Annotated in this window: 101 protein-coding genes, 2 tRNA genes and 1 pseudogene; 35 read left to right on the forward strand and 69 right to left on the reverse strand. The window is 66.5% G+C overall.

What is annotated here, in order from left to right:
- From NTY77_01445 to NTY77_01470, 6 genes are all read right to left on the reverse strand, one after another.
- Positions 1-201, reverse strand: a 201-nt coding sequence (locus NTY77_01445; protein MCX5794145.1) for a DUF58 domain-containing protein, incomplete at its 3' end; no start/stop codon positions are given.
- Positions 202-229: 28 nt separating this feature from the next.
- On the reverse strand, positions 230-1,219 hold the full coding sequence (locus NTY77_01450; protein MCX5794146.1) for a MoxR family ATPase: 990 nt from the start codon (positions 1,217-1,219) through the stop codon (positions 230-232).
- Between the two features lie 99 nt (positions 1,220-1,318).
- Positions 1,319-1,924: a HEAT repeat domain-containing protein gene (locus NTY77_01455; GenBank protein MCX5794147.1), complete on the reverse strand. Its 606-nt coding sequence runs from the start codon at positions 1,922-1,924 to the stop codon at positions 1,319-1,321.
- A gap of 75 nt (positions 1,925-1,999) precedes the next feature.
- Complete coding sequence (locus NTY77_01460) at positions 2,000-2,425, reverse strand: ACT domain-containing protein (protein MCX5794148.1); 426 nt, start codon at positions 2,423-2,425, stop codon at positions 2,000-2,002.
- A 144-nt stretch (positions 2,426-2,569) separates the two neighbouring features.
- Positions 2,570-3,424 carry a hypothetical protein gene (locus NTY77_01465; protein ID MCX5794149.1) on the reverse strand — a complete coding sequence of 285 codons (855 nt, stop codon included), beginning with the start codon at positions 3,422-3,424 and terminating at the stop codon, positions 2,570-2,572.
- 182 nt (positions 3,425-3,606) lie between these two features.
- Entirely contained in the window at positions 3,607-5,604 is a 1,998-nt protein-coding gene (locus tag NTY77_01470) for an MFS transporter (protein ID MCX5794150.1), read from the reverse strand.
- 149 nt (positions 5,605-5,753) lie between these two features.
- Here NTY77_01470 and NTY77_01475 point away from each other — a divergent pair, with 149 nt between their 5' ends.
- Complete coding sequence (locus NTY77_01475; GenBank protein MCX5794151.1) at positions 5,754-6,611, forward strand: RDD family protein; 858 nt, start codon at positions 5,754-5,756, stop codon at positions 6,609-6,611.
- Positions 6,612-6,617: 6 nt separating this feature from the next.
- Here NTY77_01475 and NTY77_01480 read toward each other — a convergent pair whose 3' ends face one another.
- The 13 genes from NTY77_01480 to NTY77_01540 form a co-directional block, all read right to left on the reverse strand.
- Positions 6,618-8,219, reverse strand: a complete 1,602-nt coding sequence (locus tag NTY77_01480; GenBank protein MCX5794152.1) for a glycosyltransferase family 39 protein — start codon at positions 8,217-8,219, stop codon at positions 6,618-6,620.
- 99 nt (positions 8,220-8,318) lie between these two features.
- A complete protein-coding gene (locus NTY77_01485) occupies positions 8,319-9,932 on the reverse strand; it encodes a hypothetical protein (GenBank protein ID MCX5794153.1) in 1,614 nt (537 codons plus the stop codon).
- 19 nt (positions 9,933-9,951) lie between these two features.
- Positions 9,952-10,998, reverse strand: coding sequence for a PorV/PorQ family protein (locus NTY77_01490; protein MCX5794154.1), 1,047 nt, complete (start codon positions 10,996-10,998; stop codon positions 9,952-9,954).
- Complete coding sequence (locus tag NTY77_01495) at positions 10,995-17,570, reverse strand: hypothetical protein (GenBank protein MCX5794155.1); 6,576 nt, start codon at positions 17,568-17,570, stop codon at positions 10,995-10,997. The genes NTY77_01490 and NTY77_01495 overlap by 4 nt, the downstream gene beginning before the upstream one ends.
- Before the next feature lie 137 nt (positions 17,571-17,707).
- The gene (locus tag NTY77_01500; GenBank protein MCX5794156.1) at positions 17,708-18,451 is read right to left on the reverse strand and encodes a hypothetical protein; all 744 of its coding nucleotides are present in this window, start codon (positions 18,449-18,451) and stop codon (positions 17,708-17,710) included.
- A gap of 44 nt (positions 18,452-18,495) precedes the next feature.
- Entirely contained in the window at positions 18,496-19,044 is a 549-nt protein-coding gene (locus tag NTY77_01505; GenBank protein ID MCX5794157.1) for an HAD hydrolase family protein, read from the reverse strand.
- Entirely contained in the window at positions 19,032-21,860 is a 2,829-nt protein-coding gene (locus NTY77_01510; GenBank protein ID MCX5794158.1) for a bifunctional transaldolase/phosoglucose isomerase, read from the reverse strand. Before NTY77_01510 ends, NTY77_01505 begins: the two co-directional genes overlap by 13 nt.
- Positions 21,857-22,318: a ribose 5-phosphate isomerase B gene (gene rpiB, locus NTY77_01515; protein MCX5794159.1), complete on the reverse strand. Its 462-nt coding sequence runs from the start codon at positions 22,316-22,318 to the stop codon at positions 21,857-21,859. Before rpiB ends, NTY77_01510 begins: the two co-directional genes overlap by 4 nt.
- Positions 22,319-22,326: 8 nt before the next feature.
- Positions 22,327-23,178, reverse strand: coding sequence for a hypothetical protein (locus NTY77_01520; protein MCX5794160.1), 852 nt, complete (start codon positions 23,176-23,178; stop codon positions 22,327-22,329).
- Positions 23,175-23,840 carry a hypothetical protein gene (locus tag NTY77_01525; protein ID MCX5794161.1) on the reverse strand — a complete coding sequence of 222 codons (666 nt, stop codon included), beginning with the start codon at positions 23,838-23,840 and terminating at the stop codon, positions 23,175-23,177. Before NTY77_01525 ends, NTY77_01520 begins: the two co-directional genes overlap by 4 nt.
- Before the next feature lie 29 nt (positions 23,841-23,869).
- Positions 23,870-25,651: a SpoIID/LytB domain-containing protein gene (locus tag NTY77_01530; GenBank protein ID MCX5794162.1), complete on the reverse strand. Its 1,782-nt coding sequence runs from the start codon at positions 25,649-25,651 to the stop codon at positions 23,870-23,872.
- Positions 25,652-26,028: 377 nt separating this feature from the next.
- Positions 26,029-26,099, reverse strand: a tRNA-Gly gene (locus NTY77_01535).
- 43 nt (positions 26,100-26,142) lie between these two features.
- A complete protein-coding gene (locus NTY77_01540) occupies positions 26,143-27,123 on the reverse strand; it encodes an NAD-dependent epimerase/dehydratase family protein (GenBank protein MCX5794163.1) in 981 nt (326 codons plus the stop codon).
- A gap of 399 nt (positions 27,124-27,522) precedes the next feature.
- Here NTY77_01540 and NTY77_01545 point away from each other — a divergent pair, with 399 nt between their 5' ends.
- Genes NTY77_01545 through NTY77_01555 form a run of 3 tightly spaced genes read left to right on the forward strand, consistent with a single transcriptional unit; the run spans position 27,523 to position 30,349 of the window.
- The gene (locus tag NTY77_01545) at positions 27,523-27,777 is read left to right on the forward strand and encodes a hypothetical protein (protein MCX5794164.1); all 255 of its coding nucleotides are present in this window, start codon (positions 27,523-27,525) and stop codon (positions 27,775-27,777) included.
- A gap of 59 nt (positions 27,778-27,836) precedes the next feature.
- Positions 27,837-29,189: a sulfatase gene (locus NTY77_01550; GenBank protein ID MCX5794165.1), complete on the forward strand. Its 1,353-nt coding sequence runs from the start codon at positions 27,837-27,839 to the stop codon at positions 29,187-29,189.
- Entirely contained in the window at positions 29,186-30,349 is a 1,164-nt protein-coding gene (locus tag NTY77_01555; GenBank protein ID MCX5794166.1) for a hypothetical protein, read from the forward strand. Before NTY77_01550 ends, NTY77_01555 begins: the two co-directional genes overlap by 4 nt.
- Before the next feature lie 11 nt (positions 30,350-30,360).
- Here NTY77_01555 and NTY77_01560 read toward each other — a convergent pair whose 3' ends face one another.
- The 5 genes from NTY77_01560 to NTY77_01580 are packed head-to-tail and all read right to left on the reverse strand — an operon-like array spanning position 30,361 to position 39,661.
- The gene (locus NTY77_01560) at positions 30,361-31,338 is read right to left on the reverse strand and encodes a PorV/PorQ family protein (protein ID MCX5794167.1); all 978 of its coding nucleotides are present in this window, start codon (positions 31,336-31,338) and stop codon (positions 30,361-30,363) included.
- 1 nt (position 31,339) lies between these two features.
- A complete protein-coding gene (locus NTY77_01565) occupies positions 31,340-36,265 on the reverse strand; it encodes a fibronectin type III domain-containing protein (GenBank protein MCX5794168.1) in 4,926 nt (1,641 codons plus the stop codon).
- Positions 36,266-36,314: 49 nt separating this feature from the next.
- On the reverse strand, positions 36,315-37,829 hold the full coding sequence (locus NTY77_01570) for an HD domain-containing protein (protein MCX5794169.1): 1,515 nt from the start codon (positions 37,827-37,829) through the stop codon (positions 36,315-36,317).
- The gene (locus NTY77_01575; protein MCX5794170.1) at positions 37,826-39,394 is read right to left on the reverse strand and encodes a long-chain-fatty-acid--CoA ligase; all 1,569 of its coding nucleotides are present in this window, start codon (positions 39,392-39,394) and stop codon (positions 37,826-37,828) included. Before NTY77_01575 ends, NTY77_01570 begins: the two co-directional genes overlap by 4 nt.
- Before the next feature lie 33 nt (positions 39,395-39,427).
- On the reverse strand, positions 39,428-39,661 hold the full coding sequence (locus NTY77_01580; GenBank protein ID MCX5794171.1) for an Lrp/AsnC ligand binding domain-containing protein: 234 nt from the start codon (positions 39,659-39,661) through the stop codon (positions 39,428-39,430).
- A 108-nt stretch (positions 39,662-39,769) separates the two neighbouring features.
- Between NTY77_01580 and NTY77_01585 the strand changes: the two genes are divergently transcribed.
- Genes NTY77_01585 through NTY77_01600 form a run of 4 tightly spaced genes read left to right on the forward strand, consistent with a single transcriptional unit; the run spans position 39,770 to position 44,969 of the window.
- On the forward strand, positions 39,770-41,371 hold the full coding sequence (locus NTY77_01585; GenBank protein ID MCX5794172.1) for a hypothetical protein: 1,602 nt from the start codon (positions 39,770-39,772) through the stop codon (positions 41,369-41,371).
- 47 nt (positions 41,372-41,418) lie between these two features.
- Positions 41,419-41,895 carry a DUF192 domain-containing protein gene (locus tag NTY77_01590; protein MCX5794173.1) on the forward strand — a complete coding sequence of 159 codons (477 nt, stop codon included), beginning with the start codon at positions 41,419-41,421 and terminating at the stop codon, positions 41,893-41,895.
- 45 nt (positions 41,896-41,940) lie between these two features.
- Positions 41,941-43,245, forward strand: coding sequence for an ATP-binding protein (locus NTY77_01595; GenBank protein MCX5794174.1), 1,305 nt, complete (start codon positions 41,941-41,943; stop codon positions 43,243-43,245).
- A 14-nt stretch (positions 43,246-43,259) separates the two neighbouring features.
- Positions 43,260-44,969, forward strand: a complete 1,710-nt coding sequence (locus NTY77_01600; GenBank protein MCX5794175.1) for an alpha-amylase family glycosyl hydrolase — start codon at positions 43,260-43,262, stop codon at positions 44,967-44,969.
- A 35-nt stretch (positions 44,970-45,004) separates the two neighbouring features.
- On the opposite strand, the gene NTY77_01605 is transcribed toward NTY77_01600, so the two are convergent.
- The 6 genes from NTY77_01605 to NTY77_01630 all read right to left on the reverse strand — a co-directional run bounded on the left by NTY77_01605 (position 45,005) and on the right by NTY77_01630 (position 49,012).
- Entirely contained in the window at positions 45,005-45,310 is a 306-nt protein-coding gene (locus NTY77_01605; GenBank protein MCX5794176.1) for a type II toxin-antitoxin system RelE/ParE family toxin, read from the reverse strand.
- Positions 45,311-45,314: 4 nt separating this feature from the next.
- Entirely contained in the window at positions 45,315-45,593 is a 279-nt protein-coding gene (locus tag NTY77_01610; GenBank protein MCX5794177.1) for a type II toxin-antitoxin system prevent-host-death family antitoxin, read from the reverse strand.
- A gap of 141 nt (positions 45,594-45,734) precedes the next feature.
- Positions 45,735-46,001, reverse strand: a complete 267-nt coding sequence (locus tag NTY77_01615; protein ID MCX5794178.1) for a hypothetical protein — start codon at positions 45,999-46,001, stop codon at positions 45,735-45,737.
- A 6-nt stretch (positions 46,002-46,007) separates the two neighbouring features.
- Positions 46,008-46,307, reverse strand: a complete 300-nt coding sequence (locus NTY77_01620) for an AbrB family transcriptional regulator (protein ID MCX5794179.1) — start codon at positions 46,305-46,307, stop codon at positions 46,008-46,010.
- A 391-nt stretch (positions 46,308-46,698) separates the two neighbouring features.
- Entirely contained in the window at positions 46,699-47,382 is a 684-nt protein-coding gene (locus tag NTY77_01625; protein ID MCX5794180.1) for a response regulator transcription factor, read from the reverse strand.
- Between the two features lie 25 nt (positions 47,383-47,407).
- Positions 47,408-49,012: an acyl-CoA carboxylase subunit beta gene (locus tag NTY77_01630; protein MCX5794181.1), complete on the reverse strand. Its 1,605-nt coding sequence runs from the start codon at positions 49,010-49,012 to the stop codon at positions 47,408-47,410.
- Positions 49,013-49,187: 175 nt separating this feature from the next.
- Between NTY77_01630 and NTY77_01635 the strand changes: the two genes are divergently transcribed.
- Positions 49,188-50,165: a hypothetical protein gene (locus NTY77_01635; protein ID MCX5794182.1), complete on the forward strand. Its 978-nt coding sequence runs from the start codon at positions 49,188-49,190 to the stop codon at positions 50,163-50,165.
- A 20-nt stretch (positions 50,166-50,185) separates the two neighbouring features.
- Positions 50,186-51,118 (forward strand): PorV/PorQ family protein, encoded by a 933-nt coding sequence (locus NTY77_01640; protein ID MCX5794183.1) that lies wholly within the window; start codon positions 50,186-50,188, stop codon positions 51,116-51,118.
- Here NTY77_01640 and NTY77_01645 read toward each other — a convergent pair.
- Positions 51,096-51,914: an inositol monophosphatase family protein gene (locus NTY77_01645; GenBank protein MCX5794184.1), complete on the reverse strand. Its 819-nt coding sequence runs from the start codon at positions 51,912-51,914 to the stop codon at positions 51,096-51,098. The two genes, NTY77_01640 and NTY77_01645, sit on opposite strands and share 23 nt — an antisense overlap.
- A complete protein-coding gene (locus NTY77_01650) occupies positions 51,904-52,674 on the reverse strand; it encodes a uroporphyrinogen-III synthase (protein ID MCX5794185.1) in 771 nt (256 codons plus the stop codon). Before NTY77_01650 ends, NTY77_01645 begins: the two co-directional genes overlap by 11 nt.
- A 65-nt stretch (positions 52,675-52,739) precedes the next feature.
- Here NTY77_01650 and NTY77_01655 point away from each other — a divergent pair, with 65 nt between their 5' ends.
- From NTY77_01655 to NTY77_01725, 15 genes and pseudogenes are all read left to right on the forward strand, one after another.
- Positions 52,740-53,306: a PTS sugar transporter subunit IIA gene (locus tag NTY77_01655; GenBank protein ID MCX5794186.1), complete on the forward strand. Its 567-nt coding sequence runs from the start codon at positions 52,740-52,742 to the stop codon at positions 53,304-53,306.
- Between the two features lie 22 nt (positions 53,307-53,328).
- Entirely contained in the window at positions 53,329-53,841 is a 513-nt protein-coding gene (def, locus tag NTY77_01660) for a peptide deformylase (GenBank protein MCX5794187.1), read from the forward strand.
- Positions 53,838-54,788: a methionyl-tRNA formyltransferase gene (gene fmt, locus NTY77_01665; protein ID MCX5794188.1), complete on the forward strand. Its 951-nt coding sequence runs from the start codon at positions 53,838-53,840 to the stop codon at positions 54,786-54,788. Before def ends, fmt begins: the two co-directional genes overlap by 4 nt.
- A gap of 8 nt (positions 54,789-54,796) precedes the next feature.
- Positions 54,797-55,753, forward strand: coding sequence for a PASTA domain-containing protein (locus NTY77_01670; protein MCX5794189.1), 957 nt, complete (start codon positions 54,797-54,799; stop codon positions 55,751-55,753).
- A 2-nt stretch (positions 55,754-55,755) separates the two neighbouring features.
- Positions 55,756-56,448 carry a ribulose-phosphate 3-epimerase gene (rpe, locus tag NTY77_01675; GenBank protein ID MCX5794190.1) on the forward strand — a complete coding sequence of 231 codons (693 nt, stop codon included), beginning with the start codon at positions 55,756-55,758 and terminating at the stop codon, positions 56,446-56,448.
- A gap of 26 nt (positions 56,449-56,474) precedes the next feature.
- Entirely contained in the window at positions 56,475-56,765 is a 291-nt protein-coding gene (rpsP, locus tag NTY77_01680) for a 30S ribosomal protein S16 (protein MCX5794191.1), read from the forward strand.
- Positions 56,762-56,989: a KH domain-containing protein gene (locus NTY77_01685; protein MCX5794192.1), complete on the forward strand. Its 228-nt coding sequence runs from the start codon at positions 56,762-56,764 to the stop codon at positions 56,987-56,989. The genes rpsP and NTY77_01685 overlap by 4 nt, the downstream gene beginning before the upstream one ends.
- A gap of 14 nt (positions 56,990-57,003) precedes the next feature.
- Positions 57,004-57,606, forward strand: a complete 603-nt coding sequence (gene trmD, locus NTY77_01690) for a tRNA (guanosine(37)-N1)-methyltransferase TrmD (protein ID MCX5794193.1) — start codon at positions 57,004-57,006, stop codon at positions 57,604-57,606.
- Positions 57,607-57,638: 32 nt separating this feature from the next.
- Positions 57,639-57,962, forward strand: a pseudogene (rplS, locus tag NTY77_01695) (50S ribosomal protein L19).
- Positions 57,963-58,164: 202 nt separating this feature from the next.
- On the forward strand, positions 58,165-58,806 hold the full coding sequence (locus NTY77_01700; GenBank protein MCX5794194.1) for a ribonuclease HII: 642 nt from the start codon (positions 58,165-58,167) through the stop codon (positions 58,804-58,806).
- Positions 58,803-59,153, forward strand: a complete 351-nt coding sequence (locus NTY77_01705; GenBank protein ID MCX5794195.1) for a YraN family protein — start codon at positions 58,803-58,805, stop codon at positions 59,151-59,153. Before NTY77_01700 ends, NTY77_01705 begins: the two co-directional genes overlap by 4 nt.
- Complete coding sequence (locus tag NTY77_01710) at positions 59,150-59,542, forward strand: hypothetical protein (protein MCX5794196.1); 393 nt, start codon at positions 59,150-59,152, stop codon at positions 59,540-59,542. The genes NTY77_01705 and NTY77_01710 overlap by 4 nt, the downstream gene beginning before the upstream one ends.
- Positions 59,539-61,353 carry a glycogen/starch synthase gene (locus NTY77_01715; GenBank protein ID MCX5794197.1) on the forward strand — a complete coding sequence of 605 codons (1,815 nt, stop codon included), beginning with the start codon at positions 59,539-59,541 and terminating at the stop codon, positions 61,351-61,353. Before NTY77_01710 ends, NTY77_01715 begins: the two co-directional genes overlap by 4 nt.
- A complete protein-coding gene (locus tag NTY77_01720) occupies positions 61,350-62,150 on the forward strand; it encodes a DUF481 domain-containing protein (GenBank protein ID MCX5794198.1) in 801 nt (266 codons plus the stop codon). Before NTY77_01715 ends, NTY77_01720 begins: the two co-directional genes overlap by 4 nt.
- 1 nt (position 62,151) lies before the next feature.
- Entirely contained in the window at positions 62,152-64,161 is a 2,010-nt protein-coding gene (locus NTY77_01725) for an FIST C-terminal domain-containing protein (protein MCX5794199.1), read from the forward strand.
- Between the two features lie 3 nt (positions 64,162-64,164).
- On the opposite strand, the gene NTY77_01730 is transcribed toward NTY77_01725, so the two are convergent.
- The 7 genes from NTY77_01730 to NTY77_01760 all read right to left on the reverse strand — a co-directional run bounded on the left by NTY77_01730 (position 64,165) and on the right by NTY77_01760 (position 72,556).
- A complete protein-coding gene (locus NTY77_01730) occupies positions 64,165-65,073 on the reverse strand; it encodes a PhnD/SsuA/transferrin family substrate-binding protein (GenBank protein MCX5794200.1) in 909 nt (302 codons plus the stop codon).
- 11 nt (positions 65,074-65,084) lie between these two features.
- Positions 65,085-67,055 carry an alpha-1,4-glucan--maltose-1-phosphate maltosyltransferase gene (locus NTY77_01735; protein ID MCX5794201.1) on the reverse strand — a complete coding sequence of 657 codons (1,971 nt, stop codon included), beginning with the start codon at positions 67,053-67,055 and terminating at the stop codon, positions 65,085-65,087.
- Positions 67,056-67,203: 148 nt separating this feature from the next.
- A complete protein-coding gene (treZ, locus tag NTY77_01740; protein MCX5794202.1) occupies positions 67,204-69,063 on the reverse strand; it encodes a malto-oligosyltrehalose trehalohydrolase in 1,860 nt (619 codons plus the stop codon).
- Positions 69,060-70,259, reverse strand: coding sequence for a glycogen synthase (gene glgA / locus NTY77_01745; protein MCX5794203.1), 1,200 nt, complete (start codon positions 70,257-70,259; stop codon positions 69,060-69,062). Before glgA ends, treZ begins: the two co-directional genes overlap by 4 nt.
- Positions 70,260-70,328: 69 nt before the next feature.
- Positions 70,329-70,757, reverse strand: coding sequence for an EamA family transporter (locus NTY77_01750; GenBank protein ID MCX5794204.1), 429 nt, complete (start codon positions 70,755-70,757; stop codon positions 70,329-70,331).
- Positions 70,758-70,809: 52 nt separating this feature from the next.
- Entirely contained in the window at positions 70,810-71,751 is a 942-nt protein-coding gene (locus tag NTY77_01755; protein ID MCX5794205.1) for a transketolase family protein, read from the reverse strand.
- On the reverse strand, positions 71,744-72,556 hold the full coding sequence (locus NTY77_01760) for a transketolase (protein MCX5794206.1): 813 nt from the start codon (positions 72,554-72,556) through the stop codon (positions 71,744-71,746). Before NTY77_01760 ends, NTY77_01755 begins: the two co-directional genes overlap by 8 nt.
- Positions 72,557-72,613: 57 nt before the next feature.
- Between NTY77_01760 and NTY77_01765 the strand changes: the two genes are divergently transcribed.
- From NTY77_01765 to upp, 3 genes are read left to right on the forward strand one after another with little or no spacing between them, the layout of a single operon-like run.
- The gene (locus NTY77_01765; protein MCX5794207.1) at positions 72,614-73,444 is read left to right on the forward strand and encodes a purine-nucleoside phosphorylase; all 831 of its coding nucleotides are present in this window, start codon (positions 72,614-72,616) and stop codon (positions 73,442-73,444) included.
- Between the two features lie 16 nt (positions 73,445-73,460).
- Positions 73,461-74,774, forward strand: coding sequence for a thymidine phosphorylase (locus NTY77_01770; protein ID MCX5794208.1), 1,314 nt, complete (start codon positions 73,461-73,463; stop codon positions 74,772-74,774).
- Positions 74,774-75,400: a uracil phosphoribosyltransferase gene (gene upp, locus NTY77_01775; protein MCX5794209.1), complete on the forward strand. Its 627-nt coding sequence runs from the start codon at positions 74,774-74,776 to the stop codon at positions 75,398-75,400. Before NTY77_01770 ends, upp begins: the two co-directional genes overlap by 1 nt.
- Positions 75,401-75,413: 13 nt before the next feature.
- On the opposite strand, the gene NTY77_01780 is transcribed toward upp, so the two are convergent.
- The 3 genes from NTY77_01780 to NTY77_01790 form a co-directional block, all read right to left on the reverse strand.
- A complete protein-coding gene (locus NTY77_01780; protein MCX5794210.1) occupies positions 75,414-75,821 on the reverse strand; it encodes a type II toxin-antitoxin system VapC family toxin in 408 nt (135 codons plus the stop codon).
- Complete coding sequence (locus NTY77_01785; GenBank protein ID MCX5794211.1) at positions 75,818-76,072, reverse strand: hypothetical protein; 255 nt, start codon at positions 76,070-76,072, stop codon at positions 75,818-75,820. Before NTY77_01785 ends, NTY77_01780 begins: the two co-directional genes overlap by 4 nt.
- A 109-nt stretch (positions 76,073-76,181) precedes the next feature.
- On the reverse strand, positions 76,182-76,964 hold the full coding sequence (locus NTY77_01790) for a CYTH domain-containing protein (protein ID MCX5794212.1): 783 nt from the start codon (positions 76,962-76,964) through the stop codon (positions 76,182-76,184).
- Between the two features lie 103 nt (positions 76,965-77,067).
- On the opposite strand from NTY77_01790, the gene NTY77_01795 reads away from it, so the two are divergent.
- Positions 77,068-77,709: a transglycosylase SLT domain-containing protein gene (locus NTY77_01795; GenBank protein ID MCX5794213.1), complete on the forward strand. Its 642-nt coding sequence runs from the start codon at positions 77,068-77,070 to the stop codon at positions 77,707-77,709.
- On the opposite strand, the gene NTY77_01800 is transcribed toward NTY77_01795, so the two are convergent.
- Genes NTY77_01800 through NTY77_01810 form a run of 3 tightly spaced genes read right to left on the reverse strand, consistent with a single transcriptional unit; the run spans position 77,679 to position 81,109 of the window.
- Entirely contained in the window at positions 77,679-78,671 is a 993-nt protein-coding gene (locus tag NTY77_01800) for an inorganic phosphate transporter (protein ID MCX5794214.1), read from the reverse strand. The two genes, NTY77_01795 and NTY77_01800, sit on opposite strands and share 31 nt — an antisense overlap.
- Before the next feature lie 34 nt (positions 78,672-78,705).
- A complete protein-coding gene (locus NTY77_01805; GenBank protein ID MCX5794215.1) occupies positions 78,706-80,091 on the reverse strand; it encodes a hypothetical protein in 1,386 nt (461 codons plus the stop codon).
- A gap of 34 nt (positions 80,092-80,125) precedes the next feature.
- Entirely contained in the window at positions 80,126-81,109 is a 984-nt protein-coding gene (locus NTY77_01810) for an inorganic phosphate transporter (GenBank protein MCX5794216.1), read from the reverse strand.
- 133 nt (positions 81,110-81,242) lie between these two features.
- Between NTY77_01810 and NTY77_01815 the strand changes: the two genes are divergently transcribed.
- Complete coding sequence (locus NTY77_01815; protein ID MCX5794217.1) at positions 81,243-83,012, forward strand: DUF2723 domain-containing protein; 1,770 nt, start codon at positions 81,243-81,245, stop codon at positions 83,010-83,012.
- Between the two features lie 9 nt (positions 83,013-83,021).
- On the opposite strand, the gene NTY77_01820 is transcribed toward NTY77_01815, so the two are convergent.
- Together NTY77_01820 and NTY77_01825 are read right to left on the reverse strand one after the other, a co-directional pair.
- A complete protein-coding gene (locus NTY77_01820) occupies positions 83,022-83,930 on the reverse strand; it encodes an ATP-binding protein (protein MCX5794218.1) in 909 nt (302 codons plus the stop codon).
- Positions 83,930-84,610 (reverse strand): response regulator transcription factor, encoded by a 681-nt coding sequence (locus NTY77_01825; protein ID MCX5794219.1) that lies wholly within the window; start codon positions 84,608-84,610, stop codon positions 83,930-83,932. Before NTY77_01825 ends, NTY77_01820 begins: the two co-directional genes overlap by 1 nt.
- 76 nt (positions 84,611-84,686) lie before the next feature.
- On the opposite strand from NTY77_01825, the gene NTY77_01830 reads away from it, so the two are divergent.
- On the forward strand, positions 84,687-85,247 hold the full coding sequence (locus NTY77_01830; GenBank protein MCX5794220.1) for a histidine phosphatase family protein: 561 nt from the start codon (positions 84,687-84,689) through the stop codon (positions 85,245-85,247).
- A 311-nt stretch (positions 85,248-85,558) separates the two neighbouring features.
- Here the strand turns inward: NTY77_01830 and NTY77_01835 are convergent, their stop codons facing one another.
- Positions 85,559-85,882 carry a hypothetical protein gene (locus NTY77_01835; GenBank protein MCX5794221.1) on the reverse strand — a complete coding sequence of 108 codons (324 nt, stop codon included), beginning with the start codon at positions 85,880-85,882 and terminating at the stop codon, positions 85,559-85,561.
- A 209-nt stretch (positions 85,883-86,091) separates the two neighbouring features.
- On the opposite strand from NTY77_01835, the gene NTY77_01840 reads away from it, so the two are divergent.
- Complete coding sequence (locus tag NTY77_01840; protein ID MCX5794222.1) at positions 86,092-87,333, forward strand: PLP-dependent aminotransferase family protein; 1,242 nt, start codon at positions 86,092-86,094, stop codon at positions 87,331-87,333.
- Between the two features lie 79 nt (positions 87,334-87,412).
- Here the strand turns inward: NTY77_01840 and NTY77_01845 are convergent, their stop codons facing one another.
- From NTY77_01845 to NTY77_01860, 4 genes are all read right to left on the reverse strand, one after another.
- Positions 87,413-88,426: an NAD(P)-dependent glycerol-3-phosphate dehydrogenase gene (locus NTY77_01845; protein ID MCX5794223.1), complete on the reverse strand. Its 1,014-nt coding sequence runs from the start codon at positions 88,424-88,426 to the stop codon at positions 87,413-87,415.
- On the reverse strand, positions 88,423-89,127 hold the full coding sequence (locus NTY77_01850; GenBank protein ID MCX5794224.1) for a Crp/Fnr family transcriptional regulator: 705 nt from the start codon (positions 89,125-89,127) through the stop codon (positions 88,423-88,425). The genes NTY77_01845 and NTY77_01850 overlap by 4 nt, the downstream gene beginning before the upstream one ends.
- Before the next feature lie 76 nt (positions 89,128-89,203).
- A complete protein-coding gene (locus NTY77_01855) occupies positions 89,204-90,217 on the reverse strand; it encodes a hypothetical protein (protein ID MCX5794225.1) in 1,014 nt (337 codons plus the stop codon).
- 19 nt (positions 90,218-90,236) lie between these two features.
- Positions 90,237-91,475, reverse strand: coding sequence for a tetratricopeptide repeat protein (locus NTY77_01860; GenBank protein MCX5794226.1), 1,239 nt, complete (start codon positions 91,473-91,475; stop codon positions 90,237-90,239).
- Positions 91,476-91,616: 141 nt separating this feature from the next.
- On the opposite strand from NTY77_01860, the gene NTY77_01865 reads away from it, so the two are divergent.
- Positions 91,617-91,693 (forward strand) — tRNA-His (locus tag NTY77_01865).
- On the opposite strand, the gene NTY77_01870 is transcribed toward NTY77_01865, so the two are convergent.
- The 12 genes from NTY77_01870 to NTY77_01925 form a co-directional block, all read right to left on the reverse strand.
- Complete coding sequence (locus tag NTY77_01870; protein MCX5794227.1) at positions 91,682-93,256, reverse strand: recombinase family protein; 1,575 nt, start codon at positions 93,254-93,256, stop codon at positions 91,682-91,684. The genes NTY77_01865 and NTY77_01870 overlap by 12 nt on opposite strands.
- Positions 93,256-93,480, reverse strand: a complete 225-nt coding sequence (locus NTY77_01875; protein MCX5794228.1) for a MerR family DNA-binding transcriptional regulator — start codon at positions 93,478-93,480, stop codon at positions 93,256-93,258. Before NTY77_01875 ends, NTY77_01870 begins: the two co-directional genes overlap by 1 nt.
- A 417-nt stretch (positions 93,481-93,897) precedes the next feature.
- Positions 93,898-95,205: a phage/plasmid primase, P4 family gene (locus NTY77_01880; protein ID MCX5794229.1), complete on the reverse strand. Its 1,308-nt coding sequence runs from the start codon at positions 95,203-95,205 to the stop codon at positions 93,898-93,900.
- A gap of 966 nt (positions 95,206-96,171) precedes the next feature.
- On the reverse strand, positions 96,172-97,458 hold the full coding sequence (locus NTY77_01885; GenBank protein ID MCX5794230.1) for a hypothetical protein: 1,287 nt from the start codon (positions 97,456-97,458) through the stop codon (positions 96,172-96,174).
- A gap of 222 nt (positions 97,459-97,680) precedes the next feature.
- Positions 97,681-98,682, reverse strand: a complete 1,002-nt coding sequence (locus NTY77_01890; GenBank protein MCX5794231.1) for a zinc ribbon domain-containing protein — start codon at positions 98,680-98,682, stop codon at positions 97,681-97,683.
- Positions 98,683-98,999: 317 nt separating this feature from the next.
- Entirely contained in the window at positions 99,000-99,746 is a 747-nt protein-coding gene (locus tag NTY77_01895; GenBank protein ID MCX5794232.1) for a hypothetical protein, read from the reverse strand.
- A gap of 124 nt (positions 99,747-99,870) precedes the next feature.
- The gene (locus tag NTY77_01900) at positions 99,871-100,173 is read right to left on the reverse strand and encodes a hypothetical protein (GenBank protein MCX5794233.1); all 303 of its coding nucleotides are present in this window, start codon (positions 100,171-100,173) and stop codon (positions 99,871-99,873) included.
- Positions 100,170-100,355, reverse strand: coding sequence for a helix-turn-helix domain-containing protein (locus NTY77_01905; GenBank protein MCX5794234.1), 186 nt, complete (start codon positions 100,353-100,355; stop codon positions 100,170-100,172). The genes NTY77_01900 and NTY77_01905 overlap by 4 nt, the downstream gene beginning before the upstream one ends.
- Before the next feature lie 14 nt (positions 100,356-100,369).
- On the reverse strand, positions 100,370-100,924 hold the full coding sequence (locus tag NTY77_01910) for a tyrosine-type recombinase/integrase (GenBank protein ID MCX5794235.1): 555 nt from the start codon (positions 100,922-100,924) through the stop codon (positions 100,370-100,372).
- Between the two features lie 432 nt (positions 100,925-101,356).
- On the reverse strand, positions 101,357-101,644 hold the full coding sequence (locus NTY77_01915) for a hypothetical protein (GenBank protein MCX5794236.1): 288 nt from the start codon (positions 101,642-101,644) through the stop codon (positions 101,357-101,359).
- A gap of 162 nt (positions 101,645-101,806) precedes the next feature.
- A complete protein-coding gene (locus NTY77_01920) occupies positions 101,807-102,844 on the reverse strand; it encodes a virulence RhuM family protein (protein ID MCX5794237.1) in 1,038 nt (345 codons plus the stop codon).
- A gap of 112 nt (positions 102,845-102,956) precedes the next feature.
- A complete protein-coding gene (locus NTY77_01925) occupies positions 102,957-103,409 on the reverse strand; it encodes a helix-turn-helix transcriptional regulator (GenBank protein ID MCX5794238.1) in 453 nt (150 codons plus the stop codon).
- Between the two features lie 167 nt (positions 103,410-103,576).
- Here NTY77_01925 and NTY77_01930 point away from each other — a divergent pair, with 167 nt between their 5' ends.
- On the forward strand, positions 103,577-104,179 hold the full coding sequence (locus NTY77_01930) for a hypothetical protein (protein ID MCX5794239.1): 603 nt from the start codon (positions 103,577-103,579) through the stop codon (positions 104,177-104,179).
- Positions 104,180-104,192: 13 nt separating this feature from the next.
- Here the strand turns inward: NTY77_01930 and NTY77_01935 are convergent, their stop codons facing one another.
- Entirely contained in the window at positions 104,193-105,941 is a 1,749-nt protein-coding gene (locus NTY77_01935; GenBank protein MCX5794240.1) for a hypothetical protein, read from the reverse strand.
- Between the two features lie 98 nt (positions 105,942-106,039).
- On the opposite strand from NTY77_01935, the gene NTY77_01940 reads away from it, so the two are divergent.
- Positions 106,040-107,446, forward strand: a complete 1,407-nt coding sequence (locus NTY77_01940) for a radical SAM protein (GenBank protein MCX5794241.1) — start codon at positions 106,040-106,042, stop codon at positions 107,444-107,446.
- A 24-nt stretch (positions 107,447-107,470) separates the two neighbouring features.
- Here NTY77_01940 and NTY77_01945 read toward each other — a convergent pair whose 3' ends face one another.
- The 4 genes from NTY77_01945 to NTY77_01960 form a co-directional block, all read right to left on the reverse strand.
- On the reverse strand, positions 107,471-107,893 hold the full coding sequence (locus NTY77_01945) for a prepilin-type N-terminal cleavage/methylation domain-containing protein (GenBank protein ID MCX5794242.1): 423 nt from the start codon (positions 107,891-107,893) through the stop codon (positions 107,471-107,473).
- Between the two features lie 115 nt (positions 107,894-108,008).
- Positions 108,009-108,914 carry a LysR family transcriptional regulator gene (locus NTY77_01950; GenBank protein ID MCX5794243.1) on the reverse strand — a complete coding sequence of 302 codons (906 nt, stop codon included), beginning with the start codon at positions 108,912-108,914 and terminating at the stop codon, positions 108,009-108,011.
- A 22-nt stretch (positions 108,915-108,936) separates the two neighbouring features.
- Complete coding sequence (locus NTY77_01955; GenBank protein MCX5794244.1) at positions 108,937-109,557, reverse strand: hypothetical protein; 621 nt, start codon at positions 109,555-109,557, stop codon at positions 108,937-108,939.
- Positions 109,558-109,622: 65 nt separating this feature from the next.
- Positions 109,623-113,420, reverse strand: coding sequence for a PAS domain S-box protein (locus NTY77_01960; GenBank protein ID MCX5794245.1), 3,798 nt, complete (start codon positions 113,418-113,420; stop codon positions 109,623-109,625).
- Positions 113,421-113,457 lie beyond the last annotated feature (37 nt).

Genomic DNA, 113,457 nt, shown 5'->3' on the forward strand with positions numbered 1-113,457 from the left:
ATGAGGGCGCCCGGTGCGGGCCGTCACGTTCCAGTCGATGGTGCGCACGTCGTCGCCGGGCACGTACTCGCGCACCTCGGCGAACTCCATGCCGCGGCCCTTGAAGACGCTGAGGTACTCCCCGGCCAGCGTCTCGGTCACCAGGCGCCCGGTCATGATCTCGATGCGCCGGACCTGGGCGAGGAGTTCTGGTGATATCATCGGAGCGCCGGATGCGGGGCGACGAAGGTCAGGGGACTTCTACGCTCTCGAAGAGGGTCCGGATGATTTCTTCGGAGGAGATGTTCTCGGCTTCGGCCTCGTAGCTCACGAGAATGCGGTGGCGCAGCACGTCGGCCCCGATGGATTTGACGTCCTCGGGAGTGACATAGCCGCGGCCGTTGAGGAATGCGAAGGCCTTCGCCGCCTGGGCCAGATAGATGGTGGCCCGGGGGCTGGCCCCGTAGGTGATGAGGGGCTTGAGCTTGGCGAGCTTGTGCGCCTCCGGATCCCGGGTCGCGAAGACGAGGTCCAGGATGTAGGTCTTGATCTTCTCGTCGAGATAGATCTCGGATACGATCTGCCGCGCGCGGTTGAGCTGCGCCGGCTTGGCCACCTTCGAGGCCTGCGGCACGGTCAGGGCGGTCATGCGTTCCAGGATCGTTCGCTCCTCGGCCTTGGACGGGTAGGTGATGCGGATCTTGAGCATGAACCGGTCCACCTGGGCCTCGGGCAGGGGGTAGGTCCCCTCCTGCTCGATGGGGTTCTGGGTGGCCAGCACCACGAAGGGCTCCGGCAGGGGATAGGTGTAGTTGCCGATGGTGACGTGGCGCTCCTGCATGGCCTCCAGGAGAGCGCTCTGCACCTTGGCCGGGGCCCGGTTGATCTCGTCGGCGAGGATGATGTTGGAGAACAGCGGCCCCTGGTGGACCGAGAAGTTCGAGTCCTTGGGGTTGAAGATCAGGGTCCCGGTCAAGTCCGCCGGCAGCAGGTCCGGCGTGAACTGGATGCGGGAGAACCCGCATTCGACGCAGTGGGCCAAAGTCTTGATGGTGAGGGTCTTGGCCAGGCCGGGAACGCCCTCTATGAGGATGTGCCCGTTGGCCAGCAGGCCGGTCAGGATGCGGTCGATGACCTCATCCTGGCCGACGATGACGCGAGCGATCTCGCGCTTGAGTTCGGCCACGAAGAGGCTTTCCTCGGAGACCTTCTTGTTGATCTCTTTGATTCCGAGTTCCATGGTGGGTGTCCTCTCTTTCCGGATTCAGGATCGCTTCAGACCGGCGGGCTGCCCGCGCGCGGCGGCCCGGGCTGGGGTCAGCGCGGGATCAGGGAGCCATCATTTGTTCTTGGCCGCTTCCTCGGCCTTGAGCCGCAGCTCTTCCTGGCGCTTCCTCTCGGCCTCGATCATGGCCGCTTTCTTCTCCTGCAGGTTGTTGAGGGTCTTGAGGGCCTGCAGACGGACCCGTTCGTCGCCGTCCTTGAGGGAATCGGTGACCACAGACCCCACGGAGTAGTCGCCGAGGGCGTCGAGAGCCTGCAGGGCCGCCATGCGGACTTCCGGCACCGAGTCCTTGGTCGCCGCGACCAGGTGCTGCGAGATCTCCGCGATGCGCTTGTCCGAGCCGCGCTGCCCGAGCAAGGTGATGATCTTGAGGCGCACTTCGAGGTCCTGATCCTTCTGCATCCTTTCGAACACGACGTCGAAGAACGCGGGCACCCGCATCTTGTCGAGGAACAGGATGGCCTGCCAGCGGACCTCGGGGTTCGTGTCGTTGGCGGACTTGATGATCTTGGTCTGCTCCTCCGGTGTGATGAGCGGGGCGGGCTCGGTCAGGATGGCCGGCGGCGGGGGCGGCGGGGGCGGCAACGGCTTGGGCTTGAACTGCTGCCAAGCGAAGTAGCCCGCCACGCAGAGGACCACGGTCATCAGCAGGAATTTCATCCGGGTTCGGTCTCCTCCTCGATTAAAACATAAAGCCGCACGCCGTTCAAGGCGCGGCCTGGGGCGGGCCGGCGCTCAACTGGGGCTGGCTGGGGCGGCAGAGAGGTTCTCCAGGAGGCCTCGGGCCTTCTGGACGTTCTCGACCGCGATGAGGATGCGCGAGATGCCGCCGCTGTGGCCGGAACTGCCGTAGACCGTCGTGATGTTGATCTTGCCGTCGGCCAGGGTCTTGGCGATGCGGTGCAGCTCGCCGGGGGTCCCTTCGAGCTCTACGGACAGGAGGTTGGTCTCCACGCTGGAGAAGCCTCCCTGGGAGAGGATGGCCGAGACGTCGGCGTCGGCGGCCACGGCGATGCGGACCACTCCGGAATCATCGCGCACCTCCGAGGCCAGGCCCTTGATGCTGATGCCTTTATCCGAGAAGACCCGGGCCAGGCCGCTGAACGCGCCGGGCCGGTTGGGCATGAATACGCTGAACTGCTTGAGTATCTCGACTTTCATGATTCCTTCCTTGCGATAATCTATTCCTGTTGAGAAATGATATCAAAAGAGGCCATGGCCTTGTCGGCTTGGCCCGCAAAACGCCTGCCCTTCCCCCGGGGTCCGGGGAAAGGGCAGGCTTTGAGGGTCGTGCTTCCAGAGCGGCTAGAGCTGCGACTTCGCCGCGTTGTCCAGGGCCTTGGCGACGCCGTCCTCGTAATTGCGCGCGAACGGCCCGCCGGTCTCCTGGAACAGGCCGTCGCCCCGCACGTAGTACGAGCTGCGGCCGTTCGATTCCTTGATGACGGTGGCGATGGTCCACTTGACCAGCGGCTGCATGGCCGCCACGGGGTTCTCGGTCGTGCCCGCGTTGGCGATGCTGGAGTCCGGTATCTCCACGCTGAGGTTGAACTTGTAGCCCCAGAGCACGTCCACGGTCAGGGGGTCGATGGTGACGGCGGTGAGATACTTGCCCTTGCCGTTGTAGTTGCCGCCGCAGGTGCGCAGCACCTGGTAGCGGACGTTGATGACCGTGGCCCCGTAGGCGTTCTTGGCGGAGAAGCCGTAGACCGTGCCTTCCGGGGCTTTCCAGCCCGCGAGCTGGGTCCAGTGGTCGACGCCTTTCGGGGTGGCGGTGCCGTACTGGGTCTGGATGTTGACCACCGGCTTGTTGGCCTCGACGATGGCCCAGATCTTCTGGCCCAGGTTGATGATCTGGTCGATGAGCACGAGCGGGTCGGGCCCGTCTGAGCCCCCGTCTGGGCCGGGCCGGAAGGGCTCCTTCCCGGGCTTGGCGGGGTTCTTATTCTCGGGCAGCCCGATCTGCTTGGGGCTGACCACGGGACCGAGGTTCTGGATGCGGATCGAGGCCTCGTCTATGGTGTACGCCTTCGGGTCTTCCTGCGCGGCCTGGACCTCAAGTATGGAGAACTTGGGCTCCTCCTTCTTCTGCGCGTAGGATGTGGCGGCGGCCAGCAGCAGCAGGGCGACCAAAGTCGCTCCTCGGCGCAACATCGACATTGGGACCTCCGTAAGCTCGGGATTTCGGGGTAGGACTTCGGGGACTTTTCGGGTGACCATGGGACCTACGCTCAGTGTAACACAAGGGCCCAGGCAGGGGAGGGCCCATAGGCCCAGGGCCGATTAGGCCTTAAGCCCCATCCCCGGTCGGCGGGATTCAATCGGCGGGATGCGAGGGTCTGCTACTTTATGGAGGCTTCGTGCCTGCTGATGCGCGCGGCGATCCACAGGTAGAAGGCGGCCAGGCCCCCCAGCACCCCGAGCATGATCATGAAGGGCACGGTGCTGGCCGGGAAGAATTTGAAGAGCTGCCCGAAGGCGAAGGTCCCTACGGCTGCGGCCAGGGTCATGGCGGTGCGCAGTCCGCCCATGACCTTGCCTTTCTTCTCGGGCGGGACGTTGGCCTGGACCTGGGAGAGCGTCTTGAGCTGGGCCATGACGCTCGTGATGCCGAAGGGGACCATGGCGATGAATGCCCACAGAGGGTTGGCGAACAGGAAGGGGACGAAGCCGAGCAGCCCCAGGGCTCCGAGGCGGACCCAGAGGCTGAGGTTCTTGAGGTCGGCCTTCTTGGCGGCCGCGGGCTCCAGGTCGGCGGTCCGCGGGGCGGCCGTGTCCTTGCCCAAGACCTTCTTGAGCCAGGCCCAGGCGGCTTGGGGAATGCCGCTGAGGAAGGCGGCGGCGAGCAGCCCGCCGAAGCTGTAGAGGCTGACGATCTTGCCGGTGATCCCGGCGGCCAGGGCGTCGTTGCCGGGGCTGATATAGTTGCCGTAGCCCAGAGCCAGGATGCTGTAGAGCAGGACGTTCATGAGCACGAAAGCGGGGTAGGCCAGGCTGGCGAGCTTGAGCATGACCGGGTCGCGTTCGGCCGCAGTCGGAGCCGCGGTCTTCTTCTGCGCGGGCTTGTAGTCGGGGACCTTGGTGAAGACCCCGAAGATGAGCATGGCGGCCGCCACGGTCACGGGGAATATCCACATGGTGCCGGCGAAGCCGAGCACGCCCAGCAGGGAGTTGATGGCGAAAGGCACGCCGATGCCCGCGAATTCGAGGATGAACTGGGAGATGGAATTGAATTTCTCCAGGGAGTCCTTGTTGCCCTTGAAGATGGAGATGGGGATGGTCTGCTCGGCCGTGCGCTGCATGGTGCCCAGCACGGTGCGGAAGGCGGCCAGGCCGGCCAGGGCCGCGAAGGGCAGCATGTGCCAGCTGAACAGCATCAGGATGGCGGTGGTGCAGGCCGCGCCCAATAGGGAGGCCCCGATGTAGGTGACTTTGAGGCCGAGCTTGTCCGCGGCCACGCCGCCGATGTAGCCGGCCGCGAGGCTGGCGAAGAGCGAGATGGTCTGCAGAGAGGCGAGCTTGTCCACCCCGAAGCTCATCTTGACCCACTGGCCGTAAGAGGCGGAGAAGGCCTCCAGCCCGACCTGGGCCACGACCAAGCTCACGATGAAGAAAGTGGCCCAGCGGTTGGCGCCCGGCTCGGGCTTGGGGGTGTCGTCGGCCGCAGGCGCCGGGAGGGACGCCTTCTTGCCGTCGGCCTGCGTGGTCGGGGCGCTGGGGGTCAAAGTCGCGGCGGACTTCTCTGAGATCTGAACGGGACCAGCCGGCGAGGCGTCGACGGCGGCGGGGAGCGCGCCGGCGTTCTTGCGCGAGGAGAAGAGGGACTTGAGCGTGCCGATGATTCCTGTGCGCACGCGGGAGGCCGGGGCCGCGAGGCGCCCGGGCTCGGCCGCGATGGATTCGGCCTGCGCGACGGTCCCGCCTTCCGGGGTCTCGGCGGGCGCGATCTTGGCGCTGTCGGCCGGAGCCGCGGCTGGTATGACGGTCCGGATGCCCTCAGCGGCCGGGGCCGCGACAGTCTCGAACAAAGCCGGGGCGGCGAGGGATACCGGAGTCTGAGGAGCGCTTATGTCCTGGACGGAAACCGTGGGGGCTGCCGGGGCCGGGGCCAGTATCCCGGAGAGGCTGGTGGTCAACCCGGTCTGCCGCGCGTCGAGGGTCCCGGTGAAAGTCGTCTTGCCGAGCCCGGCACCGACCGGGGCGCTGACCGGGGCGTTGACCTGGACCGAGACGATCTGACCGGCGGCTGCGTAGGCGCTGGGGCCGGGGCAGGCCAGGAGCACGGCGCCGCAGAGGATGGCAGAGATGAGCCGCGTGGACAAAGGCGTCTTGGTCTCCATAGGTATCATTGTAGACGGCGAAGAACATATTTGAACGGGTCCTGTGGCCCTATTATGACAAGCAAACGGCCTAGAGGGAGGTGGGACGGAGGACCTGAGGGTCTGAAATCCGCTTGATTCCCCCCCCCACCAGAGTCTATACTTTCCCCATGGCTGAGACCTCTCCCGTGTCCGGCTTCGCCGCGGCGCCCCCTGCGGGCGGCGAGGTGGAACTGGCACCGGCCAAGGTCAGCGACCGCTTCGTCGCTTTCCTGCTGGACCTGGCGCCGTTCCTGGGCGGCTTCATCGCCAGCATGTTCTTCATCGGGTACAAGCTCCACCCCGGACCGATCGCCCAGGCGACATTCTTCCGGATAGGGGCGCTCTGGGCCGGTCTGTCTCTGGCGTACCAGTTCGTCGGGAACCTGATTGGCGGGACCGTGGGCAAGAGGCTCATGGGGCTCAAGGTGGTGCGCTTGGACGGCAGGCCCTTGGGCCTGGCGCGCAGCCTGGCGCGCGCCGTCGGCTACTTCATCAGCATGCCGCTGTGCAATCTCGGGTTCCTCATCGCTTTCCTGCACCCCCAGTCGCGCACTTTGCACGATATCCTCTCCGGGGCCTTGGTGGTGGAGGCCCACGCCAAGGATCCCGCCGAGGCCTTCATCCTGTTCCTGGCCGCGGCCTGCGCGATCTGCGCGCTTTTCTTCGGCAACATCTACTACGACCTGCACAAGCCCCTGCCCTCCGATCTTCTCGCCGTGCAGAAAGCCCAGGAGGGCCTCAGGATCATGGCCCAGATCGAGGAGGCTTACAAGGCCAAGAACGGCACGTACACCAGCGCCTTGCCCGATCTGGTGGAAGCCAGCGGCGACCCGGCGGAATTCAGGAAGGCCATGGCGGATATCTTCGACCCCAACCTCTTCCGCATCGAGCTGGGCGTGGGCAAGTACCGGATATCGGGCGTGGCCAAGGATCGGGCCAGGACCCGGGTCCGCATCGCGGGTCCCCTGCCGCCCCCGGCCCAGTAGGCGCCCCTAGAACTCCACCAGGGCCCAGCGCCCGAAAGCCTGCGCCAGCCGGACCTTGCCCGCCGGCACGAGGCTCAGGACGATGGCCGCATCGCGGCGCAGGCAGACCGTGAAGACGCGGCGGTCCGCCAAAGGCAGGGCCGAGATGAACTCGGGTCCGCCGAAGCGTTCCTTTCTGATGCGTTCGTCCCGGTCCGCGTATTCCAGCTCGCCGTGCCATTGGATCATGCGGTCGACCCGCCGGCCGGTGTAGAACGGCAGGCCGTGCGGATAGGTGCCGTAGACGTAGACCAGGTCGGCCGGCCCGCGGCGGCTGGAGATCGCGGCGGCCAAGCCGCGGGCGCTCAAAGACTCGGCCGCAGCGCGCATCCCGACGAGGCCCAGCCCGCCCACCAGCAGCCCCGCGGCGCAGCCGGTCAGGAGCGGCTGGACCTCCCGGCTCCAGCAGAGCAGCGCCGCCCCCAGGACCGTCAGCGCCGCCGCGGCCAAGGCCGGGGCGCCGGGAAAAGGGAGCTCCCCCGCCGGAACGAGGCGGCAGACCGGCACGGCCGCCGCGGCTGCGATGAGCAGCAGCGCGCCGATGGCGGCTCCCAGGCGCTTGGCCCAGAGGGGCTTCTCAACGACCGCGGCCGCCCCGAGCACGGCCAGATGCGGGAAGACCGGCAGGATGTAGGTGAGGAGCTTGGAGCGCGAGCCCGAGAAAAAGGCCGTGACCAGGACGGCCCAGGCCGCCAGGGCCGCGGCGCGTTTGTCGCCTCGGCGCCAATCACCCAGCGTCCGGCCCAGGCCCGCGGCCACGGCCGGGGTCCAGGGCAGGAGCCCCGCGGGCAGCACCAGAAGGAAGAAATACCACGGGTTGTAGCGGTCGAACTTCTGCGTGGCGAAGCGCAGGACGTGGTGCTCATAGAAGAAGAAGCGCAGGAAACCCGGGTGGCGCCGTTCCATCAAGACGAACCAGGGCGCGACCAGGAGCAGGAACAACGCGGGCCCGCCGGGCCGCAGCAGGGCGCGCAGGCGCGGACGCCACTCGGCGCAGAGCAGCCAGAGGGCGGCGGCCCAGGCCAATGGGAAGACCAGGCCGACGAGGCCCTTGCTCAGGAAGGCCAGGCCGGCGCAGGCCCAGGCGGCCGGCGCGGCCCAGGCCGAGTCCTCGGGCCGCAGGAGGCAGCGCAGCAGCAGCGCCGTGCACCACAGCAGCCAGACCGTGAGCCCCAGGTCGGGGGTTATGAAATGCGTCAGGGCGAAGAACAGCATGGAGGACCCCAGCAGCGCCGCCGCGGTCCAGCCCTGGCGCGGACCGTAGAGCCAGGAGCCCAGCCAAGCCGTGCCCAGCAGCGCCAGCAGGGCCAAGAGCGCCAGCGGCAGGCGCGCGGCGGCCTCGCTGACGCCGAAGATCTTATAGGAGGCGGCGCAGACCCAGTACCATAGGGGGGGCTTCTCGACGTAGTCCAGCTCGTTGAGGTGGGGCGTGGCCCAGTCCCCCCCCAGCGCCATCTCGCGCGGCACCTCGGCGTAGCGCGCGTCGTCCACCTCGAGCAGAGGGTGTCCCAGGTCCCAGAACGGGGCCGTGGCGGTCAGGGCCAAGATCAGCCAGAACCAGCGAGGCACGCCGGAGAGTCTACTATTTTCAACGAGCGCGTCGCCCTAGGCGACGCGCCACCGGCGCCCCCTATGAGGGGGCGCCGGTTCCGTTGGGGTGGCCACCCGTCATTCCTTCTTCAGCAAGCCCTGGAAAGTCGAGGAGATCAGGGATATCATCTCGTCCTTCTCCCGGATGGTCTGCAGGAGCTTCTCCCGCTCCGGGCCCCAGCCGCCGAAGCGGCCGACCACCGCGTCCTTCTCCTGCAGGGTCTTGGTCATGTGCTCGGTCAAAGTCGCGACCTGCGCGCGCAGTTCGGTGACCGCGGCGGCGAGCTCGCCGCCTTTGGCGAGCTCGGCTTCCAGGCGCTTCTGAAGCTCCTGGAGTCGGGCCATCCAATCGGACTCGGCCTGGGCGCGGCCGTCCACCTGCAGGCGGACCTTCTCCGCCTCGGCCACGAGCGAGCGGGCCAGGCTGTCCCGCTCGGCGGTCAGCGCGGCGGAGATCCGGTCGCGGTCCGCGGCCGCCCGGTCGGCGCGGCCGGCTTCCGCCTTGGACTGCAGCTCCAGCTCGGCCACGCGGCCCTGCAGCTCGCGGCCGCGGTCGCGTTCGGCGTCGAGCTTCGCGCTGAGTCCGAGCAGGCTCGCGCCCATGGTCTTCTCGGCTTCGCCGCGCTCGGACATGTACCGGGCCAGCAGGTCGCTGCGTTCCTGGAGAGCCTTGAGCAGTTCGGCTTTCTCGCGCTCCAGCTCCGCGACCAGCTCGTCCTTGGCCTTGGGCGGGGTGTTGAGCAGGGCGAAGATGCGGCCGACCTCTTCCTTGAGCCGGGCCGCCGCGGCCTCGGACTTGGTCTCGCCCGCCGCCACGGCGTCGAGCCTCCGGCAGACCTCGGCGATGTTCCCGGCCAAGGTCTCCTCGCGGGCGATGCGCTCCTGGAGGAATTCCTGGCGGACCGCGTGGTTGGCCTCCTCCCACTGCCTCTGGAGGGCGGCGCGCTCGCGGCCCAACTCGGAGAGCCTGGCGTCCTGCCGCTCCGCCTCCTGGCCGTGACGTTGTTCCCAGGCGGAGAGCCGATCGGCCAGCTCCGCTGCGAACGCGGTCAGGCGGTCCTGGAGGTCGGTCAGGAGCCGCCGCTCGCGTTCGGGCAGCTCGCGCGCGAGCTGCCCCAAGGCCGCGCCCGCCTGGGGCACGCTGGAGACCTCCGAGCGCCAGGCCTCGACCTGGGCCTTGAGGTCGCGCAGGCCGTCCGCCGCGGCCCCGACTTCGCGGCCCAGCGCCGCCTGGGCCACGGCGGCCTGATGGTCCTGGCCCTCGCGCGCCGCCACGGCATCCTTGAGCAGCGCCGCCCAGGTCTGGTGCATCTCGTCGAGCCGCTTCTCGAGCGCGTCGATGCGGCCGCGGGAATGGGACTTCTCGGACTCGGTCTCCTTCTCGGCCTTCTCGCGGCGCAGCTGCTCGTGCAGGGATTTGAGGCTGGATTCGACCTCGGAGCGCATGGCGTCCTGCTGGCCCAGCAGGTTCTGCGCGGCCTGCGCGCGCTGGCGCTCGGCATTGAGCTCCCGCTCCATAGCCTCCAGGCGCCGCTGGAAGAAATCCATCATGGGAGTCAGCGGCACGTGCGGCACCGCCGGCTGGACCATCCCCGGCGGCGGCGGCACCGGCGGCACCGGCTGCGGGACCGGAGGCGCCGGGGGTGGGGCGGGCGGAGGCGCAGGCTCTCGGTCAGGTTCGGCTTCGCTCATGACAGGGCTCCCCAGGGCCTCACCGTTCGCGGTACCGGTGGGATAGTTTGGCCGGCAGATTGAAGCTGACCGAGAAGCGGTGCGTCGAGGAGCCCAAAACTCCCATGGGCACGAAGGCGTAGTCGAAGGTGAAATCGGCGACGGTCAAGCCCAGGCCCATGCTGATGCCGGACATGACGTCGAGGTCGTTGATGTTCAGGCTGTTGAAGCCGCCGCGCATCATCGCCTTGACCGTCTTGTCCACCTCCCAGACGTACTCGCAGCCTGCGGCGGCGGCCGGAGAGTTGTTGACGGGAACGATCCCCTCCAGGGACAAGGTGAAGCCGCGCGCGGGGCGGATGGCTCCTCCGAACCTGACCCGCGTGGGCAAGGTGTCCCGGGTCCGGTCGAATTTCTGTCCCACGCCGACGTTCTGCACCACGGTGGCCAGGTCATAGGGCAGGACGTTGTTGTAGAAATGGGCCTGGAAGCCGAGGTCTCCGCCGAAGCCGTCGGCGCTCTCGACCATTTCAGAATGGATCCACCGCCCGGTCACGCCCATGTCGAGGTCCAACTCGCTGTCCGAAAGGTCGTAGACCGACTGGCCCCAGCCCAGCTCGAAGACGTAGTTGCGGGGATGGAAGGAGCCGCTGCCGACCGGGCTGGCGCTGTTGTCGGTCCGGGCGATGGATCCGAGGTCCTGGTAGCGGAAGCCCCCGGCCACCACGGAACTGTCGTTGATGCGCTGGGCGTAGGACGCCGACTGGTAGCTGATGTCCTGGACGTACAGGGAGTACATGGTGGCCGCGGAGAGCCGCGGGATCTTGGCCAGGCCGGCGGGGTTCCAGTAGAGCGAATAGGCGTCGTCGGTCACGGGGGTGTAGGCGCCGCCCATGGCGATGCCGCGCGCGCCGATGTCGAAGAGCAGGAACTCGGAGCCGGCGGTCCCGATGGCCGAGGAGGAGAAATCGGTGGCGGCGCGGACCGGCGCGGCCCAGAGCCCCCAGGCCGCCGCGGCCGCCAGCAAGGCGGGCGCCAAGCCTCGCCTGTTGCCGGGCCGTCGCCGTCCAGCGCTCGCGGCGTTCATCTGATCACAGCCAGCTTGCGTACCGCCTTGATCCCGTTGCCCTCGGCGACCACCAGGTAGACGCCGCTGGCCACGGCGCGGCCGCCGCGGTTGGCTCCCTTCCAGGTGAAGATGCCGTTGCCGTCGGCGCTGCTGTCGAGGACCATCTCGCCGCGCAGGGTGAATATCCGCACCCGGGATGCGGCGGGGAGTCCGTCGATGGTCAGCCAGGCCTCGCGGGAGGTGTAGTAGGGGTTCGGGTAGATGCGCATGAACTCGGGAGTCGTGGCGGCCGGCCAGGTCCCGACCTGGAAGATGGAGAGATGGTTGAGCGTCGCGGTGATCGTGGAGGCCGAGACGAAGCTGGGCAAGGGCACGCACTTGCAACTGGCGGGGTCGAAGCGCAGAAGGACGGCCTGCTTTTTGTCTATGGCGATATGGTCGGCGGTATTTTCGGGCTCCGTGTCGTTGTAAGTCACGGTGAAATACAGCGGCAGCTTGGGCTGCAGCGGCGGGTCGGTGGTGATCTCGAAGGCCAGTCTGTTGTCGCCGCCGCAGAGGTTGCTCGTCACTTCTCCGATCATGGGAGAGCATATGCCCTGAAGCTTGGGATACTTGGTGGTCGGGGAGAAGGTCGAGATGGTCACGACGGTGTCGGAGGGGAAGGCCCCTCCCGGCGCGCTGAACGATACGACGTGCTGCGTTTGGGGCGGGTTGGCCTTGGGATCGAAGAGGCCCACCGTGCCGCCGCTGACGGAGCCGCCCGTGCTGACGGTGACATTGACGGACAACGAACCCGAGACGACGCCGGGGATGTAGGTGTAAAAGTGAGGAAGCGACGCAGCCGTGGTCGGGTAGTCCTGCTGGACGTTGGCCCGGGGGCCCGCCCCCGGAGGGTCAGTAGGCAGGGGGCCCTCCCAATGCGGGAGATTCTGGACGTCGATCGTGAAATAATAGGTGACCCAGGTCTTGAGGTTGGTAACCAGCCCGGTGTTCGTGGGGAACCACAGTCCGTTGCTCTTCTCGGTCGCGGGGGACGGGAAGCCGAGGCCCGGGGGCACGATGCCGCAGTCCGGCCCGCTCGATGGGACGGTCCGGAATACGGGCTGGAGATTGCCGCTGGTATCAAAACCGGTGCAGGTGGTCTGCAGGATCTGGAAGCTGCTTTGGGGATAGCCGATCCGCGTCAAGGGGGGGTTCCAGGCGATCTGGTCCATCCACCACAAAGTCGTGCTCGTCGGCCCCGTCGGCGGGATGGTATAGAATACGGTGGGAGCCAAAGGCAAAGTGGAGGTGAATCGGTCGGCGCCGTCGGGTCTGGCGCCGACGGCGTCATAGGACGAGATCAGGTCGGTCCATTCGTCCGTGTAGCTGAAGTCGGTGTTGACCGCTTTGTCCCAGGTCAGACCGAGGCTGTTGAGGGAGCGCGCCCGGACATAGACCGGCGCGGCCTGATTGATTTCTCCGAGGATGGTGGTCGTGGAGATGTGGTTCGGGTTCGTGTCGTTGTAGAAGACGCTCACGGTCTTGTACGTGATGCCCGGCTGCCATTCTCCCGTCGTGCGGCTCCAGGGGCCCGAGGCGTATTGTATTTCGTAGGTGACCGGGTTGAGCTTCCCCTCCGGGCCGGTCCCGCCCGGGCGCGTGCCCCAGGCCGTTATGATGCTGCCGGTCGTGATGGCGTGGAGGTCATCCCCAACCCGGGGACAGCTCAGTTCGAGGAAGATGGGCGAGTTCGCCAGGGTGTAGGCCGTGGCCGCCTCCGACAGCGGGCCCTGGGAGCCCCCGGGGATCCAGCCTGGGGGCACCGCCTGGACCTGGATCACGCTGCGGGTGTTCTGCGACAAGCCGGTCTGGCTGTAGTGGTTGTCCGACACAGTGGCCAGGAGGTATTTGGGGTCGGTGGCGGGGATGGTCGCATTCACGACATTGTAATTCACGCCTCCCGACGCCGCGGTCCAGGACCACTTTATGGTGTCCGTGGAGTAGGCCGATCCGGACAAGCCGGAAAGGCTGGTCATGGTCTGCGTGGAGACGTATCTGTTGACGCCGACCAACGCAGGGAAGATGGGCCGTTCCAGGCCCCAGTCCGAGCATTCGCCGTAGGGATTGCCGTTGAGGTTGCAGGCCCGCACGCGGAAGTAGAACGGGGTGTTGGGACTGAGGCCCAGAGGCGAGTCCGGGGCGAAGTTGCCCTCGGTCAGGCTGAAGGTGTCGACTATGAACTTGAAGAGGGAGTCCCGGGCTTCGTAGACTTCGTAGAGCGTGCCCTTGCCGTTGTAGGGAACGCCCATGGAGTTCGCGGTGCTCCATTTTATGAAGAATGTGTTGGCTGAAGTGGTGGCGATGTACACGTCCACGGGCTCGTTGGGCAGGGTGTAGGCGGCGGCCGTGGAAACGGCCGCGCCGTTGTAGTCCCCGGAGATGTTGTAGGGCATGACCTTTATCCCTTGTATCGAGCTGGACGACAGTGTGTAGATGGGGAAACTGAAGGAGTTGCAGGGCGTAGCCGGGGCAGGGCAGCCGCCGACGCCGCCTTTGTCGGGCTGGGTCGAGATGAAGACTCCGGTCGTGGCGACATAGACGTTGTAGCCGTCGAAGTCGGTGCCCGGGACCAGGCCGGCCGGAGTGTTCCAGGTGAAAGTCATGGAAGTCGTGCCCACGCTGCTGAGGCTGGGGGACGGGGTATATGCGCTGAGGTTGTCCACCGGCGTGCGGGGCCGGTGGGGCCCGACTTGGAGCATGTAGCTTTCGGAAAGCTGGTCGTTGGCCCCGGCCCGCAGGTGATACCAGCCGTAGGGCATGAGCATGCCGCCGTTGGCATCGGCCAGATTCCCGGGCACCTGCACCGTGATGGATGAGTCGGTCAGGCTCCAGGTGTTGTTTGCGGCGTTGACGGCGATGCGCGTGCTCAGGTCCACGATGAACCCGGAGTTGCTCTGGGAGGCTCCGCCTCCGGAGCCGTCCACGGCTTGCAGGACGAGGCGAGGATGACGGTGGTCGGAGTCGGCGGCGTTCGAGCCTCCGCCCGAGGCTTCGGTCATCCCGTGGAAGCGCGTACCGGTCGTGGTGAAGAGGTCGCCCACGCTGGGCAGGGCGCGGGGACGGGAATCGATGACCGGCGCGTCGGTGCCGTCGATATGGCTGCGGCGGGTGCTGGGAGGATAGTCTACGCTGTACTGATCGAGCCCGGAGGAGTAGAGGCCGTGGCTTTCCGCGGTGTTCAGATAGGAGCTGAGGTTGGAGCCGCCGATCGCGAAGAGCGTCCCGTCTACAGCCATGGTCATGGTGTGGTAGGCTCGTTCGGTGGACAAGCCGCCCCATATGACCCAATTATTGGTTGCCGGGTCATACTGCTCCACCGAGTCGATGGGCTGGCCGCCGTTGGCAGCGGCCCGGGCGCCGCCGGCCACTAGGACGGTGCCGTTGGCCAGGAGCGTCGCGGTGTGGCTCTGCCGTTTGCCCAGGTTGGTCGCAGTGTCGACGAGGGGTGCCCCCGCGGCCCAGGAGTTCTTGGCCGGGTCGTAGAGCCAGACGTTGCCGATCTCCCAGTTCCCGTCGTTGCCTCCGACGAGCATGACGCGGCCGTCCATCAGCAAGGTGGCGGTGTGGTAGCGCACGCGAGGTGTAGGGGCGCCGGGCAGGGGGGCGGGCGTGTTGTTGTAGGGGAACGGACAGGGAGAGCCGGCGGATCCCTCCCAACAGGAGTTGACGGAATTGAAGATCTGGACCGTAGTCAGGAGCGATGACTCGTTCTGGCCGCCGACTACGAGGACGCGGCCGTCCTGCATGAGGGTCGCGGTGTGCAGCCAGCGGCCTTCCGGCATGTCGGGGACTCTGCGCCAGACCGCGGCCGTGGAATAGTACACCTCCGCCGTCTTCTGAACGACCCCGTTGGCATAGCCCCCCAGCGCCAGGACATTTCCGTCCGGCAGGGTCGTGGCTGTGTGGTTGCTGCGCGGTGAGATCATGTCGCCGGTGGGCAGCCAGATCCCCGTATCCGGATAGTAGATCTCCGCCCCTCGGATGGCCCCGGTCGAGAGCTTGTTGGTGGAAAGGCCGCCTGCCACCAGCACCCGGCCGTTGGGCAGCAAGGTCGCCGTGTGCAGGTCGCGCACCTCCTTCATGATGCCGGTCGGGGAGAAGGTCTTGGTCTTCGGGTCGAGGATCTCCGCGCTCTGGAGCACGTTGGGCCCGTTCGTCCCGCCAGCCACGAGGATCTTTCCGTTGGGCAAGGTCGTGGCTGTGTGATAGGCTCGCCTGGCGCTCATGGAGCCGCTGGCCGCCGAGAAGTTGTTGGCTGGGGCCCAGCTGAATTTGTTCCAGACCCTGGACGTGTAGTTGGGCACCGGTATCATGGGGCAGGTGACCGCCGGAGGGTTTTGCGTGCCCCAGAGGATCGGGTCGCAGGTCCAGCCCCCGATCAAATGGGAGGCGCCTCGCGAAGTCAAAGTCAGGGTCTGCCCGAACCTTGGATTTATGAGGGCGTGGCCGCCAACGGGATAGAGCCAGTTGGCGGGTCCCTTGTTCGGCTGGTACTGCTCGAGGTCGCCGAAGATCATTTGATTGACGATCAGAACGGAACGGTCCGCCTTGAAGGTCGCAAGCTCCAGGTTGAGCTGATCCGCGAAGTAGTCCGTGATTTTTGCGGACCCCAAGGCGTCATAACCCACATTCGACTGCAGCGTCATCGGGTTCCAGTCGATCGGTTGGTGGTCGGAATCGGTGGTGAGTTTCACTGTCCCGGTGACGTTCCCGGGCCCTAGTGTCACGGTGGGGGTGAATGTGACCGTGAGATTCCCAAAGCTCCCCCCCACCGTGCCGGACAAGCCGGAGAGGTTGACTGGCGCCAGATCGATATCCACGGTCGAGTCACCATTCTGAAACGGGGGCCCTATTATTCTCCCGGAATCCAGGGTCATCTTGACATTGGAGAGGTTGGCCCCCTTGAATTCGTCGCCCAGGTTGTTGACCACGACATTGAGGACTAGGCTGCCCGAGGTGATGCCATGGGTATCGCCTTTTTGAAAACCACCTGAAGTGAAATTGGCGTAGTAGACCGAGCCAGACGTTATGTTGGCCTTTACCGACCAACGAGGCGGCTTCTCGAGGGTGACCGTCCCGGCCTGGTCGTCAGGCTTGAACGAGGGGTAGAGGACCTTGCCGCAGACTTCGCCTTTGCAGGTCACCTGGGCGTTGGCCAGGTTGACCCGGAGCCCGGCCTTGGTGTCGGGTGCGCCGGGATCGAAAGCAATCTTATTGCCGTCCGAGAATTCCACGCGGGGATTCTGGGGAGCGGGACTGTCGGGGTTCAGGGTGAAATACACCGACCCCTCGGCGATGACGCCGCCGACGTTATGGAGCGTCCCTTCATAATCGGTCAATGTGTGGGATTCCGCGGACGGAATGAGTACCGAGGATGGGCTGGTGACCTTATACGAGACGGCGTCGTAGGTCACGACGCTTCCGTCCTTCAGTACTGTCGAGAAAGCGGCATTGGCGCCGTCTGGGTACGAGTTGCTGATGTTGCCCAGGCCGCCGAGGACCTCGACGGAGCCGTCGGCAATGAGCGTGGCCGAGTGCTGCTTGAGGCGGATGAACGCGCTGCCGGCCGGAGTGATGGACTGGCCATAGACCATGTTGTCTCCGACCGGATCGTAAATCTCGGTCGATTGGAGGTAGCCGAAGGTGTTGGATACGTATGGTTCCTTGGAAATGGGTTTGTCATTGATGGGAGTGACTCCGTCGTAGTTCCCGAAGCCGCCGACGATGAGCACCTTCCCGTTGCCCATCAACGTCGCGGTGTGCTGGGCTCGGGCCTGACTGAGCGGGTAGGCCGACTTGAAGACGCCGTTGTCGTATATCTCCGCGGTCGTGAGGCGGCTGTAGGCGCCGAGGGTCGGGTCGTAGCCCCCGGTGAAGAGCACCCGGCCCCCGTCGCCCCCATTGATCGCCTTGTCGCTCTCCTCGTCGGGCAGCTTGGTCGCCGTGTGCAGGCTGCGGCCCTGCTGCATGGGGTACGTGGTGGGGTCGAATCTCCCCGGCGAGGAACCGCAGGCCGAGGCCGAGGCGGACGGAGTGAAGAGATCGCAGGTGGCCAGGCTGGCGACGGCGGGGTTGAGGCTGTCTCGTCCGCCGCAGACCAGCACCTTGCCGTTCAACAGCAGGGTCGCGGTGTGGTCGAAGCGCGGCCTGACGGCGCCGGCGATCGTCGCGTAGTAGTGCCAGCAGTTCAGGACCGGGTTGTAGACCTCGGCGTTGGTCAAAGCCCCGCCATTGTAGCCGCCCACCACCAGGACCTCCCCGTTGGGCAGCAGCGTGGCCGTGTGCGAGGTCCGGGCCACCCCCATGTGGGCGGCCGAGACGGTCCAACTGCTGTCTAGGACCTGCTCGACCTGGTAGACGCCGTTGGCGGCGTCGTCGGTTATGGGGGCGCCGCTGGCGTCAGCCCCGCCGACGATGAGGATGTTCCGGTTGGTGAGCAGCGTGGCGGTGTGCCCGACGCGGGCGGAGATGCTGGAGACGACGACCTGCGCGGCGGCGGGCCGGATGCACAGCGATCCGCACACCAAAGCGAGGAGCCCGGCAGTCAACCTGAGTCTATAGGGTGGCATAGGCGACGGGCATTTCCCGCCCGGTCGTGAGCTTAGGTTAACACCGCCTTGTTACAAAAACAATAACGTTCGGTAAATGCGGCGGGCTCGCGGGCGGCCGTCAGTGCCGGCGTGCGCTAGGGCAGGACCAGGACCGAGGCGCCTCTCTCCACTTGGCTGTTCTCGGGGTCCAGAGTCCTCTTCTTGCCGTTGACCCAGAACCAGTAGCGGTAGTTGGTCCCAGGCAGCAAGTAGAGGGTGAGGGCCCAGACCCCATCATCCTGGTGGACCATCTCGCGCCGGCCGCCGCGCACGATGAAGGCGCCGGCCAATTGGACGCTGCGGGCACGGGGCGCCTTGAGCTTGAACTCGACCGGGACGGAGTGGCGGTTGTCCCCGGGGGCGGCGGCTGGCTGGGCGGCCTTGACGTTGGCCTCGGGTTGGGGCTTCTCCCGGGCTTTGACGGGCTCCGCCGCCGGAGCGGGCTTGGCGGGCTTGGGGTTCGCCGTAGCGGGAGCGGGCGCCGGCGCCTTGGCCGGGGCGGCGGGCGGAGGTTCCGCCGCCTTGGCGGCAGGCGCGGGCTGAGGCAGGGTCTTGGCGGGCCGGCGCGGCGCGGCCGGGGCCGCGCTCACGGGAGAGTAGAGATGCTGGTAGAGCTTGGCGGCCACCGCTCCGCCGAAGACGCTCACCAGGATGAAGTCGACTAGCAGCAGCACGCCCCACAGCTTCGGGCGCGCGCGCGAGCCGGGCGCGGCACCGGCGGCGGGCGATGGCCCGCCGGCCTGGGAGGGCAGCCGTTCACCTTCCCCGGAGAGGGCGACCGGTTCCGCTTCCTCCTTGATCCCGAAAAGGTCGACCTGCAAGGTTTTCTTCGTATCCAAGGGGGTTCTCCTGGCGAGATTCTACCGTCTCTGCCGCGTGCCTGTCAACGGAACCTGCCCAGGACTTGTGCCCAGAGCCCTTGGGATTTGAGCAAGGCCTCGGCCACTTCGCGCACGGCGCCGTCGCCCCCGGCGCGCCGGGTGACCCAGCGGGCGGCGCGGCGCACCTCGGGCCGGGCGTTGGCCACGGCCACGCCCACGCCGGCCGCGCGCAAGACGGGGAGGTCCGGGAGGTCGTCGCCGATATAGAGAGCCTCCGCCGGGTCGGCCCGGGCCTCGCGGCATATCTCGTCGAAGACCGCCTTCTTGTCGAGCCGGTGCTGGTAGACGTAGGCCATCTTGAGCAGCTTCATGCGCTCGGCCACGCCCCGGGACATGCGGCCGCTGATGACCCCGGTCTTGAGCCCCGACTGGGCCAGCCAGCTCAGGCCGATGGAGTCCTGGGCGTGGATGCCCTTGAACTCCACGAGGCGGCCCTTGGTGTCCACGAGGTGGAAGATGCGGCCGTCGGTGAGCACGCCGTCGACGTCCATGAGCACCAGGCGCACCCGGCGCAGCCGGGCTTGCAGGGCGCGGGGTCCTAGCTGGGGCATGCCGAAAGCTCCGCCGCTGCGTTGACCACGGCCCGCAGCGACTCCTCGACCGCGGTCCCCAGCTCCAGGCGCAGGATGCGCCGTCCCCCCTCCAGCAGCGCCGCGAAGTCGCCGCGGGCCTGGGCCCGGTGCAAGGTCCCGAAGCTGAAATCCTGCCTGGGCACGGGCAAAGACGCCGCGTCGGGCGCCACCAGCTCCAGGAAGACCCCGTTGGCCGCGCCTCCTTTATAGAGCTGTCCGGTGGAGTGCAGGTAGCGGGGGCCGTACTGCACGGTCACCGCCGCCTTGGATATGCGGCGCAGGTGCCGCTGAAGGGCCTCCAACTGCAGCCGGGCGCCTTCCTCCGGATGCACGTAGGCGAGAACCGCCGCGTAGTCCCCGGGCTTGAGCCGCGCCAGATGCGCGGCCAGGACGCGGCTCAGGGGCAGGTCCAGGCCGCGGTTCGCGCCCAAAGACGAGCGCAGGTCCTGGTCCGCGAAGGCGGCCAGGCCTCCGGCGCGCAGGTCCGCCGTCTCCTTGGGCAGCACTCCCCCCTCCAGGCCGCCGAGCAGCCGCTTGGTCTGGTCCTTGGCGCTCTGCACATCGGGCTGGTCGAAGGGGTCGACACCCAGCAGGAAGCCCGCCGCGGCCGTGGCCGCTTCCCAGAGGAAGAACTGCGCCCCCAGTTCGTAGCGGTCGGCCAAGGAGAAGCGCAGGACCGGATGCCCGGCCCGCTCCAGGTCCGCGAGCCGCTCTTCGACGTCGCGCTCGGGCTGCTCGCGCAGGGCTATGCGCACGAAGACGCGGTCCGCCCCGTAGGACTGGGGCGCGCCCAAGGGCTCGCCATGCACCGGCAGGATGCCGCGGCCTTCCTTGCCCGTGGACTCGGCGATGAGCTGCTCGATCCAGAGCCCGAAGGGCTCCAGGGCCGGCGACAAGGACAAGGTCAGCTTGTCGCGGCCCGCTCGGGCGTGCAGCCCCAGAGCGGCGCCCAGGCGCAGACCGGGGTTCTCCGGGGCAGCCGCGGCGCAGGAGCGCGCCATGGCGCGCGCGCAGTTGAGCAGCCGGCCCACGTCCAAGCCCATGACCGCGGCGGGAACCAGCCCGAAGAGCGACAGGGCCGAGAAGCGGCCGCCCACGTCCGAGGGGTTGAGGAAGACCTTCCGGAAGCCCCTGGAGAGCGCCGCCTTCTCCATCGCGGTGCCGGGGTCCGTGATGGCCACGAACTGCCGTCCGGCCTTGGCGCCGGCCCGCCGGGAGACCCTGTCGAAGAAGTAGTCCATCAGGCAGTTGGGCTCCACGGTCCCGCCGGACTTGCTCGATACGAAGAAGAGTGTGCGCGAAAGATCCAGGCGTGCTTGCAGAGCCGCGACCGTGGCCGGGTTGGTCGAATCGAGGACCTCGAGCGTCGGGGCGCCGGGGGCCGGCTCAAAGACCCGGCGGAAGACCTCGCAGGCGAGGCTCGATCCGCCCATCCCCAGCACCACGGCGTGCTTGAAGCCTTCGGCGCGGACCTCGGCGGTGAAGCCGCGCACCGGGCCCAGGCCCGCGGCCATGGCCTCGGGCAAGGAGAGCCAGCCCAGGCTGTTGCGGATGATCTTCTGGTGCGCGGGCTCGCCTTTCCAGAGCGCCGGGTCCTTGCTCCAGAGCCGTTGGCAGAAGCGCGCCTCCTCGAACTCCCTGAGACCGGCGACGACCTCCCCCTCGACCGCCAGCACGGAGGACTTCCTCGCGGCCACGGTCTCCAGGATCGTGTTGTAGGACTTCTCGAAGGCCCATAGACCCTCGTCTTCCAGCCTGCGCATGGCCGCTCCGAGGTCGAGTCCCAGTGCCTTGAGGCGCTCCCAGTCGGAACGCGCCCCGGCCACGTCCTCCTCGATGCTGGGGCGGCAGGCGCCGTGGTCCCGGAAGGCTTTGAGCGTGGCCGGCGGCATGGTGTTGACCGTGTCGGGCCCGATGAGCTCGCAGACGTAGAGCGTGTCCTTGTAGGCCGGGTTCTTGGTCCCCGTGGAGGCCCAGAGCAGGCGCTGGGGCCTGGCCCCCTTGCGCTGCAAGGCCTCGAAGCGGGGGCCGGAGAACTCCTTTTTGAATATCTGGTAAGCCAGCTTGGCGTTGGCCACGGCGCCGCGCCCCAGGAGCTGCCGGGCTTCCTGGCCGCTGGCGCCGCCGCGAGCGGCGAGCGCCTGGAGGTCGCGGTCGAGGCTCGTGTCGACCCGACTGACGAAGAAGCTGGCCACGGAGGCGCAGACGGAGAGGTCCTTGCCCTGGCGCGCGCGCAGTTCGAGCCCCTGCAGGTAGGCCTCCACGACCCGCGCGTAGCGCTCCTGCGCGAAAAGCAGCGTCACGTTGACCGGGATGCCATCGGCCACGGCCTCGGTGATGGCGGGCAGGGCCGCGGCCGTGCCCGGGATCTTGATCATGACATTGGGCCGCCCCACCACCTGGTGCAGGCGCAGAGCCTGGGCCTGGCTGGCTTTGGCGTCCTGGGCCAGCTCCGGGGGCAGCTCGATGCTGGCGAAGCCGTCGCGCCCGGCGGTATCGTCGTAGACCCCCCGCAGAACGTCGGCCGCCGCGCGGATGTCCTCGGCGGCCAGGGCCTCGAAGAGGGCCGCCGGCTCGGGCTGCCGCGGGGCGAGGCGGCGGACGGCTTCATCGTAGTCCTTGGAGGAAGACAGGGCGGCGGCGAAGATGCTGGGGTTGGAGGTCAGGCCGCTGACCCCGTCTTCGGCGACGAGCCGCGCGAGCTCCCCGGATTCGAGGAGCTCCCGGCTGATGGTGTCGAGCCAGACGCTGACGCCGAAGCGGCACAGCTCTTTGAGAGGGTTGGTCCGGCTCACGCTTTTCTCTCTTGGAATTCCTTCTCCAGAGCGGTCACCTTGTCGCGCCGGCGCGCATGGCGCTCGACGTTCGAGAACTTGGCGGCCACGAAGGCCCGGACGAGCTCATAGGCCAGCTCGCAGCCGATGATCCGGCCGCCCAGGCAGAGGACGTTGATGTCGTCATGCTCCACGCCCTGATGGGCGGAGTAGGTGTCGTGGCAGACGCCCGCGCGTATGCCCGGGAATTTATTGGCGGCCACGCAGGCCCCGATCCCGCTGCCGCAGACCATGATGCCGCGCTCGGCCCGGCCGCCCAGGACCTCAGAGACGACCTTGCGGGTGTAGTCGGGATAGTCCACGGGGTCGGGGGCGTCCACACCGACGTCGAGGATCAGATGCCCTTCGCCCTCCAGCATGCGGCGCAGGAGCTTTTTCAGTTCGAATCCACCGTGGTCGGAGCCCAAGGCTATGCGCATGATTGATTCTACCCCCTCGCTAAGAAGCGGTCAATAGGCAGCGCTGCGGCCGCGACGTCGGCCGCCAGCTGCGGCGCGATGACCTGATAGCGCCGCCCCAGCGCGCGTCGGGTCTGCCGGGACAAGGCCGTGTCGCGGAACACCCCGCCCCAGAAGCAGACCGGGACCGGGCCGGCGCGATGCAGGCTCCGCCCGGCCTGCTTGGCCAGCAGCGCCAGATGGCGCGCGGCCTCGTCGCGGATGAGCCGCGCCCGGGCGTTGGTCCTGGCCAGCCGCAACACCCGCGGGGCCAGGCCGGCTACCAGGCGCACGCTCTCCGGGGTGGGCGGCAGAGCCGGAGGCCCCAGCCTCAGCCGGCGCCGCAGGAGCGGATCGCGCAGGGCCGACCGTCCGATCCAGAAACCCGAGCCTTCGTCCCCCAAGAGCTGCCCCCAGCCTCCGGAGCGACGCCAGCGGCCGCGCCAGTCCCGCGCGATAGCGATGGAGCCCGTGCCGGCCACGACCAGCAGGCCCGGCTCCCCGCCGAACGCGGCCGCGTGCGCCAGCTCAACGTCCGAGACTGCCTCGACCCGGTCCGCCCAGGGCCGCAAGACGCGCCGGGCGGCGCCCAAGGTCTCCGGCGCCCACAGGCCGGTGGAGCCTAGGGTCAGCCGGCGCAGGCCGCGGAACCGCAGAAGCCGGCGCAGGCGCGGCAGGACGGCGGGAAGCTCCTGCCAGGGGACCGCAGGCAGGCGGCAGCGGCGTAGCACGCGGCCGTCCGCGCCGGCGAGACAGGCGCGCAGCCAAGTGCGGCCGAGGTCGATGCCCAAAGAGAGAGAAGTCCGCGCGACCTTCGGTCGCGCGGTCTTCTTCTTTTTCACGGGGTCTTGAACAGCGGCGCGCGCTCGGTCTCCGCCTCGGCGAGGATGTCGAGGAGGGCGTTCTGCAGGGCGCGCGACCAGGCGATGGACCTTTCGCGGTCATCCAGAGGGATGGTGGGGTCCATCATCTGGTGGATGATGTCCTGCACGATCTGCCGTCGCGTCGGGATGGAGTCGTCGATGCTGATCTTCACCTTCGGGGTCTGGCCGGGCAGAGCCTGCTGCAGCTGGACCTGGAAGACGCCGATGGGGAAGATCTTCTTGCCCTTGATGTTGAGAGGCGCCTTGCGCAGGATCTCGCGCGGAAAGGGCATGCGGTAGGCACGGCCTGCGATGTACACCTTGAGCGTCGGCTGCGGGAATCCCAGGAAATTGCGGGTCACGCTGAGGCGATAGATGTCGGGTTCGACCTGATAGAGCATGGTCTGATGCGGCACGATGGGCACGCGGTACATCTCGGCCACCCTTCCCCCCTCGCCTTCGAGATTCACATAGAAGCCGCCGGACTGCGTCTCCCCGGCGGGAGTGGTGAAGCGCGCGCCCAGGATGATCGCCGCGATGCCTTGCTCGGGGAGTCCTTTGCGCAGGGGGGCCGAGCCGGAGCAGCCGGCGCCCAGCAGCGCCGCGGCGGCGCAGACCAGCGACGCGGGTAGGTGGCGCATGCGCCTGTCATCATACCTTTGCCGCGGGCTCATTTCAAGGAACCTTCGGGCGCATAGTCCGAGCGCCCCAGAGCGGTGCCGGGATAGTAGGAGAGGATGATCTGCGGGAAGTCCTGCCCGGCCTCCGCCCGGCCCATGGCGCCGGACTGGCACATCCCCACCGCGTGACCCCAGCCTCCCCCCGTGAAGGTGACGGCTTCAGGTTTGCCGTCCGCGCCGAGGTCCGGCGTGAACAGGAACAAGGTGCTGCGCAGCGAGCCCAGGCCGGGCAGGCCGCGGATGGCCATTTCGGAGTCCACTTTGACCCGACGGCGCGTCCCTTCCAGGATCAGGGCGTTGATGTTCCCGGACGAAGCCCGGCGCAGGGTGCGGATGAGCTTGAGGCGGCCGGTGTGGTAGCGGCGGTCGATGCGGCGGGAGAGCTCGGTCCAAGTCACCAGGCGGGTCCATCGGAAGTGCGAGGGGTGCACGAAGTTGGAGGGGCCGCAGTAGGCCTGGGGCGAGGATGTCAGCCATCGGCGCAGAGCCCATGGCGAATCCGGGGCCGCTTCCGGGATGGGGCTGTCCGATATCCCGGTCCAGTAAGGGACGTTGCCCCACCCGGTCAGGCCGCGGCCGTCCTGGGTGTGTCCGCCGCAGTCGGAGGAATAGATGACGTGGGCCGGGCGGCCCTGATAGATGACGATGATGCCGCGGGTGGCCTCGACCACGGCCCGGGAGCGCTCGCTCTCGGCGCGGGCCCCGGCATAGACCTGGCAATGCTGCTCGTCGCAGACGTCATAGCCGTCCTTGCGATGGCGGCGCGTGACCGTCTTGATGAACAGGGCGTGCGTCCGCGCCGTCACGGCTTGAGCCTTGAGCGCCTCCAGCGGCGAGCGGATGGGCATCTCCGCGGAGACCACGCCATGGGTGTAGTTCTCCAGGTCGATCTGGTTGACCACGCGCAGGGTCCGCCGCCAGACCGCGATCTCCACTTGTCCGCGCAGGAGCTTCTCCGCCGTCGCGGCGGTCGCCTGGCCGGAGCCGCTGAGGTTGAGCGCCACCAGGCCCTGCTCGCGGGACCGGGGAGTGATGACGAAGGGCTCGCGCCGGACGAGCCGGACGCGGCCGGACCCGTCAGCGACCTCCAGCGCCAGGCGCCGCCGGACCCTCTTGATCCGGGCCACCCAGAACTCGTCGGCCCGGACAGAGGCCAGGCTCTTGCCGGTCTTGGCGTCGCTGAGGATGAAATCCGTCGTGGCGGAGAAGGCCACGGACCGGCGGGCTCGCGGCCGCCCCAGGGGGGTGGTGCCGATGCCGATGCGCAGCACGGGGACCCCCTTCGGGAATGCCGTGGAGGGCGCGACGGCGGCGACGGGGCTGCGCACGCCGTCGAGGCGGGCCCCCTCCGGCGAGAGCAGCGGCTGGACTTTGGCCAGGAGCGCGGCGAGCTCCGGATTGTGGGGATCGGCCTCGAGCGCCTTAGCGAACTGCCGGAAGGCCTCGTTGAACCGGCGCGCGCGCAGGTACAGGCGGCCCAAGGCCTGCCGCGCCTCCAGGAAATAAGAATCTGAGCCTACGCCCTTGCGGTAGGCCTCGATGGCGTTGGCGGGGTCTCCGAGCGCTTCGTAGGCGCGGCCGAGGAAGAGGGCGTCCAAGTTGGACGTCGGCCCGGCCGCCGCGGTGCGGGTGAGCAAAGTCACGGCCTGCCGGGGCTGGGCCGAGGCGAGCTCCGCGCGGGCGAGTCCCAACCTGGCCCAGGCGTGGTCGGGGTCGTGCTGCAGGACGCGGCGCAGGGTCGCCGCGGCCTCGGCCGCGTCGTGGGAGCGCAGTTGGGCCCAGCCGAGCGCGCAGAGCGCCTCGTCGTCCAGGGCGTCGAGCCGGACCCCGCGGCCGTACCAGAGCGCCGCTTGGCGCGGTTGACCGGCCTCGTCCCAGACGGCCCCGCCGTTGAGCCAGGGCAGGACGCTCGTGGAGCTGACCCGGATGGCCGCCTCGTAGCGCGCGATGGCTTGAGCGTATTCCCCCCGGGCATAGGCGTCGGCGCCCTGCCTCAGCAGGCGCCGGAGCTCGCGGGACGGGTCGACCGGGGGCCGGGGGCTGGGGAGCGTCGTCGTGGATGTCCGGGCCGGCGAGCCTCCCGGAGCCGGAGCCTCGGCCCAGACCAGAGGTCTGGGCCAGAGCAGGATTATGACGGTGAAGAAAAATGAGCGGGCGAAGGGAATCGAACCCTCGTTTAGAGCTTGGGAAGCTCCCGTTCTACCATTGAACCACGCCCGCGTCGATAAGGCCCCCATATTCTATTGCATCCCTGGCGGGGCAGTCAATGCGCTTGGGCGCCGCGTCCCTGGGAAAGGCTGCGGGCGCAGGCGAGCAGGGCCTGGAGCGAGCCTTGGGCCGGCGCGAAGCCCACCGCCTCCTTGAACTTCTGGTTGGAGGCCACGACCGGATAGGCCAGGTAGGAGGCGATGCCCTCGGGGATGGTGGTCTTGAAGAGCCGTCGGCCCAGCCAGAGCCCCAGCCAGAGCCAGGAGAGGGGCATGGGCAGGCGCCACTTTTCCAGCTCGCGGCAGACCCGTGCGATGGGGACCGCATCGTCCGGGACCACGTTGAAGGCCCCGCGCAGCTGGGGCGCCTCCAGAGCGCGGCAGAAGGCCTCCAAGGCGTCGGACTCGCTGAGGAACTGCAGCGCGCCTTGACGGCCGAGCGCCGATGCCGCGAAGGGCAGGCGGCAGAAGCGGTGCACCGGGCCGCCGGGACGCTCCTCGGGCCCCACCACCGTGCACAGACGCAGGACCGCCACCTGGAGGCTGCGCCGGACCTGGGGCATGGCCTTGGCCAGCTCCTCCTCGATGCGGCGCTTGTGCACCGCGTAGGCCAGGCCCGCTGCGCGCAGGGGGTGAGTCTCAGCGAGCGGACGCCCGTTGCCGCGGCGGGCGCCGTAGGCCGATGTGGAGCCTGCGATGACGAGCCGCTGCACCCGCGGGCTCTTGTCCGCGGCCTCGAGGACCACGATGGTCCCGTGCACGTTGGTCTCGCGGGCCCGGACGTCGTCGGCATGGTCCGCGTTGAGGAAGGCCATGTGGAAGACGGCGTCCACGGCCTCCTCCTCCAGGACGCTGCGCAGCAGATACTCGTCGCGGATGTCCGCAGTCACGGTGCGCAGCTTCGCGTGGGCCGGCAGGCCCGGGGCGGCCGCGTCCAGCCCGATGACGCGGGACACCAAGGGATGCTCGAGCAGCCGGGCCGAGAGCAGCCGCCCCAGATAGCCGGAGCAGCCGGTCACGAGGACTCGCTTGGGCATCGCGGATGATTTTAGCTAATGCGACGGCCGGCGGCAATGACGAGGCCAAACTCGACTTCACCCACTTTTCCTAAAGCTGCGGATAGCAGCCCCCTGCCGTCCAGCCATTCCGACGGGCAAAGCCCGTCGGAATCCCGCGCACGCAGCGCGGAAGAGATCGTTTTTGGACAACTGTGTCCGGACATAGTCGCCGGGCGCTGACCGAAGGTCAGCGCGGGTTTGGCGGCTGCGCCGCCAAACCTCTAAAAAGAATGCCTGGCCCCCCAGGGTGGACTATCTTCTCTTGCCTTTCACCAACCATAAGGTGGCCGACGGCTTTGTGCGGTCAAGTCCGTAAGAGCCCGCCTCAAACGTTGGGGCGTCGAGGAGGCAGGGCGTATCCGGAAACAGGCTTTCCAGTTGGAATATCCGAGGGTTCTGACCTGGGCAGGCCTGGTCAAACTGGTCTGGCTGACGATGTGGACCTACGGCTTGCTCCGCAGCATGCGGCTCAAGGCCGAACGCCCCTACGAGAAAATCCTGGCGAATTATCCCGCTTTCGGCCCGGCGCCACGCTTCCCCTATTATCGCGTCGCCGAAGTCCTCGCCTGGCTTCTCTGCGTCGGAGCACTCACCGCCCCGGGGGCTCTATTGGCCCGTTGGGAAAGTGGGTGAGGTCGTGCGAGGCCAAAGGGGCAAAATGTTATCATGGATTCGCGACCTGGGATCCGACCATGTTGAGCTTTGGCTTCCTGCTCGTCTCGATGCTGACGCGCCCTTCAGCGGCCGCCGCGTCCGCCTCCGCTCCCCGGCAAGGTCCCTGGAACGTGATCCTGGTCGTGATGGACGCGGCCCGCGCGGACCATACCTCCCTGTACGGATACGCTCGCGACACGACCCCCGCCTTGGCCGAGCTGGGCCGCAAGGGGGCCGTGTTCGAATCCGCCCTGGCCCAGTCCGACTGGACCTTGCCTGCCTTCTCCTCCATATTCACAGGGCAGAGGCCCGCGACGCACGGCGTCTGCATGCCCAGAGACTCCCTGAGCGGCGCGCAGCCGACCTTGGCCCAGCTCTTCCGGGAACGCGGTTTTCAGACGGCGGCCTTCACGGCCGGGATCTTGGACATAAGGAGAATGGGCCTCGGCCGCGGTTTCGACTCTGTCGCGGCGTTCCACAGAGCCTCGGGCATGGGGTCTATGGCCCAAGCCCTGCCCGCGGCCTTGAGTTGGCTCGAGTCCAGGTCCTCCTCGCCCTTCTTCATCGTGATCCATGGGGCGGACGTGCATTATCCTCATGTGTGCCCGCCGGATTATCTGACCCGCTTCGCTCCGCAGGGACCGCGTCCCGGCGCCGGTGCGCCGGGCGACGTCAACTTCCTCCAAGCCTTCGATCTCTCCGGCAGCGTCGACTGGCGGAGAATGCCGTCTGAGTTCATCGGTCGGGTGGCCTCGATCAAGGCGGATCCGCAGGCCATGGCTCGCCTCGCCGCCGACATCGCCGCCGAATACGACGGCTGCATGAGCTACGGCGACAGCCAGCTGCCGGCGCTCTATGAGGCGATGACCAAGCTCCGCCTTTGGGACAACACCATCCTCGTCGCGACCGCTGACCACGGCGAGGAGCTGGGCGAGCACGGCGGCTTCGGCCACGCCTCGCGGCCGCTCTACGACGAGGTCCTGCACGTGCCGCTCGTGGTCTGGCAGCCCGGCGTGCCGGGCCTCGCCGGCCGCAGGATCAGGACTCCCGTCGAGGAGATCGACCTCCTGCCCACCCTCATGGAATTGGAAGGCTGGCCGGCTCCGCCCGGAGCGCAGGGCCGGAGCTTCAGGGACCTGCTGGAAGGGGCGACGCGACCGGCGACAGACTCCGGCCAGTACTCCCAAGCCTCTTTGCGCGCCATCGGCCCGAGGATTCTGGACCTGGAAGCCTACCGGAACGGGGATTGGAAGATTGTGCGGCGCGAACACCGCTGGGAGCTCTTCGATCTCGCCGCCGACCCCAAGGAGAGCCGCAGCCTGCTGGACCGGGAGCCTGGGAAGTTCATGCAGCTGGCCGCGGAACTGATGCGGCTCAAGACCAGGCCATGAAGCTGACCGCTCTGCTGCTGCTCGCCTGGCCGCTGTGCGCCCAGACCGAGGATTGGGATGCGACGTGGCAGAGGTACTTGAAGGCCATGTCCCAGTCCCCAGCCTCCGATGCCGCGAGGCTGCTTCTCCAAGAGCTGGAGCCGTGGCGCCTGCCGGCCGCGGCCAGGCTGCGGCGCGCCGAGGAATTGGCGGCCCTGTGGCCCGAGAGCGCGGTCCTCAAGGCCGCTCTGGCCAAGGCCCTATGCGCCAACGGGCAGCAGGCGCGAGCGCTGCGCATCCTGGAGGATCCCGGCTTCTCCCGCCGGGACGTCGACCTTCAGCAGTCCCGGGCCTCGGCCTGGGCGGAGTGCGGCCAGCCGGGACAGGGCGCCGCCGGGCTGGCCGACCTGGTCCAGACCGCCGTCTCCACCAAAGACGCCGTGCGCGCCCTGCGCGCTCTCTTGAACCTGCCCCACCGCGGCTCCGAGCTTGGCGTGGTGGCCGCCTTGAAGCGGCAGTGGCGCGGCCAAGTGGATTCGGGCTCCAAGGAACTCAGGACGCACCGGCTCCTGGCCGAGGTCTACTCCTGGGCCAGGGATCCCGCTCTGGTGCCTCTCTGTGAGAACGCCATCCGGCTGTTCCCGCAGGAGATGGTATTCTTCGATCTCCTGGCGGAGCGGCTGATCCTCCTCGAGGATTGGCCGGCCGTCGAGGCCTTGCGGCTGGGCCAGCTCCAGGCGCTCCAGAACGTCAGTTCCCAGGATTACCTCCTCCTCGTGGAGGCGTATGTGCTCTCGGGCCGGCTCGACCAGGGGCTGGAGAGGCTCCGCGCAGGCTTGGCGGACGCGCGGCTGGACCCCGCCGACAAGGTCGGCTTGGAGGACAAGATCGTGGTCCTGGAAGCCATGGAACGCAGCCGGCTTTCCGAGCCGCAGGCTCCCGCCTGCGACTTCACTGATGAGGACGGGGACCTTGTGGTCGATTGCGGCGGGCGGCGCCTGGGCTATTCCCTGGAGACCGGCCGCTTCACGGGCCAGGACGACCCCGCCCGCGCCGTCCCCCTCGCCTGCCGGCTCATGGAGCGGGTCGAGGAGGAGCGGTTCTCGGAGCGCGCGGAGCGCCCGGCCATGGGCCATGAAGTCAGGGAGATGCTCAAGGCGGCCGGCTACTTGGACCGGTGACCGCCCGCGGCTCAGAACCGGTAGGAGAGCGTGAAGCGGTGCGTGTCGCCCAGCAGGCCGTAAGGCATCCAGGCGTAGTCCAGGGTGAAGCGCGCCACGCCCAGCCCCGCGCCCAGGCCTAGCCCGGAGAGTGAGGCCAGGTCCGAGCCCATGGTCCGGCCTTCGTAGCCCGCCCGCACCGCGGCCGACAGGTTGGGCCCCACCGCGCTGCGGAATTCCGCGCCGAAGGCGGGATAGATGCGGTTGTCGCGGGGCGCCACCACGTCCACGCTCAAAGAGATGTTCCGGGTCGGCCGCAGGCTCTGGCTGAGCGCCACCTGCAGGGGCAGCGGGTCGCTCTCCTGATTGTATTTCAGGCGGCCCCCGAGGTTGTGGACGCTCAGCGCCAGCGTGTAGGGCATGCCGCCGGGGTGCCCGCGCAGACGGATCCCGAAGTCGGCGGCGCCGGTCGCGGCCACGTCCTTGATGCGGGAGGAGATGTACTTGACCCCCACCCCCGCGTCGATGGAGCGGGTCAGGGCCCCGCCCCAGGCCAACAGCGCCGCGAAATCCTGGGGGGTGAAGCGGTCGCCGGTGGCCGTGCCCGTGTTGTCCACCGCCTCGAGTTGCCCGGAGTTGAGGTAGAGCACGCCCACGCCCACGGCGCCCAGTTGATTGGTCTGCAGCTCGCGGCGGTTGCGTCCCAAGATGGAATCGATGGGCTGGGCGTAGGCCATGAAGTCGTAGAAGGTGGATTGATAAAAGGCGGCATGGGTGAAGGCCGCGTGGCGGTAGCTCAGGGCCGCCAGCCCGGCCGGGTTCCAATAGACGGCGTTGGCGTCCTCGCACAGGGCGCGCGCGGCCTGGCCCATGCCCGCGGCGCGCGCGTCGGCGCCGAGCTTCAGGAACTGCGCGGCGGAGGTCCCCGCGTCCTTGTTGTTGAAGGCGGCGCCCGCGCTGCCGGCGCAGGCCAGCCAGAACGCCGCCGTCAAGAGGAAGGCGCGCTTCATCTCATTTCTCGATCGCGAACCTCAGGATGCGGCTCGACCCGTCCTGCGACGACTTGACCTGGGCGAAATAGACCCCGCTGGCCACCCTCTTACCGGCCGTGTTGCGGCCGTCCCAACACTTCGTGCCCGCGTCAGTGCTGGAGAACGGCAGATCGATGACTTTTTCTCCGGAGAGGGTCAAGATGCGGATGGAGCCCGAGGTGGGCAGGCAACCGGCGTTGGGATTGAGCTGTTCGCAGCCGAAGGCTAGCCCGACCCCCTTGCAAGGTCCCGTCGTTGGAGTGCCGAAAAGGCCGTCGGTCCCGATCTTCCAGGGGACCGGATAGACCCGGACGGCGGATGCGGTCTGGCCGTAGGAGGTGGCGCCGAAGAGCCCGAATATGGAGAAATGCGACACCAGGGCCGAGACCCTCCTGTCCACCGTGTTCACGCTCGTGGGCAGCGCTTCCCAGGCCAGGATCGAGGTGTTCAAGGTGTAGAGCTGCAGCCTGGCCGCCGGCACCGACGGATTGGATCCGTCGACGATGCCGTCGCCATTGGCGTCCGCGTAGGGCAAAGACAGCGACGCCGATGAGCCGAGGGCGCCGTTGAAATAGTTCACGCCGTCCAAGGTCGGCACGATCTCCAGCAAGGTCGGGTAGGCCTGGGAGGGCGGCATGAGCATCTGCCCGGTGGGCGGCCGGGAGAGGGCCTGGGCCAGGAGGCTGGAGGAGATCCGCAGAGGGTGGCTGATGGGGTCGGAGCTCACGTAGATGCTCGCCGCCGAGGGGAAGGCGTTGGGAGGCAGCAGCAGCTGGATGGCGCTGTTGACTCCGGGCGGGGTGAGCTGGGTCGGGAAGTAGCTGTGGTAGAGGTCCGCGGCCTGCGCGGCGCTGAGGGCGGTGTTGAGCAGGCGGATGTCGTCGATGACGCCGGAGAAGCCCAGGTTGTAATTGCCGGTGCCGTCCTTGCGGTTGCCCACCGAGATGGGCGCGGTGTTGGTCACGCGCGGCCAGCTGACGGTGGCGCTGGAGGCGAAGATGCCGTTTATGTAGAGCGTGGCTTGGTTGGCGGGGCCGCGGTCGAAGACCGCCGTGACCAGGTCCCATTGGCCGGTCCGGACAGTGGAGGTGCCGAAGATGGTGGCGGTGTGGGGGCCGGTCATCTGTGTCCGGAAGAGGTATCGGGGCGCACCGGCCCGGTTGGTGAGCTCCAGGCTGAATGATTCGTCGCCCGAGACTCCCTTGGTGACGAGCCCCGCGCCGTCGGTCTGCACGGCGGTGGCGGGCTTGACCCAGGCGCTGAGCGTCAGGGAGTCGGTGAAGTCGTACTGGGCCGCGGGCGGGATGCTCAGCAGAGAGTTGCGTATGCCTGAGAAGGAGACCGCATGGCCCAGGTCCGGCGGCGCGTCCGTGGTGAAGGTCGGAGTCGAGTTGAGCGCGCTGCAGTTGGCAGGGATGTCCAGGCAGGCGAGACCCCCGGTGTTGGCCCAGGCCGAGGCGTCCTTGGCCCGGGTCCCGGAGTCCTCATCGAGGTGCCAGAGCCCGATGAGCCCGGGCGGGATCGCGTAGGGCGAGGTCGGGGCCGTGGAGCGGGTCACCGAGTTGTCGGCCTTCGTGCAGATCGAGCCCGCCGGGACGAACCCCGTGCCGATCTGCCCTCCGTTGATGGCCTGCACCTGCGCGTAATAGGTGGCGCCGGGGAACAGGCCGCTGATCGCGGTGAATGTGCTCATGACGCTGACCGTGGCCGCCACCACGCCGTAAAGGGAGTCCGTGGCCAGGATGATCTGGTAGAAGGTGTAGGAGGCGTTGTTGTTGGGATTCCAGGACAGGTTCACCGTGTCGCTGCTGGCCCCGGTTATGCCGGGCGCGGTAGGAGGGTTGGCCTTGGTGAAGGCGTAGACCACCGCGGAATAGGGCCCATATTCGCCGTTGGAGTTGTAGGAGGCGATCTTGGCCCCGCATGCGGTGTTGGGGCGGAACGGGCCTGAGGAGATGGTGACCGCGGACGTGTTGGGATTGTCCAGGATCGGAACCTCCGCGTCGCTGACCAGCTTGTAGCCCACCGCGCCGGTGACCGGGTGCGCGGACCAGTCCCACTTCACGGTGGTGATGTTGGTCCCGGTCCCGGTCAGCTCGGGCGGCTGGGGCCGGGTGACGGTGGATGCGAGGATCGCGAAGTTGGTCAGCAGCCCCCCGAAGCCGTCCTCGGCGCGGCCGTTGGCCGCGCGCACGCGGAAGTAGTAGGTGGAGCCGGCGTTGAGGCCGTTGACAAGGTAGGAGTTGGACGTCCAGTTGTTGGTGATATAGACGAGCGTCGAGATCGAGACGGGCTGGAGCAGGTCGTTGAGCGGAGACATGGACACTTCGAAACGGGTGTAGGGCGGGTTGGTGCTGTCCCACTGCAGCTTCACGGACCCGGTGGATACGGCGGCCGCCCTGAGGTTGGCCGGCGCATCGGCCAAAGTGTAGGCGCTGGCGGAGAGCGAGAGCGGGCTGTACGAGGCGGTGACGCTGTCCTGGGCCCTGAGCTGCAGCGAGTAGAGCGTGTTGGTCCCCAAGGGGGCGTTGGACAGGTCGTTGGTCTGGGTCCACGGGGGGTTGGGCTGAGAGCCGGGATTGAGGTCCCCGAGGGAAGGATTGGGCGGGATGGGGACGGCCGCCCCTGTGACAGCGTCGAAGGGAAGGTATCTGAACGGGACGCAGATGTTGACGGGAGGAGTCCAATTCCAGGTGATGACGTTGTTCCCGGAGACCCCGGTGAGGTTCGCGGGCGCGTCGGTGAAGTCTCCCGTGGTCGAGAACCCGGCCGTAGACGAGGTGTCGCTCCATTGCGTGTAGGCGCCGGTGTCTTGGGCCTGCACGACGCGCAGAAAGGATGTCCCTTTCGCCAGGCCGGTCTCCACGCAGTTGGTCTGCCCGTTCGGGAGAGTCGGCGGACCGCAGACCGCGATGGCGCTGATGGAGCCGTCGCCGTTCATCCGGGACACCTGGTAAGGGGTGGCGTTGGCGCTGGCGGGATAGGCGCTGCCCTTGATCACCGGGCTCCAGGTCCAGTTGATGGTGGTCTTCGGACAGATCACGGGGCCCGCGGGGAGGTTCCCCGTCAATCCGGTCGGGGTCGCGGGCTGCGAGACGAAGCTCGCCGGAGGATCCCCGCCGGAATCAGGGCCCCGCTCCGCGAACTTGCCTTCGTCGTTCTCGCATTGTATCGCGAAGACGAAGTGGGACGACTTGGGCAGATTGACGATGCTGATGACGTCGTTTTCTTTGGTCTTCGCGAAACTGGTCACGCTCTGGTACACGCCGTTCTCCTTGGCGATGACCGCGCAGCGCGTGTCGTCGGGATTGTCCCGGATGTGCGCCTTGAGGGTGACCGAGGTGGGGCCGGTGCCGGTGATCGTGTCCGGACCGACGTTCGGCCTCGCGGCCAGGGTCCTGACGGTGGAGACGCCAGAGGAGCCGGAGGGGCCTGCCGTCTTCCCCGAGCCTCCGGTGTCCACATAGGTCGCATTGTAGGAGAGGGTGTAGACCGTGTTGGGAGTCAGGCCCGTGGGGGAGTAGTAGGGATAGCTGTTCGGGGAGCCGGGGCCGCTCGCGTTCGTGTTGATGGTGTACGTAGTGTTCTTGCCGGGAGCGACGCCGCAGGCGGCGTAAGGGGATTTGCAGGTGTTGCAGGCATAGCTCGACCAGTTCCAGGTGATCGACGTCGCGCCGACCATGGGGACCGTGGGGTTGGGCGGGAGCATGAGGCCGGTCTGATCCACGGTGATGGACAGGCCGCGATAGGCCATGTTCTCATCCTCGTCCTGCGCCGTTTGGTTGGTGCCGGAGGTGGGCGTGTGGATGACACCGAGGTAGATTCCCATGGTTCCCGCCTTGCTGCCATGCACAAAGCCCCCGATGGGACGCCAGGTCGGGGTCAACCAGTCGGCATAGTAGGCTTGGCCGGCGTAGTCGGCGGCGACCTGGCCTGGAGGCATCTCGTAATTGACGATGCGGATGTCGTCCAGCTGGCCGTTGAAGTTGTCTCCGGCCGACACGTTCGGGGCGATGCCCAGATAGACGGTGCCGGTGGTGCCTTGGTAGGTGTTCCCGGCGGTCCTCTCCTTGACCTTGAGTCCGTCCACGTAGATGGTCTGATACTTCGAATTATAGTCGAAGGTGAAGACCAGGTGGTGCCAGGCACCGTCAGCGATGCTCGAGTCGGCTTCGAGGTCGTCGCTGTAGAACCCGAGATGGGGCTTGCCGTTGCGCAAGGTCAGGTGCAGGCATTGGTCCAGGGTCGCTGCCGCCTGGCATTGCTCCAGGATGGGACGGTCGTTGTTGCCTGAGGGGCTGGTGGGCACGCCCGAGGCCTTGACCCACAGCTCCACCGAGAATGATCTGTTGTAGAAGACGCTGTCGAGGGTCGGGACCACGGCGTAAGCCGAGGAATAGGCGTAGCTTTTCGCGGCGGGGGCACAACCGGGCACTGTTTTGCAGCATTTGGCAGTGCTGTAGTTCCCGATGAAGGTGAGATTCTGGAGGAAATCCGCGGTCGGCCCGGTCCCCGTGGCCCCCCAGCTCGTCACGGCCGTGCCGGGATTCGGGATCGCGTCCACGCACATACTGCTGTCGGAGTGGTTGCCCGGGACCGGGTTGGCGATGTGGTGCTGGCCGCCCGACGAGTCGTTGCCGTCGTTGTCGAAATGCAGCAGGAGGCGCGTGCCGGTGATGCTCTTGCGGGGATAGGAGCCGCCCTGGAAGCCTGGCGCGGGCGCGGTGAACCCCACGTACCACGAGGGTACGGTGGTGTAGACGGTGGGGGAATTGTCGGTGGCGACGGGGTCCGCGCCTAAGCAATAGGTGATGCTGGAGAATGCGACGCTCGGCGAAGCGTGCAGGCGGGAAGCCCCGATGACGATGAGGAAAAAGGCCGCCAGGGATGTCCTTCGGAGGTTCATGCGCGCGCTCCCCGCCACAACGCCAGCGTAGTCCTGGGATGTTATAGAGTTATTTCAGTCTCTTAAGGAAATCCAGAGCCGCTTTCTTGGTGCCGATCTTCCCCTCCGCCTGGGCCTCCCGGAGCTTTTCCAGCAGTTCCCCCACCTTGGGGCCCGGAGGGATGCCCAAGGCCTTCATCACCGCGTGGCCGTCCACCAGCCGGTCCGGCACGGGCTTGCGCCGCTCGTCGAAGCGGCGGCGCAGGAGCAGCGCGATGACCTGCAGATGCTTGAGGGTCTTGCGCGCCTCCACGGGCCGCACGCTCGACATGTCGTAGGAGTCCGGGTCCTCCGCGGCCGCGGGCAAGAGCCGCTCGAGCTGCCGGTGGGGCAGGTAGCTGGCATGGTCGGCCCAGCACACCAGGAGCACGGCCACGGCGTGCTCCCCCAGGTCGCGGAAGAAGCGGTACACCGCTTTGTCGGTCAGAACGCCCCCGGCCGTCAGGTTGCCCGGCCGCAGGTGGTGGGTGGCCACGGCCGCCACCAGCTCGATGGTCTCGTTGGGGAAGCGTAGGGCCTTGAGCAGGCCCGCGGCGCGCCGCGCTCCCGCCAGGTCGTGGCCGAAGAAGCGCAGTCTGCCCCCTCTGCGCCGCGCGGTCTCGGGCTTGGACACGTCGTGCAGCAGCGCGGCCAGCATCAAGGCGGCGCGCCAAGGCTGCCCCGGCCGCAGGCGCTCGCCCAAGGACTCCTGGAGCGGCCCGGCCGCGGCGCCGAACACCCGCCGCGGGTCGGCCAGGAGCAGGTCCAGCCGCGAGCACACCTCCAAGGTGTGGCGCAGCACCCCGCCGCGGCCGTAGTAGCAGGTCGCGCACTGCCGCGCGGCCTCGAGGTCCTCGAAGAGCTCGGTCAGCAGGCCCGCGTGATCCATGCGCGCCAGCCAGGCCGGACAGCCCGGCTCGGCCAGGAGCAGGGTGAGCTCGGCCGAGATGCGCTCCGGCGCGCTGCGGCGCACCCGCGAGCGCAGCGCGCGCAGGCGCTGCAGGGTCTTGGCCTCGATGGCGAAGCCCAGCTGGGCTCCCAAGCGGAAGGCGCGCAGGACGCGCAGCGGGTCGGCCTTGAGGATGCCCTCATCCTCGCAGCGCAGCACGCCGCGGCGCAGGTCGGCCAGCCCGCCGCGCGGGTCCAGGACGGCCGCGGCGGACAGCGCAGCGGACAGGTCGCCGGTCAGCGGCAGGGCCAGGGCGTTGGCCGTGAAGTCCCGGCGCCCAAGGTCGGCCACGATGTCCTCGCCCTGGAGCTCGCTGACGTCGATGTGCAGAGCCCCCCGGCCCTTGGGCAGGGCCAGCCGGAAGACGCCGTTCTCCGAGTCGAGGACCACGAAGGCCGCGCCCAGGCTGCGTCCCAGCCGGGCGGCCCCGGCGCGCGCGCCGCGCACGGCCAGGTCGAGGTCCAGCAGGGGCCGGCCCAGCCAGGCGTCGCGCAGGGCTCCCCCCACCAGGTAGGAGGGCCGGGGCAGGTCCTTGGCGGCGGCGCGCAGCAGGGCCAGCGCCGGGCCGGGGAGGCGCGCGACGGGACGCTCGGTCATGGCGCGCGGCGCCGGGCCAGCTCCTGCCGGCGCAGGACCGTCTTGAGCACCTTCTGCAAAGCGTTCTTGGGCAGGCCGGCCACGATCGCGACGTCGCGGGGCCGCTTGTAATTGTCCAGCCGCTGCCGGCAGAAGCGCAGCAGCTCCGCCCGGTCGGCCTGCGCCCCTCGCCGCAGCACCACGAAGGCCTTGACCGTCTCGTTTCCGACCTCGTCGGGCACCCCCACCACCGCGGCCTCGGCCACGGCCGGATGCTCCAGCAGCGCCGCTTCCACCTGGGCCGAGAAGACCTTGAGGCCCTTGACGATGATCATGTCCTTGAGCCGGTCCTTGATGGTCAGGTAGCCGTCCGAGTCGAGGCTGCCCACGTCGCCGGTCTTGAGCCAGCCCTCCGCGGAGATGGTCTCGGCCGTGGCCTGGGGGTGGTTGTAGTAGCCCTTCATCACGCAGTCGCCCTGGATGCAGACCTCTCCGTCGGCCCCGGGCGGCAGGGCGCGGCCTTCCGGGTCCACGATCTTCAGGCGCACCCCGGCGATGGGCAGGCCCACGGTCCCGGGCCGGCGGCCTGCCGGCGGGTTGATGGTGGCGATGGGCGAGGTCTCGGTGAGCCCGTAGCCCTCCAATATCGGGACCTTGAGCTGCGCTTCGAAGCGCCGGGCGGTCTCCTGGGCGAGGGGCGCCGCTCCCGAGACCGCCATGCGCACGCGGCGGAAGAACCACCACCGGAGCATGATGCGCTTGAGCCCGGCCGCCTCCTTGGCCAGCACGGCGTAGAGCTGGGGGATGGCGGTGAAGACGGTGACCCCGTGGCGGGCCATGAGCTTGAGCCACAGCTTGGCCGGGGTGACCCCCGGCGCGATGGCGACCTCGACCCCCCCCCACATGGGGACCAGGACGTTGGCGGTCCAGGCGAAGGAGTGGAACATGGGCAGGATGCAGAGCATCACATCATTGCGGCGCAGGCCCATGTGCGCGGCGGCGGCCGTGCAGTTCGTGACCAGGTTGCGGTGCGTCAGCATCACGCCTTTGGGCACGCCGGTGGTGCCGGCGGTGTAGAGGATGCCGGCCAGGTCGGACTCCGAGGCCGCGGCGCGCGGCAGGCTCTCGGGGTCGCCGCGCAGCAGTTCCGAGAAGGGGCGCTCATCGGGGCCCGATTCATCGACGACCCAGATGGCCTTCAGGGCCCCGGCCTGCTTCTGCGCCAGCCGCAGCCCGGGCAGGAATTCCGCCGCCGTCACGGCCGCCTTGGCGCCGCAGTCTTTGAGCATGAAGCCCAGGTCTTCAGGTTTCTGGACCATGAAGTTGATGGGCACTGCCGCTGCGCCCAGGCGGGCCAGCGCGAAGTAGGAGACCACGAAAGGGATGCCGTTGCGCAGCACGAGGGCGACGCGGTCGCCCTTGGCCACGCCGGCGGCCTGCATCCCGGCGGCGGTCCGCAGGACACGCGACCGGAGGTCCCGGTAGCTCAGGCGCTCGTCCGGCGTGGAGAGTCCGCCCGCGGGCGGCTGGCGCTCGGCCGCCGCGTCCAGGAGGTCGTTGAGGGTGAGGATAGCCTGCTCAGGCATCGTCGCGGCGCCTTCGCAAGAGGAGAATGGAGGTCAGATGGCGGTCGTGATGAGGCTCTCGGTGGACATCACGCCCGGGATGGCGCGGATGTCCCGGACGATGACGTTGGAAAGGGTGAAGAGGTCCTTGGTCTCGATGTCGAGGACGAGGTCCCAGCGGCCGAAGACCGCGGTGACATGGGCCACGCCATCCGTCTGCTTGATCTTGGCCAGGGCTTGCTTCTCCTGTCCCGCCATGAGCCGTACCAGCACGAGTCCCGTCACCATAGCCTTCTCTCCTCGCGACAGCGATTTGCGCACGGCTCGTCGAGAATGACGTTGGGCAGTATATCAAATTATTGGTATCATTCCCCGACCTCAGACCGACTCGACCCCATGCCCAGGCTTGAGCATTCCCATGGCCGGACCCAGTTCGTCGTCCTGGCGGCGTTCTACGCCCTCTTTTTCCTGGGCCGTTGGGCTTGGCTGAGTTGGGAGCGCCCGGTCCGCCTCTCGGCCGCGAAGGCCGAGTACCTGCACGACGAGTTCGTGGACATCAGCCTGACCGCCCGCGACGCGTCTTTGGCCGACGCCTGGAGGTCCTCTTCTCCTGCGGTGACCGTCACCCGGCGAGGCCGGCCGGTGGAGACGATCGCGGGCCTGCGCGAGCTGCGGCTGAGCCCCGATGGGGCGGGCCGCTGGTCCGGCCGTTGGCCCTGCCCCTGGAACGCCGCGCCGGGAGAGTACCGGCTGGAGCTCTCGTCCTCATCCGCGGCCGCGCTCGGGCAGCGGCTCTTGGCCAAGCCGTTCCGCATCATCCGGCGGCGGCCGCAAGCCCTGCCGCAAGGCCTGGCGGTGCTGACCTTGGAATGCGACCTGCCCTTCGCCGGCCTCAAGGTCACGGCCCCCGACGGCAAGGTCAAGGACTGGCGCGGACTCCTCGACTGGGTCGAGTACGTGGGCGCCGACGCCTTCTGGGTCCTGGGCGGCCGCTCGCCGGGAGACAAGCCCGGCGAGGTCTGGCTCTCCTACAACCTGCCCATCATCCCTGAGTTGGCCAAGGAGTGCCGCCGCCGCGGCATCAAGTTCGGCGTTTACGCGCAATGCTTCCTGACCATGTCCGGCCAGTCGCGCCTGCCCGGCTACGAATATGCCCTGGAGGTCCAGGACGGGCGCGTGGTCCCGACCCGGGCCTTCTCCCTGCGCGACGACAAGCGCGTGCGCGACGTGGCTGACCTGCTCAAGCGCTTCCGGGATATCCCCGGAGTGGACTACCTCGGAGTGGACTACATCCGCAACGCCCTGGGCGGCGTGGAGCTGGTCGACGAGTTCTACCGGGACATGGCGGGCGTCGTCTCGCCCCCGGCCGAGTTCGCGCATCTGAGCTCTGAGGAGCGGATGATCTACTTCGCCCGCAAGAGAGTCATGCGCAAGGACATGGCCTTCATCGACGCCTGGCAGTGGTGGCGGGCCCACCGCGTCAGCGGCATCATCCGGCGCCTGAAAGCCGAGCTCGGCGCTGCCCAGCCGCTCTGGGCTTTCATGCTGACCTGGGATAAGGGCTGGCATCACGGCCAGGACGCGGTCATGTTCAACGACGCGGGGGTAGACGCCGAAGCGCTGATGCTCTACGAAGCCGACGCTCAGCAGTACTCGGTCCTGCTCTCGGATTGGCACCGCTACCTGGCCCGCGGCGACGCCCAGCTCATCGTGGGAGACGTCGTCGACTGGCCCCTGCACCAACGCAGTCCGGACGGCCCCCAGGAGCTCTACCGCCGCACGGCTCTTGCGGTCGACGGCATCTACTCGGACGGCCCCGCCCGCGGGCTCTTCGTCCACGACCTGGGCCGGGCGCTCTGGGGCCGGCTGGGGCCGTGGTCGACGCGGGCTTGGCTCGACGAGGCCCGTGCCGCGATCCGGCATCTTAAGGAGGCGGGCAAGGGCCCGCCGTCCCCACAGGCGAAGGCCGTTCTCCTCTCGCCGGAGGGGGCGCCGTGACCGCCTGGCTGGCCGTAGGAAATCCCCCGCCGCAAGAGGAGCGCTCCATGGAGAGACGAACCAGACTCATTCTGACGCTGGCGGCCGCCTGGGCCCTCTGCGCGGCGGCTCCCGCGCCACAGCAGGTCGCGCGGCACGCCGACCTGCGCTTCGCCTCCGGCCGTCAGATCACGGTGGATGTGGTGGACACCCCGGCCGGCCGCGAGACGGGCCTGATGTACCGCAAGTCGCTGCCCAGGGACTACGGCATGCTTTTCGTCTTCCCCATCGAGATCGGGAACATGACCTTCTGGATGAAGAACACCTGGGTCAGCCTGGACATCGTATTCATCGGCGCGGACCATAGGATCACGCGCATCCACGAGCGCGTGCCTCCTTCGACCGCGAAGACCACGGACGAGGAGGTCGCGCGGGCCCGGGGTCCGGCGCAGTACGTGCTGGAGCTGCCGGCCGGCGCGGCGCGGCGCTACAAGCTCAAGGTCGGACAGCCGCTCGATTTCGCGGTGCCCGTCCCGGAACGCTAGCAGACCGCTTGACGGCGGCTGCCTGTAGGTTTAGACTATTGTCCCATGTCCCAGCGCGATGAGTGGTTCGGCGGGCCCGTCGAAGGCGTGGTCTTCGCTCTCATCATGGCCGTGGCCGCCTTCCTGGGCCGGGAGAACCCGCGCTTCGTCTATCCCGAGGTCCTTTACTGCCTCCTGGCGCTGCTGGCCTTCAACCTCGTCAACTTCTCGGCCCTGCCCCGTCTGCTGCCGCAGCCGCGCCGTTCCGTGCTCGTCGTGGCCTCCAACATCCTCCTTCTGACTTTGGTCCTGCACTATTCCGGCGGGGCGCAGTCCTATTTCTGGGTGCTCTATCTGCTGCCGGTCTTCAACGCCTGCCTGGCCTTCGGGCGGCGCGGCGTTCTGGCCACCATCGCGGCGGCGCTGGCGCCCCTGCTGGTCTTCTACCTCGGGACCCTGTCCCGACTGGGCTGGGGCGGCGCCATCGAGCTTCTCGTCAAGGCGGCCATCATCACGGCTTCGGCCGCTGTGGTCATGCAGGTGGCGGGCCGCGAGCGCGAGGCGCGGGCCCGCCTCGAAGAGGAGCGGCGGCGCAGCGAGACCGAGCGGGTCCAGGCGCGCGAGCAGCTCCAACACATGGACCGCCTCGCCACTCTGGGGACGCTCATCGCCGGGGTCGCGCATGAGCTCAAGTCGCCGATGGCGGGCATCCTGGGCTATGCGGAGCTCGCGCACGGACGGGAACTGCCCCCGGCCGAGGCCAAGCGGATCTTCGGCCGCATCGCGGAGAGAGCCCGCAACTGCGAGCAGGTCATCCAGGACATGCTCGCCTTCGCCCGCCAGAAGACGGGCGCGCGCAAGGCCTGCGACATCAACGCCCTGATCCGGGAATGCGTGGCCCTCAAAGAGCATGACTGGTTCATGGACCGGCTCGCGGTCGACGCGGAGCTCTCCGCGGACCTGCCGCGCACCGAGCTCTCCGGGGCGGAGTTCCAGCAGGTCATCTTCAACCTCTTGACCAACGCGCATCAAGCCATCCGCGCCGCGCGCCGCGCGGACGGACGCATCCGGCTGAGCACCCGCCGCGAGGACGGGGAGATCCTCGTCCGCGTGGAGGACAACGGCCCCGGCATCCCGGCCGATATCGCGGAGCGCATCTGGGAGCCGTTCTTCACGACCAAGCCGGAGGGCGAGGGCACCGGGCTCGGCTTGGCCATCTGCCGCCGGATCGTGGATTCCCTCGGCGGGTCCTTGACTCTGCAATCCGGCCGCGGCGAGGGCGCCGCCTTCCTCATCCGCCTGCCGATCGTGGCCGAGGCGGAGGCCGCGGGAGCGCGGCCTGGGCAGAGCCTCCCCGGCGCGGGGACATAACCCAGGAGGACGCCATGCCCGAGCCTCGGTCCGTCAGGGAACTGGATTTCAGCCCGAAGCCGGGCCGGCGCTACTGGTCGAGCGACCGCGAGTGGCGCGAGGAGTTCATCTATTTCCTCATGGTGGACCGCTTCCACGACGGCCGGGAGCGCCGCCCTCGGAGCGAGGCCGGGCGCTCGGCCGGCAGCGGCACGCCGGAGCAACTGAGCCGGTTCTGCGGCGGGACCCTCAAGGGCATCACCCGGAACATCGGCTACATCCAGGACCTGGGCTGCACGGCCCTCTGGCTGAGCCCCATCTTCGAGAACGACCCGGACCCCCGTTCCGACAGCTACCACGGCTACGGCATCTGGAACTACCTCAACGTCGACCCCCGCTTCGGCACCAAGGCCGACCTGGTGGCGCTGGTCGATGAAGCCCACCAGCGGAACATGCGCGTCTTCCTCGACGCCGTGGCCAACCACTGCGGCGACGTCTGGTACTACGAGGACGACCAGCCGCGCTGGTTCCGAGACGATCAGAAGTCTTGGCCCTTCGGCGGCTGGCGCCGGTCCGACTATCCCGTGCCCGTGGAACTGCGCGACCCGGAGGCTTTCTACCGCTGCGGTCAGATCCGGGACTGGGGCTGGGACAGCTTCCCCGAGACTCAGTGGGGCGACTTCTACACCCTCAAGGGGTTCAATAACGACGATGACCCGGCCGGCCTGGAGCTGCAGCGGGTCCTCAACGCGGCGCACAAGTACTGGATCCGCGAGGCGGACATCGACGGCTACCGCATGGACGCGGTCAAGCACATGGGCGAGACCGCCATCGCGCGCTTCTGCCAGGAGATGCGCGAGTACTCCTACGAACTGGGAAAGCGCAACTTCTTCCTCTTCGGCGAGCTGGTGGCGGGCGACGATGCCATCAATCGCTACACCGGTCCCAACACCGCGGGCAAGGTGGACGGCAAGACCATCTACTACGGGCTCTCCTCGGTGTTGGACTTCCCCCTCTACTGGACCCTGCCCGGCGTCATCAAGGGCTTCGTCAACCCGTTGGCCCTGGTCAACCGCTACGAGGCCCTGCGCGAGCGGGCGTTGAACCGCGGGGAGCTTGGCCGCTACATGGTGACCTTCATAGACAACCACGACCAGATCGGGCAGATGTACAAGCGCCGCTTCGCGGCCGGCGCCCGCGACGAGCAGGTGATCGCGGCCGTAGGCTACCTCATCTGCGCCTTGGGCACGCCCTGCATCTATTACGGGACCGAGCAGGGCTTCACGGGTGAGGGCGAGAGCGACCACGTCATCCGTGAGGCCATGTTCGACCTGGCCGACCCGGGGCGCGACCTGCTCAACAAGGACTGCCGCATCTACCGGGAGATCGCCAAGATCGCCAAGGTCAATCAGGCCCATCCCGGCCTGCGCTTCGGCCGCATGTATTTCCGGGAGGTCTCAGGCAACGGCTCGGACTTCGACCTGCCCGCCGCGCATCCCTGCACCTTGGCCTTTTCGCGGGTTCTGGCCGATGAGGAGATTCTGGTCGCCTACAACACCTCCACGACCGAGCGGCGGCGCGACTGCGTGGTCGTCGACGCCGGCCTGCACGCGGCGGGCAGCCGGATGTCGTATCTATACGGCGGCCGGGGCGAAGTGACGGTGGAGTCGCATCCCGACCCGGCCAACGGCTCGCGTTTCGTCAAGCTGGAGCTCGATCCGATGCAGTTCGTGATCCTGCGCTAGGTGTCAGGCTTTCACGAACTTCACGGTTCCGGCCCTTAACGCTGATAGGTGCTTTCGGACCGTCTTCTGACCGCCAGCAGGACGACTCGCTTGGCCTCGTCGTCCACATCGTAGAGTATCCGGTAGTCCCCCACCCTGAGCCGATGCGTCGCGACCATATGGGCGATGCTCACAGGCGGCCTTGGGAACTTGAATTTCTTGCCCTGAGGCCGCGGGTCGGCGGCCAGTGATTCTATGGCTTCTTTGATCCGTGATGCGAGCGTCCTCGGCAGCTTCGTCAGCTCCTTGAGAAAATGCTTCTCGACGGCTTCGCTGGCGAACCCGACGGAATAGTCCCGCATCGGCTCAAAGTTCTAGTTTCTTCAATACCTTCGCAGCCGGCCGCCAGCGGCCCGCCGCGTAAGCCTTGCGTCCAGACTGGACCATGGCGACGAGTGCTTGGTCTCGGGATTCCTCGAGCATCTCTAGAAGGTCCACCATCTCATCGTAAGGGATGAGCATATAGGCAGGCTGGCCTCTGTCAGTGGCCACTATCGGCTTATGGGTTCTGAGCAGCATGGAAAGATTGTTCTTGAGTTCCTTGACGCCCACGTGTCGCGCTTTGAGTATCTGAGCCAGGGTCATGGGGCCTCCGAAAGTAGCTACTAAAGTAGCTACCTACATTATAGCCCGAAGACAGGGATTTTCAACCCCCCCAGCCCTACTCTATATAATACGATTTGGGAGTCAAAAAGTTCCCGGAAGGGGCGGCCGGCAGCAGGCGCGTCAGAGTGACCGTCGCAGCTCGTCGTGGGTCCCGACCGCCAGGAGCCGGACCTCGTCCCGGGACATGGAGAAGACGAGCCGGTCCAGGAGACCGGCGCGCACCTCCCAGAGGCCGCGGCGCAGCTCGCGCAGGCCCAGGCTGGGCATGGGCCGGTCCTCTTGGAGCATCCGCTCCAGGAGGAGCAGGGCCTTCGTCACGGACTCCTGCCTCCCGGCGGGTAGCTTCCGGTAGAGCCTCTGGAAGGCGTCGGCGCTCGTGTAGCGCATGGCGCCTCAGCGCTTGAGATCCTTGAGCAGGGCGGACACGCGCCGGAAGGTCTTGCCCTTCCCCTCTCGGCGCAGGCGGGCCAGCTTCTCGTAGGCTCCTGGGGAGAAGTCGGGGTCGACGGGAAGCGTCTCGGTCCGGGTCAGCCTGACGGTGCCGGCCTCCGCGTCGACGATGAATCCGACGAGGTCGCCCTTGGCGCCGACCTTGAGGAGCTCGCGCACCGGCTTGGGCAGAGTGATCTGGGCCTTGGAAGTGACCGAGGCGGTGATGAGCCTGGGGGTGTGATGGGAATCCTTATTGACCATAATCACGGATGATAGCATAAAACGGAATCCTTACAAACAGCATAACGACGTTCCGCCCCTCCGCTGGCGCGTCGGGGCGGTGGCGCCCGGCGCAGACGGCGGCGCCGGGCGCTCGGAGAACGGCGGGGAGGCGGGCTGGTGAGGCCGGCTAGCAGGCTGCTGATAAAGTCCGTTCTGCGAGCGCCCGGCGGCCGTCTGCCGGGCGCAACCGACCCGCGAAGCGGGGCGGCAGAACCCATCCGATGGGTTGCACGAAGGATGGCGCCTTCGGCGCGACTGGCCCAGGCAGGCTGCGCCTGTCTGGGCCAGTTCGGGGATGGACTGTTGCCCGCTACCGAAAGGACTGTGTCCGGACATAGTCCTTTCCGCAGGAGGGTTTATCAGCAGCCTGCTAGTCGTCGAAGCGGTAGCCGAAGCCGCGCACGGCCACGATCCGGTTGGCCGTGGGGCCGATCTTGTCGCGCAGGTGGGAGAGGGTCACGTCGATGACCTTGGTGGAGAGGTCCAGGCCCTGCTCGTAGCCCCAGACGTGCTGGAGCAGGAAGTCGCGCGTGAGCACCCGGTTTCGGCGGTGCATCAGGAACCAGAGCAGGTCGAACTCCTTGGCGCTCAAGGGGACTTCCTTGTGCTTGACGTAGGCCTTGCGCGAGGTCCGGTCGAGCTTGAGCTCCCCGGATTCCTGCACGGTCGGCTCTTCCAGGGCTCCGGTTCGGCGCAGCAGGGCCTCCACGCGCGCCACCAATTCCTCGGTGTTGAAGGGCTTGGTGATGTAGTCGTCGGCGCCCTCGCGCAGGCCCGTGACCTTGTCGCTGACCGCGTTCTGGGCCGTGAGGATGAGGATGGGCAGCCGCGCCGATTTTTCCTCGCCCCGCAGGTCCTTGAGCAACTCCATCCCCTCGCCGTCCGGCAGGGCCCGGTCGAGGACCATCAGGTCGGGCAGAGCGCGCTGCAGGCTCTTGCGCGCCTTGGCCAATGTGTCGACCGTCTGGACCTCGCAACCCTCGTCCTTGAGCACCTCGCGGATGAGCTCGGAGGTTGCCGCCTGATCCTCGACGACCAAAATCTGGGCTTTCATCGTATCAGGACCGGATTATACCACATCAGAGCGGAATATTTCCCCGGTTCTCGTGGGTCCCGGGGATGCGCTTGTCGCGCAGGAGACGCAGAGCCCGGATGATCTTGGTGCGCAGCAGACGCGGCTCGATGACCTCGTCTATGGAGCCGGTCGAGGCGGTCTGGTAGGGCGAGGCGAAGCGGTCCTTGTACTCTGCGGTGAGCTTGGCGCGCAGGGCGGCTTTCTCATCGGCGGTCTTGGCCGCGGCCACTTCGCGACGGTAGAGGATCTCGACCGCCCCGGCCGGGCCCATCACCGCGATCTCCGCGCTGGGAGAAGAGAAGTTGAAGTCGCTGCCGAGCTTCTTGGAGCTCATGGCGATGTAGGCCCCGCCGTAGGCTTTCCGGATGACCACCGCGATCTTGGGCACCGTGGCCTCGGAGTAGGCGAAGAGGAGCTTGGCCCCGTGCCGGATGATGCCCCCATGCTCCTGGGTCACGCCCGGCCAGTAGCCCGGCACGTCGGTCAGGGTCACGATGGGGATGTTGAAGGCGTTGAGCAGGCGTATGAAGCGCGCCGCCTTGTCCGCGGAGTTGATGTCCAGGGCTCCGGCGAAGTGGGCCGGGTTGTTGGCCACCACGCCCACGGCCTCTCCGCCCATGCGCATGAAGCCCACCACGATGTTCTTGGCCCAGCCCGCGTGCACCTCGAAGAACTTGTGCTCGTCGGCGATCTGCCAGATGACGTGGTGGATGCGGTAGGGCTTGCGCGGGTCCATCTCGCACATCTTCTCCAGCAAGGGGATGCCGCGGCTGACCGGGTCCGGATTGGCCACGCGCGGCGGCTTCTCCCAGCGGTTCTGCGGCAGGTAGGACAGGAGCTCGCGGACTTGGCGGAAGCAGTCCGGCTCGGAGGCGGCCACGAAGTGGCAGACTCCTGACTTGTTCGCGTGGGCGGCGCAGCCGCCCAAGGTGTCGAAGCTCACGTCTTCGCCCGTGGCGGCCTTGACCACGTCCGGGCCGGTCACGAACATGTGGCTGATGCCCTCGACCATGAAGATGAAGTCGGTCAGGGCCGGGGAATAGACCGCGCCCCCCGCGCAGGGGCCCAGGATGACGGAGATCTGCGGGATGACGCCCGAGCACTGTGTGTTGCGGTAGAAGATCTCGGCATAGCCGTCGAGGGAGTCGACGCCTTCCTGGATGCGCGCGCCGCCCGAGTCCAGCAGGCCGATGATCGGCACCCGGTTGGTCAGGGCCATGTCCATGACCTTGCAGATCTTCATGGCGTGGGCGTGCCCGAGCGAGCCGCCCAGGACCGTGAAGTCCTGCGCGAAGACGCAGACCTCCCGTCCGGCCACGGTGCCGAAGCCGGTGACCACTCCGTCGCCCGGCGGGTTCTTCTCCTTGAGGCCGAAGTCCGCGCAGCGCGTGCTCACCAGCAGGTCGGTCTCCTGGAAGCTGCCGTCGTCGAGCAGGTACTGGATGCGCTCCCGCGCCGTGAACTTGCCCTTGGCCTTCTGCGCGGCGATGCCCTTCTCCCCGCCTCCGAGCATGACCGTTTCGACCATCTGACGAAGGCGCGTCAGACTCGGGGCGGCGGGCCGCTCTTTCTTGGCGTGCTCCGGCGGGTTCGTCTTCGCGGATTCCATTCTGGCTCTCCTATGGTCGCGGCTGAGTCAAGACGACGGCGACGGCGGCATCGCCGATCCGGGCCCCGGAGGCGGGATCATCGATGAGAACGTCCAGGATCGTCGTCAGAGAGACGCATTATAGCTAATTTCCAATCGCCTTGACAGGCGCGGGGCAATCCGATAAGATTAAGGCGTGGCGGACCTTTGGGGAGACGTCTGGTTCTACATCTCGACTCTGGGATTCCTCGGCAGCGGCGCGCTGTTCTTGTACCTCCTGGGCCAGTACCGTTCGGCGGTCGAGGAGACGGATGAGAGCGACACTGCCTCTCCGTCTCAAGAGGCGGCCTCGGTGGAGCCTCCACCCGCCCAGCCTGCGGTCCTCGAATTGACCCCGGTCCCGGTGGCGACCCCTATCGTGTCTTGGCCCAAGACCAAGACCAAGACCGCGCCAGCCGTGGCGCTGCCGGTCGCTGCCGCCCCATCTGCGAAGGTGGAACCGCAACCCTCCCCCACGACCGCCAAGGCATCGCCTGTTAGCGCTCGGGGCGTCGGCGCTCCCGCGCCGGCGAAAGGCGCGGCGCCAGAGCGCCGTGCCGGCGACGGCGTCAACCCGACCGTCGCCTACTTGCAGAACATCCGATCCCAGATGGAGAGGTTCGACAAGAACATCGCGGCGCTCAAGGCCTTGTCCGCGCAGCAGGCCGCCCAAGGCCAACTCGTGCTCAAGAAACTCTCCGAACTGGCCGAAGGATTCAAGACGGGCGCCGGCCGTGAGGAAATCCGTCCGGCCGGCACCGGCGGAACCTCCGATACCGTCGGCGGAGCCTCCGATACCGCCGGCGTCTCGCCGAGCAGCGCCTTCCCCGCAGCGACGCGATCCGCCGATCTTGCGCTGGAGACGGTTCCTCAAGCGGCCCCTGCCAGCCAGTCCGGAGCACTGCAGCCCGCCCAGGCCGCGGAGCCCGAGCCGGCGAGCGCGGCTCCGGAGTCGGTTCTTCCCATCCCGGCCCAGGAGCCGGAAGCTGAGGCGGAACCTCCCGCGGCCGCGGTTGTCGAGGCCCCGCCGCAGGAGCCCGCCACCCCCGAGCCCGCGTCACCCGCGCCGGAACCGGAACTGGAGCCGGCCGTTCGCCCATTCCAGCCGCGCAAGGGCCCGGTCTGGCCCGTCTAGCGTTCGCGCTGGTCCTGCTCGTGACCGGCGCGGCCCCGGCCCGGGGCGGCATGTTCGCGCCTTCCGCGTTCTCCGCCGGCTCCGTCGGCACGACCGGCGCGGCATTCCTCAAGCTGGTCCGCTCGGCGCGCGATTCGGCTCTGGGGGGCGCGGCGGCCGCCGGCGCGCAGGGGGCCGAGGCCCTGTTCACCAACCCCGCCGGCCTCGCTAGCCTTCTGCCGGAGTCCCCCTCCGAACTGAGCCTCTCCTACGACAATCTCCTGGAGAGCTCTTATCTCGGCTCCGCGGCCTGGGGACGCCCGGTCGGGCGGTCCGGCGCCTTGGGCGCGGACCTGGTGTATTTCTCCCAAAGCGCCCAGACGGCCTACAACGGCCGCGGGGATGCGGTCGGCTCCTTCCGGCCTTACGATCTGGCCGTGGCCCTGGCCTACGCGCGGCGGTTCGACGGCTTCGCCCTGGGCGGCGGCCTGAAGCTGATCCGGTCGTCCCTTGATGACGTATCGGGGACGAGCGCGGCGCTCGACTTCGGCGCGCAAGCCCGCAGCATCTGCCTGGTCGGAGACCGTCCCGTCGATGTCGGGGCGCATGTCTCCAACCTCGGGCCGCCCATAAAGGTGGGCGGGACGTCGGCGCCGCTGCCCTTGGCTTTCGCGGGCGGAGTCCTTTGGCATCTGTCCACCTTCGTCGACTCGAGCCTCGACGTGCATGTGCCCTCGGACCAAGACCCTTACGTCAGTCTGGGAGTGGAGGCGACCTACAGGTTCGACCAGGGCAAGCACAGCGCCGCCCTGCGCCTCGGCTACGACCAGAACCACATCCGGGAGCTCGACGGAGCGGCTGGGTTGACCGCAGGCGGCGGCTTGGACCTGGGGGGCTTCCGGGTCGATTATGCCTGGGTCCCCTACGGAGACCTGGGCATGCAGAACCGCTTCACTCTGGCGCTGCGCTTCTAGCGCCGAGGCGCTCGGCCAGGATCCTGAGCATCGCGGCGTGGACGCGGCCGTTGCTGGCCAAGGTCTGACGGCCGAAAGACGCGATCCCATCCCAGGGGCGGCCGTGGAAATCCGAGACCTTCCCCCCCGCCTCGCGCACGAGCAGCAGCCCCGCGGCCACGTCCCAGGGGCTGAGGTGGAATTCCCAGAAGCCCTCGGCGCGCCCCGCCGCCACCCAGGCCATGTCCAGGGCGGCCGAGCCGCTGCGGCGCACGTCGTGGCAGCGGACCATGAAGGAGCGGTAGAACCCGGTGTAGAAGTCGGGGCGCGAATGGCGGTCGTAGGGGAAGCCCGTGATGAGCAAAGACCGCGCCAGGCTCCGCACCGCGGAGACGCGCATCGGCTTGCCGTTGAGCCGGGCCCCGCATCCGGCTTCGGCCAGGAAGCGCTCGTCGCGGAACGGGTCGTGCACCCCGGCGAGCAGAGGGCGGCCGCGCCGCAGCAGGGCGATGGACACGCAGCCGACCGGATAGCCGTGGGCGAAGTTCGTGGTCCCGTCCAGGGGGTCGATGACCCAGACGTACTCCGAGCCGGTGTCCCGGCAGGCCTTCTCCTCGGCGCGGTAGTCATGACGCGGCAGACGGCGGCGGATCAACTCCAGGATGGCCTTCTGGCTCTCCAGGTCGGCCTGCGTGAGGAGGTTGGCCCGGCCCTTGTAGCGGATGCTCACCGAGCCGAATCGTCGCCGGAGCACTCGGCTGGCCCGGTCCAGGGCTTCCCGCAGGACGTGGCGCAGTTCAGCTCGTTCAGCGCGCACGGAAATGCCTCGCGAGCGCGCCGCAGAGGGAGGCCACTGTGGCGCGCGGAGCTTCCACCGCCGCGCTCACCCCGCGCTGTTCGAGCGCGGCGCTGGTGACCGGCCCGATCGAGGCCGCCACGGCCCGGTTGAAGAGGCGGCGGCGGGAGGCGGCGGGAAGCTGACGCAGGAGATTCTCCACGGCGGAGCCGGAGGTGAAGACCACGGCGTCGACGCCGCCGGAGGCTGCGGCCGCGCGCAGGCGCCGCGCGCCGCGTCGGTCCGCCAGAGTCCGGTAAGCGGCGACGGCGTCGACTTTGGCCCCCTGCGCGCGCAGGAGGCGCGGCAGGACCTCGCGGCCTGCCTGCGCCCGGGGCAGGAATATCCTCTGGCCCCGCACCCGGCCCGCGACCGCGGCCAAGTCCTCGGCGCGATGCCTTCGCGGCGCCACAGCGCGCCAGCCTCTGCGGCGCAGGGCGCCGGCCGTGGCCGGGCCCACGGCGAAGACCTTGGGCGGCGGCGACAGCCTCAGGCCCAGGGCCCGCGCGCGGGCGAAGGTGCTCTCGACGGCGCGCGCGCTCGCGAAGACCGCGGCATCGTAACGTCCGAGGTCACGCAGCGCCGCGTCCAGGCGCGTCCACGACGCGGGCGGCGCGAAGCGGATGACCGGCACGCTCCAGACGCGCGCGCCCAGCGCCCGCAAGCCGTCGGCCAAAGGGCCCGCCGGACCTTCGGGGCGGGTCACCAGGATGGTCCGCCCCATGAGAGGCTTGCAGGACATGCGCCATTCTAGCAAGTGTCGGTTTTGACAGTCCAATTCGCGAATGGTATAATTATGAATCTTCTATGGTTCTGCCGTTCTTCCCTGACAAGAAACGCCAGCCTGCCGCCGCTTTAGGAAAATCGGAGAGACTTTCCAACAAGGCGGGAGCGTTGGTCCGTCCGAAAAGCATCGCCATTTCCAATATTTTGAGCGAGGACGTGGTGATCCAGGCCCCGGCCGGGGTCGGCAAGGACGGGCTCATCGAGCTCCTGGTCGGCCGGCTCTGCGATCGCAAGGCCATCGGCAGTCCCCAGACTCTGCTGGCCAAGGTCTTGGAGCGAGAGCAGGGCATCAGCACCACCTTGGATACCGGGTTGAGCCTGCCCCACGCCCGGGTGGATTCGATCACGGAGATCGTGGCGGCGCTGGCCTTGGTCCCCCAGGGGATCGCGGACCCCAAGGCCGGAGATCTGACCATCAGGCTCATGTTCCTGTTCTTCTCCTCTAGCAGGCCGGATATCCTGCCCTTGCACCTGCAACTCCTGCGCGGGGTCGCCTCCCTATTCCAGCCCCAGATCATCGCGGAACTGGCGGGCGCGCCCGACCCGGCCGCGGCTCTGGCGATCATCCGCAGAGTGGAGAACCCCTAGCCCGCCAGCGACGGAGATCCGGATGGCCATCCTGCGCATCACCAAGCACGGCGAGCCGGTCCTCAAGAAGGCCTGCGCGCCCGTCACCTACGAGACCTTGCTTCCGGGCCTGCCCAAGCTGCTCAAGGACATGTGGGCGACCATGTACTCGGCCAAGGGCGTCGGGTTGGCCGCGCCCCAGGTGGGACTGAGCCTGCGGCTTTCCGTCGTGGACGTGCGGCCTGAAGGCAAGGCCCAGCGCCTGGTGCTCATCAATCCCGAGATCGTCGCTCGCGAAGGGGCCATTTTCGAGGAGGAGGGCTGCCTGTCCGTCCCCGGGGTCTTCGCCCGGGTCAAGCGCTGCGCGCGCGTGCGCATCCGCGCCCTGGACGCGCGCGGGCGGCCCTTCGAGATGGAGGGCACTGGGCTCCTGGCCAAGGCCTTCCAGCACGAAGTGGACCACCTCGACGGCAAGCTCTTCATCGACCGCCTGCCTTTCACCGAGAAGCTCAAGGTCCTCTCCCTCATCAAGGATCTGCGCCGGGACTGGACGTGAGGACCCTCTTCTATGGTACGCCGGCGCTAGCCGTCCCGTTCCTGGACCTCCTGGCCCGCAAGAGCGCGGTCGTGGGCGTGCTCACCAGCGCGGACAAGCCCGTCGGCAGGAGCCTGCGGGTGCAGCCGACTCCGGTCAAGGCCCGGGCCCTGGAGTCGGGCCTGAAGGTCCTGCAGCCGGAGAGACCCTCGGCCGCGGCTGCGGAGCTCTCGGAGCTCAAGCCGGACCTCGCGGTGGCCGTGGCCTACGGCAAGCTCCTCCCCCCCGAACTGTTGGCGGTCCCCGCGCTGGGCAGCCTCAACGTCCATTTCTCTTTGTTGCCCAAGTACCGCGGCGCGGCGCCGGTGCAGTGGAGCCTAGCGCGCGGCGAGTCCCGTACCGGCGTCACCGTCTTCTGGATCGAAGGGGGGTTCGACACCGGCCCCGTGTTCTTGCAGCGGGCTCTCGATATCGGGCCCGATGATGACGCGGAGGGGCTGTTCTCTCGCCTCACCGCTCTGGGCCTGGAGGCCCTGGAGCGGGCCATCGACGAGCTCGCGGCGGGCCGCGTCCGCAAGGAGCCCCAGGCCGGGGAGTCCAGCCTGGCCCCCCGCATCCGTCGGGAAGACGCCCGCATCTCTTTCTCCCGGCCCGCGCGGCAGATCCATGACCTGGTGCGCGGCATGCGCCTGTGGCCGACGGCTTATCTCGAGCTGAAGTCCCCGGCCCCGCGGCTCGTCCAGGTGCACCGGACCCGCCTGCCCGAGCCCCGCGAACGCTCCGCCTCCGGTCCGGGCCCCGGCCTCATCGTCGGCATTGAACCGCACGGCGGTATTTTGGTACAATGCTCGGACTGCAGCAGTGTTTGGCTCCTCACGGTTCAGACCGAGGGTAAAAAGCCGGTAGCCGCTGCGGATTTTCTCAATGGCCTCCGCCTCGGCGTGGGGGACTTTTTGTCTTTGGCATGATTCTCGATATGAAGGGGGAGGTGCGGTCGTGGGAAGCGATCGGCGTGAGTTTGGCTCTCGTGGTCGCGGTCTTCGCTCTGCTGCAATGGGGGATAGAAGGCGTGATCCATGACCGCAAGACTCAGACCATGCCCGAGCTCAAGGGGCGGTCCATCTCCGCGGCCTTGGACCTGCTCTCCCCTCTCAACATCGGCCTGCGCAAGGAAGGCACCGAGTTCAACAACGCCGTGCCCATCGCTTCCGTGCTGCGCCAGTACCCCGCGGCCGGGACCGTGGTCCGCGAGGGCAAGATCGTCCGCGTGGTGGTCAGCCAGGGCGGAGAGACCGTCTTGACCCCGTCCATCGTGGGACTGCCCCTGCGCAACGGGGAGATGCTCTTGCGCCAGAGCCAGCTGGTGCTGGGAGAGGTCAACGAGAGCTATTCCCTCAAGTTCGAGAAAGGCACCGTCCTCTCCCAGGAGCCCAAGGCCGAGGCCAGCGTCGAGCGCAACGCCTTGGTCAACGTCACGGTCTCGGGCGGCTCGCCGCCGACCGGGGTCAACCTCATGCCCGATTTCCTGCGCAAGAACATCCAGGAGGTCCAGTCCTGGGCCAGCACCGCGGGCGCGACGCTGAGCTCTCGCAAGGACTTGTCCTCCCCCTTCGCTTACGGGACCATCCTGTCCCAGGAACCGGCGCCGGATACTCCCTTGAGCGCGGCCGCCAAGGTCTCCGTCGTCATCAGCGGCAAGCTCGGCAAGTCCGGCGAGGCCGGCCCGGCCGTCACCAATTTCCACTACGAGCTGCCGCAGGGCGGCAGCGAGAGCCTGGTGCGCATCGTGGTCTCGGATAAGTACGGCGAGCGCGAGCTCTTCAACGGCCTGCGCCGGCCCGGCTCCAAGATCGACCTGCCGGTGCAGGAGACGGGCGGAGCGCACGTGCGCATCTTCCTCAACGGCATCCTCGTCGACGAGAGGGACATGTGACCATGACCGCGGCACGGACGGTGGAGATCGTGCCCTCGCTTCTGTCGGCGGACCTGTCCCGCCTGCCGGCCGAGCTGCGCCGGGTCCAGGAGGGCGGCGGCGAGTGGGTCACCGTGGACGTGATGGACGGGCACTTCGTTCCCAACCTGAGCTTCGGGCCCGATCTGGTGCGCGCCGTCAAGCGCCTCTCCCCCCTGCGCGTGGACGTCCATCTCATGGTGACCAACCCCGAGACCGCGGCCCCTTGGTTCATCAAGGCCGGCGCGGACCGCATCATCTTCCATCTGGAGGCCTGCGGCGACCCGCGGGCCTTGCTGCGCGCGCTGCGCGGCCAGGGCGTGGAGGCCGGCGTCGCGGTCAAACCGGGCACGCCGGCCGACGGGTTGCTGCCGCTGCTGTCCGAGGCGGACATCGCCTTGGTCATGACCGTGGAGCCGGGCTTCGGCGGGGCGGCGTTCCTCAGCGCCATGCTGCCCAAGATAACGGCGGCGCGCCGGACCCTGGACGAGGGCGGCCTGCCGTGCCGCCTGCAAGTGGACGGAGGCATCAATCTGGATACCGTGGAAGCCGCGGCCGGGGCCGGTGCGGAGATCCTCATCGCGGGCGCCGGCGTTTTCGGCAACCCCGACCCGGCGGGGGCCATCCGGACCTTGCGCGCCAAGGCGCAGGCCGCTTATTCCGGGCGCGCGGGCTGATTTCGAGGAGTTCAACAGGAGGAGACATGTCCGTAGTCATCAGGTTGCAGAGGACGGGAAAACCGAAGCAGGCGCACTACCGCGTGGTCGCCATCGAGCGCAGCCGGGGCAGCACGGGCAGGCCCATCGAAGTCCTGGGCAGCTACGACCCCCGCGGCGAGACGATCAACAAGAAGCTGGTGGTGCGTCAGGACCGTTACGAGGCTTGGCGCAAGAACGGCGCCCTGCCGTCCGTGACGGTGGAGAAGCTGATGCGTCAGTCCCAGAAGAAGTCTGCGGCGCCCGCGTCGGCCGCCGCGGAGCAGGCCAAGCCATGAAAGACCTCGCTCAATTCCTGGTCAAGAACCTGGCCGATCATCCGGACCAGGCCTCGGTGCAGGACTCGGAATCCGACGGAACCGTGACCTTGAAGCTGGTCGTGGCCGAGGAGGACAAGGGCAAGATCATCGGCAAGAAGGGCAAGGTGATCAAGGCCATCCGGTCCCTCGTGGGCGCGGCCGGGGCCAAGGCGCAGAAGAAGACGGTGGTGGACATCGACTGAGGCCGAAGAAGACCATGCGCATCGACGTGGTGACGCTGTTCCCGGAGATGTTCGAGCCCGTTCTGGGCGCGAGCATCGTGGGCCGCGCCCGCGCGCGCGGGCTGCTCGAGCTGGGGACCGTCAACCCGCGCGACTTCGCCCCGGACCGGCACCGGACCGTCGACGACCGGCCCTTCGGCGGCGGCGCGGGCATGGTGCTCAAGGCCGAGCCCCTCTACCGCGCCATCGAGAGCGTGCGCCGGCCAGGCAGCCGCGTGGTCTACCTCTCGCCGCAGGGCCGAAGATTCGACGCGGCCGCCGCGCGGCGGCTGGCCCGGGAGAAGCACCTGGTCCTGGTCTGCGGCCATTACGAGGGCGTCGACGAGCGGGTCCTGCGCTGCTGCGACGAGGAGCTGTCGGTCGGGGACTTCGTGCTCACGGGCGGGGAACTCCCGGCTATGATGGTGGCCGACGCCGTGGCGCGGCTCATCTGCGGCGTGCTCAAGAAGGAGGACGCGACGCTCAAAGAGTCCTTCGAGGCTGGGCTGTTGGAGCATCCGCACTACACCCGGCCGCGGGTCTGGAAGGGCCGCAAGGTGCCTGAGGCCCTGCTGTCCGGAGACCACCGGATTTGTTGAAGACTAGCACATAAGCACATAGGAGACGAGTTATGATGGTGGCAGCAGAACAGGCGAAGAAGCAGTTCCCGGATTTCCGTCCGGGCGACACGATCAAGGTTCACATCAAGGTCGTGGAAGGCGACAGCGAGCGCGTCCAGGTCTTCGAGGGCACGTGCTTGGGGCGGCGGGGCCGCGGCGACGGAGCCAGCTTCACCGTGCGCAAGGTGTCCTTCGGCGTGGGCGTGGAGCGGACCTTCCCCCTGTTCTCCCCGCACATCGAGAAGATCGAGGTGACCATGTCCGGCAGGGTCCGGCGGGCCAAGCTCTACTATCTGCGGGGCTTGAGCGGCCGCGCGGCGCGCGTCGACGAGATCAGCCGCGAGACTCCCGAGGCAGGCCCGAAGGCGGCCCCGGCGTCCGAGGCCCCCGCCGCAGGCGCGGCGCAGGCCGAAAAGGCCAAGCCCGCGGCGGCTCCGGCGCCGGCCCACAGCGAGACCGGCAAGTCCCATTCCACGGACGCCAAGCCGGGCAAGGCGGCCGCGGTCAAGGCCGGTTCCACGGCCAAGTAGTCCGACCGTGGCCGCTTGCGCGGGCCATCGGTTCGATGCCACCCTGCGCGCCTCTCGGCGCGCGGGGTGGCTTATTGGCGTCGATGAAGCCGGCCGGGGCCCCTGGGCCGGACCGGTCGTGGTCGCGGCGGTGCGCTTGGGCGCCAAGGTCCCCAGGGAGCTTCTGGCCGCGCGGGACTCCAAGCTGCTCTCCCCCTCCCGGCGCGAGACTCTCTCCCGCGCCATCCGAGCCCGCGCCGAGGCCGTTTCGGTGGCCTGGTCCCAGCCCCGCGAGATCGAGCGCAGCAACATCCTCGCCGCGACGCTCGGAGCGATGCGTCGGGCCGCGCTGAGAGCCGCCGCGAAGGTCCCGGCCGGCCGCTGCCTCGTGGTGGTGGACGGCAACCGCCCCATCCCGCACCTGCCCCTGGAGCAGGTCGCCGTCGTGGATGGCGACCGGCTGTCTCTGGCCGTCTCCTGCGCGAGCATCGTCGCCAAGGTGGTGCGCGACCGTTGGATGCGCAGGCTCGACCGCCGCTATCCCGGCTACGGCTTGGCGCGGCACAAGGGCTACGGCACGGCCGAGCATCGCGAGGCCTTGGCTCGGCTGGGGCCGGCGCGGGTCCACCGGTACACGTTCGCCCCCGTCCGCGAATCGCTCCCCGCATGAGCCGGGAGGCGGGCGCGCGGGCGGAACGCTTGGCCGAAGAGTTCCTCCGGGGACGCGGCATGCGCATCTTGGCGCGCAACTTTCGCACCCGTTTCGGGGAGATCGACCTGGTGGCCCAGGACGGTGAGACCGTGGTCTTCGTCGAGGTGCGCTCCCGGTCCAGCGACGCCTTCGGCTCGCCGCAGGAGACCGTGACCGCGGCCAAGCGCCGGCGCATCATCCGCACCGCGCAGGCCTACGCGCAGAGCCGCCGCCTCGACGCCCCCCTGCGCTTCGACGTGGTCGCGCTGTCTCCGCAAGGGACCCTCCACATCCCCGCCGCCTTCGACGCCACGGGGTACGCGTGACCATCCACGTCTACTACGAGCACAAGTGCGCGGGCTGCCAGGCCTTCTACATCCCGTACGCTCCGGGGGTGGCCTGCCCCAAGTGCGGCCGCCAGGAGGCGGAGGTCTTCGACTTCATCCCCCAGGCCGCGGCGTCCTTGCGCTTCAACCTGCAGAGCACCGGCAGCTACCTGCCCCCGGCCTGGTACGTGGGCTCGCTGGGAGACCATTGCCTGCGTCTGCTCTTCGCCGTCTTCGAGGCCTACCGCACCCGCCCGGTCCAAGGCGAGAGCTTCGCCGACTGCCTGGAGCGCAAGCTCGCGGCGCTGGAGTGGGGAGAGCAGTCCTACCTCCTCGGCCATGTGCGCGACATCGCCCTGAGGGTCCGCGCCGTCCTGGAGACGCCGTGAACTCCCTGCGCGTGGCTCTATGCGCCTGGGAGATCGGCCGGCTGAGGTCGGGCTTCGGCACCAAGGTCGGCGGCCTGGGCGGCGTGATGGAAGAGCTTCCGGCGGAGCTGGTCAAGGCCGCGGCCCGGCAGGGCCTGCGCCTCGAGATCGAGCTCCTCTCTCCTTGCTTCGCGCATTACGACCGGTCCCGGCTCAAGAAGCTCGCGCTGCGCCCGGCCGCGCGCATCGAGGGGACGTCCTTCGAGTTCGAGGTCTACGAGCACGTGTTCATGGAGCCGGGGGCCGTCCGGAGCCTCTATTTCTGGGACCCGGGCCAGCTGGGCTGGACCGGAGCCCGGGCCGTCTATCCCAACGATCCCTGGATGATGATGAAGCTCTGCGCCGCGGTCTCCCAGGCCATGGCCGGCTACATCCGGCAGGGGGATTTCCAGACCGTGCATCTGCACGACTCCCACGTGGGCCTGGTGCCCCTCTACCTGGGCGACGAGTACCTTAAGGACGTTCCGGTCCATCTTACCTTGCACAACGCCTCCCACCAGGGCGTCTGCCATATCCTGGGCGGCGGCTACGAGACGCTCGACCGCCTCGACCTGCCCGGGGCGAAGCTCTTCCACGAGTACTTCGACTACTTCGACGGCCTCAACGCCGCCAAGGCCTGCATGCTCAAGGTCCACAAGACCGGCGGCCGCGTCACCACCGTCAGCGGGGACCTCGACGGCACGTGGGGCTACGCCGCCGAACTGCGCGAGAGCTACGACTCGCTGCGGCGCCGCGCCTGGCGGCAGAAAGGGGCTCCCCCCGTCGACATCTTCCATCCCAACCGGGGCCTGGACCTCTTCGAGAAGATCCCGGTGGCGGGGATCACCAACGGCCTGGCCGCCAAGAACTGGCCGCAGCATATGCCCGAGTTGCGCTGCGCGCATCTGCGGGCCTTGCAGGAGAGGTCCCCGGCCCCGATCTTCTCCGACCCGGGGGTCCGGGCGGAGCTGCTCTCCCGGGACCACGATTTCGACGCGGACCGCCTGGAGCGCAAGCAGGAGCTTCGCCGCCTGCTCTACCGGGAGGCCTTCGGCCACGACATCTGGGGCTACCCCGCGCTCTTCTGCGCCGTGGGCCGGATGTCGGAGCAGAAGAACTTCCGCGCCATCGCGGCCGTCGTGGAGCGCACGCTCGACTTCGACCCGCAGTCACGCTTCGTGGTCCTGGCCTCGGCGGACGACGGCGAGAAGGGCGTGGAGAGCTGGTTCTTCTCCTTGGCCCGGCGCCATAAGGGGCGGGTCTACTTCAACAACACCTTCAATCAGCCCCTCTCCAAGCTCATCCTGGCCGGCTCGGACTTCGTGCTGATCCCCTCCCGCTTCGAGCCCTGCGGCTTGGTGGACTACGAGGCCGCGCTCCTGGGGACCTTGCCCGTCGTGCGCGCCGTCGGGGGGCTCACCAAGGTCCGGCATTGCGGCTATCTCTACGACTGGCTCGACGTCGGCGATTTTGACGGGGAGTGCAACGCCTTCTTCGGCTCCATCCAAGACGCCTTGCGCGTCTTCCGCCAGGACTATCCCGGGCATGTGCGGCGCATGCGCGCGGCCATGGCCACCGACGCCTCCTGGGACAGCTCCGCGGCCCGGTATGTCGAGCTGTACCGCTACGGCCTCTTGGCCAGGCGCTGGCGCCGCGGCCAGAGCATCGCCGGTTTCATGAAGGAGTTGGGCGAGGACCGGGGCTTGTTCCGCCGTTTCCTGGCCCCGGGCCGCGGCGAGTTCGCCGACCCGCGGGATTTGGCGCTCCGGCAGGCCTTGGACGGTGGCTCATGATCCGCAGAAGCAGATGTCTGTTCGCCGTGGCTTCAGCGCTCTTCGCGTTCGCCCTGGGCCCGGCGCCGAGCCGCGCCCAGAACTACGCGCGCACGGACGACCTGCGCACCCGGCCTCCCGAGCTCTGGTTCCCGTGGCAAGAATACGGCCTGGACCTGCGCGCGGGCGGAGGCTACCTCCAGGGCAACGTCCGGAGCAACAGCTTCTCGGGCGGCGCCGAGTTCACCGCGAAGCTGGCGCGGGACCACCAGGTCTTCCTCGAAGCGGCGGAGGATTACGCTAGGTTCGGCGACAACATCGTCCTGGACAAGACCAAGGGCTCCGTGCTCTACGCCTACTCCGTGCAGCCGCGGTGGAACCTCTTCGCCCTGAGCACGCAGGCCAGGAACAGGTTCCTGCAGGTCCGCTACCGGACCATGAACGGCGGGGGCGTCTGCTACCACAGCTTCCTGCCCGGCTTCGACCACATCCTGGCGAGCTACGCCGTGACGCCGGACTATGAGGCCTTCAACTCCGGCTTGATCCGCCAGACGGTCCGTTCCCAGGCGCGCCTCAATTTCGCCTTCCCGGTCTCTCCGTTCGCCAAGGTGGGTGCCGACTTCATCTACATGCCCTCTTTCTCCGAGTTCGCGAACTACGTGATCTATTCCGAGACGTACCTCCAGCTCAAGGTGACCAAGGACCGACTCTCCTTCAAGATCGCCTTCATCGACGAATATGATTCCCGGCCGTTCGCGGGCATACAGAAGAACGACCGGACTCTGAACTACAGCCTGCTGATGCATTTTGGGAGATAGCATGGATATCGGGATCGGCGTGAGCATGGACTCGGACTCGGCGCAGGCTGCGGCTGAGGCCGTGGCGCAGGCCAAGAAGACGGTGCCCAAGCCGGACCTGGCAGTCGCCTTCGGCTCCATCCATCTGGACCATCAGAAGCTGCACGGGGCGCTCTGCCAGGAGCTGGACGGCTCCATGCTCATGGGCGGGTCCTGCTACGCGCAGATGACCAACGCCGGGGTCTCAAAGGAAGGCTTGGCCGTCCTGCTGCTCTCGCTAGACGGGGCCCGCGTGCGGTTCTCGATGCAGGATATGGGCGCCGACCTGCGCGAGACGGGCCGAGCCTTGGCGCGCGGCCTGCCTGCGGCCCCCCCTTCGCCTTCCCCCTCGCGGCCGCTGGCCCTGGCTTTCGCGGGCATCACCACCGGCCGCGAGCACGAGATGCTCCTCGGCGTCAACGACGTCATCGGCCCGGCCCCTATCTTCGGAGGGCTCTGCTGCGGCGACTACGACCTGGGCATGAGCCATCCCGACTTCTGGACGAACTACCAGTACGCCGGAGCCCGGCTGACGAAGAAGACCGCCCGCTTGGCGCTTTTGGACCTGCCCCAGGAAGGGTTCCGCACGGCCTTCGGCTTCGCGCACGGCTGGCAGCCCGTGGGCCCCGCCGTGGAGCTGAGCAGCTGCGAAGACGGGAAGGTCTACGAGGTCGGCGGGGTCCCGGTCTTCGACTATTATCGCCAGTTCCTCGGGCGGGACCAATCGGACGCCTTCTTCGAGCTCATGGTCCAGCGCTACGGCTTCTCGGTGCTGGTGGAAGGCGACCGGCGCTCCCGGATCAAGCTGCCCGTGGCCTGCGATTTCAAGGAGGGCTGCATCTCTTATTTCCCGGTCGAGGACCTGCAGGGGCGCAAGGCCCAGCTTACGCTGGCCAGCCGCAATGGCCTGCTGGGCGGCGCCCGGGAATCGGCCGAGGGCTGCCTGCGGGCGCTGGGCGGGCAGCGCCCGGACCTGGTCTTCGTGGTCAGCTGCTGTTCCCGCAGCGCCATCCTGCACAGCCGCACCCAGAGGGAGCTCGAGGTCATCCAGTCCGTGTTCGGCCGGGACGTCCCGGTCTTCGGCTACTACTCGGGCGGCGAGTTCGGCCCCTGCCTCAACCGCTACGAGGATATCGTCGACCCCGCGCAGCCTCTGAGCGGTTCTCAGTATCACACGACCACGGTGTGCATCATGGCCTTGAAGGGCCCCCAGCCGGCGCGGGCCAGCATCCCGTCTCCGGCGGCGCTGAGCCGCGGCTCCGGCGATGAAGCCGCCGGCCTGCGCAGGCTCCTGGCGCAGAGCGAGGAGATCCACGACGACTCGGAGAAGTTCCTGGCCAACCTCAGCCGCAAGTCCTATCTGGACGGGGAGAGCCTGCGCCAGCAGAACGAGGTCATCCACCGCTACACCCCGCACCAGGTCTGGGCCAAGGTGGGCGCGAGCGTGGCGGCCGGGCAATACGAGCTGCCGGACTCGGAGTTCAACGGCTGCTTCCTGTTCATGGATGTCAAGGGCTTCACCTCCTACAGCGAGGAGCACGGCCCCTCCGAGGTGGTCGCGGCCTTGAACGGGATATTCAAACCCGCGACCGAGACCATCTATTCCTGCGGCGGGGACGTGGACAAGTTCATCGGGGACTGCATCTTCGCGGTATTCCCCACGCCGCAGGAGGCCCTGACCGCGGGGCGCAGGCTGCTGGAGCTCTTCAGCGGCCTCAAGGCCAAGGGCAGCCCCTTCACGGTGCGCATCGGCATCAACAGCGGCCGGGCCGTGCGCGCCAACGTGGGCTCGCCGGACCGGCGGGAGTACACCTTCATCGGCGACGCGGTCAACACGGCCCAGCGGCTGGAGTCGAACTGCACGCCGGGCAAGCTGCTGGTCTGCGAGGAGCTCTACAAGCTGGGGACCGCGAAGTTCTCGGCCGTCGAGCGCAGGGAGATCAAGGCCAAGGGCAAGAAGAACGCGGTCGTGGCCTACGAGCTGTCACTGTGAGATTCAGCGCAGGTCCATGTAGGGCTGGTTGAGGCGGCGGACCTCGGCGCCTTCCGGCACGATGTCGTAGACGGACTTCCCCGCCGCTTCCAGGATATCGTGGACGGAACGGTAGGCCTGCTCAGCGACGGGCCCGAATCCCGTGATGTCGGCCACGGCCAGAAGATCCTTCTCTCCCTCGGCGCTGCCGGCCAAGCCCTGGAGCGCCTTGAGGAGGGCGTCGCGCTTCTCCGGCCGCAGGCCTTTGCGCAAGACGAAGGGCTCGTTGGGCACGGTCCCGGTCATGGCCAGGACGCGCAGGTCCTTGCGTTTCAAGGCCCGGTGCCCGTAAGTGGCGATGGCCGCGACTTCCCCCCTGACCAAAGCCTCCATGGCCTTGTCATGGCTGCCCAGGAACTTGGCTTCGACCTGGACTCCCTCCTTGTGGAGGAACTGGGCGGGCAGCAAGAAGCCGCTGACCGAATAGGGGTCCACGAAGCCGAACTTCCCGCCGTCGAGGTCGGAGACCTTCTGAGCCGTGCTCTTGGCCATGACCAGGATGACCCCGTCGAACTGGGTCTCGCCCTTGCCGCGCAGGGCCTGCAGGCCGGCCGCTACGCCGTACTCCTCGCGGGCCAGGAGGAACTCCTCCAGGGTCAGGATGCCCGCGTCAGCCTTGCGCGTGCCCAACTGTTCGATGGCGTCCAGCGGCGAAGCTGCGACTCGCGCTTCCACCGACAGGCCGGAGGCGTCGGAGAGTCGTCCGGCGATGGCGCCCAGAGAGTCCATTGACGCCGGCGCGTGCGCGGGCGAGAGTAGCACCACCAAGGGATGCTGGGCCGTGCCTATGGACGATTCGCTGCGGCCGACGCATGCGGAAAGGCCCGCTGCCAGGGCGAGTGCGATGGAGAGCTGCTTCATGGTCTGTCGCATTTTATTTTTCCTCATAGGAAGTAGTCGAAGTCCCTTTCCGTCCTCACGTAGCGGCGCAGCTTGAAGACGTGCGCCGGCATCCCGTGCGGGTCGAGCTCCACGTAGTTGCGCGGCCCGCGCCAGAGATAATGCCGCTCGGCCAGCAGGTCGTGCATCTGATACGGCTTGTCCGCGGCCAGGCCGAACTCTCCCAGCGGCAGTTCCACCCAGCCCGCCTGCTTGTGGTTCGGGTCGAGGTTCACGATCACCAGGACCATGTTCTCGCCGGCCTGCTTCGTGTAGCAGATGATCTGCTCGTTGTCGCAGCGCAGGAAGCGCAGGCTCGAGTCGTTCTGCAGGGCCGGGTTCTCGCGCCGGATGCGGTTGACCCGCGCGATGTGGGCGCGCAGACTGTCCTTGCGCTCCAGAGGCCAGTGCTTGAGCTCGTATTTCTCCGAGTCCTTGTACTCCTCATGGCCGGGCTCGCGCGGGGTGCTTTCGCAGAGCTCGAAAGCCGGCCCGTAGATCCCGTAGCTCGCGCCCAAGGTCGCGGCCAGCACGTGCCGGACCAAAAAGGCCGGCTTGCCCCCGAACTGCAGGTACTCGGTCAGGATGTCCGGCGTGTTGGGCCAGAGGTTGGGCCGCAGGAATTCCTTGACCCCGGTATGGGTCAGCTCATGGAAATAGCTCTCCAACTCCCACTTCGAGTTGCGCCAGGGGAAGTAGTTGTAGGACTGCGAAAAGCCCGCCTTGGCCAGCCGCGCCATCACCTTGGGCCGGGTGAAGGCCTCGGCCAGGAAGATCAGTCCCGGGTCCTTGCGGCGCAGATCGTCGATGAGCCACTCCCACAGGCCGAAGGGCTTGGTGTGCGGGTTGTCCACCCGGAAGATGCGCACCCCCTGCGCCATCCAGAACTCGAAGATGCTCTTGGTCTCTTCCCAGAGCGGCTTGAAGTCCTTGCAGGTGAAGTCCAGCGGATAGATGTCCTCGTACTTCTTGGGCGGGTTCTCGGCGAAGCGCAGGCTGCCGTCCGGCCTGGCCTTGAACCACTCCGGGTGCGACTGGAGGTAAGGATGGTCCGGCGAGCACTGCAGAGCGATGTCCAAGGCGATCTCCAGGCCGTGGTCCTGGGCGGCTGATACCAGCTTGCGGAAGTCCTCCAGAGTTCCGAGCTCCGGGTGCACGGCCTTGTGGCCGCCGGTCTCATCGCCGATGGCCCAGGGGCTGCCCGGGTCGTTGGGGCCGGCCTTGAGCGCGTTGTCCTGGCCCTTGCGGTGCGTCTTGCCGATGGGGTGGATGGGCGGCAGGTAGAGCACGTCGAAGCCCAGCTCCGCGACATAGGGCAGGCGCGCGATGAGGTCCTTGAAGGTGCCGTGGACGCCGGGCTTGGGCGAAGCCGAGCGCGGGAAGAGCTCGTACCAGGCGCTGAAGCGCGCCTTGACGCGGTCGACGGAGACCGCGAGCTCCCGGCCGTGGCGCACGAACGTCTGCGGGTCGCCCCAGGCGCTGGCCAGGCCGGTGAGCTCTGGCGCGGCCAGCCGCGCCGCCTTCTCGCGCGGGTCGCCGCGCGTCTCCAGGTCCTTGGCCAGGTCCTTGAGCAGGCGCGCCTGCGCCTTTTGGCCCGCGGCCTCGGCCCGGCCCGCGGCCTCGGCCGCGAGCCCCGCTCCGACCGGCAGCTCCGGCCGCACGTCCTGGCCGGCTTCCAGCCGCTTCTTGAGGTCTCTCAGCCAAGTGAGGAAAGGCTCGATGCGGGCCTGGACCGTGTAGCGGTACTGGCCCAGCTCCGCGACCGTGAATTCGGCGCGCCAGCGGTCGTTGCCCAGGGGGCGCATGGGCACCTGCGTCCACTCCGCGTCGTCTTCGTTGCGGTAGAGCATGAAGCAGACCAGCTCGTCATGGCCGTCCGCGAAGACGTCGGCTTCCACGCAGACCGGCTCGCCCACGACCCGTTTGATGGGGAAGCGCCCGTCGTCGAGCTCGGGTCGGACCTTTTCGATGACCACGCGCTTGTCGGGCGCGGCCGAAGGCTTCTCCTTGGGCGCGGCCGGCGCGGCGGCTCGTTTGGGGCTGTCCTTGGCTGGCCCGGGCAGCCAGACCGCTGCCGCATCTGCGCCGTTCGTCGCTTTCTTATCCAAGGTCCCTCCTAGAATCCTAGCGCGCGCTCCTTCCATAGACCACCACGCAAAGGGGCGCCAAGCTCAGTTCCACCGAGCCGCCGGCCAGCCGCTCCACGGCCGGACTGCCGGGCCCCCCCCACTGGGGCTGGGCCGAGTCCAAGAGCTTGGCCCAGCCGCCTCCGGGAAGCTCCAGGCGCAGGCGGCCGGCGCTCTTGTTGAAATGCAGGACGAAGAACGCTTCCTCGGCGCCGGCTCGGCGCCGCACCGCCAAAGCCCGGGCCTCCTCATGGACCTCCACGTCGAGGTTCTGCCGGTCGCGCGGGGCCAAGGCCGGATGCTCCCGCCGCAGAGCGTAGAGGCGGCGATAGAAATCCTGGAGGAGCGCGTGGCGGCCTTTGCGGCGCAGGCCGCAGTCGAGCTTGCAGCGCGAGAAAGTGCCGGCCGCGTTCGGGTCCGGGGAGGTCCTGTCTGGCCAGGCGAAGGAGTCGAACATCCGGCCGCGTCCCTGCCGCACCGAGGCCGCCAGGCTGCGGTCGTGGTGGCTGGTGAAATAGAGGAAGGGCGCCGTCTCTCCGTATTCCTCGCCCATGAACAACAAGGGGAGGTAGGGCGAGAGGGCCACCGCCCCGGCCGCCAGCTTCAAGGCCTCGAAGTCCACCAGCGCGGAGAGCCGCTCGCCTTGGGGCCGGTTGCCGGCCTCGTCGTGGTCTTGGGCGTATACCACGAACCGGGAGGCGGGCAGGCCCTGCGCGCTGCGGCCGTGGCTGCGCCGCCTCCAGGATGAGTATTGGCCGACGTAGACGTAGGCCTCGCGATAGGCCCGGGCCAGGTCCTGGAGGCCCGAGAAGTCCGCGTAGTAGCCGGCGAGCTCGCCGGTCAGGGCGGTGTGCAGGGCATGGTGGAAATCCTTGTCCCACTGCGCGTCGCAGCCCCAGCCGCCCTGAGCGCCGGGCCGGACGACGCGTGGGTCGTTGAGGATGCTCTCGGCGATGATGTGCACCCGGCGGCCTTGGGCCGCGCCGAGCTCGTGGGCGGCCTGGCTGAGTTCCTCCACGAACGGCCGGGCCGAGAAGTCGCGCAGGGCGTGCACCGCGTCTAGGCGCAGGCCGTCGATGTGGAATTCGTCCAGCCAGCGCAGGGCGCTCTCGATGAAGAAGCGGCGCACCTCGTCGGAGTCGGCTCCGTCGAGGTTGACGGCCTCCCCCCACGGGGTCTTGCCGGTGAGATAGGGACCGAAGTCGCGCAGGGTGTTGCCCTCGGGACCAAGGTGGTTGTAGACCACGTCGAGCATGACCGCCAAGCCGCGCCGGTGCGCGGCGTCTACGAGGCGCTTGAGCCCGCGCGCTCCGCCATAGGAGTCCTGGACGGCGAAGGGGTAGACCCCATCGTAGCCCCAGTTGCGCTGTCCGGGGAACTGGGCCACGGGCATGAGGCAGAGGGTGGTCACGCCCAGCCCGGCGAGGGGCTCGAGCTGGGGGATGACGCCGGCGAAGGTCCCGGCGCGGGAGAAGGCCCCCACGTGGAGCTCGTAGATGACGGCGTGTTCCAAAGGCAGGCCTTTCCAACTCCGGTCGTGCCAGGCGAAGGCCGGGTCCATGACAGCCGATGGGCCGTGCACGCCGCTGGGCTGGCAGCGCGAGGCGGGGTCAGGCCTCTCCTTCTTGCCGTCGAGCCGATAGAGGTATTCCGTCCCGGGCTTGATGCCGGGCAGAGCGGCCCAATGATAGCCCGAGCCGTCGGTCTCCATGGGGACCAAGGCCATCCTGGGCGAGAGCAGGCGCAAAGCGACCTTGCGCGCCGACGGCGCCCAGACCAGGAACTCGCAGCACTCCGGCCCGAGGCAGCGGGCTCCGAGGCCGGCGGGCTTGGAGCGGGCCAGGACGGCTCCTCTCACACCAGGCTCCGGTAGAGCTGGAGGGTCTTGCGAGCGACCCCGGCCCAGCTGAACTGGGTCTCCACGCGGCGCCGGCCTTCGGCCGCGAAGCGCTTCTGCAGGGCCGGGCTGCGCAGGACCCGGTTGACGGCCGAGGCCAAGTCGCGCGAGAACTTGCGGGCGTCCTTGGGCTCGTAGGTCCCGTCCTGGCGCGGCGTGAAGGGCACCAGCAGGCCGGTCTTCCCCGGGACCACGACTTCCAATATGCCGCCGGTGGCCGAGGCCACGACCGGCGCGCCGCAGGCCATGGCTTCGACGTTGATGATGCCGAAGGGCTCATAGATCGAGGGGCAGCAGAAGACGGCGGCGTGGCTGTAGAGCTCGATGACGTCCGGCTTGGGGAGCATCTTCTGTATCCAGATGACGTCCTTGCGGACGCGGCGGATGCGCGCCACCGCGGCTTCCATCTCCGCGGCGATCGACTGGGTGTCCGGGGCTCCGGCGCACAGCACGATCTGGGCCGCAGGGTCGATATGGGGCAAAGCGTTGACCAAGTGGATGATGCCTTTCTGCCGGGTGATGCGGCCCACGAAGAGCGCGTAGGGCCGGCTCGGGTCGATGCCCCACTGCCTGCGGGCCCGCGTCGACAGGCTCGGACGGTATTCTTTGAGGTCGATGCCGTTGTGGATGACGTGCACCTTGGAGGCGGGGAGGTCGTAGCAGGAGAGGATGTCTTTCTTCATCCCGGCGGAGACGGCGATGAGCGCGTCCGCGGCCTCGACGGCATTGCGCTCGATCCAGCTGCTGAGGTCGTAGGCGTTGCCGAGCTGCTCGCGCTTCCAGGGGCGCAGGGGCTCCAAAGAGTGGGTGGTCATGACGAAAGGGATCTTGTGGAGAATCTTGGCGAAGAAGCCGCCGAGGTTGGTGTACCAGGTGTGGCAGTGGACGATGTCGGCGGTGTTGTTCTTGCAGAACTGGAGGTTGACGCTCAGCGCTTCCAAAGCCTTGCCGTAGCCCTTGTACGCGTCCTGGGACAGCTCCTTCCAGGCCTGATAGCCGGTGACCTGCAGGCGGGGCTTCTTGGAGCTCTGGTCGCCGAAGCAGCGGACCTCCACATCCATGAGCTTGGCGAGCTCGCGGGTGAGGTATTCGACGGCCACGCCGGCGCCGCCGTAGGTGTAGGGAGGGTATTCGTTGGTGTAGAAGACGACTTTCATGGCCCTATTGTAGTAAAAAGGGGTCAGACCCTCACAAACTTCACATCCGTTAGTGAAAGACTGATATCGCTAGAAGGCGAGCAGCCCGACGCCGGCGCAGATCAAGACCGTCCCGGTCAGCTTCACCCAGGAGAAGGTCTCCCCGAGGAAAGCCAGGGCCAGCAGGAAAGTGACCAGCGGGAAGGTGGAGCTCAAGGGCACCATGCGCAGCGCCTCGCCCGACGACAAGGCCTTGATGTAGCAGAAGACCCCGGTCAAGGTCAGCACCAGGCTCACCGTGATGAGAAGGAGCGGCAGCTTGCCCGCCGCGGACACGGCCGCGCGCGCCGGCAGCCAGCCCCAGAAGAAGAGCGCCAACGACAAGACCGCGTTGACGCCCATGCGCACCACGAAGGTCTCGTTGGCGCCCAGGTAGCGCAGGGTCAGCTTGTCGATGACGCCTGCGACGCCCCAGAGCAGCACGGTCAGGAAGATGAATGCCCCGGGTGTTTTGATCATCGCAGTTTCTGGCCGGACGCGGCCGGGATGTCCAATGTCAAGACCTGACCCCCTAGACCAGGTTTCTGATGCAGGCTTCCATGATATGCGGCGCGCTCAGGCCGTGCCGCTCGTAGAGCTCGGCCGACAAGCCCGACTCGCCGGTCTCGCGCACGCCCAGGCAGACCACCGGCTTGCCCGCGCCGAAGGACGCCGCGGCTTCGCAGACCGCGCTGCCCAAACCGCCCACGATATTGTGGTCCTCCACCGTCACCAGCCGCTCGCTGTCCTTGGCGAAATCCTCCACCGAATCCACGTCGAAAGGGGCGAGCGTCCCGGCGTTGGCCACCCGCACGGCGAACCCCTTGGGCTGGAGCTGTTTGGCCGCGGCGACGGCTCCCCCCACCGTCCCGCCGGAGGCCAGTATCGTGGCCTGGAAATGCTTCGCCTTCGGCTCCGGTTCCCAGACCACGTCGAGCTTTCCGACTTCGAACTTATAGTCCGGCTTGTGGACGTCATCGAGCTTCTGGCGCGTCAGGCGCAGATAGACCGGCCCTTGGTGCTGGAGCATCCACTCCACGGCTTGGCGGGCCTCCAAGGCGTCGCCCGGCTGCAGGACGGTCATGCCGGGCAGGGAGCGCATCGCGGCCACGTCCTCCAGCCCCATCTGCGAGGCCCCGTCGTCGCCGATGCCCAGGCCCGCGTGCGTGCCCACCAGCTTGACGTTGGCCCGGTTCAAGGTCACGGCGACCCGGATGGTCTCGAGGCGCCCGATCAGGAAGCAGGCGAAGCTCGTGCAGACCGGGACCTTGCCGAACAGGGCCATGCCCGCGGCCGCGCCGATCATGTTCTGCTCGGCGATGCCGAATTCGAAGTGCCGGTTCGGGTGCTTCTTCGCGAAACCCACGGTCATCGTGGACTTGGAAAGGTCCGAGTCCAGCACCACGAGCTGAGGGAACTTGTCCGCCAACTCGACCAACGCCTCGCCGAACGCTTCCCGGGTCGCCTTAGGCACTGAGTATCTCCTTGAGAGCCTTCTCGGTCTCTTCCTTGTTGGGCGCCTTGCCGTGCCAGGCGATGTTGTCTTCCATGAAGGAGACCCCCTTGCCCTTGACCGTCTTGGCCACGATGGCCTGCGGCCTGCCCTTGACCGCCTTCGCTGCGCCCAGCGCCGCGTCGATGCCGGCCAGGTCGTGGCCGTCTATCGTCCGCGTTTCCCATCCGAAGCTCTTGAGCTTCTCGGCCAGGGGTTCGATCGGCATGACCTCGTCGACATGTCCGTCGATCTGCCCGTTGTTGTGATCCACGATCAGAGTCATGTTGTCCAGCTTGAATTTCGGGGCGGCCATCAGGGCTTCCCAGACCTGGCCTTCCTGCATCTCTCCGTCTCCGGTCACCACGTAGACTCGCTGGTCCGTGCCGTCTAGTTTCGCCGCCAGGGCCATGCCTAGGCCGATGGAAAGGCCCTGGCCAAGAGAGCCGGTCGCGGCCTCGATGCCCGGCAGGCGGTGCCGTTCCGGGTGGCCCTGCAGGCGCGAGCCCAGCTTGCGCAGGGTCATGAGCTCTTCCTTCGGGAAGAAGCCCCGGTGCGCCATGACCGCGTAGAGGGCCGGGCAGGCGTGGCCCTTGGAGAGGACCAGACGGTCGCGGCTCGGCCAGTCCGGCCGCTTGGGGTCGTGACGCAGGTGCTTGTCGTAAAGCACGGCCAGGATGTCGATGACGGAGAGGGATCCGCCCGGATGGCCGGAGCCCGCAGCTGCGATCATGCGGATGATGTCCGCACGCAACTCTTTGGTCAAGGGAGCAAGTTCGGTAGGCACACGGCATTTTATCTAAATGTGCTAGAATCGAGCAACCATAAGGAGCTCTCCTACAACATGGAAATCAAAACCTACATCGGTGCCGTGCGCAAAGCCGCCGACTACGTCAAGAGCAGGGTTCCTGGTTTCTCCCCCCATGTCGGCATCATCCTGGGCTCAGGTCTGGCCAAAGCCGTGCCTATCCTGGAAAAGTCCATCATCATCCCCTACACCGACATCCCCGGTTTCCCCCGCACCACGGTGGCCGGGCACATGGGCAAGCTCATCCTCGGCCAGCTCCACGGCAAGAGCGTGGCCGTCATGCAGGGCCGCTTCCACTACTACGAAGGGCATTCCATGGAGAACATCGCCTTGCCCCTGCGCATGCTCGAGTACCTCGGCCTCAAGACCGTGTTCCTGACCGCGGCCGTGGGCTCGGTGCGCGAGGAGATCAAGCCCGGCCATTTCGTGGCCATCACCGACCACATCAATTTTATGGGCCGCAACCCCCTGCGCGCTTTTCACGAGGAGGAGTTCGGCGAGATGTTCCCGGACCTCGTCAACGCTTACGACCTGGACCTGCGCAAGCAGATCATCGCCATCTGCCACAAGCACAAGCTCTCCGTGCACGAGGGCGTCTACACCGCCGTGTGCGGCCCTTCTTACGAGACGCCCGCCGAGATCCGCGCCTTCCGCGCCTGGGGCGGAGACGTGGTCGGCATGTCCGTGGTCCCGGAGGTCATCCCGGCCCGGCAGATGGGCATCAAGGTCGCGGCGCTCACGTGGATCTCCAACATGTGCAGCGGCATGAGGGGCGCCTCCCTGAACCACAGCGAGGTCCTGGAGCTCGGCGCCAAGGTCTCCGAGGGCCTGCGCATCGTCCTCAACGACTTCATCAAAATCTCCTAGGCTTCGGGAGCCCCCCATGCGGATGCTCGACATCATCGCCAAGAAGCGCCTCGGCGGCAAGCACACGGACGAGGAGATCGCCTTCGTCGTCAAGGCCGCCTCGGACCCCAAGGTCGGCGTGCCCGACTATCAGCTCACCTCCTGGCTCATGGCCGTATGCTGCCGAGGCATGGATGAGACCGAGACCGCGGCCCTGACCCGGGCCATGGCGCTCTCCGGACGGCGGCTGGACCTCAAGCGCCTGCGCGCCCCCAAGGTGGACAAGCATTCCACCGGCGGCGTGGGCGACGGGATCTCCTTGGCCTTGGCCCCGCTCATGGCCGCCGCGGGCCTGGTCGTGCCCATGATGTCCGGCCGCGGCCTCGGCCACACCGGCGGGACCTTGGACAAGCTCGAGTCCATGAAAGGCTTCCGCGTGCGCATGGGTATCGACGAGATCACGTCCCAGTTGGCCCGTATCCGCGTGTGCATGTTCGGGCAGACCCAGGACCTGGCCCCGGCCGACCGCACGCTCTACTCCCTGCGCGACGCCTCCTCCACGGTCGAGTCCGTGCCCCTGGTCGTGGCCAGCATCCTCTCCAAGAAGTTCGCCGAGGACCTCGACGCCTTGGTCCTCGACGTGAAGATCGGCTCCGGCGCCATATTCAAGAACCCCAAGGACGCCCAGGCCCTCTCCCGCGCCTTGGTCAAGACCGCGCGCAAGCTCGGCCTCAAGGCCGTGGCGGTCCTGACCGCCATGGACCAGCCTTTGGGCCGCTACGTGGGCAACTCCCTGGAGGTCATCCAAGCCGTGGAGATTCTGCGCGGCGATTTCACCTCCGCGGACTACGCGGAATGCCTGCTGGCCTTGGGCGGCTGGATGATGCATCTGGGCGGCAAGGCCAAGGACCCCAAGGAAGGGGCGGCCCAGCTCGAGGCCGTCATCCGTTCCGGGGCGGCCCTGGTGTCGTTCCAGAAGATGATCGAGGCGCACGGCGCCGACCCGCGCGTGGCCAGCGACCTGGACCTCCTGCCCAAGGCCGCCATGAAGCGCGAGATCCTGGCCCCCCAGGCCGGCTACATCACCTGGCTCGACGCGCGCAAGGTGGGCGAGGCCGCGGTGATCCTGGGCGCGGGACGCGCGAACAAGGATTCCGCGCTCGACTACGGGGCCGGCTTCATCCTGGACCGGAAGGTCGGCTCCAAGGTCAAGAAGGGCGAATGCGTGGCCCGCGTCCACGGCAGCGACGGGGCCAGGATCGACGAGGCCACGGCGTACTTCTTGACCGCGCTCAAGATCGAGGGCAAGAAACCCAAGCCCATGCCGGTCATCCGGCAGGTGGTGAAATGATGGCTGGTAAAGTCTTCGTCTGCGACCATCCGCTCATCCAGGAGAAGCTGGCGACTTTGCGCGACCGTCGCACCGGCCACGAGGAGTTCCGCCGCACCATGTCGCAGGTCTCGACCTTGCTGGGCGCCGAAGCCCTGCGCGGCGTAAGGACCAGGAAGACCGTGGTGCGCACGCCCCTGGGCAAGTCGCCCGCCTTGGTGACGACTCAGCCGGTCGCCTTCGTGGCCGTGCTGCGCGCCGGTCTGGGAATGCTCCCCGGGCTCCAGCACCTCCTGCCCCAGGCTCATATCGGGCACATCGGGCTCTACCGCAACGAGGAGACCTTGAACCCGGTGCGCTACTACGTGCGCCTGCCCAAGAACATCCGGGACTGCTTCGTGGTGCTCTGCGACCCGATGCTGGCCACCGGAGGGTCGGCGGTGGAGTCTTTGCACATCCTCAAGACCGACAAGGCCAAGCAGATCGTGCTGGTCAGCCTCATCGCGGCCAAGGCGGGGGTGGCGCGGGTCCAGCGCGAGCACCCGGACGTGCCCATCTATCTGGCGGGAGTGGACGCCAACCTCAACCGCTCCGGGTTCATCATGCCCGGCCTCGGCGACGCGGGCGACCGCCTCTTCGCGACCTGAACGCGGCTACGGCTCAGGCCCCGGCGGGCAGGACCTCGAAGCCGGCCTCGCGGAAATGCCGGTCTGTCGAGATGGCGGCCGCGATGCGCAGCCTGCGCATGAGGATGAAACTCGTGCAGTCCGTGAACGAATAGGCCTTGTCCTTGTGGCGCACGAACCACGACCAAGCCTCGTCCTCGTCTTCGGCCGTCACCGGCGCGAGCTCGACGAAGGCGGGGTCCCGCAGGCTTTCCCCTAGACGGCAGGCTGCCGCGTGACCGCCGCGCATCCTGACCAAGGTGACCGCCTCGTCGAGAACAAAGTTGCTCGTCACCAAGCGTCCCTGCCACTGCTCGAAGGACCGGCTCAGGTGCTGGTGGTCCGGGTCGTCCTTGCGCGCCAGGGAGAACCAAGCGGACGTGTCGACATAGACCCGCTTCATGGCGCGGGCTGGTCCTTCGCGCCGCCGTAGAGGTAGCTGTCGTGGTCCCGGCCCGCGACGCCGCCGGGGTCGGAGAACATCCCGCAGATGTCGGCGAGGCGGGCGCCCGGCCTGCCTTTCTGGCCCGCGCCGAGGAGCCGGTCCACGGCCAGGCGGACGGCCTCGGAGAGACTGCGGTCCGTGCGCTTTGCCCAAGCCCTGAGCGCGGCGTACTGGCGCTGCTCCAGCAGGATCTGAGTCCGATGCATCATAAAATTATTATACATCATTACATCATCCTCCCGGGAAAGGGATGATGCTCCGATTCCCTACTACATATACGATCCAGGAGGCGTTTTGTTCCCAGGCCAGGACGGCCTGCTAGGGCCGCAGCTTGACGAAGTGCGCCGCGCAGCGATGGTACTTGTCCAGCCGCTCGACGGGCAGGTCGAACCGTTTGGCCAGGCGGTCGTCGAACTTGCTCATCTCCCCCATGTGCTCGAGCTTGAATACGATGTCCTCGGATTCGGATTTGATCTCGTTCTCGTACTCCCAGAAGGTCGAGAGAGGATGCAGGCCGGTGGGCCGGATGTGGAAGGCGCAGAGCTTGTCGAGGGAAGGCTCCAGGAAGCCGTCATCGAGCTTGACCCGGAACTTGTCCTTGCGGTAGAGGCAGATGATGGCGCCCCGGTCGATGCGGGCGATGGTCTTGTCGCCCAGGTGCCGGCGCATGGCTCCGGACATGGCGGGGTCCGAGTGGCGGCGCAGGATGTCGGTCACGGAGATGTCCGCGAAGTGCACGATGTCGTGGTGGCTCTCCTCGCGCACGGCGCTGGAGAGGCGGTCCGAACTGAACTCCGAGCGGAACAGAGCTCCCTTCTCGTGGAAACCGGGCCCCTTGTACTGGAGGTAGACGTAGGTGCCGTCGCCCTTGTAGCGCAGGCGCAGGCTGGCTCCGGCGCGCAAGAGAGACAGATCCGGCGTGTCGAGGTACTGGTCGAAGAAGGAATTCTCGCGCACGTGGCGCACGCCCTTGAGCGCGAAGAGGTGCTCGCGCAGGTCTTCGGCTTGCTCTGCGCGCACGCGGCGCTTGGATTCGATCTCGACGTGCCGGGGGTCTTCGATGCCCAACCGGCCGCACACTGCGCGCGCGGTCTCGTTCATCCCCGATATCATGCCTTTTCGGGGGCGGGCTCGCCAAGCAACTTGAACTCTTTTTGACCGCTTGCGGCTAAACTCCCATGAGAGCCGTCCCGGGTATGAGGGTATGCTGAATGTCCTGATTGCCGGCGCAGTCCTGAGCTTGCGCGCCTTCGCCTCTGGGCCTGAGGAGGCCCCGGCCTGGATAGGCCAGGGGCTCGAGGCTGAGAAAGGCTCGCCCGAGGCCCGGGTGCAGGCGGTGCCCGAGCGGCCGCGACGCAGCGACCGCTTCGACCATCTCATCATGAGACATGCCCGGCGCAACGCCTTGGACCCGGGCCTGGTCAAAGCCATCATCGCCACGGAGTCCCAGTTCACCGCGCACTGCGTCTCACCCAGCGGCGCCTTGGGGCTCATGCAGGTGATGCCGGCCACCGGCTCGGAGTTGGGCATCCCGGAGGGCGCCCTGCTCGATCCGGAGGCCAACATCCGGGCCGGCACGGACTATCTCAACCTGCTCTTCCGCGCGGCCTGGCGGCTCTATGGGATGCGGGGCCGCGGGTTCCATGAGTCCCCGCCCTGGCTGCGCCAGAGGGTCATCGCCGCCTATCACGGCGGGCCTCGCCTGCTGGCGTGTGCGGACTGGCCGCCCAAAACGCGGGACTATGTCGGAAAGGTGCTGCAGCGTCTGGAATCGCCGGTGAGCGAGCTCCGTCCGGGCTCGGACGATGCGGGCGTCTACCTGGCGAGCAAAGCCGCGAGCCAGTAGCACAGGGCGGCGATCAGGGCCGAGGCCGGTATGGTGAAGAACCACGCGGCCACGATGTCTCCCCCCACGCCCCAGCGCACCGCGCTGAGCCTCTTGAGCGAGCCCACTCCCATGATGGCGCCGGTGATGACGTGGGTCGTGCTCACGGGCGCGCCCAGGGCCGAGGCCAGGTAGAGAGTGGAGGCTCCCGCGGTCTGCGCGCAGAAGCCGTCCACCGGCCGCAGCTTGGCCACCTTCTGGCCCATGGTCTTGACGATGCGCCAGCCGCCGAAGAGAGTCCCGAAGCCCATGGCCGCCTGGCAGGCCAGGACCACCCAGGTCGGTATGTAGAACGTCGGGCCCAGCAGGCCGGCGGAGAAAAGCAGGACGGCGATGACGCCCATGGTCTTCTGCGCGTCGTTGCCGCCGTGGCCGAGGCTGTAGAGGGCCGCGGAGACGAGCTGACCTTTGCGGAACAGGGTGTCGACTCCCATCGGGGTCGCCCGCCGGCACGCCCAGGCCATGGCCACGCCCAAGAGCAGGCCGAGGATGAGGCCCAGGACCGGCGCCAAGACCATGAAGACCAAGGTACGGATGATCCCGTCCCAGACCAAAGCCGAGGTCCCCACCTTGACCAGCGCTGCGCCTATGAAGCCGCCGATGAGGGCGTGGGAGGAACTGGTGGGAAGGCCCCAGTACCAGGTGAGCAGGTCCCAGCCCGAGGCGCCGATCAGAGTCGCGGCGATGATGGCGGGGTCCACGATGGCCGGATTGATGATCCCTTTGCCGATGGTGTTGGCGATATGCAGCGGGAAGATGAGGAAGGCGACGAAGTTGAAGAAGGCCGCCCAGATCACCGCGGCTCGGGGCGAGAGCACCCGCGTCGAGACCACCGTGGAGATGGCGCTGGCCGAGTCGTGGAATCCGTTGATGAAGTCGAAGGCCAGGGCCAGAGCGATGATCAGGATGATGCTCAGCGACATGGCCCTATTCTATCCCTTTTCGGCCGGCGTTTGGTCAGAAGATGAAGAACGCGGAGAGCTGGACCCGGTTGTTGACGGCGAATCGGTTGGCCGCGTCGACGTAGGTGACCCGGGTCTGGTTGAGCTCGCCGGCGAAGCGCAGCCAGGAGAGCGCGTCGTAGAAGAGGCTCGCGTAGCCGAACTGGAGCTTCGGCGCCAGGAGAGCCGGGGTCACGCCGGGCGCCTGTGTCGCGTAGAAGCCGAAGTCGCCGAGGTTGCGCGTCTCCACTTGGGCGTAGCCGGTCGAGGCGGCCCACTTGCCGCCGGGCAAGGAGTACTGCAGGTGCGTGCGGAAGGCCCGGTAGCGGATGAGGCTCAAGGCCCCGCCATTGTCGATGCCCGCGATGCCGGCATCGATGGCCGTGCCCGCGCCCGGCAGGCCGTTGGCGGCCGCGGCCTGGACGGCGGGCACCCCGGAGGTCAGGCCCGCATACTCGACTCCGCCCACGCCGCTGCCGCTCATGAGCTCGCCGGCCCAGACCAGGTTGTTGGACCGGTCCTTGCCGTCGGAGGACGGGATGATGGGAACGAACATGTCGAAGGCTACGGCCCCGCCCGTGGCGTTGCCCAGGGCGCTGCGCACCGGGATGAGCGCCGCGCTGACGGCGGCCGAGAGGCCCACCATGCTGGTCCCGGCCCCTGAGGTCGAGGCGCCCTTCAGCTTGGTCGAGGCGACGCGCAGACCCGCGTGGAATTCCGGAGATCCCGAGTTCATCTGGGCCGGCCTGGCCATGTCTGCGGCGCTCTCCAGAGTGCAGGCGCCGGGCAGGTCCAAGGTGTGCGTCAGCCGCGCCTGTACGAAGCGGGCGAAGAGCTGTCCCGGCGTGCCGAAGACGACGGTCTCGCCCGGGTAATAATAGGGCTGCCAGCCCAAGAGTGACCAGGTCTGCCCCAGCTTGGCGTTGAACTGGTGATAGGTGAGGCTCATGTAGGCATGGCGCACGCGCAGGGCCGGATTGTTGAAGAAGTTCGACTCCGACTGGGTGCCGGGCGTGGCGCCGGGTACGGTGTTGGGCGCGTCGTTGCCCAGCAGGTCGAGCTCTATGAGGCCCTGGCTCTGCAGACCCGCTTGGGTCTTGGGGAGATTGAACTCGAAGCCGAGCCGGGTGTTGCGGATGCTCATCTGGGCGCGGTTGTGCTGGCCGGCGTAGTTCGCTTTGGCGCCGTTGAAGGTCGTCCGCGTCGGGACCAGGAAGTTTCCCTGGACCTCGTTGAAGCCTTGGGTGGTGTCGGTGATGTAATCGGCCTCCGCGAATCCGTAGATGCGCAGATTGAGGTCCTTGATGCCGCTGACCGTGATCGTGACCGGCTCGTACCCCGAAGCCGAGGCCGCCAGAGCGAGGGCGGCTAACACAAAGGCGGGTCTGGCGTGTCTGGTCATCTGTATCCTCCAGGGGATCTCGGCGAAGATGATATCAAAGCGTCATGAGCCAATAGGAGAGGCTGGCGATGAGGGCCGAAGCCGGTATGGTCAGCAGCCACGCCGCCATGATTTCCCCCCCGACTCCCCAGCGCACCGCGCTCAAGCGCTTGAGCGAACCCACCCCCATGATGGCGCCGGTGATGGTGTGGGTCGTGGAGACCGGCACCCCGAGGGCCGAGGCGAGGTATAGGGTCATGGCTCCGCCGGACTCGGCGCAGAACCCGTCCACGGGCCGCAGCTTGGCCACTTTCTGTCCCATGGTCTTGACTATGCGCCAGCCTCCGAAGAGCGTCCCCAGCCCCATGGCCCCATGGCAGGAGAGCACCACCCAGGTCGGGACGTGGAAGGTCGGCCCGAGGACTCCCGCCGAGAAGAGGAGCGCCGCGATGATGCCCATGGTCTTCTGGGCGTCATTGCCGCCATGGCCTAGGCTGTAGAGTGCGGCCGAGAACAGCTGGCCCTTGCGGAACAGGTAGTCCACGCGGTAGGGAGTCGCCCTGCGGAACATCCAAGCCACAGCCACGCCCAATGCCAGGCCCATGGTCAGGCCCAGGAACGGGGCCAGAATCATGAAGACCACGGTGCGGATGATGCCGCTCCAGACGAGCGCGCCGACCCCGACCTTGACCAATGCCGAGCCGATGAACCCTCCGATGAGCGCGTGGGATGAGCTGGTGGGCAGGCCCCAGTACCAGGTGAGCAGGTCCCAGACGCAGGCGCCCGTCAAAGTCGCGGCGATGATGCGGCTGTCCACGATGGCCGGATTGATGATGCCCTTGCCGATGGTGTTGGCGATGTTCAAGGGGAAGAGCAGGAAGGCTATGAAGTTGAAGAAGGCCGCCCAGAGCACGGCGCTGCGCGGAGAGAGCACCCGCGTGGAGACCACGGTGGCGATGGAGTTGGCCGAGTCGTGGAAGCCGTTGACGAAGTCGAAGAACAAGGCCAGCGCGATGAGCAGGATGATCGACGGGGTCATGGGTCCGCCCTCCCTTCGCCATGATGATATCAGGAGAGACCGCGCGGTCCCATGGACGCCGGGTAAATCCTGGCTGACCGTGGGATGACGGCTTTCGCGTAAAATCCGGGCCCGCAGTTGCTATGATACTGCCATGCCAGCGGAGTCGAGCTCCGAAAGCATGTCCGCCGCCCCTTTGGAGCGGCGCGACCTTTGGATCGCGGCCGGGACCTTCGCCTCCCTCTTCCTCCTATATTGGTCCGGCCGCTGCCCCAGCTTCGGCGGCGCGGACAGCCCCCAGCACGTGCTCAGCGCCGTGACCTGGGGCGTGTCCTGGCCTCCCGGCTATCCTCTCTATGTGATGCTCGGCCACCTGGCCTCTTTGCTTCCCGGCTCCCCGGCCGGCAACGTCAGCGCCCTCTCCGGCGTCCTGCATGCTTTGGCCGCAGCCGTCTTCTTCCTGACTTTGCGGCGGCTTTCCATCGCTCCGCTGGCGGCTTTGTGCGCCACGGCCCTGCTGGCCCTCTCCCCCCTCTACTGGTATTACTCCGAGCTGGGGGAGGTCCGGGCCCTCAACGACCTGCTCGCCGTGGGCGCGGCCTACGGCGCCGTGGCCTGGGCCCAGTCCCGCCGCCCGGGCGCGCTCCTGGCTTTGGCCGCGACTCTGGGCCTGGGCATCAGCCACCATCCCACCTTCGTCTTCGTGCTCCCGGCCATCGCCTATTGGCTTTGGAGCCACGACGCCTTGCCGCGGGGCCGGTCCTGGGCTCTGCCCGCGGGCCTGCTCATCTTCTGCTGCGCCCTGCCTTACCTCGTCCTGGGGGTGAGGCTGAGCCTGGCGGCGCCGGCGTACAACCTCACCAGCGCCGCGGGCCTGCTGGACATGCCCGGCCTGTTCCTGCGCAAGGACCTCGGCGGCCCGCTGCGCGTGGTCGCGGGTCGGGGCTTCCTGGATCTCAGGAACTTCGATGTCCCGAGATTCTGGCAGCACCTGCACTGGTTCCTGCGTTCGGCCTACGGCGGGCTGGGGCTTCTCGGCCTGCCCCTGCTGGCCGTGGGGCTCGCCGTCTGCTGGCGCGAGCGCCGCCGAGAGCTGGTCTTCTGGGGCCTCTGGCTCGGCGTGGCGGCCCTGAGCTACATCGTCTTGGGCAGCCAGCAGCTCCATCTCCATAACCCGGAATTCGCCTACGCCATCGCCGCGCGCTTCCACCTGCTGCCGCTCATCGCGGCCTTCGGCTTCGTCGCGCTGGGCGCCAACTGGCTCGCCGACCGCTTAGGGCGGTGGCTGGGCTGGGCGCTCCTGGCGGCGGCGCTGGCGATCTCCCTGGTCTGGCATCCCGTCAGCCTGCGCCGCAACGACTTCATCATGGATTACGCGCGGGAGATGGTCCGCTCCAGCGGCCCGTCGGACATGATCATCATGGACTCGGACGCCTCGGTCTTCGCGATGCTCTATCTGGACCTGGTCGAGCGCTCCGCGGGCGACCGGGTCGTCCTGGTCCCGTCGCTCTTCGGCTATTTCCCTTACCGGGGCTGGCTGGCCCGGCACCACCCCGGGCTGAAGATCCCGCCCGAGGAGCTCCTGGGGGACTGGACGCAGTGGACCCGGCTCAACGCCGGCCGCGGCCTCTACGCCGAAGCCGAGTCGTGGAACGACATGCGAAGTTGCTTGCCCAGCAGCGCGCCTTCGGGAGTGCTGATCCGGGGCTGGGAGCAGCCTCCCTCCGCCGAGGCCCTGCACGCGGGGATCCAGCTCCTGCTGGACTGGCGAGGGATATCTCACCGGAGCCTCTACCCCTTCAGCCCGGAGACCGAGCTCGTCAACACCTACCGACTCATGCTGAAATGGGGCCTGGAGTCCCTGCCCGAGCCCAAAGACCCGGCGCTGTCCGAAGGGCTGGCCAAGCGCTTCAACGAGTCCTGAGCCCGCCGGCTAAGCGGGCAAGGAGACGCGGAAGGTCGAGCCCTCCCCCGGCCGGCTCTCCACGGCGACGCTGCCGCCGTGGGCTTCCACGATGTGCTTGACGATGGCCAGGCCCAGGCCGGTGCCGCCCAGCTCCCGGGAGCGGGCCTTGTCCACGCGGTAGAAGCGCTCGAAGATGCGGGGCAGGTCCTCGGCCGGGATGCCGATGCCCGTGTCCTGGACCGCCACGGTCACGCGGCCTTCGGCGCAGGCGGCGCTGACGCGCACCAGGCCCTTCTCCGGGGTGAACTTGATGGCGTTGTCGAGCAGGTTGGTGAGCACCTGCTTGAGCTGGCCGCGGTCTCCGCGCACCGGCGGGACGTCCCGGAAGGGCTCCAGGCGCAGGCCGAGCTCCTTGCGCCCGGCCAGGGGCTTCAAAGTGGCCGTGACCTCGGCGGCCAGGCGCATGAGGTCCACGGACTCCGCCGCCGGCGGCCGCGCCCCGGAGTCCAGGGCCGAGAGGGTGAGCAGGTCGTCGACCAGCCGCGTCATGCGGTCGGCGTTGCGCTCGATCTCCTCGAGGAACTCCATGCGGTGGTCCGGATCCTCCGCGGCTCCGCCGCGCAAGGTCTCGGCGAAGGCCTTGATGGCGGCCAGGGGCGTGCGCAGCTCGTGCGAGACGTTGGCGGTAAAATCCTTGCGCACGGTCTCGGAGCGGCGCAGGGCGGCGAGGTCCTTCTGGACCTTCTCCGCGAGCTGGTCCAGGCTGCGGCCGAGCCGTCCGATTTCGTCGTCGCGCAGCGGGCCGACGCGGGCGCTCCAGTCGCCCGCGGCTAGGCGCTCGGCGGCCTGCGTGATGCGCGAGACGGCGCGGTTCTGCATATGCACCAGGAGCCAAGCGCAGGCCAGCACTGCCAGCGCCGCGATGAGGACGGTCACTAGTCCGTCCGGAGGCGGTAGCCGACGTTCTTGACCGTGACGATGCGATCGGCTTCCGAGCCCAGTTTGCCGCGCAGCCGGGCGATGTGCTGGTCCACGGTGTTGGTGTCGATCTCCATGGACCGGTCATAGCCCCAGACCTTCTCAAGGAGCTCGTCGCGGCTGAGGGCCCGGCCGTCGGCCTTCAGGAGGCACTTGAGGAACTCGAATTCCTTCGGAGAGAGCGTGACCGGCTTGCCCTTGACCTTGGTCACGTAGCGTTCCAGGTCCACTTCCAGCGTGCCGGCGCGCACCACCAACGGCGCGGGCTTCTCCGCAGCCCGGCGCAATATGGCCTTGACGCGGGCCAAGACCTCGCGCACGCTGAAGGGCTTGGTGACGTAGTCGTCGGCGCCGATCTCCAGGCCCAGGACCCGGTCCAGCTCGTCCTTTTTGGCCGTGAGCATCAGGATCGGGGTGCGCGAGGACTGGCGGATGGCCCGGCAGACCTCGAAGCCGTCCTTCTTGGGCAGCATGATGTCGAGGATGACGAGGTCGGGCTGCTCCTCCAGGAAGCAGTTGAGCCCGGCATCCCCGTCGTGGGCGGTGATGACCCGGTAGCCCGCCTTCTCCAGGTTGTACTTCAGGACTTTGACGAGGGCCTTCTCGTCTTCTACGACGAGTATCTTGGCTTCAGGCATGACCTTGCCTATAACTTGCCATACTGGCGCGGTCTTGTCAATCCAGGGCCTAGCGCCGCCATGCTAGAATAGCTCCATGCGATCCCCAACTCTCCTTTTAGTCATCCTGCTCCTATGGGCGCAGGCCGCCTTCGCCGTCCCGGCGCGCGTCATCGTCATCCGCCACGGCGAGAAGCCCGACCAGGGGCCCGAGCTCAACGAGCGCGGCTGGCAGCGCGCGCGGGGCCTCGTCCTGTTCTTCAAGGAGGACCCCGCTGTCAGCAGTCTCGGCGCGCCCGCCGCCCTGTATGCCATGGCTCCCAAGGGCGAGGATGGCTCGGTTCGCGCCATACAGACCCTCACTCCTCTGGCCCAGAGCCTGCGACTGCCCATCCATAAGGACTTCAAGAAGACGGAGGTGGCGGCGCTCGCCTCCGAGATCATGGTCGAACCTTCCTATGCGACCAGGACCGTCATCATCTGCTGGGAGCACGCCTGGATCCCGGAGATCCTTAAGGCTTTCGGCTGGAAGGACGGCCCGGACCAGTGGCCCGGCGGGGACGTCTACGACCGCGCCTGGGTGCTCGATTTCACGGGCGGCAAGCCCGGTGCCTTCAAAGACGTCCCCGAGCATCTCCTTCCCGGCGACAGCGATTAGTAGCCCCTAAAAACGGAACCGCCCAGACAGCCAAGGCTGTCTGGGCGGCTTTTGCTGCCCGCGTTGAGGCCTATGCGGGCTTGGTCCGGCGCTGGCGCGGCCGCCTTTCGGCGTCCGCTGCCTGGCCGCTATTCGGGGGATTGGGATTCCAGTCCGAGCGGCGCAGGCTACGCCAAACCATATACGACATCCACAGGTCGAGCATACTCTTGCACCTCCTGTCCGCGGCATGCCGCGGAAATCGTTGTTTGTGGAGAAGGAGCCTCTCCGGGCTGCCGGAGGGATGTCTCCAGGGAGAGCCGTTTACCGGCTCAGGCGCACTTGTTGGGCCAGACGCAGGTCTGGAAATCGCCCGCCAACTCCGCTGCCTTGCACTTGTTGGGAGTCCCGCAGGGCTGGAAGGTGGCGACGGCTTCCGGCTGGCTGGCGCAGGAGTTGGGCCAGACGCAGGGCTCGACCTGTTCGATCTGCGCGGTCTGCTGCGAGGCGCAGGTGTTGGGCCAGACGCAGGGCTGGACTTGGGCGACGACCTGCGAGGCGCAGGTGTTGGGCCACACGCACGGCTGGACGGAAGCCATGGGGGCGGAAATTGGGTTGACGGGGCTCAGGGCCAGCATCAGTATCAGTTCGGTCATTTGAGTTCTCCTGTCTCTGCGGCACAGACATTGTACCGCGGCCGGGTCCCGGCTCCCTATGAGTCCGGTCAAGGCCGGGCCTTGATTATCATCATTGAGCCCGGTCATTGACCGCGGTCAACTCCTCCGGGGAATCGTCTTCCCCAGGCGCAAAAGGGATGTATAATATCGTTCACCGCGCGCCGGCCCGCGCCGCCAAGGAGAGAACCATGATCGACCTCGTCAAGAACCTCGCCACGGTCAACCGCCGCACCAAGGCTTCCGTCATCCGGGAGCTGCTAAAGCTCACCAACAAGCCGGAGATCATCTCCTTCGCTGGCGGCCTGCCCTCGCCCCAGACCTTCCCCTCCGAGGCCCTGGCCGAGATGGCGCATCGCATCATCAAGGAGAACTCGAAGACCGCCTTGCAGTACGGGCCGACCGAGGGCCTGCCCGAGCTCAAGGCCCAGATCGTCAAGCTTTTGCGCGAGGAGGAAGGCATCAACACCTCGCCGAACAACATCTTGATCACCACGGCCTCCCAGCAGGCGCTCGACATCGTGGGCCGGACCTTCATAGACCCCTCCGACCCCATCCTGGTGGAGCTGCCCAGCTACATCGGCGGCCTGCAGGTCTTCAACTCCTACGGGGCCAAGCTCATGGGCGTCAGGGCCGATGACAACGGCATGCTCATCGACGACCTCGAAGCCAAGCTCGCCAAACTGCGCCAGGAGGAGGAGCACTACAAGTTCGTCTACATCGTGCCCGACTTCCAGAACCCCAGCGGCGTGACCTTGACCCAGGAGCGCCGCCATGAGCTCATCAAGCTCTCCGAGCGCTACAACGTCCTGCTCATCGAGGATTCCCCCTACCGCGAGGTGCGCTTCGAGGGCGAGGCCCCGGACATGCTCTACAAGCTCGACACGACCCACAACGTGATCTCGCTGTTCACCTTCTCCAAGACCTTGGCCCCGGGGCTGCGCCTGGGCTTCATCCTGGCCGACGAGCGCATCATCCATAAGATGGGCATCCTGAAGCAGTCCCTGGACCTGTGCACTTCGTCCTTGAACCAGCTCCTGGCCGCGGAGTTCCTCAAGTCCGGGGTCGCGCGCGAGCATATCGCCTCAGTCAAGGCGCTCTACCGGGCCCGCAAGGACGCCATGCTCCAGGCCTTGGAGCGCTACATGCCCGAGGGCGTCACCTGGACCAAGCCGGAAGGCGGCCTGTTCCTGTGGGTGCGCCTGCCCGAGCACATGAACGCCGACGAGCTCTTCTCCGAGGCCATCAAGGAGAACGTGGCCTACGTCATCGGCTCCGCCTTCCACTGCGACGGCGGCGGCCAGAACACCATGCGCCTGAACTTCTCCTATCCCACGGAGGAGCAGATCGACGAGGGCATGAAGAGGCTGGCCAAGGTGGTCAAGGCCAACCTGCGGCCGCGGCACAAGCACCGCTCCAGGATCTCGGCCTGAGGCTTCGCCGTTGCGAGCGCCTCACCGAAGGTGAGGCGCAACGCCCGGCCCCCCGCGGGGGCCGGCGTGCCGTTGGGGGCTAGCTCGTGATGCCCCGGAACTCCTCCTTGAAGTCCCGGTTCATGAGGGTCTTGAGCGCCTGGGGCAAGGGGCGGCCGTGGTGCAGGACCTCATAGACCTGCTCGGTGATCGGCATCTCCACCCCCTTCTGAAGCGCCAAGGCGTGCGCCGCGGCCGCGGTGTGGAACCCCTCCGCGACCGAGCGGTGCTGGGCCACGTACGCCTTCGGGTCCGCCCCCTGCGCCACGCTCTGGCCCAGCGCCCGGTTGCGGGAGAGCTCGCCCGTGCACGTCAAGACCAGGTCTCCCACCCCGGATAGCCCCAGGAAGGTCAGCGGCTGCGCGCCCAGGGCGATGCCCAACCGGGTCATCTCGGCCAGGCCCCGCGTGATGAGCGCCGCGCGGGCGTTGGTCCCCAGGCTCAGCCCGTCGCAGGCGCCGGCCGCTATGGCGATGACGTTCTTGAGCGCCCCACCGACCTGCACGCCCACCACGTCGTCGCTGGCGTAGACGCGGAAGGCGGGCGCGTGCAGGGCCTCCTGCACCGCGAGCGCGGCGGCCGCGTCCCGCGACGCCGCGACCACGTTGGTCGGCAGGCCGAGGGCCACCTCGCGCGCGAAGCTCGGCCCCGAGAGGAAGGCCAGGCGCCGCGCGCCGACCTCGGGCAGAGTCTCGCCGAGCACGGTCGAGAGCAGCTCCAGCGAGGACTCCTCGATGCCCTTGGCGGCTACGACGACGACCGCGGCGGCCCCGATGTGAGCCGCGGCCTGCCGGGAGAGCTCGCGCAGATGCTGGGCGGGCGCTGCGAAGAGCACCAGGTCCGCGCCGCGCACGGCCGCGCCCAGGTCGCCGCAGGCGCGCACGGAGTCCGGGAGCTTCACGCCGGGCAGGAAGACGGCGTTCTCATGGCGCGCGGCGATGGAGTCCGCGACTTCGGGCTCGAACGCCCAGAGCCGCACCGAGTGGCCCAGGCGCGCCGCGTGGCTGGCCAGGGCCGTGCCCCAGGCGCCCGCCCCGACGACCGCTGCCTTCAACTGGTCAGGCCCGCCAGGACGCGCAGCTGACCTTCGTTGAGCAGGATCAGGTCCTTTTCTTTCTTCCGCACGAGCTCCCGCTGCTCGAAGTCCTTGAGCAGGCGCACCGTGGTCTCGATGGAGAGCCCCGCCATCTCGGCGAGGTCGCGGCGCTTCAAGCCCGCCACCACCGGATGCGTCTTGCCGTCCTTCTTCATGCGGCAGAGCACGTCCGCCAGCCGGCTGCGCGCCGGCTTGAAGGCCACGTCGCGCGTCTTGTTGTCGGCCATGCTCACGTCGTGCGCCAGGGCCTTGAGCAGGGCCAAAGAGGCGTTGGGGTACTTCGTGAGGAAGCCCGTGAAGGACAGGGCGTCGACCAAGGAGACCACGGAGGTCTCCATGGCCTCGCCGCTGGCATCGTAGGAGCCGCCATGCAGGAGGGTGATGTGGCCGAGCAAGTCGCCCGGATGCTCGATGCGCGTGATGAGCTGCTGGCCGCTGCGGCTGGACTTGTAGACCTTGACCTTGCCCGTGCAGACCACGAAGACGCCCATGGGCACGGAGCCCTCGTGGAAGATGACCTCCCCGGCCTTGAAGGGATTGGCCACGCGCATCTCGCGCCAAGCCTTCTTGGATTCCTTGGTGCCGAGGAGCTCGTAGAGGCAGTTCTTGCGGAACTGGCACCAGTCGCAGTTCGGCGCTTCTCTTTGGGAAAATGCCATTAAAGTGAGCTTTTCATGGAATGAATAGAGATATGATGATACCAATTTTGATTGGGCATATCCAGGGAGGCCGCTTTTACGGCTGGGGCGGGATGATGTCTAAAGTCTCGCCGCCGTCCGGATCTGGTGTTATGCTGAAAATACCTGCATAATCCTTTGCCGTGTCAGCTCCGGCCACTTCCTGGCATGCGGAACCGGACATCTTGGAGGCATTCCTTGCGGTCAAAAGGGACACTTGCGACCAGGCCGCGCCTCGGACCGTGGTTCTGGTAGGCTGTACGTCCATGCCTTCGTTGCCGCGCCTGGCGCCATCCACGATGCGGAACTGGTCGATGGAGGCTACCCGCTTGAACGAGCGGCTCTGGCCTGCGGCGAAGCCGTCCTGCTGGAACACGGCGGTGAAGTGCCGGCCGGCCCCGCCGGCGGTCCTGATATCGAGGCGCATGGTCCCGTCGTCCCTGACCCGCAGGGCCATGACCAATGACTCGCCGGGATAGAAGTAGTAGGGGTCGTCGGCCGGCGGGTTGTGCCACTGATTGCCGTGGTTCAAGGTGGTGCGCCAGTAGGGTCGGAAGGCGAAATTGGGCCGGATCCGCCTGCCGTTGAGCTCCGCGACGATGAAGCGGTGCTTGGGGTCGCGGCCGTCCGAGCCCGAAGGCAGGTCCGTGAAGGTCGGGCGGCCCTGCTCGTCGTAGACCCGGTCCCAGGTCAAGCCCGCGTCCACCTCCTTGGCCGAAGTGTGGGCCCCCACGTAGACGCTGGGCCGGTCCAGCGGGCCTTCCCAATAAGCCGGCTGGCCAGGGGCGGGTGTGAAGGATCGGGTCGGGTCGAATCCGACGCTCGGCAGGACGACCTGGGCCCGGATGCCGGTGTAGCGCGCCGATCCGGCGCTCTCCACCTTGCGGAAATAGGCGCCCCGGACATGGGCGTCCACCCGCATAGGAGCGGCGCAGACGATGCCCGCCGGCGCGGCGGGCGCGATCCGGGAGCGCAACTGCTGGAAGCCATCGTGGATCCGGCGCAGGGCGTCGGGTTCGGCCGCGGCGGGACCGGCGAACAGGAAGGGCAGGACCCAGAGAGCTCGGCGCATATCCGGTGTCTCCCCCCGCTTAACGTCGGGCCAGCAAGTCTTCGGTGCGGCCCACCAAGCCTGCGAAGCCGGCCAAGTCGCGGACGGGCTCGAACTCCGAGTCGCTCTTGGCCAGGATCAGATATTTGCGCAGTTCGGCCCGCGAAGGCGCGGAGTCGAAGGTCCCGGCCAGGGCGCGCAGCGCCTCGTTGAACCGGCCGGAGACCGAGTAGGCCAGAGCCAACTGGTAATTGGCGGCGGCGTTGTTGGGCATGGCCTGCAAAGACCGCTGCAGGGGGAGGACCGCATCTTCGCACAAGCCGAGGCGGTTGTAGGCGGCGCCCATGCGCTCGTAGAGGATGGAGCGCTGCACCGGGCTCAAGGCTTGCGCCTTGCCGTCGAGACGGGCCGCGGTGTCGTAGGCGTTGATGGCGGTCCGGTACTGCCGGAACTTGAAGTTGTCGTCGCCGGCGGCCAGCGCGTCCATGACCGCGGGATCGGGCAGGGGTGCTGCGGCCAGCTCCCGGGCCAAAGCCGGGCCCTGGTCCTTGACCGCGTCGCGCAGCTCCTCGTCGCGGGAAGCCGGCGCGGCTTGGGCTATGACGGGCTGGGAAGCGGCCGGATCGCCCGCCACGGCCGCGACATCCGGATAGGCGAGCATGGACGAGTATCGGGGGTTGCCGCGCAAGGTCTTGAGGATGAGCTCCTCCTGTCCGATCTGCCGCGCCCGCTCCAGGCTCGCGCCGAGGCTCTCCGCGGCCTTGGCCGGCTGGCCCAGGCGGCTGTAGGCGCGCGCCAGATTGAGAGGGATCATGGGGTTCTTCGGGGCCGCGGCCATGGCCGAGCGGTAGGCGGCGGCGGCCCGGTCGAAGTCCTGGACGGTCTCGTAGGACCAAGCCAGGCTGCGATAGAAGCGGGACGGGTCCGCGATCACCTTGAGGCCGGGGTCGGCGGCCATGGCCTGGGAGTAGGCGCTGACCGCCTCCTGGGCGTCCTGTTTGTCAGCGGCCGAGGGGACGGCGCTGCGGGAACCCCTTTGGGCGTGCGCGTAGCCCAGGAGGAAGAGGGCGCGGCTCTCAGGGCTGAGGCTGGCGGCCTTGGAGAACTTCGTGATGGCCGCCGTGAAATCCTGCCGCTCCACGTCGGCCAGGCCCTTCTTGAGCAAGGCCTGGATCGGCGAGCGGTCCGCCGTATTCCCGGATCGATCGGCCGCGGTCGCCGGAGGGGTCGCGAGGAGGGCGGCGAGCAGGCCGGTCATCGTCAGCAGCGTCGTTTTCATGGCCATTCCCTCCGCTGATGTTAGTATGGGTCCTTATAGGGCCATTTGGCGAGGAGCGCTGGGCCTGGAGCTCCTTGGGCCTAAGGACCTATGCCCGGAGCCGCTCCAAAAAGCCGCAAACTGCTATAATGTGGGCCTTCGGTGGGTGTAGCTCAGCTGGTTAGAGCGCTTGGCTGTGAACCAAGAGGCCGGGGGTTCAAGTCCCCTCACTCACCCCATTTTGCATTTCGAGCATAGAGAACCTCGTAATCCCCTTGAGCCCTCAGGGTTTTGCGAGGTTCTAACCGTTTATGGAGGGCCTGGACCTCGGGGGCGAACTCCTGGAAGAGGGCCAGCGGCTTTTGCATTTGAATCTCAAGCGTTCTGTCGGTCAGGACGAGGTTCAAACCGAGGCAGGAGAGGATTTCCCGCTTGACGGCCAGGTCGCCCGTCTCAAAGCGTCTACGGGCTGTTTCCGCAAAGGATAAAAGCCCCTCGGCTTGATTGATCCACGTCTCGGCCCGGTGGTTGGCGTCTGAGAGGATTTCCTCGGACCGCTTCTTTTCCTCGGCCAGTTTTTCCCGCCGCGCTCGAAAGTCCTCCGGCGAGATTTCGGCATCGAGGCGCATTTCAAAGAGGGCTTCAATCTTTCTCTGGCAGGCATCGGCCCGCGAACGGTGATTCTTCAGAATGTCGTCCCTGTCGTTGCGTTCCTGGCCCTGCTCCTCTTTAAGGTATTTGATGGCCCACTGGTGGAACTCCGGCGGGATGGTGATCTTGTCCAGAGTCTCCTTGATTTGAAGTTCCAATTCGCTGTCTCGGATGGGCTTTTGGGAGCAGGTCGGGACGATCCGTTTCGAGCAGCGGTAGTAGGTGTAATGATGGGTGTTGCCGTTTTTCTGATGCTTGGTTTTTTCTTCCGCCGTGATGGACGCTCCGCATTCTCCGCAGCGGATCAGGCGGGTGAAAGCGAAAATGTGCCGGGTCAGAGCCTCCGGCCTTCTTCCGTCCAGAAGCCCCTGCACTATGTCGAACTGGGTCTTTGAGATCATGGGTTCATGCTTGCCCGGATATAGGGTCCCGTTCCAAGAAAATTGTCCGTAGTAAAACGGATTGCGGAAAAGGGTGTAGAACTTGCTTCGCGTCAGCGGCTTGCCTTTGGGCGTTCTTAAACCAAAATCGTCGGCGCGGGAGTAGAGCGATTCGGCGGAGCATCGCTGTTCTATCAAGGTCAGCCAGAGGCGCTTGACCAACTCGAACCTTTCGGGGTCATTGTGGATCGGGAGCAGGTCCGGCAGGTTGTGCTTGTTGGACAGGTAGCCGATGGGCGGCTTGTGCGGGACCCAGCCCTGCTCGATCTTGGCCCGTTGCCCCCTCTTCGTGTTGACGCTCAGGTCCAGGATGAATTGATTCGCCATGCCGAACTCTAAATTCATCATCAGCACGTTGTCGGTGGGGTAGTAGCTCCTCTGGAAAGTCTGGATGTGTTTTATGAGCGATTGTTGGAGCATCCAGCTAATGGTCCCACCGTCCACGGGGTTCCGGGCCAGGCGGTCGAGTTTCCAACAGATGATCCCTTGGGCCTTGTCCACATGAATGGCCTCAATCATCTTGTTGAAGATCGGACGCCCTGGCGCTTTGGCGGACTTTTCCTCGGTCAAGACGGCCTCGATGGTGAGATTCGCTTGCGTGGCCAGACGCTTCAACTCATCGATCTGCGAGGAAATAGAGGCGATCTGCCGATCTTCGTTCTCGGAAGATTTACGCGCATAGAGGAAATATTTGATGCCGGAGGGTTTCATTACTTTCGGATCTTCTTGAGAATCTTTTCCAGCTCCGCTTGTTTGTACATCCGGTAGTTGTTCATGGGATGCCGGTAGGGAGAGAGCTTCCCTTGCTTGTCCCAATTCCGCAAGGTTTGAGGCGTCACGCTCATGAACCGTGCGGCTTCAAGAATCTTGAGGTAGCCTTTCATTTTTAAACCTTGGTAAACATTATAAACACATTCGGAGGCGATGTCAACCATACGCATTAACTTATCGTCTGGTTCTGGGTAGTGTCGGCGGTGTCAGCCCAATAGGTCCCATAGACAGTCTTATAAAACCGCAGGAGATTCCCGGCCTGCTCCATAGCCTCGGCGTCTGACAAAGCAATGCCGTAACGCTTGAAGACCAACTCCCGGAACTCCTGGACGGCCGTGGCCTTCACGGCGTGGGCTCCATCGGTGGGAAGGGGTGCGAGCCTTCCGCAAGGGAGTGCGAGGCTGGCCATGCATCCTTTGGCTGAACTGGCTGCCGCATGCACAGCGAGTAGACACTTCCCAGCTTTACCGGAACTACCGGGTTTTTGCAACTTCTTTCCCCGTCCCCTCTCCCCCCTAATCCCAAAAATCCCAAGAGTAGGAAATACCCGGTAAATCCGGTAAGACCCGGTGAAATGGCAGTCATTCGACCGACTCCGACTTCCAGAACACTCCGGGCCAGACCCTTACGCCGTCCGCACGGCCCTCCTTTGCCCCCAGGACTTCGCGTAGGCGCTTGTTAAAAGCCTGCTGGCTGGCCGGATGGGGTATCCCCGCCTTTTGGCCCCACTCCTTGTATTTCTGATAGACCTCGGCCTTGCCTACGGCCTCCCCCGATTTGGTCTCAAGGCGCTCGGATATAAACTCGAAGGCGTGGTCACATTGCCGCCGGTAGCTCTGTCCGGCTTCTTGGATGCTGGCGCAGGTGCTAAAGTCCTGTTGCTCCTCCAAGCGTCGAAGACCGACCAGAGCACGGTTTAGAAGGGCACTCCGGGCCTCTGGGGTGGTTAGGAGTTCGAGCAAGTCCTTTTTGGCCTTGGAGCCCTGGAAGTGGTTGGGGAATGGGATGATGACCCAGCGCCGGAAGTAGGCCGGGCTCAGGTCCCGCGACTCCGGCAGTTCGTTGGCGCTAAAAAGCAGCCGGGCCGTTGGGACTAGGTTGAAGGGCTGGCCGAATTTCCGTTCGGCCTTGATGATGTCACCGCCGACGATGGCCTTGAACACGTCGGACTGCTCCAGGCTGGAAGACGGGAGGTCCGCATAAACGTTGACAAGCTTGCCTTGAAGCTCTGCTGCTACAAAGCGGTTTCCTACGAGGTCCTGGAGCGATACATGGGACACACTTTCCTCACCTAAGAAGACCGCCAGCATCGAAAGAAAGGTGCTCTTGCCGTTGGCCCCGTCACCCAAGAGCGTAAACGCTTTCTGGAATTTCGTTGTAGGACGCAGCAGGTAGCCAACCAGTTCCTCGGCCAGCGGCAAGGCATCCGACGGGAAGACCTCAGCCAGGAAGCGGTCCAGAGTCTCCGAGTGTGCGCCTGGGACATAGGCCGCATTGATTTGGAACGTTGAGCGGTATTCCGGCGAGTGCGGCTTGAGTTCGCCTGTGCGCCAATCCAGCATCCCGTTCTGGACGTTCAGCAGGTCCATGGCGGCCGGGTTCAGGTCATGCGCCGCAACCTTCGAGCTTTCCTTGACCAGCGCGGAAGTGGATTCGAGCCGGTCCGGCTTCGAGGCGGCCCCTAGTAGTTCGTGGGCGAGCCTGCGAGCTTTGTCTGCTCCATTGTGCCGGAAGACGCCGTCCTCATAGAGATGGAGCCGGACACCGACCCCGGCTTCGTCTATCGGCGAGCTAAGGAAATGATGCTCGCGGGCTATCTCCCGCGCCAGGACAGCGGGGAGGAACGTATTGCCCTCGAACCAGGTCGCGGCAGGCCGGCATCGTTTCATGCCCTGAGCAACGCCCCGGACTTCCGCGGTGACACGCCAGGGTTTCACCTTATAACTGCCGACCGCCATTACGGTTCCTGGTTGACTTTTGAGATGCGGAAATTTGTTGGATTCGGCGGACGGTCACACCAAATTCGCGAGCCAATTTTTCCGCAGGCACCTTCTTCCTAAGCAATTGGGACAGTCGTCGACGGTCTAGAGGCTCCTTCTTGCCGATATAGATTGTTTTCCCCTGAGGATATCGGGCTCGGATTCTGTCCCGACATTTTATGCACAGCTCTTCATGATTTGACACATGGCCTCCTATACCAAAAAAAAGCCCGTCACTGGAAAGACCATGCTTGGAAGATACTTCCATTGGACGAGAACCATTCCGGCTCTCAAGCACGATCTGTCCAGCGACGGGCTTTTCGTGGTTTCTTCTATCCCTCCAGACGTGTTGGAGAGGGATTACGTATGACCACTTTCTTAAGTCCGTTACCTACCTGCTCTGCCATAGATGACGCCGAGATTTCTCTTGGAACCCAGTGTTACTACTGGATATCCGAAATCTCCATCCCAGAGTTGGTGTCCCATTTTTTTGTTTGGAGGGACTGAACCAATATCAACGCCTCAAAGAACATTACGGCTAACTAAATCGTATGAAGAATTCGTGGTTGAATCAAGTGAAATACTCTAAAGGGAATTTCCAGCAATCGGGATGGCCCGGATCGTCAGCGCTCGCGGTCGCCTGTGCGTCTGAGTTATTTTACAACTTGCGGCAGCCCTATTCCCGTCGTGCTCATAGAACAGCTTTGGTTGAGACCCCAGGTCCCCATTATGAGACCAAACGCCAGAACGTTACATTGTGGCGGAAGCCGCCTAGAATGCGTCGCTAGGGTGCGCCCTGGCCGCGTCTGGCGCGGCTGGCCCGGAGTCCAAGATTGCGGCCGCAGCCGAGCGCCGGCGCGGTTCGCCGGTCCGCACTCACCGCCCCACGCGCTCTTGGCTCTGGCGCCGCATCTTCCGAGACTGGCCATGCAGCAACGAAGCGGACGGTCCATACAGTTCCTTTGCATCTGCCTGTTGCTCTTGACGCAATGCCTCAAGCTGAGTCGGCGACATCCGCCGTCGCCACGATTCGGCCTCGGCCATGTAGTGCTGGATTTGTGCATACTGCGAACTTTCTGGATATTTTCTTCGGAAGGCTTCACCGTCCCGCATGACCGAATCAATATCATAATTATCGTGTGCCAAATAAACTAGTTGAGACTCCAGTTCTCCCATCTCATCCTTAGTAATGGAACTCTTTTTGTTAATTGCCTTGTGGAGAAACTCACACGCCGCGCTTAAGCGGCCCTCTTCCTTGAAGGCATCGAGGGCATCGGTTATGTCCTCAAATGTAGCGGTCCCATTGTCCAACCTCTTGTTCGCGTAGGCGACCGTTTCTCTCCGCTCCGCATCAGCAAGGACAGACTTATGTTCCATAATCCGCTGATGGATTTCATCGTATTTCTTCAGGCGCTCGTTGAGGGCGCTAAGAGAACCTTCTGCCATAGCCAACTTGCGTTGGAACTCTTCAGGGGATTTGCCGGCTAAGGCGACGGATTTAACATCGTCGATCCGGTTTCTGAGGGCAAGGTGCATCTCATGTAGGTCCTTATCCTTGCTGAATACCGTCTTTCTCTTCTCCAGTTCGACAAATTGGGTTTCGAGTCGATTGAGACGCTTGGTCAGAGTGTCGATGCTTTGAGTATTCTTCGATAGATTTTTCTCATGCTTCTCAGAGACATCCTGTAGGGTCTTCACATCCGTCTCGACCTTTTCCACACGTTGCGTCAGATTTTCCAGTACACTGTCCTTGAATTTCGCGTTCTCCTGGACGAATTTTTTTACGCGCTCTTTCTCGATGCGGACTAACACATAGCTGTAATCGTTGCATTTCTCGAAATCGTCCTGCTCCCATCCTGCCAGCAGTGTGCTTTGGGGGAGCAGTCGGCCTACTTCTTTTGCCACTTCCCAACGGTCCCGGCCGGGGCCAGCCACCTTCTCCACATCTGTGGAATCCCAGACTTCCAAGTCGCCGGTTACCTGTTTGCCGAGATTCTTGATGGCCTGAAGACGCGCCTTGTCAGTGTCCGGGTCCTTGGCGACCCCGTAATACCACTCCCGGTCCCGTGGTAGCGAAGTGTAAAACGATGGCGGGGCACATTGCCCTGCAAAAATGGGCACAGCCCCGATCATGTTGAGGGCGAGAATCATCGTTGAAACCATAGGACCTCCCATGGGCAGCACCCTGCGTCGGTCACCTTAGAGTGATATGACGACAGTTTATCCGTGATCTTGAGACTTGTCAATTTCATCAGCCATCTCATCAGACATCCGTTGGAGAGGGTGCCCTGAATGAATCAGCAGCAACCAACTCCACCCTAGCGATTAGCCACGCACTATCAGCACCTCGTAGAGCGCGCTTTGGTAGGCCGACCGCCACTCATGCTAAGGCAGGTCGTCGGCCGTCATTCCGAGCAGTGTGCCTTGTGTCCGAAGAATACCCGTGACATCGTAGTCGGAGCCCTTTGAGAGGTGGAGCACAGAATCTTTTTTTGATTCAGGATACTTGATCTGTATGTCCTGAATTAGGGAGGGAGAATTGGGAGCGCACTTGTACTGGACTGTGTACCCACCAAACATGCCCGAGCTGACTTCGGCCACACGTAACTTCCATTTGAATGCCTTGCCCTCAAACTGTTTCCAGAGTTCTTCTTTCTGGAGGTTCGACAATTTTGAGCTAGGCCCAATTGTCGTTGAAAGTTGATAGCAGGTTTCTTTGATGAAAACAGGTGCAGATGCCACCGCTGGAGCTGCCATTTTTGGGGAGAATGTCTCAGGCTGTGGAAACTCAAGGTCACCAGCTATCAGGTACACTATGATTCTTCCGACGATGATAGTCCAAGCAATCATCCAGCCGAACGCCTTGAGACGACTTTCCAGGCTATACCCCCGACGCAGCGTTACCCACGAGAACAGGATGGGCAAGAAACAGACCGCAATTGCTGTCCATGCCGGTGCGTCGAATTTAAATGTCTTAATCCTTTCTTGATTCGCTTCTGGCACCTCTTGTGATGGTGGGAAGTTACCAGAAGATAGGAAGCTGGCGACGCTGTTGTATGATTTCTCAGAAGGTTCACTGGCTGACGAATTCACTTGCGGTGGTTGGGATTTTTGCACTGCCGACTCGATGTTTGGTGCCGCCGCGGCTTTAAGGACTTGCCCGCAGCTGCTACAGATCGTGGACGCATCGACGAGGGGCGTAAGCAAAGCCCCGCAGGCGCAGGTGATCGTATCCCTTTCTGCAAAATTGGTTGTTGGCGAGTTCGCTTGCGGCGGTTTCGATGGTTTTCCCTTGTCAGGTGCCGTCACGGCCTTGAGGACCTGCCCGCAGTTGCCGCAGAATTTTTGATCGGGCGTGAATGCGGTGCCGCATTGAGTACAGTTCATGTTCCCTCCCGGCCAAGACCTTCCCAATCATCCGTCGGAGGATGCCCTGAAAGAATCAGCGGCACCCAACCCCAGCTATGCGAATAACCAGGACTGAATGCCGCCTTTCCCCGTGCCGAAGCACGAGTACATCAGCGGCCTCAATCCGGTTTCGCATATGCCCCCTCAGCGTCGAGGTGAGCTTACCGCGCTCTTACGCGCGGCCCCGGTGAAGCCAAAATCTACTCAACTATCGTTTTTCTCTATTGTCCTCCTGCACGACAGCCCCAAGTCTAGCAAAATCCGGCCTAGCCGAAATAACGATTTTACCAGTATTTCTAAAGCATCAACCGTGACCGATAGTCACGTTTGCCGCTCTCGTGTAGGCCGACCACATCGGAGTCGCTTCTCAGTGTGCGCGCGAGGGCGTCCTGGTCTGCCTCTGCCTCGGATAACTTGAGTCCGGCCGGCGCGAACTCCCTCAGGTCCTTCTTGATGTAGAATGCCTTCCTCGACGGCCGCAGGATCTTCAGCGACTCCACCAGGAAGTTGGGCCAGTTGATTTCCTTGGCCAGTGGGTGGTGGTTGAGCTTCCCGACCTTGAACTGGTCCACGAAGGGCAGGGCCGCCTTCATCAGCCCCAGAGACTGGAGAGGGTCCAGCACTGGCTCGAACGAGGCGAAGGTCTTGATGCCGGCCTCATGTAGCTCGCGCAGGGCCGACAGCCTCTCTTCCGGCAGGGCTGCGCCTGGCTCCCACTTCTTGGAGTCCGCCTTGCTGCTGAAGGTCAGGGTGGCCCCGACCTTGATTCTGCCCTTGAAGGCCTTGAAGAGCTCCAGGTCCCTCAGGAGCAGGCGCCCTGACTTGGAAAGGATCGCCACCGCGCAGCCGAACTCGTTCAGCAGTTCCAGGGTCGCCCGCGTGAAGCCGTGCTTCAGCTCCACCTTCGGGTAGGGGTCGCAGGTGAAGCAGAGCAGGATTTGGTCCTTGGGGGCTCCGCGGGCGAGTTCCCTCCTCAGCTCCGGCAGGAAGTCCCTCGGCTGTACGTCCGCGTGGTCGTACCCGGACCTGAACCGCCTCATCATGGGTGGCACATAGCAGTAATCGCATCCCGCTGAGCAGCCTTTATAGGTATTCAGCGCCAACGGCGAATACTCCCTAGCCTTTCCCTCTGGGTCATAGATGAGACTCACTTTCCCTCCCAAAAAATCAAAGAAGTTGATCCTGCACCGGCTCCACCGGATCAAGCGTATCCTCGGCGGCACGGTTCAGGGCTGGAAAATCCACCCAGAATGCTTCGCCGTCAATGATGAGATACTTGTAAGCATGGCCATGCCACGTCCTTCGTCTGCCCCATGCCTTGATGAGATCGGCGAACCAACCCCACCCCGGTCCGCTCTTGTGCGCGATTATATAACTATGGGGCGAGGTCCTATAGCGCGCCGAACTGGCGACCTTCCACGGCGCCGTCTTGATTATTCTGCGCGCCTTTTTCAACTCATCCTTCTTCATTTTCCGAACACCTTGCGGCGGCCGTCAACATACGCCTCAACATCGGCGCGCGCATAGCGCAGGGACCGCCCGATCTTGAAGGCTTTAAGCTCGCCGCGTTTCGTCAGCCGGTGAACCGTTAGCGGCGACACGCGGATGATGGCGGCCAACTCTTTTTGCGTCATGAACTCTGGAAGCGTCATGGTGTTTTTTTCTCCTATGCTCCGATGATAGCGGCGTCAACCTCCGACTCCGCAAAACTCAAGTATGCCGCGGTTGAAGAAAGGCTCCGGTGTCCCATGGCCTTTTGCGTCCGGATCAAGTCATGGTCCAGGCGTTCATAGACCCGCGCCGCGAAAGTTTTTCTCATGCCGTGCGTCCCGATCCTGCCGAACACGCCGGCAGCGCGATAGGCCGCGGTCAAGATGGCCCAGGCTTGCGTCCGGCTCACGGCGCCGCCCTCCCGGCTAAGGAACAAGGGCGACTCGGCCGCCGCGCCCCTGGCGTCCAGCTCCACGACCCACACCGCCAGCGCGGCGCGGGCCTCATCATGCAGCGGGACCGTGCGGCCCTCGATGTGGCCTTTCATGTTGCGGCGTTGGACGCCAACGAATTTGGCGACCTCGCCGCCGTGGACAACATCGGCCACCCGCAGGCTCAGCAGTTCCGACACCCGGAACCCTGTACGGACTCCGAGCATGAAGAAGGCGCGATCCCGGACCCCAAGCCTTGAAGCAACCTGGGCTATCTCCGAATCGCTTAAAGGCCGCATTCCGCGCATTTTATCCCACTTTTTTCCATAGTTTTAGTATAGCATACCAATCCCAGACTGTCAATACATAACAGCAACTATCGTATTGTACCAAGTAGGACGTTTTGGCAAATTGTCCTAGTCACCGAAGGCGGATGCGGGCAGAACTGCGCCCAGGGCCGCCAGTGGCGCGGTAGGGCTTGGGACCGGGGGGCAAAGGGCCGGAAGCGGGCGAGAAGGCCCGTCTGGCGCAGCCTGGGCGGCCTTGGGCCCCTATCCTGGGCCGGAGCCTAACCACCAGCGCAGTCCGGGCCGCGATCCGGGGCCTCCGGCCCGCCAGCAGCTCCAGGCCGCGTTGCCGGGCCAGGGCGGCCCTCTTCCCGCCGAAGTGCCCTGCGGTCTGGCCGGAACGAGATTTGGAGAAAATGCTAGACTGCCTGTAGGAGACAGGTCCTAACGTCGTTCAATAAGCGACCCCAGCTCTCCGTCGCGCGGCCGCGTCAGCGAGTTTTTGCTTTCGCGGCCGTGCTTTTTTTGGTTCAAGTCCGGACCGGTGCTCGGTTGACCCTTTGGGGCAGAAAGGTGAACCAATTGCCCGGAGAGTAACTTCGAGCGGCGTTTGAAGCGGACCTTGGTGGGTTTGAACTCGCGAAGGTGCTCCGCGAGGGAATGAGTCTCCCAGTATTTTGCTTCTTCAGCAACGGATTCGAATTTCGGAAGCTTCCGGTCTTTGGTTTTCATCGTCTCAGGATGTCAGGAGTTTCTCGGACTTTGTGAGCCGGGTCGCCTCTCCGATAGCCTCTCCCAAGGAATAAAGTGCGGGCTTGTCGCCGTGGGGCAGGCCGTCATCACGCAGCATGTTGCGGTAGTTCCAGAGTTTTTGGACGAGGGCCGTGGGGCTGCTTATGATTGCTTCTTCTTCCGGCCGGGCGCAGGCAGCTTTTTAAATTTTTCTACCGCGGCATCAAAATCCTTCTCCGCTTGCGACGGTTCGGCGAGTTGCGCGCGGTGGTATTTCTCGAACTCCAGTTCGGCCTTGCGCGCCGCCTGTTCGTGCGTAATTTTGCCGGCATTCTTGAGGATGTCTCGTCCGCTCAAGCGCAGGAAATCATCCAGTTTCGCGATCCAGTCCCGCATATACATGGGCCGGCGGTTCAAGGCCTGGACTTCCGCCAATTCCAGATAAGCCGTCACGATGCGGTTGAGGGCATCGAGTTCTTTCGGGGACAGATAGTTCTTGGCGATGACCGCCTCCGCCTTGATCGGCTTGGCGCCCACCCAGTTCGTCATTCCCATCTGCGGCTTCGCCGCGTCAGCCCGCCCATGAATGACCTCGGCCGCCGTCTGGCCGTGCGCCGCCCAGTGCATCTTGTTCTGCACTGTGGCGAAGAACTGCTGCGACGCCTCCGTGGTCGCGTCGTAGTCGATGCTGGTCGCGTAAATCTCCAGCACCTTGCGCCAAAAGACCTTTTCCGACGACCGGATATCCCGGATGCGCGACAGCAGCTCCTCGAAGTAGTTCCCCCCGCCGCGCTGCTTGAGCCGTTCATCATCCATCGCGAAGCCTTTTACGATGTATTCGCGCAGCCGCTGCGTGGCCCAGACGCGGAATTGCGTGCCGCGATGCGATTTGACCCGGTAGCCGACAGAGATGATGACGTCGAGGTTGTAGTGCGCCGTAGCGTAGCATTTGCCGTCGGCGGCAGTTATCCGGAATTTCCGGACAACTGAAGTCTCGGCCAGTTCGCCTTCTTTGAAGATGTTCTGAATGTGCTCGTTGATGGTACGGACGTCCTTCTGGAACAACTCAGCCATCAGCTTTTGGGTAAGCCAAACCGTTTCGTCCACCAGTCGCACCTGCAGTCGGGTGCGACCGTCGTCCGCCTGGTAGATGAGGATGTCGCCGCCTGGCGCGGGAGAGGCGGGAATTAAGTCGCTCATGCAAGTTCTCTGGCGAATGTCTTATGGGGGATGGATGGGTTCATGGCACGGTCTCCTTCGCGGCGCAACACTGGGTTGGTCGAGCGTTGAGGGTCAACCACCGGGCTCCAAATCATATTGTAGCACGCTCCAAGAAGGGCTCGAAGCCGTCGCCGAGCAACGCCCGAAGCCGACGTCGGACGCTCTTGTCGGGTTTCGTTCGATTGGATTCGTACCGGATGATGGTGTAGGCGTGAACGCCGAGGGTTTTGGCGAGGTTCTTCTGCGGCATTCCCAGGCGAAGCCTCTGATTCTTCAGCCAAGCGCCCAAGGTCTTGGGTGGGATCAGAAAGTCATAGGGATCTCCGCCAGACTCCGGGAATGCTTCTTTGAACCGGCTGGCGAACTGGGGCAATAGCCGGCCGAGAATTCGCGGGTCCACGTGCCTGGTTTCATCGCGCTCGACTCGAGCGATTGTGTTGCGCGCCAGGCCGGTGATCTGCGAGAATTGCTCGAGGGTCACACCGAGGCCCTTTCGAAGGAAGCGTAGCCGGGCGGCGAGTGTTGCTTCCTTCGGAAGGTCCAAACGGCGGTAAGACGGGGAAATAGCCCGTTTAATTACGAGTTTGGTTCCCCGAACTGCCCCAAAGGGGACCCCAGCTTTTCCCCCCAGTCACCCCGCCCCCGGCCCGCCCCCGGCCCCTTGTGCATCCAGCGCGAGCGACGTATACTCAGAAGTGAGGTGCCGAACGCATGGAGATCGTGAAACCCCCTTCCGAGTTCAAGCGCAGAGTGCAATTCTGGTTCGCCACCGTGGTCGTAGTCGCCTGCGTGGTCGCCGGGTTCTTCGTGGGCCTGTCCTTCATCGGCCGAGCTCCGCAACAGCCCGCTCCGGCCGCCCGGCGCGCCTTCCCGCGGAGGGCGCCGGGCGAGCCCGCCGTGCCGGCGCCCGCCGGCCCGAAACAGGAGGAGACGCTGGTCACGGATCCCCTGCCGAGCGCTTCGGAGCCTATCGCGCCGGCGGCAGAGCCGGCCCCGGTCGCAGCGCCCATGACCTCGGCCCCTGCCAAGCACCTCGTAGTCACCCGTCCTTTCGTCGATATCACCTCCTCGCGCAGGAAGGTGTTCTTCCCGCCCCAGACCGGCGCCCAGCCGGCCATCGCCCAAGCGGCCAGTCCGGCCGAGCCGGCCCCGCAAGCGGCGCCGCAAGACAGTCCGCAGCCCCGGGCCGCAGCGGCCACGGCCGCGACCGGCTACGGGATGGCGACCCGCGATCAGATCATGGGGCAGGCCGCGGGGCCGGTGTACAATCTCAAAGCCCGCAGCCGGAAAGCCTCCGGTCCCGCGCCCCGCTAGGCCAGCCCGGCCGCTATATCAGTCCAGGGAAATACTTCCAGGGCACTTTCTCCCGGTACGCGAGATAATCGGGATTCGAGCGGGACATGAATTGGTCTTCCCTCTCCGAGCGGATCCAATACAGGAACGCATAGAGCAGGATGCCGGCGATCCAGTTGGAGGCGGTGGCGAAGCCGCGCAGTTCCAGCACCAGGAACATCAGCGCTTCCAGGGCATAATTCGGGTGCCGCACGACGCTGTAAAAGCCCGTGGTGCGGACGCCCTTGTCGGTCATGACGCCGAACATCTTGCCCAGGTTCCAGATGGAAAGGGTGTAGAGCAGGTTCAGGACGAATTCCGCCGCCAGCATCAATCCGTACCAGGGACCCTGGGCGACCGTGGGTCCGCTCCCTACGAAGGGAGGCAGGACCTGGACCACGACCGCGCCCAGCATGGGGTAGCAGGACGCGTTGGTGATCCAGCCCAGGATGGTGAAATCCAATCCGCGGATCGCCCGTTTCCAGAGTATCGAGACGACGGTGTGCGCATAACCCCATAGGCAGCCCACGATGGTCACGGACCAGAGCAGGTATCTCGCGATCCGGAAGAAGTCTTCCGCGGTGTCGATCCTCGGCGCATGGGTCAGCGCATAAGCGAGACTCCGCGCCCAACCCCAGAGGCCGCCCGAAAGGACCGGCGCCTGCGGCCAGGCGACCCTGAGGATCTCGGCCAGGTTGGCCGCCAGGAACAGGTGCAAAGTGCGCGCGAAAGCGCAGGCGATGATCAGATGGAGACCCCAATCCAGCCATTTCCGATCTCCCCGGCCGGGAGCGGGCGGCCTATAAGCGAGGGCGTCCCAAAGCGCGCGGCAGGGGGAGCGTTTGGTCGTGAAGAATATCGCGTAATACGCGGCTCCCACCAGGAGGATGGCCGCATGCAGTCCTGTCGGAGCGAACCGGAAATCGCCGGGGAAGAATCCCAGCTTGCCGAGGATGTGGACGGCCAGGAACACCAAGAACCTCCCCAGGTACCAAGCGACGGGCACGCCCAGCCCGCAATGGAGCGCCCAAACGACCCGAGGTCCGAGACCGGCGGGGGCCAGACGGCTCAACGCCGTGCGAGCCAGCCCGAAGACCGGACGGCCGGCGGCGGCCGCGGCCGCCCAGGCCAGGAGCAGGAGCGCGATCAAGGCCAGTTCGACATGGCGCAGGGTCCGGCTGGGGAAGACCGCCGCCGTGGTGGGGACGATGAACTCCCCGGCGGTCAGGCCGAGCAGAGAAGGCGCGGCGGGAGCCGCCAGAACCTCGGCGGTCGACTCCTCTTCGCCGACCCTGACCAGGCGGACTCTGCCCACGCGCGTCCGCTCATGGAACAGGACCAGCTGGTCGCCTTCCCCGAGGCGCGCGCCGCGGCCGAGATTGATGTTGACTGTGCCGGGATCGCCGACCGAAGTGACGGTGCCCTGGCGCCCCATCGGCCATTGGAACCGGCCCGGATCGTACCGGCAAAGGATGTACTCGCCGGTGACGGATACCACCCTGACGCGACCGATCTCGGTCTTCCAGTCCCGGCTGAAACGGTAGACAGGGAGGGGATCGCCGGCGCTCAAGCGCAGGTCCTGCGCCTCTGCGGTCCGCAAGAGTATCCGGTCCCCCGGCAGGGTCTGCCAGACGTTGAGCAAGCGGGTGGAGCGATAGTGGACAGGCGCGAGGACGAGGGTCAGGAGGCCGAGCAGCATCGCGAGCTCGTAGGAATAGCGGCAAAGACGCTCGCTGCCTTTCACGCGGACATTCTACCAACATCGGAGGGCCCTGACGCGGCCCCGGCCGGTCGTGAATTGATTTCCAACTCAGGGGCCGTCATGCTACTATAGCGGCGTCGATGAGGATCCTCCTGACCACCTTGCCGGTGACCCGGCGCGAGTGCCCACCCTACGAGCTGGCCATGACGGCCGCCGTGCTGAGGTCCCATGGCCATGAGACCGTCGCCTTGGACCTCAACAACGAGGTCTTCCATAAGCTCTATCGGCAGCGGAAGCTCTGGAAATACACCAAGTATGATCTCAAGCATCGGCGGCTGCGAGACGCCGGGCCTCACCTTCAAGACTTCCAGCTCGGCCCGCTGCGGGACCGCATCCTGGGGCAGCGTCCGGAGCTGGTGGTCTTCAAGAGCGGCACGCTCAACGTCGACACGACGGCGGCGGTCGCCCGCATGCTCAAGAACGCCAACCCGTCCTTGCCTCTTGTTTTCACGGGCCGGCGGATCGTCAGCCAGGAGACCAGCGGCTGGGCCGGATCGTCGGCGGCTCCTTTCGACTGCATCATCTGGGGCGAAGATGACGTGGCCTTGCCGAAGCTCCTGGACGGCCTGGGAGGGCCCTGCCGCGGCGAGAGCTTGATCGAGGGTCGGTCTTTTCCCGTCGCGAATCTGGACGACCTTCCCTTCCATGATTTCAGCGACTACCCATTGAGCCAATATGGCTCGCCCGGCCAGCTGGAATTCCGGGTCAACCGCGGCTGCACCTGGGATTGCCGGTTCTGCATCGAATGGCTGTTGGATGGGAAGTACCGGACCATGAGCGGGAAAAGGATATTCGAGGAATTCCGGCATCAGTCCCTGGCCCTGCCCTCGGTCAATCGGGTGCGCTTCGACGACCCATCGCTCAACGCGGACATGCAGGTCTTGACGGAGTTCGCCCGGCTCATGAAGGAGCAGCGCCCCCCCTTGAGCATCTGCGCCTGGCTGGGGCAGGCCATGCTGCGCTCCGAGATGACCTTCGCTGTCCTGCGCCTGCTGCGTGAGGGCGGCTGCATCCAGCTGAACTATGGGCTGGAGAGCGGCTCCGAGAGAGTCCTCGCGGACATGGGCAAGCGCTTCTCACTGGAAGTCGCGGAAGAGGTCATCCGGAACACTCATCTTAACTCGATCATTTGCGCGGTGAATCTGGTCATCGGCTTCCCCACCGAGAGGCGCGCGGATTTCGCGCAGACGATCGCTTTCGTGAAAAGGAACCGCGCCCACATCCACCACGTCGCGACGGCGTTCGTCGGCTGCCGCATCGAGAAGGGCTCGTTCCTGGACCGGCATCAGGAGCGCTTCGGCCTGACCTCCTGCGATGTCGAGCGTTGGGAGACCCGCGACGGTCAGAACACTTATCGCGAGAGGGTGGACCGGTTCCGGGAACTCTGCGAAGCCTGCATCGAGATGGGCCTTCCTGTCGGAGCCCACGGCCGCTGGATCAGGAACTCCAAGAACCTAGCGGACGTGCTGGAAGAAATCAGCTTCTAGCCCGCTGGCGATCCGGCGGCGAGGTCATTTCGGCAGCAAGTCGTTTATGGCGTTGGCGGAGTTGGAGCTGAAGTTCCCGGTGAGCGAGTTGAAGGTGACCGTGTAAGCGCCGTAGGCGGTCGGCGCTCCCGCCTTGCGGGTGAAGACGACCGTCCAACCCGCGGCGGCGGCCCCGCCTGTCACGGTCGCGGCATTGTCGAAGTATTTGAATTTGGGCACGCCGGTGTCCATCACGTTGGCGTCGCCGGCGTAGGAGCCCCGGTACAGGCAGTACCGCTCCTGGGCCCGCCTCAGGGTGCCCGTATAAGCCACCGCCTCGGCGACGCGGCCCTTCTCCACGACCTTGAAGTACTGCGGGACGCCGACCGAGGCGAGGATGCCGATGATGAGGACCACCACCAGCAACTCGATGAGCGTAAAACCCCGGAGGCGTCCGCCGGTCTTCATGGCATTTGACCTGGGCCCCTATTGACCATTATGCGGTGGTTTGGGCGTTTGATTAAGACGATAATAGCCATATATCCCATGCCTAATAGCCATGAGCGGCGGCGAGGGCCAGGCGTCAGCGCTTCGGGCTCAGCCTGAATCTCGTCATCAGCGTGTCCACCACAGCCTGCGCCTGCGCGCTGGAGCACGGCTGCTGGCTGCACAGGAGCCAGAGGTTCTCCCGGATCCCTATGGGACGGCTGTGCAGCTTGACCACCCGTCCTCGCTCCAGATGGTCGCTGATCCCTATGGGATCCAGCACCCCGACGCCCTCCCCGGCCAGGACCATGGCGAAGATCAGGTCGGGGCTGTCCAGCTCGGCCACGATGTTGGGCACGATCTTGTTGCTGCGCAGGAAATAGTCCGCCGCCTTGCGCAGGGGGTTGTCGGCCGACCGCAGCATGAGCGGCACCCGGGCCAGGACGCCTGGAAAATCCTGGCCCTTCAGCTTGGCCGAGGCGACGAAGTAGTGCGGGATGCTGGCGACCAGTTTGGCCCGGCAATCGCGGCCCAAGACGGATGAAAGATCCGTATCCGCCAGCACGATGTCGACGGCCCGCCGGTCGAAGAGCTGCTTGAGATCGTCGGGACTGCCGGAGACGACCTTGACCGTGACCGGCCCCTTGAGACCCTTGATGAAGCGGGTCAATGACAAGACCTTGTCCCGGGCGATGGAGCGGCTGACCGCCAGCCTGACGCTCGGGGAATGCGCCGCGGCATCGCTGCGCAGGAGCGCGACCAGCTCTTCCACCTGGGGGAATACGCGGTCGCAATAAGCGAAGGCGAGCCGGCCTTCCCCGGTCAAGGTCACCCCGTATCGCGTCCTGACCATGAGGCGCTTGCCCAAGGTCGTCTCCAACTGCCTAAGCTGCTTGCTCAGGGTGGACTGATTCAGGAACAGGCACTTGGTCGCGGAGGTGATGCTCCCGGACTTCGCTATGACCCAGAAATAGTAGAGCTGGTGGAGGTTGACCGGGATCATGGCCGATATCTGTCAGCCGTCGCTATGGCGTGACGTTCTTGGTGAAGAATGCGTATTCGGTCCCGCCGCTCACCGAGCCGCCCAGTTCGCTCCGCCAGACGTGCTTGAGCAGGAGGGTGTTGTCGGCCGCCTTGCGCGCCTCGTAGCGGGAGAATCCCTTCTCGTATTCAGGCAGGATCCTCTCGAAGGCGGCCCCGGCGGGGCCGAACTGCGGCGCGGTCCAGTTCTTCTCGTCGTCCTTTATGAAGATCGCCACTCCGGCGGCGAGGTCGGCGTCCAGGTTCTCGTAAAAGGTCGGCCCGGCGTAGAGCACCAAGGCCACGAGCTTGTCCGCGCCCGCCAGCAGCACCGAGCCGGGGTCGTCGGGGAAGGACTGGTCGAATATCCTGCCGGCGCGCCAGCCCGCCAATTCTTCCTTCTTGGGCGCGGTCCCTTTCGCGAAAGCCGCGGCCAGCCGCTTGAATTCGTCGGCCGCGGCCATGACGGCCTGCCTGCGCTGGGCCAAAGCCGCGGGCGCGATGGAAAGGGGCTTGTCCGCTGCCAGGGAGCGCGCGAAGTCCCGGCCAGCGCCGGCGGCTAGGCTCTCCAATCCTGCGGCGTGGAGCCTGCCTGCGGTGGAGAGGCCTGCGATGCATGCGAACACGAGAACAGCCTTTTCGGTCATTTTGACCCCCGGGAGGATGCGATCCGTCCCAATTCTAACTCCTTTCAGCGCCGTCCCGCCAGCGCCCGCAGAGCCTCCAGGATCCGGAGCGGCTCGATGGGCTTGGTCAGGTACGCCTGGAAGCCGGCCGCGAGCGCGCGGGCGCGATCCTCCTCCCGGGCCAGGGCGGTCAGCGCGGCCGCCGGCATCGAGCCGAGCTTGCCGCCGCGGCGGCGCACCTCCCGGATCAGGGCGCAGCCATCCTCCCGGGGCAGGGCGATGTCGCAGAGCAGCAGGTCGGGCACGGACCGCTCCAGGCTGGCCAGGGCGGCCTCGGCGTCGGCCGCGCTCGCGACCCGGGCCCCGTAGCGCGCGAGCAATTGCTCGAGGAGTCGGCGCGTGTCAGGGTCGTCTTCGACGAGCAGCACGTCCAGGCCGCCGAGGCTATGGGCGTCCGGCGCGGCCGGGGGCGCCGGCGCGGCCTGGCCCTCCGGCGGCAACGCCGCGGCGGGCAAGCGCACGGTGAAGGCCGCGCCGAGGCCTGGGCCCGCGCTGGCCGCGGCCACGGTGCCGCCGTGGAGTTCCACGATGCGTTTGACGATGGCCAGGCCCAGGCCCAGGCCCCGATGCTCGCGGATGAGGGGTTCCTCTCCCTGGCGGAAAGGCTCGAAGACGTGCGGGAGGAATTCGGGCGGGATGCCCTGGCCGTTGTCTTGCACCTGGACCACGGCCTGGTCGCCCTCCCGGCGCAGGCAGACGCGGATCTCCCCCCCGTCGGGCGTGAACTTGAGGGCGTTATGCAGGAGGTTGCAGAACACCTGCTGCAGCCGCCCCGAGTCTCCCATGACTCCGGCCGGACCTTGCAGGTCGCGCACTAGGCGGATGGAGCGGCTCCGCGCCAGTGGGCCCAGCGACTCGCAGGCCGAGTCCAGGATGGCGCTCAGGTCGAAGGTGGCGCGATTCAAAGTGAACTGCCCGCGGGAGAGGCTCGAGACGTCGATGAGGTCCTCGATGATCTGGCGCTGGGCTTGCAGGTTGCGCATGATGATGTCTACGGCGTTCTGGCGATCCTCCTCCCCGAGCTGGCCCGAGCGCAGCAGCCAGCTCCAGCCCAACACGGCGGTCAGAGGGGTGCGCAACTCGTGGGAGACGATGGCCAGGAAATCGTCCTTGGCCTTGTTGGCGGCCTCGGCCTCGATGCGGGCCGCCTGCTCCGCCTCCAAGAGGCGTACGCGCTCCTCCTCGGCACGTTTGCGCTCGGAGATGTCGGTGAACATCGCAAAGGAACCCTTGAAATGATGCTCATCGTCGAAGATGGGGACAGCGGAAGCATTGGCCCAAATGGTCTGCCCGTCTCTACTGCGGAAGCGGCGTTCGTAATTTTCCGGCAGCCCTTGGCGACGATTCTCCATTTTTTTCAGATGATCGGGCACGTCCTCCTCGAACATGAAGTCGGTCATGGGCTGGCCGATCATGGCTTCTCGGGAGCAGCCGAGCATTTTGGCCATCCTGGCGTTGACGAAGGTTGTCATGGTGTCCGGCCCGAGCGTCCAGATCCCCTCGTTGGCCGTGTCCACTATGCGGCGGTACTTCGTCTCGCTGTCCTGCAGGTCGCGATACGCCAGCAGGATGGATAAGCCGTCGGACAGCCTCCGGCCGATCTCTTGGAGAAGCTTTCCTTCTTCAGGCGTCCATAACCGCGGGTAAGAACACTGGTGAACCCCGAACACCCATGGCTTGCCCGACTTGGGATAAATAGCGACCATCATCTGGGACTTGACGCCGAATTGCTCGGCAGACGCCTGGTTGACGGGTTTTTCCGTCCCGACGGCATAAGTCACGGGTTCAGCGGATTCTAGAGCTTCCCGCAGATTCTGGGCCATGTCCGGGGGCATCGGTAAGTCCACATTCAGCATCTTGGCGCCTGGATATTCAGGCTTGCAGATTTCCATGGGAACCCGAAACGACGGCGCATCCGGGTCGCACGGATAGAAGAGCCAGGCGCGGTCGCAAGCAAAGATAGTGAACACCGCATTGAGGACATTGCTCATCATCTTCTCAAGATCATTGGCTCCCTGTATGGCCCGGTTGACTTGGTCCAGGCTCTCAAAGAAATGAAGATTCGCCCGAAGCTGCTGCTCCATGCGCTTGCGCTCGGCGCGGGTGCGCAGGACCTTGATGCCGAATGCCAGATTGCCCGCCAGTTCCTCCAGGAGACGCACCTCGTCCGGGTTGAAGGCATCGGGCAGAGTGGAGTATATCGTGAGGGCGCCGATGATGTCCTCGTCGTCCTTCAGGGGGAGGGCGAGGCTGGAGTGATAGCCGCGCCGCAAGGCATCGTCACGCCAGGGGGCGACCTTCTGGTCCGTGGTGAAATCGTCGTTGCCGACCCTCCTCCCGCTCCGGAGGGCGGTCCCGGTGGGGCCGCGCCCCCGTTCCGTGTCGGCCCAGGTGATGTCGGCGTTCGCGAGGTAGCCGCTTTCGACCCCGGCCCAGGCTACCGGCCGAACGGTCTTCGCCTCGTCATGCTCGGCATAGCCCACCCAGGCCATGCGATAGCCGGCTTCGTCGCAGATGATGCGGCAGATGTCTTTGAGCAGCGTCTGCTCGTCCTGAGCCCGCGTCAAGGTCTGGTTGCAGTCGCTGATGGCGCGCAGGGCGCGGTTCAGCCGATGCAGGGCTTCCTCGGCTTGTTTGCGTTCGCTGATGTCCTCGATCTGCGAGACGTAGTACATCGGCTTGCCGTCGGCCGAGCGCACAATGCTGGTGTTCAGGCAGGCCCAGACATAGTGCCCGTCCTGGTGGCGGTAGCGCTTCTCTGCCTGCATGCGCGGGATTTCGCCGGCCAGCAAGCGGCGCGCCTCGTCCAGGTTCTTGGACAGGTCTTCGGGGTGCGTCAGTTCTTGGAAGGTCGTCCGTCGCAACTCTTCCTCGGTATAGCCCAGCATCTTGCGGAGGGCTAGGTTGGTCCGCAGCCAGCATCCGTCTGGGGAGAGCAGGGCCATGCCGATGCCGGAGAACTCGAAGGCTTGCCGGAATCGTTCCTCGCTCTCGCGTAGGGTAGCCTCCGTCCGCTTGCGCTCGGTGACGTCCATGAAGAGGCCTATGGTGTGGGCGCGCCCGCCTATGACGAACGGGCCGGACTTGATGTCTGCGAGGAACACGGTCCCGTCCTTGCGCAGGCATGGGAGCTCCGGGGCCAGGAGTTTCTCTCCCCGCGACTGGGCCTCGAACTCCTCTAGGACGCGTCCGATAGACTCTTTCGGATGGATGTCTGCTACGCCGAGCCGCAGCAGTTCATCTGCGGTGTAGCCGAACATGGCGCAAATGGCCGGGTTGGCATACTTGAACCGCTTGGTCTGCGCATCCGCCACCAGGATGCCGTCCCCGGTGCCCTGGAAGATGGCCTTGTACTTGTCCTCGGATTCGCGCAGCGCTTCCTCGGCCTGGCGGCGTTCCGTGATGTCCGTGGCCCAGCCGGTGACGCCGGTGAGGCGGCCCTGTCCGCCGCGGCGGGGAGAGAAGCACATCTCCAGGCTGTGGCCCTTGACGTGGATGACTGTGCGGAAATCCTCGCCGGCCAAGGCCCGCTTGATGAGCTCGACCGCGCGCGGGATGCCCGCGTGCATCTCCGGGATGGACCGGCCGATCGATTCCTTCGGGTTCAGCCCGAGGCGTTCGGCGAGGCCCCCGGCCAGGAGGATCACCTGGCCGCGCGCGTCGAGCTCGAAGAGCATCACGGGCGCGTTGGAGACGGATTCCGTGACGTCTTTGACCGCCCGGGCCTGGGCGGGTCGCCTAGCGCGGGGGCGGCGAGAGGTCTTCTTCATCGGGCGCTTGCGGAACTCCCTTCTGCTTTTCATGCTAGCATGGAAAGCCCCAAACCGGCAAGTCGGTTCC

Source organism: Elusimicrobiota bacterium, from assembly GCA_026388095.1.
GTDB lineage: Bacteria > Elusimicrobiota > Elusimicrobia > UBA1565 > UBA9628 > UBA9628.

Bases quoted from the DNA above. Each gene is read 5' to 3' on its own strand.
- NTY77_01450 (MCX5794146.1), bottom strand. From the start codon at position 1,219: ATGGAACTCGGAATCAAAGAGATCAACAAGAAGGTCTCCGAGGAAAGC.
- NTY77_01455 (MCX5794147.1), bottom strand. From the start codon at position 1,924: ATGAAATTCCTGCTGATGACCGTGGTCCTCTGCGTGGCGGGCTACTTC.
- NTY77_01460 (MCX5794148.1), bottom strand. From the start codon at position 2,425: ATGAAAGTCGAGATACTCAAGCAGTTCAGCGTATTCATGCCCAACCGG.
- NTY77_01465 (MCX5794149.1), bottom strand. From the start codon at position 3,424: ATGTCGATGTTGCGCCGAGGAGCGACTTTGGTCGCCCTGCTGCTGCTG.
- NTY77_01470 (MCX5794150.1), bottom strand. From the start codon at position 5,604: ATGGAGACCAAGACGCCTTTGTCCACGCGGCTCATCTCTGCCATCCTC.
- NTY77_01475 (MCX5794151.1), top strand. From the start codon at position 5,754: ATGGCTGAGACCTCTCCCGTGTCCGGCTTCGCCGCGGCGCCCCCTGCG.
- NTY77_01485 (MCX5794153.1), bottom strand. From the start codon at position 9,932: ATGAGCGAAGCCGAACCTGACCGAGAGCCTGCGCCTCCGCCCGCCCCA.
- NTY77_01490 (MCX5794154.1), bottom strand. From the start codon at position 10,998: ATGAACGCCGCGAGCGCTGGACGGCGACGGCCCGGCAACAGGCGAGGC.
- NTY77_01505 (MCX5794157.1), bottom strand. From the start codon at position 19,044: ATGCCCCAGCTAGGACCCCGCGCCCTGCAAGCCCGGCTGCGCCGGGTG.
- rpiB (MCX5794159.1), bottom strand. From the start codon at position 22,318: ATGCGCATAGCCTTGGGCTCCGACCACGGTGGATTCGAACTGAAAAAG.
- NTY77_01525 (MCX5794161.1), bottom strand. From the start codon at position 23,840: ATGCGCCACCTACCCGCGTCGCTGGTCTGCGCCGCCGCGGCGCTGCTG.
- NTY77_01540 (MCX5794163.1), bottom strand. From the start codon at position 27,123: ATGCCCAAGCGAGTCCTCGTGACCGGCTGCTCCGGCTATCTGGGGCGG.
- NTY77_01550 (MCX5794165.1), top strand. From the start codon at position 27,837: ATGTTGAGCTTTGGCTTCCTGCTCGTCTCGATGCTGACGCGCCCTTCA.
- NTY77_01555 (MCX5794166.1), top strand. From the start codon at position 29,186: ATGAAGCTGACCGCTCTGCTGCTGCTCGCCTGGCCGCTGTGCGCCCAG.
- NTY77_01560 (MCX5794167.1), bottom strand. From the start codon at position 31,338: ATGAAGCGCGCCTTCCTCTTGACGGCGGCGTTCTGGCTGGCCTGCGCC.
- NTY77_01565 (MCX5794168.1), bottom strand. From the start codon at position 36,265: ATGAACCTCCGAAGGACATCCCTGGCGGCCTTTTTCCTCATCGTCATC.
- NTY77_01570 (MCX5794169.1), bottom strand. From the start codon at position 37,829: ATGACCGAGCGTCCCGTCGCGCGCCTCCCCGGCCCGGCGCTGGCCCTG.
- NTY77_01575 (MCX5794170.1), bottom strand. From the start codon at position 39,394: ATGCCTGAGCAGGCTATCCTCACCCTCAACGACCTCCTGGACGCGGCG.
- NTY77_01580 (MCX5794171.1), bottom strand. From the start codon at position 39,661: ATGGTGACGGGACTCGTGCTGGTACGGCTCATGGCGGGACAGGAGAAG.
- NTY77_01585 (MCX5794172.1), top strand. From the start codon at position 39,770: ATGCCCAGGCTTGAGCATTCCCATGGCCGGACCCAGTTCGTCGTCCTG.
- NTY77_01590 (MCX5794173.1), top strand. From the start codon at position 41,419: ATGGAGAGACGAACCAGACTCATTCTGACGCTGGCGGCCGCCTGGGCC.
- NTY77_01595 (MCX5794174.1), top strand. From the start codon at position 41,941: ATGTCCCAGCGCGATGAGTGGTTCGGCGGGCCCGTCGAAGGCGTGGTC.
- NTY77_01600 (MCX5794175.1), top strand. From the start codon at position 43,260: ATGCCCGAGCCTCGGTCCGTCAGGGAACTGGATTTCAGCCCGAAGCCG.
- NTY77_01605 (MCX5794176.1), bottom strand. From the start codon at position 45,310: ATGCGGGACTATTCCGTCGGGTTCGCCAGCGAAGCCGTCGAGAAGCAT.
- NTY77_01610 (MCX5794177.1), bottom strand. From the start codon at position 45,593: ATGACCCTGGCTCAGATACTCAAAGCGCGACACGTGGGCGTCAAGGAA.
- NTY77_01615 (MCX5794178.1), bottom strand. From the start codon at position 46,001: ATGCGCTACACGAGCGCCGACGCCTTCCAGAGGCTCTACCGGAAGCTA.
- NTY77_01620 (MCX5794179.1), bottom strand. From the start codon at position 46,307: ATGGTCAATAAGGATTCCCATCACACCCCCAGGCTCATCACCGCCTCG.
- NTY77_01625 (MCX5794180.1), bottom strand. From the start codon at position 47,382: ATGAAAGCCCAGATTTTGGTCGTCGAGGATCAGGCGGCAACCTCCGAG.
- NTY77_01630 (MCX5794181.1), bottom strand. From the start codon at position 49,012: ATGGAATCCGCGAAGACGAACCCGCCGGAGCACGCCAAGAAAGAGCGG.
- NTY77_01650 (MCX5794185.1), bottom strand. From the start codon at position 52,674: ATGTCCTGCAAGCCTCTCATGGGGCGGACCATCCTGGTGACCCGCCCC.
- NTY77_01655 (MCX5794186.1), top strand. From the start codon at position 52,740: ATGGTTCTGCCGTTCTTCCCTGACAAGAAACGCCAGCCTGCCGCCGCT.
- def (MCX5794187.1), top strand. From the start codon at position 53,329: ATGGCCATCCTGCGCATCACCAAGCACGGCGAGCCGGTCCTCAAGAAG.
- NTY77_01670 (MCX5794189.1), top strand. From the start codon at position 54,797: ATGAAGGGGGAGGTGCGGTCGTGGGAAGCGATCGGCGTGAGTTTGGCT.
- rpe (MCX5794190.1), top strand. From the start codon at position 55,756: ATGACCGCGGCACGGACGGTGGAGATCGTGCCCTCGCTTCTGTCGGCG.
- rpsP (MCX5794191.1), top strand. From the start codon at position 56,475: ATGTCCGTAGTCATCAGGTTGCAGAGGACGGGAAAACCGAAGCAGGCG.
- NTY77_01685 (MCX5794192.1), top strand. From the start codon at position 56,762: ATGAAAGACCTCGCTCAATTCCTGGTCAAGAACCTGGCCGATCATCCG.
- trmD (MCX5794193.1), top strand. From the start codon at position 57,004: ATGCGCATCGACGTGGTGACGCTGTTCCCGGAGATGTTCGAGCCCGTT.
- NTY77_01705 (MCX5794195.1), top strand. From the start codon at position 58,803: ATGAGCCGGGAGGCGGGCGCGCGGGCGGAACGCTTGGCCGAAGAGTTC.
- NTY77_01720 (MCX5794198.1), top strand. From the start codon at position 61,350: ATGATCCGCAGAAGCAGATGTCTGTTCGCCGTGGCTTCAGCGCTCTTC.
- NTY77_01725 (MCX5794199.1), top strand. From the start codon at position 62,152: ATGGATATCGGGATCGGCGTGAGCATGGACTCGGACTCGGCGCAGGCT.
- NTY77_01730 (MCX5794200.1), bottom strand. From the start codon at position 65,073: ATGCGACAGACCATGAAGCAGCTCTCCATCGCACTCGCCCTGGCAGCG.
- glgA (MCX5794203.1), bottom strand. From the start codon at position 70,259: ATGAAAGTCGTCTTCTACACCAACGAATACCCTCCCTACACCTACGGC.
- NTY77_01750 (MCX5794204.1), bottom strand. From the start codon at position 70,757: ATGATCAAAACACCCGGGGCATTCATCTTCCTGACCGTGCTGCTCTGG.
- NTY77_01765 (MCX5794207.1), top strand. From the start codon at position 72,614: ATGGAAATCAAAACCTACATCGGTGCCGTGCGCAAAGCCGCCGACTAC.
- NTY77_01770 (MCX5794208.1), top strand. From the start codon at position 73,461: ATGCGGATGCTCGACATCATCGCCAAGAAGCGCCTCGGCGGCAAGCAC.
- upp (MCX5794209.1), top strand. From the start codon at position 74,774: ATGGCTGGTAAAGTCTTCGTCTGCGACCATCCGCTCATCCAGGAGAAG.
- NTY77_01780 (MCX5794210.1), bottom strand. From the start codon at position 75,821: ATGAAGCGGGTCTATGTCGACACGTCCGCTTGGTTCTCCCTGGCGCGC.
- NTY77_01785 (MCX5794211.1), bottom strand. From the start codon at position 76,072: ATGATGCATCGGACTCAGATCCTGCTGGAGCAGCGCCAGTACGCCGCG.
- NTY77_01790 (MCX5794212.1), bottom strand. From the start codon at position 76,964: ATGAACGAGACCGCGCGCGCAGTGTGCGGCCGGTTGGGCATCGAAGAC.
- NTY77_01795 (MCX5794213.1), top strand. From the start codon at position 77,068: ATGCTGAATGTCCTGATTGCCGGCGCAGTCCTGAGCTTGCGCGCCTTC.
- NTY77_01800 (MCX5794214.1), bottom strand. From the start codon at position 78,671: ATGTCGCTGAGCATCATCCTGATCATCGCTCTGGCCCTGGCCTTCGAC.
- NTY77_01805 (MCX5794215.1), bottom strand. From the start codon at position 80,091: ATGACCAGACACGCCAGACCCGCCTTTGTGTTAGCCGCCCTCGCTCTG.
- NTY77_01810 (MCX5794216.1), bottom strand. From the start codon at position 81,109: ATGACCCCGTCGATCATCCTGCTCATCGCGCTGGCCTTGTTCTTCGAC.
- NTY77_01815 (MCX5794217.1), top strand. From the start codon at position 81,243: ATGCCAGCGGAGTCGAGCTCCGAAAGCATGTCCGCCGCCCCTTTGGAG.
- NTY77_01825 (MCX5794219.1), bottom strand. From the start codon at position 84,610: ATGCCTGAAGCCAAGATACTCGTCGTAGAAGACGAGAAGGCCCTCGTC.
- NTY77_01830 (MCX5794220.1), top strand. From the start codon at position 84,687: ATGCGATCCCCAACTCTCCTTTTAGTCATCCTGCTCCTATGGGCGCAG.
- NTY77_01835 (MCX5794221.1), bottom strand. From the start codon at position 85,882: ATGACCGAACTGATACTGATGCTGGCCCTGAGCCCCGTCAACCCAATT.
- NTY77_01840 (MCX5794222.1), top strand. From the start codon at position 86,092: ATGATCGACCTCGTCAAGAACCTCGCCACGGTCAACCGCCGCACCAAG.
- NTY77_01850 (MCX5794224.1), bottom strand. From the start codon at position 89,127: ATGGCATTTTCCCAAAGAGAAGCGCCGAACTGCGACTGGTGCCAGTTC.
- NTY77_01855 (MCX5794225.1), bottom strand. From the start codon at position 90,217: ATGCGCCGAGCTCTCTGGGTCCTGCCCTTCCTGTTCGCCGGTCCCGCC.
- NTY77_01860 (MCX5794226.1), bottom strand. From the start codon at position 91,475: ATGAAAACGACGCTGCTGACGATGACCGGCCTGCTCGCCGCCCTCCTC.
- NTY77_01870 (MCX5794227.1), bottom strand. From the start codon at position 93,256: ATGAAACCCTCCGGCATCAAATATTTCCTCTATGCGCGTAAATCTTCC.
- NTY77_01875 (MCX5794228.1), bottom strand. From the start codon at position 93,480: ATGGTTGACATCGCCTCCGAATGTGTTTATAATGTTTACCAAGGTTTA.
- NTY77_01880 (MCX5794229.1), bottom strand. From the start codon at position 95,205: ATGAAACGATGCCGGCCTGCCGCGACCTGGTTCGAGGGCAATACGTTC.
- NTY77_01885 (MCX5794230.1), bottom strand. From the start codon at position 97,458: ATGGTTTCAACGATGATTCTCGCCCTCAACATGATCGGGGCTGTGCCC.
- NTY77_01890 (MCX5794231.1), bottom strand. From the start codon at position 98,682: ATGAACTGTACTCAATGCGGCACCGCATTCACGCCCGATCAAAAATTC.
- NTY77_01895 (MCX5794232.1), bottom strand. From the start codon at position 99,746: ATGATGAGGCGGTTCAGGTCCGGGTACGACCACGCGGACGTACAGCCG.
- NTY77_01900 (MCX5794233.1), bottom strand. From the start codon at position 100,173: ATGAAGAAGGATGAGTTGAAAAAGGCGCGCAGAATAATCAAGACGGCG.
- NTY77_01905 (MCX5794234.1), bottom strand. From the start codon at position 100,355: ATGACGCTTCCAGAGTTCATGACGCAAAAAGAGTTGGCCGCCATCATC.
- NTY77_01910 (MCX5794235.1), bottom strand. From the start codon at position 100,924: ATGCGGCCTTTAAGCGATTCGGAGATAGCCCAGGTTGCTTCAAGGCTT.
- NTY77_01915 (MCX5794236.1), bottom strand. From the start codon at position 101,644: ATGAAAACCAAAGACCGGAAGCTTCCGAAATTCGAATCCGTTGCTGAA.
- NTY77_01920 (MCX5794237.1), bottom strand. From the start codon at position 102,844: ATGAGCGACTTAATTCCCGCCTCTCCCGCGCCAGGCGGCGACATCCTC.
- NTY77_01930 (MCX5794239.1), top strand. From the start codon at position 103,577: ATGGAGATCGTGAAACCCCCTTCCGAGTTCAAGCGCAGAGTGCAATTC.
- NTY77_01940 (MCX5794241.1), top strand. From the start codon at position 106,040: ATGAGGATCCTCCTGACCACCTTGCCGGTGACCCGGCGCGAGTGCCCA.
- NTY77_01945 (MCX5794242.1), bottom strand. From the start codon at position 107,893: ATGAAGACCGGCGGACGCCTCCGGGGTTTTACGCTCATCGAGTTGCTG.
- NTY77_01950 (MCX5794243.1), bottom strand. From the start codon at position 108,914: ATGATCCCGGTCAACCTCCACCAGCTCTACTATTTCTGGGTCATAGCG.
- NTY77_01960 (MCX5794245.1), bottom strand. From the start codon at position 113,420: ATGAAAAGCAGAAGGGAGTTCCGCAAGCGCCCGATGAAGAAGACCTCT.